General features: G+C 64.7%; 104 protein-coding genes. 64 read left to right on the top strand and 40 right to left on the bottom strand.

The annotated features are described in order from the left end of the window. The 3 genes from QSV46_RS16080 to QSV46_RS16070 all read left to right on the top strand — a co-directional run. A partial coding sequence (locus QSV46_RS16080; protein WP_314952841.1) for a UDP binding domain-containing protein occupies positions 1-188 on the top strand: 188 nt, incomplete at its 5' end. A gap of 913 nt (positions 189-1,101) precedes the next feature. After that, positions 1,102-5,424: a hypothetical protein gene (locus tag QSV46_RS16075; protein WP_314952839.1), complete on the top strand. Its 4,323-nt coding sequence runs from the start codon at positions 1,102-1,104 to the stop codon at positions 5,422-5,424. 83 nt (positions 5,425-5,507) lie between these two features. Further along, positions 5,508-6,398, top strand: coding sequence for an aldose 1-epimerase family protein (locus QSV46_RS16070; protein ID WP_314952837.1), 891 nt, complete (start codon positions 5,508-5,510; stop codon positions 6,396-6,398). A gap of 20 nt (positions 6,399-6,418) precedes the next feature. On the opposite strand, the gene QSV46_RS16065 is transcribed toward QSV46_RS16070, so the two are convergent. Further along, positions 6,419-7,267 carry an MBL fold metallo-hydrolase gene (locus QSV46_RS16065; RefSeq protein WP_314952835.1) on the bottom strand — a complete coding sequence of 283 codons (849 nt, stop codon included), beginning with the start codon at positions 7,265-7,267 and terminating at the stop codon, positions 6,419-6,421. 94 nt (positions 7,268-7,361) lie between these two features. Further along, entirely contained in the window at positions 7,362-8,519 is a 1,158-nt protein-coding gene (locus QSV46_RS16060) for an acyltransferase (RefSeq protein WP_314952834.1), read from the bottom strand. Positions 8,520-8,787: 268 nt separating this feature from the next. Between QSV46_RS16060 and QSV46_RS16055 the strand changes: the two genes are divergently transcribed. After that, entirely contained in the window at positions 8,788-9,603 is an 816-nt protein-coding gene (locus tag QSV46_RS16055; protein WP_314952832.1) for a response regulator transcription factor, read from the top strand. 3 nt (positions 9,604-9,606) lie between these two features. Here the strand turns inward: QSV46_RS16055 and QSV46_RS16050 are convergent, their stop codons facing one another. Then, entirely contained in the window at positions 9,607-10,746 is a 1,140-nt protein-coding gene (locus QSV46_RS16050; RefSeq protein WP_314952830.1) for an alpha/beta hydrolase family protein, read from the bottom strand. A gap of 145 nt (positions 10,747-10,891) precedes the next feature. Between QSV46_RS16050 and pgm the strand changes: the two genes are divergently transcribed. From pgm to QSV46_RS16030, 4 genes are all read left to right on the top strand, one after another. Next, entirely contained in the window at positions 10,892-12,538 is a 1,647-nt protein-coding gene (gene pgm, locus QSV46_RS16045) for a phosphoglucomutase (alpha-D-glucose-1,6-bisphosphate-dependent) (RefSeq protein WP_314952828.1), read from the top strand. 290 nt (positions 12,539-12,828) lie between these two features. Beyond that, positions 12,829-13,878, top strand: a complete 1,050-nt coding sequence (locus tag QSV46_RS16040; RefSeq protein ID WP_314952826.1) for an aromatic ring-hydroxylating dioxygenase subunit alpha — start codon at positions 12,829-12,831, stop codon at positions 13,876-13,878. A 6-nt stretch (positions 13,879-13,884) separates the two neighbouring features. Further along, entirely contained in the window at positions 13,885-14,631 is a 747-nt protein-coding gene (locus QSV46_RS16035; RefSeq protein ID WP_314952824.1) for a GntR family transcriptional regulator, read from the top strand. A 10-nt stretch (positions 14,632-14,641) separates the two neighbouring features. Further along, positions 14,642-15,622 (top strand): PDR/VanB family oxidoreductase, encoded by a 981-nt coding sequence (locus QSV46_RS16030; protein ID WP_314952821.1) that lies wholly within the window; start codon positions 14,642-14,644, stop codon positions 15,620-15,622. A gap of 143 nt (positions 15,623-15,765) precedes the next feature. On the opposite strand, the gene QSV46_RS16025 is transcribed toward QSV46_RS16030, so the two are convergent. Next, positions 15,766-17,193: a TAXI family TRAP transporter solute-binding subunit gene (locus QSV46_RS16025; RefSeq protein WP_314952819.1), complete on the bottom strand. Its 1,428-nt coding sequence runs from the start codon at positions 17,191-17,193 to the stop codon at positions 15,766-15,768. Between the two features lie 346 nt (positions 17,194-17,539). Next, positions 17,540-17,905: a nuclear transport factor 2 family protein gene (locus QSV46_RS16020; RefSeq protein ID WP_314952818.1), complete on the bottom strand. Its 366-nt coding sequence runs from the start codon at positions 17,903-17,905 to the stop codon at positions 17,540-17,542. A gap of 100 nt (positions 17,906-18,005) precedes the next feature. Here QSV46_RS16020 and QSV46_RS16015 point away from each other — a divergent pair, with 100 nt between their 5' ends. Genes QSV46_RS16015 through hemC form a run of 3 tightly spaced genes read left to right on the top strand, consistent with a single transcriptional unit; the run spans position 18,006 to position 21,279 of the window. Beyond that, a complete protein-coding gene (locus QSV46_RS16015) occupies positions 18,006-18,596 on the top strand; it encodes a helix-turn-helix domain-containing protein (protein ID WP_314952817.1) in 591 nt (196 codons plus the stop codon). Between the two features lie 51 nt (positions 18,597-18,647). Next, a complete protein-coding gene (locus QSV46_RS16010; RefSeq protein WP_314952815.1) occupies positions 18,648-20,273 on the top strand; it encodes a choline dehydrogenase in 1,626 nt (541 codons plus the stop codon). A 25-nt stretch (positions 20,274-20,298) separates the two neighbouring features. Continuing rightward, on the top strand, positions 20,299-21,279 hold the full coding sequence (gene hemC, locus QSV46_RS16005; protein WP_314952813.1) for a hydroxymethylbilane synthase: 981 nt from the start codon (positions 20,299-20,301) through the stop codon (positions 21,277-21,279). A gap of 142 nt (positions 21,280-21,421) precedes the next feature. Here the strand turns inward: hemC and QSV46_RS16000 are convergent, their stop codons facing one another. From QSV46_RS16000 to QSV46_RS15990, 3 genes are all read right to left on the bottom strand, one after another. Beyond that, positions 21,422-22,204, bottom strand: coding sequence for a DUF2182 domain-containing protein (locus QSV46_RS16000; protein WP_314952810.1), 783 nt, complete (start codon positions 22,202-22,204; stop codon positions 21,422-21,424). Between the two features lie 47 nt (positions 22,205-22,251). Next, positions 22,252-22,884, bottom strand: coding sequence for a DUF1326 domain-containing protein (locus tag QSV46_RS15995; RefSeq protein ID WP_148749122.1), 633 nt, complete (start codon positions 22,882-22,884; stop codon positions 22,252-22,254). Between the two features lie 409 nt (positions 22,885-23,293). Then, the gene (locus QSV46_RS15990) at positions 23,294-23,434 is read right to left on the bottom strand and encodes a hypothetical protein (protein WP_211398764.1); all 141 of its coding nucleotides are present in this window, start codon (positions 23,432-23,434) and stop codon (positions 23,294-23,296) included. 572 nt (positions 23,435-24,006) lie between these two features. Here QSV46_RS15990 and QSV46_RS15985 point away from each other — a divergent pair. Next, positions 24,007-24,309: a hypothetical protein gene (locus QSV46_RS15985; protein WP_314952805.1), complete on the top strand. Its 303-nt coding sequence runs from the start codon at positions 24,007-24,009 to the stop codon at positions 24,307-24,309. 280 nt (positions 24,310-24,589) lie between these two features. On the opposite strand, the gene hemE is transcribed toward QSV46_RS15985, so the two are convergent. Then, entirely contained in the window at positions 24,590-25,624 is a 1,035-nt protein-coding gene (gene hemE, locus QSV46_RS15980) for a uroporphyrinogen decarboxylase (protein WP_314952803.1), read from the bottom strand. Between the two features lie 111 nt (positions 25,625-25,735). Between hemE and QSV46_RS15975 the strand changes: the two genes are divergently transcribed. Further along, positions 25,736-25,951, top strand: a complete 216-nt coding sequence (locus tag QSV46_RS15975) for a hypothetical protein (protein WP_314952801.1) — start codon at positions 25,736-25,738, stop codon at positions 25,949-25,951. 165 nt (positions 25,952-26,116) lie between these two features. Continuing rightward, on the top strand, positions 26,117-28,018 hold the full coding sequence (locus QSV46_RS15970) for a diguanylate cyclase domain-containing protein (protein WP_314952799.1): 1,902 nt from the start codon (positions 26,117-26,119) through the stop codon (positions 28,016-28,018). A gap of 7 nt (positions 28,019-28,025) precedes the next feature. Here the strand turns inward: QSV46_RS15970 and QSV46_RS15965 are convergent, their stop codons facing one another. Then, positions 28,026-28,256 (bottom strand): SlyX family protein, encoded by a 231-nt coding sequence (locus tag QSV46_RS15965; RefSeq protein WP_314952797.1) that lies wholly within the window; start codon positions 28,254-28,256, stop codon positions 28,026-28,028. Next, positions 28,246-28,998 (bottom strand): rhodanese-related sulfurtransferase, encoded by a 753-nt coding sequence (locus QSV46_RS15960; protein ID WP_314952795.1) that lies wholly within the window; start codon positions 28,996-28,998, stop codon positions 28,246-28,248. Before QSV46_RS15960 ends, QSV46_RS15965 begins: the two co-directional genes overlap by 11 nt. Positions 28,999-29,205: 207 nt before the next feature. Between QSV46_RS15960 and ggt the strand changes: the two genes are divergently transcribed. The 5 genes from ggt to QSV46_RS15935 all read left to right on the top strand — a co-directional run bounded on the left by ggt (position 29,206) and on the right by QSV46_RS15935 (position 35,419). Beyond that, positions 29,206-30,792, top strand: a complete 1,587-nt coding sequence (gene ggt / locus QSV46_RS15955) for a gamma-glutamyltransferase (protein WP_314952793.1) — start codon at positions 29,206-29,208, stop codon at positions 30,790-30,792. A 176-nt stretch (positions 30,793-30,968) separates the two neighbouring features. Next, positions 30,969-31,580: a (2Fe-2S)-binding protein gene (locus tag QSV46_RS15950; protein ID WP_314952791.1), complete on the top strand. Its 612-nt coding sequence runs from the start codon at positions 30,969-30,971 to the stop codon at positions 31,578-31,580. Between the two features lie 3 nt (positions 31,581-31,583). Further along, positions 31,584-32,600 (top strand): xanthine dehydrogenase family protein subunit M, encoded by a 1,017-nt coding sequence (locus QSV46_RS15945; protein WP_314952789.1) that lies wholly within the window; start codon positions 31,584-31,586, stop codon positions 32,598-32,600. 2 nt (positions 32,601-32,602) lie between these two features. Then, positions 32,603-34,894, top strand: coding sequence for a xanthine dehydrogenase family protein molybdopterin-binding subunit (locus QSV46_RS15940; protein WP_314952787.1), 2,292 nt, complete (start codon positions 32,603-32,605; stop codon positions 34,892-34,894). Positions 34,895-34,954: 60 nt separating this feature from the next. Further along, positions 34,955-35,419, top strand: a complete 465-nt coding sequence (locus QSV46_RS15935) for an FKBP-type peptidyl-prolyl cis-trans isomerase (RefSeq protein WP_314952785.1) — start codon at positions 34,955-34,957, stop codon at positions 35,417-35,419. 57 nt (positions 35,420-35,476) lie between these two features. On the opposite strand, the gene QSV46_RS15930 is transcribed toward QSV46_RS15935, so the two are convergent. Next, the gene (locus tag QSV46_RS15930; RefSeq protein WP_314952783.1) at positions 35,477-35,695 is read right to left on the bottom strand and encodes a CsbD family protein; all 219 of its coding nucleotides are present in this window, start codon (positions 35,693-35,695) and stop codon (positions 35,477-35,479) included. Between the two features lie 128 nt (positions 35,696-35,823). Between QSV46_RS15930 and QSV46_RS15925 the strand changes: the two genes are divergently transcribed. The 3 genes from QSV46_RS15925 to QSV46_RS15915 all read left to right on the top strand — a co-directional run bounded on the left by QSV46_RS15925 (position 35,824) and on the right by QSV46_RS15915 (position 37,416). Further along, positions 35,824-36,336, top strand: coding sequence for a cupin domain-containing protein (locus tag QSV46_RS15925; RefSeq protein WP_314952781.1), 513 nt, complete (start codon positions 35,824-35,826; stop codon positions 36,334-36,336). A 122-nt stretch (positions 36,337-36,458) separates the two neighbouring features. Next, entirely contained in the window at positions 36,459-36,887 is a 429-nt protein-coding gene (locus tag QSV46_RS15920; RefSeq protein ID WP_314952780.1) for a VOC family protein, read from the top strand. A 40-nt stretch (positions 36,888-36,927) separates the two neighbouring features. Further along, positions 36,928-37,416, top strand: coding sequence for a VOC family protein (locus QSV46_RS15915; RefSeq protein ID WP_314952778.1), 489 nt, complete (start codon positions 36,928-36,930; stop codon positions 37,414-37,416). A gap of 154 nt (positions 37,417-37,570) precedes the next feature. Here the strand turns inward: QSV46_RS15915 and QSV46_RS15910 are convergent, their stop codons facing one another. Both QSV46_RS15910 and QSV46_RS15905 read right to left on the bottom strand, forming a co-directional pair. After that, positions 37,571-38,710, bottom strand: a complete 1,140-nt coding sequence (locus tag QSV46_RS15910; protein WP_314952776.1) for a hypothetical protein — start codon at positions 38,708-38,710, stop codon at positions 37,571-37,573. A gap of 2 nt (positions 38,711-38,712) precedes the next feature. After that, positions 38,713-39,414 (bottom strand): FecR domain-containing protein, encoded by a 702-nt coding sequence (locus QSV46_RS15905; protein ID WP_314952774.1) that lies wholly within the window; start codon positions 39,412-39,414, stop codon positions 38,713-38,715. 51 nt (positions 39,415-39,465) lie between these two features. Here QSV46_RS15905 and QSV46_RS15900 point away from each other — a divergent pair, with 51 nt between their 5' ends. Then, positions 39,466-40,896, top strand: a complete 1,431-nt coding sequence (locus tag QSV46_RS15900) for a phospholipid carrier-dependent glycosyltransferase (RefSeq protein WP_314952773.1) — start codon at positions 39,466-39,468, stop codon at positions 40,894-40,896. Between the two features lie 59 nt (positions 40,897-40,955). Here QSV46_RS15900 and QSV46_RS15895 read toward each other — a convergent pair whose 3' ends face one another. Continuing rightward, positions 40,956-41,594: an OmpA family protein gene (locus QSV46_RS15895; RefSeq protein ID WP_314952771.1), complete on the bottom strand. Its 639-nt coding sequence runs from the start codon at positions 41,592-41,594 to the stop codon at positions 40,956-40,958. A gap of 371 nt (positions 41,595-41,965) precedes the next feature. On the opposite strand from QSV46_RS15895, the gene QSV46_RS15890 reads away from it, so the two are divergent. The 3 genes from QSV46_RS15890 (at position 41,966) to QSV46_RS15880 (ending at position 43,840) form a co-directional block, all read left to right on the top strand. Continuing rightward, positions 41,966-42,202: a hypothetical protein gene (locus QSV46_RS15890; RefSeq protein ID WP_314952769.1), complete on the top strand. Its 237-nt coding sequence runs from the start codon at positions 41,966-41,968 to the stop codon at positions 42,200-42,202. Positions 42,203-42,322: 120 nt separating this feature from the next. Next, positions 42,323-42,568 (top strand): hypothetical protein, encoded by a 246-nt coding sequence (locus QSV46_RS15885; RefSeq protein ID WP_314952768.1) that lies wholly within the window; start codon positions 42,323-42,325, stop codon positions 42,566-42,568. A 105-nt stretch (positions 42,569-42,673) separates the two neighbouring features. After that, a complete protein-coding gene (locus QSV46_RS15880; RefSeq protein ID WP_314952767.1) occupies positions 42,674-43,840 on the top strand; it encodes a winged helix-turn-helix domain-containing protein in 1,167 nt (388 codons plus the stop codon). A gap of 116 nt (positions 43,841-43,956) precedes the next feature. On the opposite strand, the gene QSV46_RS15875 is transcribed toward QSV46_RS15880, so the two are convergent. Then, positions 43,957-44,403, bottom strand: coding sequence for a DUF2809 domain-containing protein (locus QSV46_RS15875; protein ID WP_314952765.1), 447 nt, complete (start codon positions 44,401-44,403; stop codon positions 43,957-43,959). 78 nt (positions 44,404-44,481) lie between these two features. On the opposite strand from QSV46_RS15875, the gene QSV46_RS15870 reads away from it, so the two are divergent. The 10 genes from QSV46_RS15870 to QSV46_RS15825 all read left to right on the top strand — a co-directional run bounded on the left by QSV46_RS15870 (position 44,482) and on the right by QSV46_RS15825 (position 58,631). Further along, on the top strand, positions 44,482-45,825 hold the full coding sequence (locus QSV46_RS15870) for an MFS transporter (protein ID WP_314952763.1): 1,344 nt from the start codon (positions 44,482-44,484) through the stop codon (positions 45,823-45,825). Between the two features lie 260 nt (positions 45,826-46,085). Continuing rightward, positions 46,086-47,192: an efflux RND transporter periplasmic adaptor subunit gene (locus QSV46_RS15865; RefSeq protein ID WP_314952762.1), complete on the top strand. Its 1,107-nt coding sequence runs from the start codon at positions 46,086-46,088 to the stop codon at positions 47,190-47,192. A gap of 174 nt (positions 47,193-47,366) precedes the next feature. Continuing rightward, positions 47,367-50,504 carry an efflux RND transporter permease subunit gene (locus QSV46_RS15860; RefSeq protein WP_314952760.1) on the top strand — a complete coding sequence of 1,046 codons (3,138 nt, stop codon included), beginning with the start codon at positions 47,367-47,369 and terminating at the stop codon, positions 50,502-50,504. Between the two features lie 34 nt (positions 50,505-50,538). Beyond that, entirely contained in the window at positions 50,539-51,138 is a 600-nt protein-coding gene (locus tag QSV46_RS15855) for a TetR/AcrR family transcriptional regulator (RefSeq protein WP_314952758.1), read from the top strand. A 133-nt stretch (positions 51,139-51,271) separates the two neighbouring features. Continuing rightward, positions 51,272-51,895: a flavin reductase family protein gene (locus QSV46_RS15850; RefSeq protein ID WP_314952756.1), complete on the top strand. Its 624-nt coding sequence runs from the start codon at positions 51,272-51,274 to the stop codon at positions 51,893-51,895. A 302-nt stretch (positions 51,896-52,197) separates the two neighbouring features. Then, positions 52,198-54,465 carry an acyl-CoA dehydrogenase gene (locus tag QSV46_RS15845; RefSeq protein WP_314952755.1) on the top strand — a complete coding sequence of 756 codons (2,268 nt, stop codon included), beginning with the start codon at positions 52,198-52,200 and terminating at the stop codon, positions 54,463-54,465. Further along, the gene (locus tag QSV46_RS15840; protein WP_314952753.1) at positions 54,465-55,748 is read left to right on the top strand and encodes an acetyl-CoA C-acetyltransferase; all 1,284 of its coding nucleotides are present in this window, start codon (positions 54,465-54,467) and stop codon (positions 55,746-55,748) included. Before QSV46_RS15845 ends, QSV46_RS15840 begins: the two co-directional genes overlap by 1 nt. A gap of 2 nt (positions 55,749-55,750) precedes the next feature. Next, positions 55,751-57,847 (top strand): 3-hydroxyacyl-CoA dehydrogenase NAD-binding domain-containing protein, encoded by a 2,097-nt coding sequence (locus tag QSV46_RS15835; protein WP_314952751.1) that lies wholly within the window; start codon positions 55,751-55,753, stop codon positions 57,845-57,847. Positions 57,848-57,854: 7 nt separating this feature from the next. Beyond that, entirely contained in the window at positions 57,855-58,265 is a 411-nt protein-coding gene (locus tag QSV46_RS15830) for an acyl-CoA thioesterase (RefSeq protein ID WP_314952750.1), read from the top strand. 174 nt (positions 58,266-58,439) lie between these two features. Further along, positions 58,440-58,631 carry a hypothetical protein gene (locus tag QSV46_RS15825; protein WP_314952748.1) on the top strand — a complete coding sequence of 64 codons (192 nt, stop codon included), beginning with the start codon at positions 58,440-58,442 and terminating at the stop codon, positions 58,629-58,631. A 227-nt stretch (positions 58,632-58,858) separates the two neighbouring features. On the opposite strand, the gene QSV46_RS15820 is transcribed toward QSV46_RS15825, so the two are convergent. Further along, entirely contained in the window at positions 58,859-59,320 is a 462-nt protein-coding gene (locus tag QSV46_RS15820; RefSeq protein WP_314952747.1) for a nuclear transport factor 2 family protein, read from the bottom strand. 154 nt (positions 59,321-59,474) lie between these two features. Between QSV46_RS15820 and QSV46_RS15815 the strand changes: the two genes are divergently transcribed. Continuing rightward, positions 59,475-60,149 carry an HAD-IA family hydrolase gene (locus QSV46_RS15815; protein WP_314952745.1) on the top strand — a complete coding sequence of 225 codons (675 nt, stop codon included), beginning with the start codon at positions 59,475-59,477 and terminating at the stop codon, positions 60,147-60,149. Between the two features lie 89 nt (positions 60,150-60,238). Further along, positions 60,239-61,072: a DeoR/GlpR family DNA-binding transcription regulator gene (locus QSV46_RS15810; RefSeq protein ID WP_314952743.1), complete on the top strand. Its 834-nt coding sequence runs from the start codon at positions 60,239-60,241 to the stop codon at positions 61,070-61,072. Positions 61,073-61,174: 102 nt separating this feature from the next. Here QSV46_RS15810 and QSV46_RS15805 read toward each other — a convergent pair whose 3' ends face one another. Further along, positions 61,175-61,861, bottom strand: coding sequence for a glutathione S-transferase family protein (locus QSV46_RS15805; RefSeq protein WP_314952741.1), 687 nt, complete (start codon positions 61,859-61,861; stop codon positions 61,175-61,177). Between the two features lie 103 nt (positions 61,862-61,964). On the opposite strand from QSV46_RS15805, the gene QSV46_RS15800 reads away from it, so the two are divergent. Beyond that, positions 61,965-62,525 carry a TetR/AcrR family transcriptional regulator gene (locus QSV46_RS15800; RefSeq protein ID WP_314952739.1) on the top strand — a complete coding sequence of 187 codons (561 nt, stop codon included), beginning with the start codon at positions 61,965-61,967 and terminating at the stop codon, positions 62,523-62,525. A 20-nt stretch (positions 62,526-62,545) separates the two neighbouring features. Here QSV46_RS15800 and QSV46_RS15795 read toward each other — a convergent pair whose 3' ends face one another. Both QSV46_RS15795 and QSV46_RS15790 read right to left on the bottom strand, forming a co-directional pair. Next, on the bottom strand, positions 62,546-62,998 hold the full coding sequence (locus QSV46_RS15795; protein ID WP_314952737.1) for a type II toxin-antitoxin system VapC family toxin: 453 nt from the start codon (positions 62,996-62,998) through the stop codon (positions 62,546-62,548). After that, positions 62,961-63,212: a type II toxin-antitoxin system Phd/YefM family antitoxin gene (locus QSV46_RS15790; protein WP_314952735.1), complete on the bottom strand. Its 252-nt coding sequence runs from the start codon at positions 63,210-63,212 to the stop codon at positions 62,961-62,963. Before QSV46_RS15790 ends, QSV46_RS15795 begins: the two co-directional genes overlap by 38 nt. Before the next feature lie 238 nt (positions 63,213-63,450). Here QSV46_RS15790 and glpD point away from each other — a divergent pair, with 238 nt between their 5' ends. The 7 genes from glpD (at position 63,451) to QSV46_RS15755 (ending at position 71,217) form a co-directional block, all read left to right on the top strand. Further along, positions 63,451-65,001 carry a glycerol-3-phosphate dehydrogenase gene (gene glpD / locus QSV46_RS15785; RefSeq protein WP_314952733.1) on the top strand — a complete coding sequence of 517 codons (1,551 nt, stop codon included), beginning with the start codon at positions 63,451-63,453 and terminating at the stop codon, positions 64,999-65,001. After that, positions 64,998-66,074, top strand: a complete 1,077-nt coding sequence (locus tag QSV46_RS15780) for an ABC transporter ATP-binding protein (protein WP_314952731.1) — start codon at positions 64,998-65,000, stop codon at positions 66,072-66,074. The genes glpD and QSV46_RS15780 overlap by 4 nt, the downstream gene beginning before the upstream one ends. Before the next feature lie 13 nt (positions 66,075-66,087). Beyond that, complete coding sequence (locus QSV46_RS15775) at positions 66,088-67,173, top strand: ABC transporter ATP-binding protein (protein WP_314952729.1); 1,086 nt, start codon at positions 66,088-66,090, stop codon at positions 67,171-67,173. Beyond that, positions 67,173-68,147 carry a sugar ABC transporter permease gene (locus tag QSV46_RS15770; RefSeq protein ID WP_314952727.1) on the top strand — a complete coding sequence of 325 codons (975 nt, stop codon included), beginning with the start codon at positions 67,173-67,175 and terminating at the stop codon, positions 68,145-68,147. Before QSV46_RS15775 ends, QSV46_RS15770 begins: the two co-directional genes overlap by 1 nt. After that, positions 68,147-68,953, top strand: coding sequence for a carbohydrate ABC transporter permease (locus QSV46_RS15765; RefSeq protein ID WP_314952725.1), 807 nt, complete (start codon positions 68,147-68,149; stop codon positions 68,951-68,953). Before QSV46_RS15770 ends, QSV46_RS15765 begins: the two co-directional genes overlap by 1 nt. Before the next feature lie 63 nt (positions 68,954-69,016). Next, complete coding sequence (locus QSV46_RS15760) at positions 69,017-69,346, top strand: DUF2160 domain-containing protein (protein WP_314952723.1); 330 nt, start codon at positions 69,017-69,019, stop codon at positions 69,344-69,346. A 128-nt stretch (positions 69,347-69,474) separates the two neighbouring features. Next, complete coding sequence (locus QSV46_RS15755; protein WP_314952852.1) at positions 69,475-71,217, top strand: ABC transporter substrate-binding protein; 1,743 nt, start codon at positions 69,475-69,477, stop codon at positions 71,215-71,217. Positions 71,218-71,429: 212 nt separating this feature from the next. Here QSV46_RS15755 and QSV46_RS15750 read toward each other — a convergent pair whose 3' ends face one another. From QSV46_RS15750 to QSV46_RS15730, 5 genes are all read right to left on the bottom strand, one after another. Next, complete coding sequence (locus QSV46_RS15750; RefSeq protein WP_314952721.1) at positions 71,430-72,533, bottom strand: alkene reductase; 1,104 nt, start codon at positions 72,531-72,533, stop codon at positions 71,430-71,432. Between the two features lie 171 nt (positions 72,534-72,704). Further along, positions 72,705-73,208, bottom strand: a complete 504-nt coding sequence (locus QSV46_RS15745; protein WP_314952719.1) for a DUF1993 domain-containing protein — start codon at positions 73,206-73,208, stop codon at positions 72,705-72,707. 110 nt (positions 73,209-73,318) lie between these two features. Continuing rightward, positions 73,319-74,620 (bottom strand): lytic murein transglycosylase, encoded by a 1,302-nt coding sequence (locus QSV46_RS15740; protein WP_314952716.1) that lies wholly within the window; start codon positions 74,618-74,620, stop codon positions 73,319-73,321. Between the two features lie 135 nt (positions 74,621-74,755). Then, a complete protein-coding gene (locus QSV46_RS15735; protein ID WP_314952850.1) occupies positions 74,756-76,693 on the bottom strand; it encodes a glycosyltransferase in 1,938 nt (645 codons plus the stop codon). Then, a complete protein-coding gene (locus QSV46_RS15730) occupies positions 76,693-78,039 on the bottom strand; it encodes an HlyD family secretion protein (RefSeq protein WP_314952714.1) in 1,347 nt (448 codons plus the stop codon). Before QSV46_RS15730 ends, QSV46_RS15735 begins: the two co-directional genes overlap by 1 nt. Positions 78,040-78,324: 285 nt before the next feature. Between QSV46_RS15730 and htpX the strand changes: the two genes are divergently transcribed. Continuing rightward, positions 78,325-79,281 carry a zinc metalloprotease HtpX gene (htpX, locus tag QSV46_RS15725; protein ID WP_314952712.1) on the top strand — a complete coding sequence of 319 codons (957 nt, stop codon included), beginning with the start codon at positions 78,325-78,327 and terminating at the stop codon, positions 79,279-79,281. A 136-nt stretch (positions 79,282-79,417) separates the two neighbouring features. Continuing rightward, positions 79,418-80,059, top strand: coding sequence for a tetratricopeptide repeat protein (locus QSV46_RS15720; protein WP_314952710.1), 642 nt, complete (start codon positions 79,418-79,420; stop codon positions 80,057-80,059). A 169-nt stretch (positions 80,060-80,228) separates the two neighbouring features. Here QSV46_RS15720 and QSV46_RS15715 read toward each other — a convergent pair whose 3' ends face one another. The 3 genes from QSV46_RS15715 to QSV46_RS15705 all read right to left on the bottom strand — a co-directional run bounded on the left by QSV46_RS15715 (position 80,229) and on the right by QSV46_RS15705 (position 81,976). Then, positions 80,229-80,573: a hypothetical protein gene (locus tag QSV46_RS15715; protein WP_314952708.1), complete on the bottom strand. Its 345-nt coding sequence runs from the start codon at positions 80,571-80,573 to the stop codon at positions 80,229-80,231. Between the two features lie 159 nt (positions 80,574-80,732). Continuing rightward, a complete protein-coding gene (locus QSV46_RS15710; RefSeq protein WP_314952706.1) occupies positions 80,733-80,969 on the bottom strand; it encodes a hypothetical protein in 237 nt (78 codons plus the stop codon). A gap of 206 nt (positions 80,970-81,175) precedes the next feature. Beyond that, entirely contained in the window at positions 81,176-81,976 is an 801-nt protein-coding gene (locus QSV46_RS15705) for a hypothetical protein (RefSeq protein WP_314952705.1), read from the bottom strand. Between the two features lie 338 nt (positions 81,977-82,314). Here QSV46_RS15705 and QSV46_RS15700 point away from each other — a divergent pair, with 338 nt between their 5' ends. The 3 genes from QSV46_RS15700 to QSV46_RS15690 are packed head-to-tail and all read left to right on the top strand — an operon-like array spanning position 82,315 to position 83,708. After that, positions 82,315-82,851, top strand: coding sequence for a hypothetical protein (locus tag QSV46_RS15700; RefSeq protein WP_314952703.1), 537 nt, complete (start codon positions 82,315-82,317; stop codon positions 82,849-82,851). 58 nt (positions 82,852-82,909) lie between these two features. Next, positions 82,910-83,263, top strand: a complete 354-nt coding sequence (locus tag QSV46_RS15695; RefSeq protein ID WP_314952701.1) for a hypothetical protein — start codon at positions 82,910-82,912, stop codon at positions 83,261-83,263. Positions 83,264-83,279: 16 nt separating this feature from the next. Further along, positions 83,280-83,708: a hypothetical protein gene (locus tag QSV46_RS15690; protein ID WP_314952699.1), complete on the top strand. Its 429-nt coding sequence runs from the start codon at positions 83,280-83,282 to the stop codon at positions 83,706-83,708. A gap of 56 nt (positions 83,709-83,764) precedes the next feature. Here the strand turns inward: QSV46_RS15690 and QSV46_RS15685 are convergent, their stop codons facing one another. After that, complete coding sequence (locus tag QSV46_RS15685) at positions 83,765-84,229, bottom strand: hypothetical protein (protein ID WP_314952697.1); 465 nt, start codon at positions 84,227-84,229, stop codon at positions 83,765-83,767. Between the two features lie 8 nt (positions 84,230-84,237). Further along, positions 84,238-84,456 carry a hypothetical protein gene (locus tag QSV46_RS15680; RefSeq protein WP_314952696.1) on the bottom strand — a complete coding sequence of 73 codons (219 nt, stop codon included), beginning with the start codon at positions 84,454-84,456 and terminating at the stop codon, positions 84,238-84,240. 190 nt (positions 84,457-84,646) lie between these two features. Here QSV46_RS15680 and QSV46_RS15675 point away from each other — a divergent pair, with 190 nt between their 5' ends. After that, positions 84,647-84,940: an antibiotic biosynthesis monooxygenase gene (locus QSV46_RS15675; RefSeq protein ID WP_314952694.1), complete on the top strand. Its 294-nt coding sequence runs from the start codon at positions 84,647-84,649 to the stop codon at positions 84,938-84,940. Positions 84,941-85,121: 181 nt separating this feature from the next. Here QSV46_RS15675 and QSV46_RS15670 read toward each other — a convergent pair whose 3' ends face one another. Then, positions 85,122-86,567 (bottom strand): short-chain fatty acyl-CoA regulator family protein, encoded by a 1,446-nt coding sequence (locus tag QSV46_RS15670; RefSeq protein WP_314952692.1) that lies wholly within the window; start codon positions 86,565-86,567, stop codon positions 85,122-85,124. Between the two features lie 244 nt (positions 86,568-86,811). Here QSV46_RS15670 and QSV46_RS15665 point away from each other — a divergent pair, with 244 nt between their 5' ends. From QSV46_RS15665 to QSV46_RS15655, 3 genes are all read left to right on the top strand, one after another. Then, entirely contained in the window at positions 86,812-88,446 is a 1,635-nt protein-coding gene (locus QSV46_RS15665) for an isocitrate lyase (protein ID WP_314952690.1), read from the top strand. Between the two features lie 30 nt (positions 88,447-88,476). Next, the gene (locus tag QSV46_RS15660; protein WP_254145489.1) at positions 88,477-88,683 is read left to right on the top strand and encodes a hypothetical protein; all 207 of its coding nucleotides are present in this window, start codon (positions 88,477-88,479) and stop codon (positions 88,681-88,683) included. A gap of 193 nt (positions 88,684-88,876) precedes the next feature. Continuing rightward, positions 88,877-89,431: a hypothetical protein gene (locus QSV46_RS15655; protein ID WP_314952686.1), complete on the top strand. Its 555-nt coding sequence runs from the start codon at positions 88,877-88,879 to the stop codon at positions 89,429-89,431. Positions 89,432-89,546: 115 nt separating this feature from the next. Here QSV46_RS15655 and QSV46_RS15650 read toward each other — a convergent pair whose 3' ends face one another. Next, the gene (locus QSV46_RS15650) at positions 89,547-90,431 is read right to left on the bottom strand and encodes a metallophosphoesterase (protein WP_314952684.1); all 885 of its coding nucleotides are present in this window, start codon (positions 90,429-90,431) and stop codon (positions 89,547-89,549) included. A 92-nt stretch (positions 90,432-90,523) separates the two neighbouring features. Between QSV46_RS15650 and QSV46_RS15645 the strand changes: the two genes are divergently transcribed. Continuing rightward, complete coding sequence (locus QSV46_RS15645; RefSeq protein WP_314952682.1) at positions 90,524-91,015, top strand: NUDIX domain-containing protein; 492 nt, start codon at positions 90,524-90,526, stop codon at positions 91,013-91,015. Between the two features lie 28 nt (positions 91,016-91,043). Here the strand turns inward: QSV46_RS15645 and QSV46_RS15640 are convergent, their stop codons facing one another. Both QSV46_RS15640 and QSV46_RS15635 read right to left on the bottom strand, forming a co-directional pair. Then, positions 91,044-91,421, bottom strand: a complete 378-nt coding sequence (locus QSV46_RS15640; RefSeq protein WP_314952680.1) for a DUF2304 domain-containing protein — start codon at positions 91,419-91,421, stop codon at positions 91,044-91,046. A 64-nt stretch (positions 91,422-91,485) separates the two neighbouring features. Beyond that, positions 91,486-92,235 (bottom strand): glycosyltransferase family 2 protein, encoded by a 750-nt coding sequence (locus QSV46_RS15635; protein ID WP_314952849.1) that lies wholly within the window; start codon positions 92,233-92,235, stop codon positions 91,486-91,488. Between the two features lie 116 nt (positions 92,236-92,351). On the opposite strand from QSV46_RS15635, the gene QSV46_RS15630 reads away from it, so the two are divergent. Continuing rightward, positions 92,352-93,515 (top strand): hypothetical protein, encoded by a 1,164-nt coding sequence (locus QSV46_RS15630; protein WP_314952678.1) that lies wholly within the window; start codon positions 92,352-92,354, stop codon positions 93,513-93,515. 53 nt (positions 93,516-93,568) lie between these two features. Then, a complete protein-coding gene (locus QSV46_RS15625) occupies positions 93,569-94,084 on the top strand; it encodes an N-acetyltransferase (RefSeq protein WP_314952676.1) in 516 nt (171 codons plus the stop codon). Positions 94,085-94,235: 151 nt separating this feature from the next. Here QSV46_RS15625 and QSV46_RS15620 read toward each other — a convergent pair whose 3' ends face one another. From QSV46_RS15620 to QSV46_RS15595, 6 genes are all read right to left on the bottom strand, one after another. Then, positions 94,236-96,608, bottom strand: a complete 2,373-nt coding sequence (locus QSV46_RS15620; RefSeq protein WP_314952674.1) for a TonB-dependent receptor — start codon at positions 96,606-96,608, stop codon at positions 94,236-94,238. A 143-nt stretch (positions 96,609-96,751) separates the two neighbouring features. Continuing rightward, positions 96,752-97,156, bottom strand: coding sequence for a DUF2946 domain-containing protein (locus tag QSV46_RS15615; RefSeq protein WP_314952672.1), 405 nt, complete (start codon positions 97,154-97,156; stop codon positions 96,752-96,754). Between the two features lie 145 nt (positions 97,157-97,301). Beyond that, entirely contained in the window at positions 97,302-99,365 is a 2,064-nt protein-coding gene (locus QSV46_RS15610) for a hypothetical protein (protein ID WP_314952670.1), read from the bottom strand. Positions 99,366-99,507: 142 nt separating this feature from the next. Next, positions 99,508-102,321 (bottom strand): DUF4159 domain-containing protein, encoded by a 2,814-nt coding sequence (locus QSV46_RS15605; RefSeq protein WP_314952668.1) that lies wholly within the window; start codon positions 102,319-102,321, stop codon positions 99,508-99,510. Continuing rightward, entirely contained in the window at positions 102,318-103,262 is a 945-nt protein-coding gene (locus QSV46_RS15600) for a DUF58 domain-containing protein (protein ID WP_314952666.1), read from the bottom strand. Before QSV46_RS15600 ends, QSV46_RS15605 begins: the two co-directional genes overlap by 4 nt. After that, positions 103,262-104,260 carry a MoxR family ATPase gene (locus QSV46_RS15595; RefSeq protein ID WP_314952664.1) on the bottom strand — a complete coding sequence of 333 codons (999 nt, stop codon included), beginning with the start codon at positions 104,258-104,260 and terminating at the stop codon, positions 103,262-103,264. The genes QSV46_RS15600 and QSV46_RS15595 overlap by 1 nt, the downstream gene beginning before the upstream one ends. Before the next feature lie 289 nt (positions 104,261-104,549). On the opposite strand from QSV46_RS15595, the gene QSV46_RS15590 reads away from it, so the two are divergent. The 6 genes from QSV46_RS15590 (at position 104,550) to QSV46_RS15565 (ending at position 109,651) form a co-directional block, all read left to right on the top strand. Continuing rightward, on the top strand, positions 104,550-105,161 hold the full coding sequence (locus QSV46_RS15590; RefSeq protein ID WP_314952662.1) for a DUF1285 domain-containing protein: 612 nt from the start codon (positions 104,550-104,552) through the stop codon (positions 105,159-105,161). After that, positions 105,158-105,829 (top strand): CoA pyrophosphatase, encoded by a 672-nt coding sequence (locus QSV46_RS15585; RefSeq protein WP_314952660.1) that lies wholly within the window; start codon positions 105,158-105,160, stop codon positions 105,827-105,829. The genes QSV46_RS15590 and QSV46_RS15585 overlap by 4 nt, the downstream gene beginning before the upstream one ends. Next, complete coding sequence (locus QSV46_RS15580; RefSeq protein WP_314952658.1) at positions 105,826-106,089, top strand: DUF6111 family protein; 264 nt, start codon at positions 105,826-105,828, stop codon at positions 106,087-106,089. The genes QSV46_RS15585 and QSV46_RS15580 overlap by 4 nt, the downstream gene beginning before the upstream one ends. 10 nt (positions 106,090-106,099) lie before the next feature. After that, positions 106,100-107,356 (top strand): CCA tRNA nucleotidyltransferase, encoded by a 1,257-nt coding sequence (locus QSV46_RS15575; protein ID WP_314952656.1) that lies wholly within the window; start codon positions 106,100-106,102, stop codon positions 107,354-107,356. Between the two features lie 56 nt (positions 107,357-107,412). Continuing rightward, on the top strand, positions 107,413-108,123 hold the full coding sequence (locus tag QSV46_RS15570; RefSeq protein ID WP_314952654.1) for a sulfite exporter TauE/SafE family protein: 711 nt from the start codon (positions 107,413-107,415) through the stop codon (positions 108,121-108,123). A gap of 247 nt (positions 108,124-108,370) precedes the next feature. Continuing rightward, the gene (locus tag QSV46_RS15565) at positions 108,371-109,651 is read left to right on the top strand and encodes an amidohydrolase/deacetylase family metallohydrolase (RefSeq protein ID WP_314952652.1); all 1,281 of its coding nucleotides are present in this window, start codon (positions 108,371-108,373) and stop codon (positions 109,649-109,651) included. Positions 109,652-110,041: the final 390 nt, after the last annotated feature.

Below are 110,041 nucleotides of genomic sequence, written 5' to 3'. Positions count from 1 at the left end.
GCGCCGATGCGATCGTCATCGTCACCGAATGGGTCCAGTTCCGCGCGCTCGATCTCGACCGGCTGAAGACGATCATGACCCAGCCCATCATCGTCGACCTCCGCAACATCTACCGCCCCGAAGAGATGCAGGCTGCCGGTTTTGTGTATGAAAGCGTCGGACGGTCGAAGGAACAGAGCAGCGCCTAACCCGTCGCATAACTGCGGGAACATCACCTGTTCCGTCGTTTCCCGAGACGGCGGTATCGACGGTATCATTGGCGTCCGTCACCATCAAATGGAAGCACAACGACCATCGAAGCTTAGAGTGGCTTCCGTCGTGGCTACGGTCCGCCTTCCGAATGGGCCGAAGAACGATCCCGGGAGGTCTTTGTCGGCCAGCCTGGATGTTTGTTCGCACAGTCGCTTTATTCGGACGACGGGCATTTAGGGGAAGCAAGCGGCGGCACGGCTCTTTGCCGGAACCGATGGTCCGGCAGTTGCCGCGGTAGGCCAGAGGACGACCGCCGCGCCAACAGCGCCTCCGCCGGGAACGCAACCATCCGCTTCGGCCCCCGTGCACCTTGCCGCGCGATGTCCGTTCAGTGCTGCTCCGGAACCAGCCTAGTCCATCTGACGTCAACATTGTTCAATCCTAGATGTAGATAGATGTATCCTCGCGCGCAGCGCGAGTCCTCGCGAGCGTAGACATTTACAATCGCAGATTGTGCATGCCGCGCGAGGCGCACCGCGCCTCGCCATCGCCAGCGCAAAGACATCTCGGTGCCCCAGGATCATCACTCTGTGCGCAAAGTGACGTGCGATGAATGTCGCCAATGGCGGCGGGCAAGATCGATTCCCTACATCGCTGAAATCATCAGGCTGCTTGCGCAGAAGTGCGCTCGACGTGCCGTCGCTTCGGCGCGGCGAGCGTCGTCGATCGCGCGAGCGAATGTGAAACCGTGATGGTTTGTTCCGCCGTGGAACTTGATTGAAGGAGCATCACTGATGTGCGCGAGCCGCTGAAAATTTGGGCGAAAGCCTGACAATTTTAGCTTTCTTGAAGTCGGTTTTCTTAGGAGTGACTGCGAGTCTGCGCTCCATGGAAATGGGGGCACTCTAAATGTCGAACGCGACGGTTACCACTGCATCGAGCTTTCTGAATTCTCTCGGTATCAACAGCAATGCGGGCGCCTACACGGACGCATACACAAACTCCAGTCTGATCATCAACAGCCTGAACTATCTGGGCATCAGTCACGTCCGCGACTCCTACAACGCCATGGGGCATGCAAACGCCGTCATCGATGCGCTTGCCAATGCGGGTGTCTCTTTCGATTTTCGCGTGGCTTACACGCTGCCGGAGTCGGGCAGCAGCGGGCTGGCCAACTATGTCGCCGCTCTTGCCGAGTTCAAGGCGGAACATCCGGGCACCCTGCTGTCGATCGAAGGCATCAACGAAGCCAATCTCAACTCCTTTTCCTATAACGGGCTGACTTCGCTGGAAGGCGCGGCGGCATTTCAGCAGGCGCTCTATACGGCCGTGAAAGCCAACGGCGCTCTCAGCGACGTCACCGTCGTCAATTTCAGCATCGGCTACCAGACGGATGCGACGAACGCCGTGGTCGGCGACATGGGCGCCTATTCGGACGCGGCGAACGCCCACGTCTACGTGCAGACCGGCGCGCTCGCCGACGGCCAGATCGAAGACGACCTTCGTCTGGCGCAGAATATCTCGACGAACGATCCGGTTATCGTGACGGAGACCGGTTATACGACGTTGACGAGCGTCACCGGCATCGGCGCAAACGAGGACGCGCAGGCGAAGCTGGTGCTCTCCAACCTTCTGTTGGCGTATGAAAACGGATCCTCCGCCACCTATATCTACGAGCTGTTCGATTCGCCGTCCTCGGCGACGCGCGGCGACAAGGAAGCCCATTTCGGTCTCTTCAACGTCGACGGAACCCCGAAGGAAGCTGCTGTCGCCGTCCACAATCTGACGACCATCCTGGGCCATGGTGACAACGGCACCGCTCATACCGGCACGGATCTGAGCTACACGCTGTCCAACGCGCCCAGCAACACCCATACGATGCTGATGAACAAGTCAGGCAGCGTCAGCGACCTCGTCGTATGGGCCGACACGCGTGTATGGGACAGTGCGAGCCAGACCGAAATCACCACGCCGGTCACGTCCGTTACCATCCAGTTCGGACAGGTGGAAAACACCATCTACGTCTACGACCCGCTGCAGGGTACGGACCCGATTGCGGTGTATAACAACACGAGCTCGATCCAGGTCGGCCTCGGCGATCATCCGCTGGTCATCGAAGTTCGCGCGTCGTCGGCCGTGGGCGAAGCCCCGACGACGGTCGAGAGCGCACTCACGATGACATCGGCCGAGTTCGTCGCGCAGATGGACGCTCTGGTGAATGCCACCGGGCTGGACAAGGTGACTTTGAGCGACTCGCATGTTCTGGCCGTCTCGTCGACCCAGACCATGCAATACGCCATTGCCCATTATGGCAATCTGCTGTCGAAGATCGACGGCGGCTATTCCTTCTCCGTCACCTGGAGTGGCGTCGGCTGGACCAAGGAACAGGATTTCGACGCCACCGGTTCCCTGACCGAGACCACCGTTTGGGGGTACGACGGCAGCGGCACCCTCATCTCGAAAAGCATCACGCAGGCCGACGGGCAGCTCGACTATTATCACTATGGCATCACCGGCCGGGCCTACACGTCACAGCACACGGCCTACGATGCGAACGGCAACGTCACGCTGATCGAGCGCTTCCACGCCGATGGCAGCCATCAGTACAAGGCTGCATATAACAGCGACGGTTCCAAGGTTTACGACTACTACAGCAGCACCGGTGCGCTGACCACGGAAGTCAGCGTGACCTCGTCCAGCACGGTCACGACCACCTATGACGCTGCGACCGGATACAAGCTCCGGGTCCATACCGACAATGCGGACGGTAGCGCCGACAACAAGATCTATACCAACGGCGTGCTGATGAAGGACAACGTCCTTCACACGGACGGCTCGTCCGAAGTCTACGTCTACAACATCGCCGGCCAGTCCTACACGTCGACCCATCAGGTGACCGACGCCGGCGGCAAGGTGACGCTGATCGAGCGCTTCCACGCCGACGGCAGCTACCAATACAAGGCTGCATACAACAGCGACGGTTCCAAGGTCTACGATTACTACACGAGCACGGGTGTTCGGAGCTCCGAAGTGGTCATCACCTCGACCGGCACCACGACGACGACCTATGACACCGCGACGGGCAACAAGCTTGTCGTCTATACGGCCTACGTGGGCGGCGGCGCCGACAACAAGGTCTATACCAATGGCGTGCTGACGAAGGACAACGTCCTCCACAAGGACGGCTCGGCCGAGGTCTATGTCTACAACATCGCCGGCCAGTCCTACACGTCGACCCATCAGGTCACCGACGCCAGCGGCAAGGTGACGCTGATCGAGCGATTCCACGCCGACGGCAGCTACCAGTACAAGGTGACCTACAACGCGGACGGCTCGAAGGTCTACGACTACTATACGAGCGCGGGCGCTCACAGCAATCAGGTGGTCATCACCTCGACCGGCACCACGACGACGAACTATGACACGGCGACCGGCAACAAGCTCGTCGTCTATACGGCCTACGTGGACGGCAGCGCCGACAACAAGGTCTATACCAACGGCGTGCTGATGAAGGACAACGTCCGCAACAAGGACGGATCGTCCGAGGTCTACATCTACAACATCGCCGGGCAGTCCTACACGACGACCCATCAGGTGAGCGACCCCAGCGACAAGGTGACGCTGATCGAGCGTTTCCACGCCGATGGCAGCTACCAGTACAAGGTGGCCTACAACGCGGACGGCTCGAAGGTCTACGACTACTACACGAGCACGGGCGTTCGGAGCTCCGAGGTGGTCGTCACCTCCACCGCCACCGCGACGACGACCTATGACACGGCGACGGGCAACAAGCTCGTCGTCTATACGGCCTACGTGGGCGGCGGCGCCGACAACAAGGTCTATACCAACGGCGTGCTGATGAAGGACAATGTCCTCCACAAGGACGGTTCGGCCGAGGTCTACATCTACAACATCACCGGCCAGTCCTACACGACCACTCATCAGGTTGGGGACGCGAGCGGCAAAGTGACGCTGATCGAGCGTTTCCACGCCGACGGCAGCTACCAGTACAAGCTGGCCTACAATGCGGACGGCTCCAAGGTCTACGACTACTATACGAGCGCGGGGCTTCACAGCTCCCAGGTGACCGTCACGTCGGCCAGCACCACGACGACGACCTACGACGTCGCGACCGGCTACAAGATCACGGACTACATTGCGTATGTGGACGGCAGCGCGGAGAACAAGACCTACACGGGCGGTGTGCTGACGAAGGACAATGTCCTTCACAAGGACGGCTCGTCAGATGCCTATGTCTACCAGATCACCGGCCAGTCCTACACCTCGACGCATCAGGCCAGCGACGCCGGCGGCAATGTCACGCTTGTCGAACGCTTACATGCCGACGGCAGCTACGACTACAAGGCGGTGTACAACGCCGATGGCTCCAAGCTCTACGACTACTATACCGGCGCCGGCAAATTGAGTACGGAGGTCTCGGTCATCTCGACCGGCACCACGACGACGACCTATGACGCGGCGACGGGCCACAAGCTGACCGAATACACGGCCAATGTGGACGGCAGCTCGGAGAACAAGACCTACACGGGCGGCGTGCTGACAAAGGACAATGTCGTCCACATGGACGGCTCGACGGACGCCTATGCCTATCAAATCACCGGTCAGTCCTACACGTCGACCCACCAGGCCTACGATGCCAGCGGCAGCGTGACGCTCATCGAGCGGCTCCACGCCGACGGCAGCTACGATTATCTGGAGAAACACAATACGGACGGCAGCAAGGACATCTCCAACTATTCCAGCACCGGCGCGATCCTCAACCACGCGCTCGTCAAGGCCGACGGCTCCCGTGAGGTCGACTATTACAGCCAGGATGGGACCGGCGATGTCCGCACCGACACGATCAATGTCAGCGGTAACGTAACGATGCGCGAATATACGCACACCAGCGGGGCCCACGAGGTCTATGCCTATGCCGACAATCTGAAGCTTGCGGGCGGTGCGGGCAACGACACGTTCTACTTCCGCTCCACCAACGGTGGCACGGTGACCTATCAGGGCGGCAATGACACGATCTACAGCTTCAACACCGATACTTCCACCGGCACGGACAAGATCTCGGTCAGCTCCTCGCTTGCTGCAAGCTACAACGATCTTCACATGGCTCAGCAGGGTTCGGATGTGCTGATCACGCTGGACAGCCAGGATACGATCCTGATCAAGGGGTCCACGGTCGCCAACCTTCACAGCGATTACTTCATGTTTACGTGATGGGGCTTCAGAATGCGAGCGTCTGCCTCAAGAAAAGTGCTCTTGCAAGGCAGGCAGGCTCCGGCCCAGTCGAGCAGGCGGTGATGACCGACGACGTGCACACGATCCGTAGCGGCGGGCTCACCGCGACCATCAAGGCGCAAGGCGCCGAGATGTGTTCGCTGACGAGCGATGCCGGCGTCGAATTCGTCTGGCAGGCGGGGCCGGCCTGGCCGCGCCACGCGCCGCTGCTGTTTCCGATCGTCGGCCGTCTCGCCAACGACGAATTGCGCCACCGGGGCAAGACGTACCGGATGACGCAGCACGGCTTCGCGCGTGACAGCCGCTTTGCGTGGTCGGAACGCGGCGAGAGCCGTTGTGCCCTGGTGCTCGAAGACAGCGAGACGACGCGCGCGCTCTATCCCTTCGCGTTCCGCCTGACGGCGACCTATGCGCTCGATGAATCCGGTCTCGATCTCTCGCTCACGATCGCGAACACCGGCAACGAAACATTGCCGGCCTCGCTCGGCGGCCATCCCGCTTTCAACTGGCCGCTCCAACCGGGAGCAGCGAAGGACAGCTACGCGCTGACCTTCGCGAACGCAGAGTCGTCTCCTGTCCGCCGCCTCGATGGCGGCCTGCTGCGCCCGGCAACGGAGCCGAGCCCGGTCACAGGCTGCGTGCTGCCGTTGTCCGAATCCCTGTTCGTCGACGATGCCGTCATCTTCGACCGGATTGCGAGCAATTCGGTCCGCTATGCCGCGGGGCAGGGCGCGTCCGGCGGGCCGTGGCTGAAAATGTCCTGGCGCGGCTTTCGCGAGCTCGGTGTCTGGTCGAGGCCGACGGGCGCGCCGTTCCTCTGCATGGAGCCGTGGCATGGTTGTGCAAGTCCTGCCGGCTTCGACGGCGAATTCACCGGGAAGCCGGGCCTGATGCACATCGCGCCGGGAGCGGAAGAGCAGTTGTCATTTCGGATCGAGGTCGGATCGTCCTGAGGCCGGCCACCTGATGGTTCTCAGACCTCGATTCTCATGAGGTCCTCGCCGAGCACGACGGGACCGGCATAGTCCCGTCTGACATCCGCGAGCAGCGCGTTCAGCATGGAATCGTCGGTGCGCGGCCGGTGGTGGGTCAGGGCGAGCTTCTTGACGCCAGCCTCGGCGGCGACCTTGCCGACCGTATCGCCGCAGGCGATCGTGAACTTTGCAAGCCGGCGCAAGTGCTCGTTGTCGATTTCCGGCGTCGCGAGGAAGCAGCATTGGACCAGCAGGTCGGCTCCCTCGGCCAGCCGCTCGAGACCGGGGCAGGGGACCGTGTCGCCGGAAATCGCAATGACCTTGCCCTCCGCTTCGAAGCGATAGCCGAGACACATCCAGCGCGCGAGGAAGGCAGGCGGCATGTCGAGGCCGTCACCATGCGAGACGAGCTCGGCGCTGATCCTCCAGCGGCCGGTGTCGAGAACAGGGCCGGGAATGATGTCCGTCGCCACGACCGGCTTCCAGCCTCCGAAAGCCGGCTCGCCCCGATCGCGCCAGACGATGTCCTTGTCGTAGACTTGGGTGACCAGCGTGTTGACCAGCCGTTCGGTGTCCGGCGGTCCATAGACGCGCAAATCGTCCTTTCGCCCATGCATCCACGAATTCAGCATCACATCGTAGAGGTCGCCGATGTGGTCGAAGTGGTGATGGGTGAGAAAGACCGTGTTGATCGCGCCGAGCGGCACGCCGGCCTTGCTGAGCTGCACCATGACGCCGCGGCCGGCGTCGAACAGGATATTCTCCTCGCCGAGCCTGATCAGCGTGGTCGTCGCCATGCGGCGCGGGTCCGGGCGCGGGCTGCCGGTGCCGAGCAGTATGATCTCCATTGCCTACTCCAGCGTGCAGATCTTAGGCACCTACAGTAGATTCGAACGCGGAGGCGAGGCAAGCCGCGCCGGGTCCAGGGACGGAGCGGGGCGTTCAGTGCATGCCGGCCGCAGTGACGGCGGTGGTCGGCCGGATGCCTGACCAGCCCGATGTCGCGGACGTCAGCCGATGCGCGAGATCCTGGGCGTGCCGCTCGACCAGATGCCAAGTCGCACGCGCGACGAGATAGCTGAGCGCGGCGGTGACGACATAGGCGACCAGCAGCGAGACCAGCCCGTCGGCAAGCGGCCAGACCTGGCGCAGGCCAAGGATTACCGCGAAGTGCGACAGATACATGGAATAGGAATTGCGGCCGAGCGCCTCGATCGGCCGCCAGCGGATCGCAAGCCGGATGCAGCCGGCCACGCCCGCGCCGAGCACAAGGTTGATCATGAGATAGTTGAACTCATGCGAGCCGGTCGCGCGATCGGCGATGAAGGACAGCGCGATGAAGACGGCGAAGATCGCGGCGTCCGACCTGGCAAAGCCGTCGCGCAGCGAGAAGAACAGAGCGCATCCGACGAGGAAGACCGGCAGCTGGTTCAGGAAGCTGATGTGCAGCGCATTCCGGACGAAGGCCTCGTGGCCGGGCCCGTAATAGGCCGAGAACAGCGCGAGGGCCCACGGCTTGAACAGGCAGACATTGGCGAGATGCAGCACGATCGCGAGCGCGAGGTAGAGATGGCGGCGCGATCCGAAGGCGGTGATCACGACGGGAAAGACCAGATAGAACGTCATCTCCGCGGCGATCGACCAGTCGCCCGGCACGACGCTGTTGACGCTGTCGGGCCAGAAGCCGTGCAGGAACGTCGCCGTCAGGAGCACCTGGAGCGGGCCGATGCCGTCGGGCGCGTTGTAGCTCGGCCCCGTACCGTTGACGGCGAGATAGACCGGGATCGCGAGCCAGAACAGCGGCGCGATGCGCAAGACACGGCGGATGTAGAATTTGCGCGCCGGGTTCGCTTCGGTTCGCTGTGTCCACATCAGGCACATCGTCATGGCGCTGACGAAGTAGAACACGTTGACGCCGGTCCAGCCGCACATGAAGGCGTAGTCGACGGCGTGGATATTCGATGGAAAGGATTGTGAGACGTGGATCGCCATCACGCCGAGGATGGCAAGACCGCGCAGCAAGTCGAGCGTGCGCGAGCGGCCGAACGGCTTTGCACCCTGCTCGGATCGTCCGGCAGCCGGCCGGGCCTGCCCCTGCATTCGCGTCTGCTCCCTGATTTCGCACTCGCGGGGACCATAGCGGCATGGCCGGCTTTTCCGAAGCCGAACGCATTCTTTACGTTAACCAGCGGTTGAGTCCGGTGTGACCCCGCGGCGCTGGCGCTGGCGCGAGCCGTGGCGGAAGGATGATGCGCGCAATGAGAATTGTGGGCCAATTCATACTTAATAGGTCAAGATCGTGACCAGTATTGTTCGGGCAGCACAACACGCCTAGTATTCCAGCAGGCAATTCGGGGGCGAACCGGTCGTGAATGCTCGTTCACATGACCGCGCGTTGCGCGGCGACCTGAATTTTCAGGCTGGGCCGCCAACGCACAGGACATCCAACATCGTGGCTGATTCCGCACGTCAGGAAGTGCGTCCCGCCGGCCGCGAGCGGCTGGTCGTCGTCGAAGATGATCCGGTGACGCGGACCATGCTGGTCGGCTATTTCAGCGAGAACAATTTCGACGTGGTCGGCGCCGGCTCCTGCGCCGAATGCCGCCAGGCGCTGCGCTCGCGCACCGATCTCGTCTTCCTCGACGTCCAGTTGCCTGATGGCGACGGTTTCGAGCTCGCCAGGGAGATCCAGGCGACCGGCAACGCTGGCATCATCTTCGTGACCCGCCGCGACACCGACGTCGATCGCATCCTCGGCCTCGAGGTCGCCGGCGACCATTACGTGACCAAGCCGATCGATTTGCGCGACCTGCTCGCGCGCGCGCGCAGCGTGCTGCGGCGCCGTTCGCTCGACCGCAAGGCGGCGCGCAACCACAATTCGATCGCGTTCGGCGACTGGATCATCGACCTGACGCGGCGCGAGCTGCTCGGCAGCGACGGCAAGCCGGTCGCGTTGACCCGCGCCGAGTTCGACCTGCTCGCGGCGCTGGTCGGCGCCGACGGCAGGCCGCTCAGCCGCGACTATCTGATCGAGGTCGTCAGCAACCGCCAGGCCGAGGTCGACATCCGGACCGTCGATGCGCTGGTGGCGCGGCTGCGCCGCAAGCTCGTCGGCAGCGGCACGCCCGTGATCGCGACCGTCACCGGCGTCGGCTACAAGCTCGCACTCAGCGAGCGGCTCTAGCGCCTACCGCGCGCGGGCGCTGTGGTCCGTCAACGTTCTTTGCGCAGGTCCGGCCAGCCGGTCGTCGACCGCATAGAGCGTGCAGGTCGGTGACCATTTCATGCAGGCGCTGAGCGAATCGCGCTGGGCGTCGTCGGCCGTGGTGCGCCCCGAGCGCCAGCCGTATCCGCCGTTCGGCGACACCGCAAACGCCTTGTGCGGCATCGTGCTGGCGAGATAGCGCGAGAACTCGGCGCGCGCGGCCTCGTTGAGCTGGCCCGGCGGCGGTAGCGGATCGGGCGGGCTCAGAATGTCGTGGCCGAGCCCGCGCTCGCGCAGGAAGGCGTCGAGATAAGGCGTCCATTGCGGCCGGCCGACCACCGAATAGAGAAAATGGCCGTCATCGCCGTAAGCCGGCGCCGCGACGAATTTCGCGTGACCGCCATTGCCGCGAAACCCGTCATGGAGACGTCGGGCCAGGTCGGGACCGAAGAACGAATCGTTGGTCGCATAGACCCACAGCATCGGCACGCGCGATGTTTTGCCGAACGTGGCGAAGGCCTGCACCAGCCCATCCTCGTTGCAGACGTCGTCGTCATCGCGCGAGCCGCGGCCGCCGGCAAAGCTGATCGCGGCGATGAGACCGGAGGGCGCCTGCGCGGTCAGCGCGACGGTGGCAAGCCCGCCGGCTGAATGGCCGGCCGCGATCATGCCCGATGTAGTGACGTCGGCCCTGCGCCCCATCGCGTCGATCGCCGCGCGCAAATCCGCGACCGCGACCGCCGCCGCCGGCAGGTAAGCGGCATTCGCGCAAGCACCGACGCTGTCGACGCGCCCCCCGGCCGAGGTGCCGTAGCCGCGCCGCATCACGACCAGCGCGGCAAAGCCACGCCGGGCATATTCGAGCGCGATGGCGTAATATTTGTGCGCCGACATGGTCGCGCGGTCGTCGAACTTGCGCGGCGAGCCGTGGCTGAGCAGCGCGAGCGGATAACGGTTCGCCCCGGCCGGGCGGACCAGAAAGGCCTCCAGCCCCTGCGGCCCGGCCTCCGCCATCGGGATACGCAGGTCTTCGGTGTAGAACTCCGCGGCGATCGCATGGGGCACCATGCAGGCCGTCGCAAGCCAGACAATAACAACCAAGAGCCTGTGAAACAGCGTCATGCCCCGACTCGAAAAACCGCGATCCGAACGACCATAGCATGATCTCGGGAACAGCCAGCCCACAGCGCGTGTTGTGCCCTTGGCGGGGGGCCGGCCGATGCTATGGTATCCCGCAATCTCTGGACGACAGGACGAGGATATTTCAGTGGCTGATGTTCATCCCGCGGCGGGCAAGCAGGCCTCGCCGGACGCGCTCACCAACGTTCCGCGGCTGGTGACGGCCTATTTCGCCGGCAGGCCTGACGTCGACGACCCGGCGCAGCGGGTGGCGTTCGGCACCTCCGGCCATCGCGGCACCTCCTTCAAGAACAGCTTCAACGAGGGCCATATCCTCGCGACCACGCAGGCCATTTGCGACTACAGACAAGAAAAGGGACTGACCGGTCCGCTGTTCATCGGCATCGACACCCACGCGCTGGCCGAGCCGGCGCTGGTCAGCGCCGTCGAGGTGTTTGCGGCCAACGGCGTCGAGGTCATGATCGACAAGGACGGCGGCTACACGCCGACGCCGGTGATCTCGCACGCGATCCTGACCTACAACAAGGGCCGGACCTCGGGCCTTGCGGACGGCGTCGTCGTCACGCCCTCGCACAATCCTCCTGAAGACGGCGGCTACAAATACAATCCGCCGCATGGCGGGCCGGCCGACACCGATGTCACCGGCATCGTCGAGAAACGCGCCAACGCCTATCTCGCCGACGCCTTGAAGGACGTGAAGCGCATCGATTACGCCAAGGCGCGCAAGTCTTCGAACGTCCACGCCTACGACTTCATCACGCCCTATGTTGCCGATCTCGGCCGTGTCGTCGACCTCGACCTCGTCAGATCAGCCGGCGTCAATATCGGCATCGATCCGCTCGGCGGCGCCGCAGTACATTACTGGCATCCGATCATCGAGCGCTACGGACTGAAGGCGACCGTCGTGAACGAGGCGATCGACCCGACCTTCCGCTTCATGACGGTCGACTGGGACGGCAAGATCCGCATGGATTGCTCGTCTCCTTACGCGATGGCGAGCCTGATCGCGATGCGCGACCGCTTCGACGTCGCCTTCGCCAACGACACCGATGCCGACCGCCACGGCATCGTGACGCGCACCGGCGGGCTGATGAACCCGAACCATTATCTTGCGACCGCGATCGCCTATCTGTTCGCGCACCGCCCGGACTGGGGCAAGGATGCCGCGATCGGCAAGACCGTGGTGTCGAGCTCGATCATCGACCGCGTCGCCAAAAAGCTCGGCCGCAAGCTGGTGGAGACGCCGGTCGGCTTCAAATGGTTCGTCGACGGCCTGGTCAGCGGCGGATTCGGCTTCGGCGGCGAGGAGAGTGCAGGGGCCTCGTTCCTGCGCCGCGACGGCACGGTGTGGACCACCGACAAGGACGGCATCATCCTCGGCCTGCTCGCGGCCGAGATCATGGCCAAGACCGGCCGCGATCCGAGCCAGTTCTTTGGCGACCTCACCGCCGAGCTCGGCGTGCCGCATTATGCGCGCATCGATGTCGCGGCCACGGGGCCGCAGAAGACCATCCTGAAGTCGGTCACGCCGGAGCAGCTCGGCCTCGAGGTCCTCGCCGGCGATCCCGTCCGCGCCACGTTGAGCAAGGCGCCCGGCAACGGCCAGCCCTTCGGCGGCATCAAGGTCGAAACCGATTTCGGCTGGTTCGCCGCAAGGCCGTCGGGCACGGAGGACGTCTACAAGATCTACGCGGAGAGCTTTCGCAGCACCGATCACCTCAAGCGGATCCAGGACGAGGCGCAGGCGGGGCTGAAGAGGGTGTTCGGGGCGTAATTGCCGACGAAGCTGCCGCGCTCACTGCCCCTCAGGGGAAGGACTCGCCGCATCAACAGGTGTCATCACCCGCGAAAGCGGGTGATCCAATACTCCGCGGCGGAAGTTGCGTGAACCCAATGTCTGCCGCGGCGTGCCTGGATTCCCCCCTCCGCGGGGAAATGTCACCATCTCTGGATCTGTATACATATTTTCTGTAATAAGTACTATTATACCTTATAATAGGCCTTGAACGATTCTGTCCCCCTGCTATTGTATACATAACGCATACAAGCCTTGGGAGATCGCCGGTGACAAAACCCTTCCCGATGAACGCCTGGTACGCCGCCGCCTGGGACGCCGAGGTGAAGCCGGCGCTGCTGCCGCGGACGATCTGCGGCAAGCATGTCGTGATGTACCGCAAGGCCGATGGCTCGGTGGCCGCGCTGGAGGATGCCTGCTGGCACCGCTTGGTGCCGCTGTCGAAGGGCCGGCTCGAAGGCGACACCGTCGTCTGCGGCTATCACGGACTGAAATACAATGCGCAGGGGCGCTGCACCTTCATGCCCTCGCAAGAGACCATCAACCCGTCGGCCTGCGTGCGCGCCTATCCCGTGGTCGAGCGTCACCGCTACATCTGGCTCTGGATGGGCGATCCCGCGCTGGCCGATCCCGCGCTGGTGCCCGACATGCACTGGAATCACGATCCGGCCTGGGCCGGCGACGGCAAGACCATCCGCGTCAATTGCGACTACCGCCTCGTGCTCGACAATCTCATGGACCTCACTCACGAGACCTTCGTACACGGCTCGTCCATCGGCAATGAGGCAGTGGCCGAAGCGCCGTTCGACGTCACCCATGGCGAGAAGACGGTGACGGTGACGCGCTGGATGCGCGGCATCGAGGCGCCGCCGTTCTGGGCCAAGCAGCTCGGCAAGCCCGGCCTGGTCGACCGCTGGCAGATCATCCGCTTCGAGGCGCCGTGCACCATCGCGATCGACGTCGGCGTGGCGCCGACCGGCACCGGCGCGCCGGAGGGCGACCGCTCGCAGGGCGTCAACGGTTTCGTGCTCAACACCATCACGCCGGAGACCGAGAAGACCTGCCATTATTTCTGGGCCTTCGTCCGCAACTACCAGCTCGGCGAGCAGCGCATCACCACCGAGATCCGCGAAGGTGTCTCCGGCATCTTCCACGAGGACGAGCTGATCCTCGAGGCGCAGCAGCGCGCGATGGACGAGAATCCCGACCGCATCTTCTATAATCTCAACATCGACGCCGGCGCGATGTGGACGCGCAAGCTGATCGACAGGATGGTGGCGAAGGAAAATCCGCCGCAGCATCTGCAGGCCGCGGAGTAAGCCGGTATGGCCGAGGTCGACCGCTCCGTCTCGCAGACCGTGAAGGCGCAGCTCGCGCTGCGCGACCAGATCCTGTCGGGCGCGTTGCGTCCGGGCGAGCGCATCTCCGAGCTCCAGGCGGTGGAGACCACCGGCGCCTCGCGCACGCCGGTGCGCATGGCGCTGGTGCGGCTGGAGGAGGAGGGCCTCTTGGAGGTGATCCCTTCCGGCGGCTTCATGGTCAAGGCGTTCTCCGAGCGCGACATCTCCGATTCCATCGAGCTGCGCGGCACGCTGGAGGGCCTCGCCGCGCGCTTCGCCGCCGAGCGCGGCGTCTCCGCGCGCGAGCTCGAGCCGCTGAAGGAATGCCTCGCGGCGATCGACGAATTGCTGCGCCAGGTGCCGATCTCGGTCGACGCCTTTTCGTCCTATGTCACGCTGAACGCGCGTTTCCACGCGCTGCTCACGGAATTGTCGCGCAGCCCGCCCTTGATCCGGCAGATCGACCGCGCCTCCGCGCTGCCGTTCGCCTCGCCCAGCGCCTTCGTAATGGCGCAGTCGGCGCTGACGGAAGCGCAGCAGATCCTGATCATCGGGCAGGAGCACCATCGCGTCGTGATCGACGCCATCGAGAACCGCGAAGGCGCCCGCGCCGAAGCCGTGATGCGCGAGCATGCCCGGCTTGCCGTGCGCAATTTGCGGCTTGCGCTGCGCAACCGGACTCATCTCGACTTGCTGCCGGCGCTCGCGCTGATCAAGTCCGCAACCGATTGAGGGGATTCTCATGCGCTTCATCGAAACCTGGACCCCCGCAAGCTTGGTGTCGACCCGCGACCTCGCTCCCGGCATTCGCGAATTCCTGATCCTGCCGGATCGGTTCGACGGCGCCGCCTATCCGGTCGGCAGCCACATCAATGTCAGCGTCACCATCGACGGCTTACCGGAGACCCGGTCCTATTCGCTGGTCGGCGAGGCTTCGCCGCGCGGCTTGCGGATCGCGGTGCGCCGCGCCGAGGATTCCCGCGGCGGCTCGCGCTATATGTGGTCGTTGCAGCCGGGCGCGCGGCTCGACATCACGACGCCCGCCTCGCTGATCGCGGTTGACTGGACGCGCGAACGCTACTGCCTGATTGCGGGCGGCATTGGCATCACGCCGATCCTCGGCGCCGCGCAGGCGCTGGCGCGGCGCGGGGCCGAGGTCACGTTGCATTATGCGGTGTGCTCGCGGGCCGAGGCTGCTTATCTCGACGATCTCTCTGCCCTGCTCGGCGATCGCCTCGTGGTTCATGCGAGCGACGAAGGCCAGCGGCTCGACCTCGAGGTGCTGTTCGCGTCGTTGCCGCAAGGTTCGCTCGCGCTGTTCTGCGGCCCGATGCGGATGCTGGATGCCGCGCGCCACGCCTGGATCGGCGCCGGCCATCCGCTCCCCGATCTCCGCTACGAGACCTTTGGCTCCAGCGGCACGCTTCCGACCGAAACGTTTCGCGTGCGCCTGAAGGGCTCTAATGTCGAGCTGGAGATTCCGCGCGAGCGCTCGATGCTGGACGTGCTCAATGCCAGTGGCCATGACGTCATGTACGATTGCAAGCGCGGCGAATGCGGCTTGTGCGCCATCGACGTGGTCGATATCGACGGCGAGATCGACCATCGCGACGTGTTCTTCAGCGACCATCAGAAGCAGGAGAACCGCAAGATCTGCGCCTGCGTCTCGCGCGCGCGGGGCACCATCACCGTGGACACGCTGCTGCGGGCGGACGCGGTTTGAGAGGGGTTTGGGCCTCCGGCGAAGGGACGCCGTAGGCTAACGCTATTGCTCGGCCACCTCGTCGGCAAAGGTCCGCGGGCATCGCCTGCTGAAAATTCCAGCCCGCCACGCCGTCCATGCTTGTTCGATGCTTGTAGTGGCCGTCATCGTGGGGTCGAGAGGCTGCGGCTTCCGGTCCCGGCGCGAACGGGTTCGAGCGAGCCCGCTTGCAATGCCGCGCGTCGTTCGGCAATGGCGTGATCAAACAGCTCGAGCACCAAACCAAAGGCCGCCAGTTCCTCTTCCTCGATGGCACCATCATCGTAGCATTCGAGCGTTTCACTGATGATGGTATCGACCTCGCGTTGCATCGCCAGAAGTTGCTGGTTGGATTCCGCGGTGCGTGCTCCGGAAACCATCGCCATGATCTTGTTGCGATGGCTGGTGGTTTCGTCCCGTTCATCCCGATTCAGATAGTGGCGCAGCCAGGCGGCGGCCGAGCCGATCCCGGAGAGCAGCAGGAGCGCAAACCAGAAGTAATCGCCATACTTGTCGAGGAAGGTACGTTCGGTGCCGTCGATGACGGCTGCCGCTCCGCGATGTACCGGCAACTCTCCGTCTCTCTCGGTGTCCGGCTTGGTGATGTGCGCGACGCCGGGCGTTCGCCGGGCAATCACTTGACGAACGGCGAACAATTGCCGGAAAAATGCCGCGACGGTTGTTTCGGGCAAAGTCTTTTGCGCCAAGATCAGATGGCTGACGCTGACCGTCTCTACTTTGTCATCCGGCCAAGCCGGAGACGCATTGAAGACACTGGGCGGAATTTCCTCGGATTCATAACGCGGGTGCTTCAGGGCGATGGCTTCCGATGCCTCGATCGCGAGAAACTTCGGCTCTCCCCGCGCCCGAGCCGTCGCAGCGATTGCGTCGGAGGTGATTTTGCTGTCGAGCGGACCAACCGCCATAAATGCATCGAGGCTCCGATCGCGCGCCAGCTCCTCGAGTTGGTCCGTGCCGAATTGCGCAACGGCGACCTTGTCCGACTCCACCCCGGCGGCGCCCAGGATCACCCGCAGCAACGCGGGGTTCGCCGGCGTACGGCCGATCACGCCAACCCTGTGCCCTGCGAGATCGGCGATCTCCTTGATTTTCGCCGCGGGCTTTTTCTTGGAGCTCTTGCCCGCAAGTCCGGAAGGTGACCACAGGACGACGAAGTTCTTGCGCAGGACCGCGACGGTTTGGGCGTCGGCCGGCATCTCCAGATCGCCACGAGCCACCGCGAGCTGGGCCTTGCCAGCCCTTAGCAGGGCCAGAGCTTCGACCGCGCCGTCGGTCGTGATCAGTGACAGCTTGACCGTCCTGCCTTCGCTGGCGAAGGCCTCGGTCGCCGCCTGAATCACCTTGTGGTCGTCGCTGCCCGCCGGTCCGACGGCAATCCGAAGAGTTACCGGCTGCAGGGCATAATACAGCGCGCCCGCCGCAGCGCAAAAAACAAGGAATCCGACGGCCAGGATCAGCAGTAACGTATTGGCTCTTCTCCGCTCGCGGCGGGCTGGGTCAGTCGTTCCACTTGTACCATCGGACGAGGACATTTTCGCTCTCCGGTCGGAGACAAGAGCCCTGCAGGATCATATCTTGAACCAATTTCGCGGCGGCGAACATGTTGCAGGCGAAACATGCTTAGGGCTCCCAAAACTTGCCCGTTTGGTCATGTCCGGACGGCGATGGGCAGATCCTCTAGGAGCGATGGTACCATCTCCGCGGCGAAAGCGCCTCTACGGATCGGCATGTGGCTGGCGGCCAGACAAACATCTTCGGGAAATGGATAACGTCAGGCCGCGTACATCCGCCGCAAGCCTGGTCACCACTTGCTTTTCGCAGGCGATGACGGCGGCGGCAGGTCATGCGCAACCTTTCCGATTCTTGTGATCGCGAAACTCAGCGCCCCAACTGTTTCGGATCGTAATAGAACCGCTCCTCAATCAGCTGATCGCCCCGCCAGGTCTGCCACGCAATCTCTTCCAGCGTCCGCGTGACGCCTTCGGCATTGGTGAAGCTGAATTTCCAACGCGTGGCGACGTTGTCGCCTTCGATCAGGCTCGGCCCGATACGCACGGCCCTCACTTCCTTCGAAGCTGCAAGCACGCCGCGCTCCTTGGCCACCAGCTTGTCGCGGCCGACCGTCGGCGCGGCGTTGTTCTCGTAGGTTACGGCGTCGGGCGTACAGAATTGTTCGATCGCTCCGACGAAATCCCCGTCCTCCAGCCGCTTCGCAAAGGCTTCGACGATGTCACGGCTCGGCATGGCGCACCTCACGAATAAAACCGACTGTTGGTCGGTAAATACCGACCGATAGTCGAAAAGTCAACTGGCCGCCGATGCAGAATTTGATTAGACGAGACTCATGGCGAAACAGGCGGTGCGGCGAGCGGCGACCACCGAGGCGATCCTGACGGCGGCGCGCCGCCTGTTCGGGACGCAGGGCTTCGCCGCCACCACAATGGACGGGATTGCGCACGCTGCCGGCGTCGCCAAGGGCGCGGTCTATCATCACTTCAAGACCAAGGAGGCGGTGTTCGAAGCGGTATTCGATTCTGTGTCGCGCGACCTCGTCGCCGAGATCGACAGCACTGCGCGGGCGGAGAAGGATGTGCTCGCCGCGATGGTCGCCGGCACCCAGCATTATTTCGCCGCGACCGCCAAGGGTCCGACCGGCCAGATCATCCTGCGCGACGGTCCAGCCGTGCTCGGCTGGGAACGCTGGCGCAAGATCGACGCCCGGCATTTCGGCGGCAAGCTGCCGCGTGCAATTGCGGCGGCCATGGAGGCCGGCCTGATCGCGCGGCAGCCGGTCGAGCCGCTGGCGCGGCTGCTGCTCGGTGCGGTGACGGAGGCCGCGGTCGCCTGCGCCGGCCGCGCGGATATCGCAAGGGCGGGCGCGGAATATGCCCGTGCGCTCAGATCGCTGGTCGAGGCGCTGCGACTGCGGGAATGATTGTGCTACTGACGAACCGGAAACGCCCATCAACAAAAAGAATCGTAGCGCATGAACGCAAATTCTGCCCTCACGCCGTCTGATCCCGAATTCGACTACATCATCGTCGGTGCCGGCTCCGCCGGCTGCGTGCTCGCCAACCGCCTGTCGGCGAACGGCAAGCACCGCGTGCTGCTGTTAGAGGCCGGCCCGAAGGATTCCAACATCTGGATCCACGTGCCGCTCGGCTACGGCAAGCTGTTCAAGGAGAAGACCGTCAACTGGATGTACCAGACCGAGCCGGAGCCCGAGCTGAAAGGGCGGCAGGTATTTCAGCCGCGCGGCAAGACGCTGGGCGGATCGAGCTCGATCAACGGCCTGCTCTATGTGCGCGGCCAGCACGAGGATTATGATCGCTGGCGCCAGCTCGGCAACACCGGCTGGGGCTATGACGACGTGCTGCCCTATTTCAAGAAGGCCGAGAATCAGTCGCGCGGCGCCGATGAGTATCACGGCAGCGGCGGTCCGCTGCCGGTCTCCAACATGGTGGTGACCGATCCGCTGTCGAAGGCCTTCATCGATGCCGCGGTCGAGACCGGTCTGCCCTACAATCCCGATTTCAACGGCGCCACCCAGGAAGGCGTCGGCCTGTTCCAGACCACGACGCGCAACGGCCGCCGCGCCTCGACGTCGGTGGCCTATCTCGGTCCCGCAAAGACGCGCAGCAATCTCAAGATCGAAACCGGGGCGCTCGGCCAGCGCGTCCTGTTCGAGGGGCGCCGTGCGGTCGGCGTCGAATACCGCCAAGGCGCTTTGCTGCGCCGCGCGCGTGCGCGCAAGGAGATCGTGCTGTCGAGCGGCGCCTACAACTCGCCGCAGCTCCTACAGCTCTCCGGCGTCGGCCCCGCCGATTTGCTGCGCCGGCACGGCATCGATGTGGTGCTGGACGCGCCGGGCGTCGGCCACGATCTCCAGGACCACATGCAGGTCCGCATCGTGATGCACTGCTCGCAGAAGATTACGCTGAACGACACCATCAATCATCCGCTCCGCCGCACCATGGCCGGTGCACGCTATGCGCTGTTCCGCAAAGGCTGGCTGACCATCGCGGCCGGCACCGCCGGCGCCTTCTTCAAGACCAGCCCGCGGCTCGCTTCGCCCGACATTCAGGTCCATTTCCTGCCGTTCTCGACCGACAAGATGGGCGAGAAGCTGCATGGTTTTTCCGGCTTTACCGCCTCTGTCTGCCAGCTCCGGCCCGAGAGCCGCGGTTCATTGCGCATCAAGAGCGCGGACCCGACCGTGCCGCCGGAGATCCGCATCAACTACATGTCGACCGAGACCGACCGCACCACCAACGTCGAAGGTCTCAAGATCCTGCGCAAGATATTGAATGCGCCGGCGCTGAAGCCGTTTGTGATCGACGAGTACGATCCCGGGGCGAAGGTATCCACGGACGCCGAACTGCTCGATTATTGCCGCGAGCGCGGCAGCACCATCTACCATCCGACCTCGACCTGTCGTATGGGCAATGACGCGCTCGCGGTGGTGGACCAGCGGCTGAAGGTGAGGGGGCTCGAAGGCCTTCGTGTGGTCGACGGCTCCGTCATGCCGGATCTGGTGTCGGGAAACACCAACGTGCCGATCATCATGATCGCCGAAAAGGCCTCCGACATGATATTGGAGGATGCGCGGTAAATTCGCGTCTCGAGAGGATTTGGACTTGGCTACGCGATTCAAGATCGGCACCCGCAAGAGCGCGATGGCGCTGGCCCAGACGGAAGAGATTGCGCGCCGCCTGACCGCCGCCATGCCCGATCTCGACGTCGAGATTGTCAAGTTCGACACCACTGGCGATCTCGACCAGACCAGCAAGCTGCTGCCGCATGGCGGCAAGGGCGGCGCCTTCGTGGCGCAGATCCGCGCCGCCGTGCTGTCGGGCGAATTGCAGGCCGCGATGCATTCGCTGAAGGACATGCCGGGCAACGAGGACACGCCCGGCCTCGTCATCGGCGCGACGCTGTCGCGCGATCCGGCGAGCGATGCGCTGGTGCTGCGCGACGGCGTGACGCTGGGGGCGCTGCGCCAGTCGCGCGGCAAGGGCTTTAAAATTGGCACCAATGCCGTGCGCCGTGCCGCTTATGCGCGGCGTCTGTTTCCGGATATCGAGGTGATCCACTTCCGCGGCGCCGCAGACACGCGCGTGCGAAAGCTCGACAATGGCGAGAAGCAGCGCCTGCCGGACGGCGGTGCAGTGGGACCCGCGGACGCGCTGATCATGGCGCGCTCGGGGCTCGACCGCGTCGGCCTCTCCCATCGGATCGCCTATGAATTCGCCGCGGCGGAAATGCTGCCCGCGGCAGGACAGGGCATCGTCGCCGTCGAATGCGCGGCGCAGGACTGGCAAACGCGAAAAATCCTGTCATCGATCGACGATCCCTCGGCGCATGCCTGTGCCGATGCCGAGCGCGAGGTGCTGTGGGTGCTCAATGGTCACTGCAATTCGCCGGTGGCAGGATTCTCGACCATCGATGGCGATCAGATGTCGCTCACCGCATCCGTGCTCGATCTCTCCGGCAACACCATCATCGAAGCTTCACGCACGGGCCCGGCCAACCGCCCGCGCGAGCTCGGCCGCGCGGTGGGACTGGATCTGCTGACGAAGGGCGCCGCCGAGATCATCGAGCGCAGCCGGCCGCGCTAGGGCGTGGACCATAAATCCGGTGGAGTGAGGCAACGACCGGCTTTTCATCTACGGCGACCAAGCTGTTGCGTCATCGCAATATGTCGCGATGGGCGATGAGGAGACATGGCACTTATTGTGGTTGGCAATCGCTCTCCGACAATTAAGCAATGAACGCGCGGGCAAGTAGAAACACGCCCGAAGCGCTTAGCGCGACACCGGCGGCGCGGCTGAACGCGCGGCCGTATGGCAGCAATTTCTCGCATGCGACATAGAGGGCGATGCCGGCAATCCAGACAAGGTTCATAACCCCGCTGACGAACAATAACGCCATCAGGAACCAGCAACAGCCGAGGCAGTAGCCTCCGTGCCGGAGCCCCATGCGTAGTGCGCCCCCTGCACCAGGTTGCCAGTACCGGCTTAGGAATAGTACCGGGCTCTGGCAGTAGCGCAGGCAAGCATGCTTGACCGGCGTGAACTGATAGAGCCCTGCGGCAATCAGAATGACACCGCCGAGTACCGGGCTGGTGCTTGCCATAGCCATCGACAACAGCCCGACGCGTTCGAGGCCCCACTGCGTCAGGATGGCGAAGAGGCTGAAACCGGCCCACACCACAAGATAGCCGCCAAAAAAGAGCCAGGCCTCCGCCGGGGGATTAACGGAGGTCTCTTGCTTGCGGCGGATTGTCGTAAATAGCAGGATCGTGGGAGCCGCACTCGGCACCATCATGGCGATCATCATGACCCACCACATGACGAACACGAGCGCCGCGTAGAACGGCGACCACGGCATCGGCATATCCATCGCCATGTTGGCCATGTCGGTGTCCATGCCTGCCCCGGTGACCAGATATGCCCACGCCAGCGCCACCACGACAGCCAGCCCGACGCCAACAATAAGCCGGTCGCGCCGCAGCAAGTATTCCAAGGCCAACAGCTCAGCCATTGGGCTCACACGCCTAGGTCAGATCAAGGACAGAACCCTACATGGCATCAAGCCGCAACACCGTCAGGCGTCTGTACGACGTTTGCGAGAGAACTGTGCGTGCCTTTCGTGTCGAACTTGATCGCCCCGGTCGAGCGGATGTTGGCCGAGGCCACCTCGGCGGCCTTGTGCTCGAACCCTTCCGGCATCACGACCTGGATACGATGTGGCGTACCGGTCACCGGGTTCTTGATCGGCTCGACCTCCGTCTCCAGCACGCCCTTGGCGACGAGCTTGGCGACGCGCCCGTTCTTATCGAAGGTGAACTCGAAAGGCACGAAGACCGGATCGTGGATCTTGGTGACGATCAGGCTGAAGATATGGAACAGCGTGCCGTCGGCTGAATGCTTGCCGGAGAAGATGTTGAACAGGGCTTCGCGCTGCTCCGCCGTGGCGCGTTCGTCGATGATCGGCTGCATCTGCCCGTTGCCCTCATGCAGCGCGCCGGGAAAATCGACGGTTGCGGCGAACACCAGGCCGTCGAGCTTGGTACTCCCGAAATGTCCTTTGGTGATCCTCATGCCGACCAAGCCCTTGCAGCTGCCGTGGGTCGGCGGAGCATTGAAATCGCAGGGGCAGCCAAATGCACAATTGCAGTTCTTGATCCATTCGCCTTCGAGACGCCAGTCAGATGCAGCCATGACGCACCTCCCATCGTGTTTCCGTGGGACGATTAAGCCGCTTGATGATCCATTTGCGTCGAAAAATCCGGAGCGATGCGGGATCGGGACTCGACCTGAACGATATGCATCCTTCCAGGAAGCCACGCGACGGCTAACGGACCGGCGACCATGCTGTCCCAATCATGGAAGCATATCAGCCCGCGTTCTGAGCGTACAGGTGCATTCGACGCTCCACCGCGGCCACATCATTGGCCGCGGTGGCTGTGATCTTCGATTCAGGGGCAATGCCTCGGTAGCGACGCATGACTTCGCCGGCGTCTCCGTCCTCCAGGCAAGGAGTGGCCGTCAGCGGGAGTAGGTCGGCCCAACTATGGCGGCTCTTGAAGACGCTCTTCAAAGACGCTGGCGACACCGACGAGCTGATCGACTAGCCGCAGCGCTTGGCCAGCCTTTTGGGCCGCTTGAGCAGCATCCGTTTGGCTTTCGCCTCTGAACGCTTTTTGATCTCGGCCTTGATCTGTTCGATCAGGGTTGCTTCCGACTTTTGGATCTTAAGGGTGGAGTTCACATTCGCGTCCTCCGATAAGCCGTGCAGCTCAACAGGCTAGTCTAATTTGACCCCACGCAAAAGCCGCCAAGGTCTCCCTCGGCGGCTTGTGCCGTTGCGCTGCGTTTTGCGTAGAGGTTTGCCGCGCCGAGCGGTGCTCGAACGTGGCCCAAGCCTGCTAGCCGCAGGACGCACAGCCTTCATCCGAATGAGGCGGTCAATGCGTTGCCTGTGTGTCGGGGCCAACGTGTCCCCGATGACCTATAATGTCATCACCGGCGCGATGCTAATCAAGCCAGTGCTGTTGTCCTATAGATGAAATGATAGTCCCGTCGCCGCTCTGGCTAGCGGAGTCGTTGAGTGCTGAAGTCGCTTTTCCCGATGTGGCGCGAAATGGACGTCCGCACGAGCCCTTCTTGGCCGCGACGATGGCGTCGATCATCTTGCGCCCAGATCGACGGTGCTTGGCGTTCGCGTGCAACTCGACGAGAACGCGCCTCGGCTTGAGTACCTCCTAATGGTAGACGCCCGATCTACCGTTTGCCCGCAACGATCGGCATGATGCACGGACTGTACGCCGTGAGGTAAAGACAATGAGCAATGACCGTCTCGTGCGACCGCCGCGGACCGCTCGCATCCGCAAGATTGGCATCATCGGAGGCGCAGTCCTCCTGCTCGGGCCGATGGCCGTTTCCACCGTCTTTGGAGCAGGAACGCGCATCTCTGATGGCTTCGAACCGTTCGTGAAATCGGCGAATGAGCGGGTCGCCCAAGCCTTCGAGGACATTAGGGACCTCGCGCCCCTCTCTGATGAGTTGAACACCGCGCTGGCGTCGCTGAGCCAGAACGTTCAGAGCGCTCAGAAGCCACCGGTTCAGGCTGAAGACGATGAATGACCTGACCCCTGGTTCGCGTTCTTGCTAGGCCGCGACGCCATTCTCAAGCTGTTTGGGGTAGGGCCCCGCCAAGGAGCCTAACCGCGTCGCTGTCCGCTGATCACGTGTGGGCATCGCGGCCATCTTTCGATCCATAGCAACCCGCAAGCGGAGAGGCAGCTACGGGCCATGAGCCGCAGGGCCTATGGTTGCGCCGGGCAGAATTCTTCAATGATTTGTACTGTGCATGGGGTTGTTTTAACGGTTTTTGTTTCCGCCTCCTTGAGGGGACCGAATTTTTTCACCCCCGTACGCGCCTCAGCATCTGCTCGACATGGGCGATCGGCGTCTCCGGCTGGATGCCGTGACCGAGATTGAAGATGAAGCGCCCTTGCGCAAAGTTCGCCAGCACGTTGTCCACCGCGCGGTCGAGCGCGGCGCCGCCTGATATCAGCACCAGCGGATCGAGATTGCCTTGCACGGCGACGCGTGATTGCACGCGCTCGCGGATGAAGCCCGGTTCCGCCGTCCAGTCGATGCTGACCGCGTTGACGCCGGTCGCCTCGACGTAACCGGGCAGTTGCGCGCCGGCGCCGCGCGGAAAACCGATGATGTTCGCGTCCGGCACTTTTGCGCGCACGCCTTCGACGATGCGCCGTGTCGGCTCGACCGACCAGCGCGCGAATTCGGCCGGCGGCAGCACGCCGGCCCAGGTGTCGAAGATCTGCAACGCATTGGCGCCGGCCGCAAGCTGCTTCAGCAGATACGCGATCGAGTTCTCGACCAGCACGTCGATGATCTCTGCGAAAGCCTCGGGATGCCGGTAGGCCATCATCCGCGCCGGGGCCTGATCGGGCGTGCCGCGGCCCGCGACCATGTAGGTCGCCACCGTCCACGGGGCGCCGCAGAAGCCGATCAGCGCGGTCTTTGCGTCGAGCGCGCCGCGCACGATCGTGAGCGCCTCGAACACCGGGGCGAGCTTGGCGAAATCGGCGCGGCGCGCCAGCGTCGCGACCTTGGCGGGATCATCCAGCGGCTCGAGCCGCGGACCCTCGCCGACCTCGAAGCGCACGGAGCGGCCGAGCGCATAGGGGATCACCAGGATGTCGGAGAAGATGATCGCCGCATCGAAGCCGAACCTTCGGATCGGTTGCAGCGTGACCTCGGCGGCAAGCTCCGGATTGAAACAGAGATCGAGGAAGCCGCCGGCCTTGGCGCGCACCTCGCGGTACTCCGGCAAATAGCGGCCGGCCTGCCGCATCATCCACACCGGCGGGACGGCCTGGCGCTCGCCGGAGAGCACGTCGATGAACGGTTTTGTCGCAGATTGGGGCACGGACTGTCCTGATGCAGGTTGAGGTTCCTGATACACTGCCGGGAGCGGAAGCGGAACAGGGGAACCAGCGCAAATGGGCCGCGTTGACCAGCCCAATGGAGGAGGAATTGCATGGCCCAGACATTCAATCCCGCGCCGCATGACAAGCACGCCGACGATCTGCGCGATGCGCTCGCCGCCGATCGCAACGCCAAGCTCGATACCGGGTTGGAAGATACTTTCCCCGCGTCCGATCCCGTCAGCGCCGCGCAGCCGACGCCCTCGAAGGCCGATGCGGACGCCGACAATCCTTCGCTCTGGCAGAAGGTCAAGGCGATCTTCAGCTAGCGGCGCCGGTTTCCGATAGGGTCGCTAACGCATTGTTAGCGATCCAATGACGCTGCAGTCCGTAGGAGTACGGGAAAACCCGCACATCCCGGCGAATGTCGACAAGCCTTTCAGGGTTCAATAACAGAAGCGGTGGAACCTCCGGCTAACGGAGAGTTCTGCCGCATGAGCGTCGCCTCACAAAGAGCTGGATGGAGCCGCCTGCCGCTGCGCGCGGCGGCGTTCGTCGCGCTCACTTGCGCGACCATTCTCGGCGTCAGCGGCTGGCGCGAGTGGGCCGCGCGCGATGCCGTGCTCAAGGGCGCCGAGACCGAGATGGCGAACGTCGCCCGCTCGCTGACGCAGCATGCCGAGGACAGCCTCGATCTGCTCGATTCCGGCGTCGTCGGCGTCGTCAGCCGGCTGGAGATGGACGGCACCGAGCCGGCCACGGTCGCCAAACTCAGAACCCTGCTGGAAGCGCGCAAGAAGGCGATGCAGCGCGTGCACAGTCTCGCCATCATGGACGACCACGGCAACTGGCTGACCTCGCCCGGCACGATCGCATCGACGCTCAGCGACGACGCGTTCTTCCGCCACCATCAGCTTTCCCCGAAGCGCGAGCCCCATGTCGGCCGTCCCGTGAAGAGCCTGCTCGACGGCGAGTGGGTCGTCACCCTGTCGCGCCGTTTCAACAAGCTGGACGGCAGCTTCGGCGGCGTGGTGCTCGCGACCATCAGCTCGAAATATCTGTCGCATTTCTACGAACAGTTCGAGATCGGCCGCAACAGCTCGGTGGCGTTGACGCACGGCGAAGGCCTGATCATCGCGCGCAACCCGCGCAACGACAAGTTCGTCGGCCGCAGCGTTGCCAACACGCCGCTGCTCCGCGATGCCAGCCTGCAGCGGCCGAGCGGCGCCTATCATTTCAAGTCGCCGCTGGACGGCGCCGAACGCGTCAGCTTCTTCAAGCGCAGCGGCCGTTATCCGCTCGTCCTGCTCGCCACAGTCGACAAGGACGAGCTGCTCGCCCCTTGGCGCGCTGCGGCGATCTCCCGCATGCTCTACGTGCTCGCGCTGGTCATGCTGATCGCGGTGATCGGCGCGGTGCTGGTGCGGCAATTGCAGCGGGGTCAGCGCATGGCTGCCGCGCTGGTCGAGAAGGAAGCTCATTTCCGCCTGCTCGCAGAAGGCTCCAGCGACATGGTCACGCGTATCGGGCTCGACGAGCGGCTGCGCTATGTCTCGCCCTCGTCGGCCCGCGTCGTCGGCTGGCGCGCCAACCAGCTGATCGGCACACTTGCGCTTGCCGGCATTCACGCCGAAGACCGGCCGCAGGTCCAGGCCATCGTCGATGCGATGAAGCGCGGCGACAAGGAGGAGGCACGCGTCACCTACCGCAACACGCACCGGACGAACTCCGAGGTCTGGCTCGAATCGACCATGCGGGTGACGCGCAAGGACAATGGCAGCGTCGACGGCGTGGTCGCGATCTCGCGCGACATCACCGAGCAGAAGAAGCTGGAGACCCGGCTCGAAACGCTCGCGATCGAGGACAGCCTCACCGGGCTTGCCAACCGCCGCCGCTTCGACGACCGGCTCAACGAGGAATGGGCGCGCGCTTACCGCGACCGCTCGAGCCTCGGCTTGTTGATGATCGACGTCGATCACTTCAAGTCCTACAACGACCAATACGGTCATCCCGCAGGTGACGCCTGCCTGCGCGTGGTGGCGCGGGTCATCGCGGCCGAGATGAAGCGTCCCGGCGATCTCGCCGCGCGCTATGGCGGCGAGGAATTCGCCATGCTGCTGCCGAACACCGATGCCGCGGGCTGCGCCCGTATCGGCGAGCGGATACGGAAGGCTATTCGCGAGGCGGGCCTCGTCCACAGCTCCAATCTCGCCTTCGGCTGCGTCACCGCGTCGCTCGGCGGAGCAGTCTGCCGGCCGGCGCTGGAGCGCACCGCCGGTGTCGGCACGTTGATCGAGGCTGCCGACCAGGCGCTCTATGCGGCGAAGGAAGCCGGGCGCGATCGCCTGATGATGTCGGTCCAGGTGGCGCACCTGCCCAAGGCTTCGGGCCAGTAAATATCACTCAATAATGCGGCGGGCGCTCGTTGGCAGGGCCGGGTGCATTCGTTTCAGCTTCCTGAAGCCGCTCACCGAGCTCCGCGATCTTCCGCGTCAACACGTCGATCTGCTTCCATTGCGCGGTGATGGTCTGGTTCAGCGTCTCGATGGTGTCGTCCTGATAGGCGATGCGCATCTCCAGCGCGTCGACGCGCTCGCCAAGAATCTCGCCAGGTGTCTTGATCTCATTCGTCAAGCGCCGCGTCCTTGTCCCGTTCGCGTAAACCATGACTGAGCGCGACGCGCTCGTCGAACACGAAGCATTCTCCGCGCCAGCGGCTCTGCGCCTCAGGCACCTCTTCGAGATATTTCAAGATGCCGCCCTTGAGATGATAGACCTCGGTAAAGCCGCGCGCGAGCAGATGCGCGCTGGCCTTCTCGCAGCGGATGCCGCCGGTGCAGAACATCGCGATCCGGCGATGCCTGGCCGGATCGAGCTGTTTTGCGGCATAATCCTTGAACTGGCCGAAGCTCTTGATCTCAGGGTCGACAGCGCCCTCGAACGTCCCCATCGCAACCTCGAAGGCGTTGCGGGTGTCGAGCACGAGCGTCCCCGGCGCCGAGATCAGCGCGTTCCATTCGCTTGCATCGACATAGGTGCCGACCTGACGGGTCGGATCGGCGGCCGCGTCGCCGAGCGTGACGATCTCCTTCTTCAGCCGCACCTTGAGCCGGCCGAACGGCATCACCTCGGCGGCCGAGAACTTCAATTCGAGATTGTCCAGCCGCCCGCCGAACAGGCCGCCGTGCGCGATCTCATGGACGAAGACGTCGATCGCTTCCGGCGCACCTGCGATCGTGCCGTTAATACCTTCGCTGGCCAGCAGCACGCTGCCCTTCAGCGTGAGACCGGCGCAGAACGCGCGCAGCGGCTCGCGCAGCTCGCGATAATCGGGCAGGGCGGCGAATTGATAGAAGGCGGCGACCTTGTGGATCATGCCGGCCCGTTTAGCAGGCGGCGGCCGCTCAGAAAACCCGCATGGCCGGGCTCTGCGAAGGTCTATACGCCCAGCGGATGGCAGCCATTTCCCTGGTATGCCAGCATTGCCCCAGCGGGCTCGAATGTGTCATGTAGGCCCGGTTTTTCCGAGACGCGCGCGACCCGCGCCAGCGGCCCAGGCGGCCTAACGAGAGCAAGATATTCGATGAGAAACTTCCATTTCCCCGGCAGGTCCACGGTCCACGCCACCAACGCGATGGTGGCGACCTCGCACCCGCAGGCCTCGCTGGCCGCGATCGAGGTGCTGCGCGAGGGCGGCACAGCGGTGGACGCGGCTGTTGCGGGATCGGCGATCCTCGGCGTGATCGAGCCGCAATCGACCGGCATCGGCGGCGACTGTTTTGCGCTGATCCAGCCGCGTGGCGAAGGCAAGATCGTCGCCTATAACGGCTCCGGCCGCGCGCCGAAGGCGGCGAACGCCGACTGGTATCTCGAGCACAAGATCAACTCCGTGCCGCTGACCTCGGCGCATGCGGTCTCGATCCCCGGCGTGATCGACGCCTTCGCGACCGTGCTGCGCGATCACGGCAAGTTCGGCTTCGACCGGCTGCTCCAGCCCGCGATCAAGGCGGCCGAGGAAGGCTATGTCGTCGCCCCGCGCATCGCCTTCGACTGGAAGAATCAGTTCGAGAAGCTGAAGGGTGGCACCAACACGACGCGTTACTTGCTGCCGGGCGGCAAGCCGCCGGTGGCCGGCGACGTGATCCGCCAGGCCGAACTCGCCAGGACGCTGCGCGCGATCGCCAAGGACGGCCGCGACGCCTTCTACAAGGGTGAGATCGCGGAAGACATGGTCGAGACCCTGCGCGGCATCGGCGGCCTGCACACGCTCGACGATTTCGCCGCGCACGCGACCGAGGTGACGACGCCGATCGGCACCATGTACAAGGGCCATGACGTCTGGCAGTGCCCGCCGAACGGCCCCGGCCTCACCGCGCTGTTGATGCTCAACATCCTGTCGCGTTTCGACCTGACCAAGTACGCGCCCCTGAGCATCGAGCGCTTCCATCTCGAAGCGGAGGCCGCACGCATCGCCTACATGCATCGTGAGCTGCATGTCGCCGACCCTGATCATATGCAGGTCGAAGTGTCGAGGATCCTCGTCAAGGAATTCTGCGAAGAACACATCAGCAAGATCCGGATGGACGGCATGCTCGATTTGCCGAACGTCGCGCCGCCGATGAATCCCTCGACCATCTACATCACGGTGGTGGACAAGGACCGCAACGTCTGCTCGTTCATCAATTCGGTCGCGCATTCGTTCGGCTCGGCCATCGTCTCCAACAAGACCGGGGTGCTGTTCCAGAACCGCGCCGGCGGCTTCCGCATCCAACCGGGCCATCCCAATTGCATCGCTGGCGGCAAGCGCCCGCTGCACACGATCATGCCGAGCCTTATGACCAAGGGCGGCCGCTCCGTGATGCCGTTCGCGGTGATGGGCGGGCAGTATCAGCCAGTCGGCCAGACTCACGTCGTCACCAACATCCTCGACTATGGCTGCGACGTGCAGGAGGCGATCGACATGCCGCGCGGCCTGCACTACGAGGGCCAGTACCAGCTCGAGGATAGCGTGCCGGCCGATATCGTCGAAGGGCTCAAGAAACTCGGCCACAAGACCACCAGCGTGGTCGGCCCGCTCGGCGGCGCGCAGGCGATCTGGATCGATTGGGACAAGGGCACGCTCACCGGCGGTTCCGATCCGCGCAAGGACGGCTGCGCACTCGGCTATTGATCATCCGCGCGCGGGACGAGGTTCCGCGCGTGAGGATCAGGAAGATGTGACACAGGGCGGGGCGGCATTTGCTGCGCCGCCCTTTCTCGTTCGGAACTGCGCTCATTGCCCCAAGTTAAGGGGCGATGAGCGGTGCAGGCGTGCGCTGCGTTGTCTTGAAGCGGCGGAGGCCGTCCATGTCCGACAAAGCAAGTTCCCAATCCGGATTCGATCGGCGCGCTTTCTTGACAGGTGCCGCCGGCAGCGCACTCGTTCCGCTGGCCGCGCGCGCGGCCGCGCAGGATGCGAGACCGCCAGTGGCGCAGGATCCGGCGCTCCCGGTCGACGTCACCCTTCGGGTGAACGGCCAGGACAAGCGTCTCCAGCTCGACGCGCGCACCACCGTGCTCGATGCGCTGCGCGAACATATGGGCCTCACCGGCAGCAAGAAGGGCTGCGATCACGGCCAGTGCGGTGCCTGCACGGTGTTGATCGGCGATCGACGCGTGGTTTCGTGCCTGACGCTCGCGCTCGCAGCCGAAGGCGAGGAGATAACGACCATCGAAGGCCTCGCCACCAATGAACGTCTGCATCCGATGCAGCAGGCTTTTGTCGACAACGACGCCTTCCAGTGCGGCTATTGCACCCCCGGCCAGATCATGTCGGCGATCGCCTGCGTGAAGGAAGGGCATGCCGGAAGCGAGGCCGACATCCGCGAATACATGAGCGGCAACATCTGCCGCTGCGCGGCCTATCCCAACATCGTCGCCGCCGTGAAGCAGGCCGCGCCTGAGATCATGAAGGGCTAGGCCATGCGACCTTTTTCGTATCGGAGGGCGACCGATCCCGATATGGCCGTGCAGGCGCTCAGCGCCGCCGCAGCCGCCGCCGATCCACTGACGCAGGCGGCGGCACAGCCGCTCGCCGGCGGCACCACGCTGATCGATCTGATGAAGCTTGACGTGATGCGGCCTGCCGCGATCGTCGACATCAATCCGCTGGCACAGGGATGGTCGGCAATCGAACCCGGCGGCGAGAACCTGCGCCTCGGCGCGCTCGCGAGAATGTCCGACGTTGCCGCGCATGACGAGATCCAGCGTAGCTATCCGGTCATCGCCAATTCCCTGAAGCTTGCCGCCAGCGCCCAGCTGCGCAACATGGCGACGCTGGCCGGCAACGTCATGCAACGGACTCGTTGCAGCTATTTCCGAGACGTCTCCTACGAGAATTGCAACAAGCGCATTCCTGGCTCGGGGTGTGCCGCGATGGACGGTGTCAACCGCATGCATGCGGTGCTCGGCACCTCCGATCGGTGCATCGCGACCTATCCCGGCGACTTCGGACAGGCGCTGATCGCGCTCGACGCCACCGTCGAGATCACGGGCAAATCCGGTACCCGGAGCATGCCGTTTGCGCAGCTGCACAAGGCACCCGGCAACACGCCCGACATCGAGACCGCGCTTCAGCCGGGCGAGCTGATCTCGGCCTTCGTCATTCCCGGCCGCTGGCCGCGCTCGGTGTATCTCAAGGCGCGCGACCGGCAATCCTACGAGTTCGCGCTGTCGTCGGCGGCAGTCGCGCTCGACGTGCAGGACGGCACGATCAGGGACGCGCGAGTGGCGCTCGGCGGCGTCGCCACCGTGCCCTGGCGGGCGCGCGAGGCCGAGGCCCTGCTGAAGGGGCAAAAATTCGATGACGGCCTGGCGCAGCGGGTCGCCGACGCCGCCTTTGCAGACGCCAGGGGGCGCCAGCACAACAGCTTCAAGATCGCGCTCGGCAAGCGTGTGGTGGCACGCGCGCTCCAGCAGGCCGTAACGATGGAGATCTGACCATGACCGCTGCTGCTCCGGAGCCGAAGACGAATATGGGCCAGTCCGTGCCGCGCTACGACGCGGTCTCAAAGGTGACGGGGCGGGCGACCTATGCGTCCGACATGCCGCTGCCCAATCCCGCCTATGCGTTCCTGGTCACCAGCGCCATCGCCAAGGGCCGCGTCGACAGCTTCGATCTCGACGAAGCCAGGCGTGTCCGCGGTGTGATCGAGATCGTCACGCACGAGAATGCACCGAAGCTGAAGGACTCGAAACTGTTCAGCAATGGCGGCTATGCCGGGACGACGATCCAGCCGCTGAAGTCGGCCGAAATCGCGCATGATGGCCAGATCATCGCAGTGGTCGTCGCCGAAACCTACGAAGCGGCGCGCGAAGCCGCCAACCGGGTCAAGGTCAGCTATACGGCCACGACGCCGAGCTCGACGTTCGACTCGCCGGGAACGACCACGGCCGCCGCGAAAGGACAGAACGCGCAGTTCAAGGACGACCCGAAAGCCGGTGACTTCGCCAAGGCGTTCGATGCGGCCGATGTGAAGCTCACCGCGTCCTACGACACGCCGACCCAGCACCATAATCCAATGGAGCTGTTCACGACGAGCTGCGCCTGGATGGGCGACAATCTCGTCATTTACGAGGGCAGCCAGTATGTCCATGGCCTGAAGAACGGCGTGGCCGAGCAGCTCGGCATCGACGCCGACGAGGTGCGCGTGGTCAATCCCTATGTCGGCGGCGGTTTTGGCTCGCGCGGTTCAATGACTCCGCGCACCGCCATCATCGCCGGCATTGCCAGGCGCCTGAACCGGGCAATCAAACTCGTGCCGACCCGTGACCAGGGCTTTACCATCACGACGCATCGCGCCGAGACGCGGCATGAGATCAAGCTCGGTGCCGGGCGTGACGGCAAGCTTGTCGCGCTCAGGCATGAAGGTGCCGAAGTCTCCTCGCGTCCCGACGCTTATTGCGTCGGCGGCACCAAGACCACGACGCGGCTTTATGCCTGCCCGAACGTCGACAGCCTGGTCTCGATCGTGCGCGCCGACCGCAACACGCCGGGCTTCATGCGCTCGCCGCCGGAGGTGCCGTATCTGTTCGCGCTGGAGAGCGCGATGGACGAGCTCGCGGTGAAGCTCGAGATGGACCCGATCGAGCTGCGACGCATCAACGACACCACCAATGAGCCGATCGGCGGCAAGCCCTACACGTCGCGATCGCTGATGGCGTGCTTCGACGAGGGTGCGAAGGCATTCGGCTGGGCGCGGCGCTCGCCGCAGCCGAAATCGATGGCGGAGGGCGATTGGCTGATCGGCTATGGCTGCGCTGCCACCTGCTACCCGACGCAGATGGCGCCGTCCGCCGCGCGCGTGCGGCTCCAGCGCGATGGCCGCACCCGGGTCGAGATCGCCGGCCATGAAATAGGTACAGGGGCCTATACGGTCATTGCCCAGACCGCGGCCGAGCGGCTCGGTGTGCCCCTGGAAAAAGTCGCCGTCTTCATGGGCGACAGCGACCTGCCGCCTGCGCCGGTCGCGGGCGGGTCGAACTCGACCGCCAGCACCTGCTCGGCGGTGATGATGGTGTGCGACCAGATCCGCCAACGCTTGTTCAAGGCGATGATGCCGAACGACAGCTTCACCGACAAGGCCAGGGAGACGATCGGCATGGGGCAGACGCCGACAACCCAGGCGGCAAAAAGCGACCGGCCGCTCGATATCGAGAAGGCATTCGATGCACTCGGTGTCGTCCTGGTCGAGGAATACGGCGAGTGGAAGCCGGACGGCGCGCCACTGGATTCGTTCAAGGCGATGCACAGCGGGCATGTGCGGCTGGTTGGCGGTCCCGAGATGAAGGACAAGATCGCCTACGCGTTCGGCGCCGAGTTCGTCGAGGTCCGGATCAATCGCTTCACCCACGAGATCCGTGCGCCGCGGTTGGTTGGCGCCTTTGCGGCGGGCCGCATCATGAATCCGCGCACGGCGCGCAGCCAGCTCATGGGCGGCCTGATCTGGGGCATGTCTTCGGCGCTGCTGGAGGCCACCGAGATCGACGAGCGTACGGCGCGCTACGTCAACGACAATCTGGCCGACTATCTCGTGCCTGTGAATGCGGACGTCCCCGGCGTCGAGGTGATCCTGCTCTCCGAGCAGGACGATCACATCAACCCCGCAGGCGCGAAGGGGCTCGGCGAGCTCGCCAATGTCGGCACCAATGCCGCGATCTGCAACGCGATCTATCACGCCACCGGCCAGCGTATCCGCAAGCTGCCAGTGCGGCTGGAAAATATCGAGGTCTGAGGGGTGGAAACCGTACCGTCCTTGGGCTAGACACCTTCGGCCTCAAACGGAAGGTGTCTTATGCAGCGTCTCCAGCGCGTGCTTCTCGTCCTGATGTCGGCACTGGCGATCACCGTGATCGGCGGCGTGTCGCATTTCGTTTCCACCACGGCCTCGGCCCAGACGGCAGGAAAGCCCATGACCACAGCTTCAGGCTTGCAGATCATCGACAGCGTCGCCGGCACCGGTGCCTCGCCAAAGCCCGGCCAGATCTGCGTGATGCACTACACCGGCTGGCTCTACGAGAACGGCCAGAAGGGCAAGAAATTCGACTCGTCCGTCGACCGCAACGAGCCGTTCGAATTTCCGATCGGCAAGGGCCGCGTCATTGCCGGCTGGGACGAGGGCGTTGGCTCGATGAAGGTCGGCGGCAAGCGCACGCTGATCATCCCGCCGCAGCTCGGCTACGGCGCCCGCGGCGCCGGCGGCGTGATCCCGCCGAACGCGACGCTGATGTTCGACGTGGAATTGCTCGCGGTGAAGTAAGCCCACAAACAAAAGACCGGCCTTTCGGCCGGTCTTTTCGCTTTTCATCTACAGGTGTCACTCCGCGGCGCGCTTTGCTGCAGCGGCAGCGCGATCCATCGCCTCCTTCGCGGCGTCCTTGGCGTCGCCCATGGCCTGCTGGCCCTTGCCCTTCACTTCCTGGATCGCGCCTTCGCCCTTCATGCGGTCTGAGCCGGTGGCTTCGCCGATGCCCTGCTTGGCCTTGCCGATGGCTTCGTTGGCGTTGCCCTTGATCTTGTCGCTGGTGCTACCCATGAAATGCTCCTTCCGGTTTACTTGCGAGGACAACACCTGGCGGTTACGAGAGTTCCGATTTTGGGTATGGCTAGATGGGCCTGCTTTGGTTAGCTTGCCGCGCACGGAACCAACAGAAAGCAAGTCCCATGACCGGCCATGACCATTCGCATTCCCACCATGACCACGATCACGACGATCGCTGGAAACATGACGGCGTGCGCGTCATTCCCGGCAACCAGCTCGATACCAACGTGCCGTCGACGGCCGGCATGGACCGCGCGGCCGCGATCAATTTCGCCCGCGTCGGCGCGCAGAAATTGTGGGCGGGCACCGTCAGCATCAGGCCGGATGCCAAGACCGGCGCGCATCACCACGGCCATCTCGAAAGCGTCATCTACGTGGTGAAGGGCAAGGCGCGGATGCGCTGGGGCGAGAGCCTGCAATTCACCGCGGAGGCCGGCCCCGGCGATTTCATTTTTGTGCCGCCTTACGTGCCGCATCAGGAGATCAACGCCAGCCCGGACGAAGTGCTGGAATGCGTGCTGGTGCGCAGCGACGGCGAGGCGGTCGCGGTCAACCTCGACATCGAGCCGGTCGAGAAGCCCGAGACCGTGCTGTGGGTCGATCCCATTCACCGGGATCCCAACGAGAAGAAGTAAGGCCGTAGACGGTACCAGGTTGGGTACCACGGACCCTACAGGTCAAAAAAATATCCGGAAGCGGTGTCGGATGGCTGTCGGGCCATCCGTCCTTGGGCAGAACCCCGCCCAAGGAGCTTCCGATGCCCAAAATGATTTTCGTCAACCTGCCGGTGACAGACCTCAAGCGGGCCACCGCCTTTTATGAGGCGGTCGGCGCGGTCAGGAACCCGCAATTCTGCGACGACACGGCAAGCTGCATGGTCTTCTCCGAGACCATTTTCGCGATGCTCCTGACCCACGACAAATTCCGCCAGTTCACGCCGAAGCCGATCGCGGATGCCAGGACCTCGAACCAGGTCCTGCTTTGCCTGTCGGCCGACAGCCGCAACGACGTCGACGACATCGTCGGCAAGGCGGAGGCTGCGGGCGGGGTGGCCGATCCCAGCCCCAAGGACGAATACAGCTTCATGTACGGCCGCAGCTTCGAGGATCCCGATGGCCATATGTGGGGTGTGAACTGGATGGACATGGCGGCCTTCGCCGCCCAGCCCCACATGGCGAACGCCTGATCGAAGCCCCGAATACCAGATCTGAAGAGGAGCATCCACGATGTCCAAGCTCGTGCCCTGCATGTGGTTCAACGGCGATGCCGAGGAAGCCGCGAAGTTCTATGTCTCGCTCGTGCCGAATTCGGAGATCACGCACGTCCAGCGCAACGTTTCGGACGGCCCGTCCGGCAAGGAGGGCTCCGTGCTCGTGGTCGAGTTCACGGTGGCCGGCCAGCCGCTCGTCGCGCTCAACGGCGGCATGAAGATGGAATACACCCACGCCATCTCGCTGATGATTCATTGCGACGACCAGGCCCAGGTCGACAGCGTCTGGAATGCATTCCTGGCTCATGGCGGCAAGGTGGAGCAGTGCGGCTGGCTCAGGGATCGCTGGGGCGTGGCCTGGCAGGTGGTGCCGAAGGTGATGTTCGAATTCCTGTCGAGCCCCGACAAGGCCGCGGCCGCGCGCGCGATGCAGGCCATGATGAAGATGGTGAAGCTGGATGTGGAAACCTTGCGCCGCGCGTTCGAGGGCAAGTCGGCGGCGTGAGGTCGTACTCTCGCCTCATGCTCACTGTCATCGCCCGGCTTGACCGGGCGATCCAGTACGCCGAAACGGTCGTTGGTCAATCGATAGGCCGCGGCGTACTGGATGCCCCGGTCGAGCCGGGGCATGACATTGGAATTTGAAGCGAAGGCGCGTGCTAATAATTCATCCGCAGCCCGACGCCGCCGTGGATGGTGTTGCCGACCGGCTGCGGGCCGAGCGTGCCGTTGGCGAACAGGTCCACGACCCAGCCCTTCTGCACGCGGAAACCGAGGCGCCCGCCATATTCGAACCAGCCCTGGTTGCCCATGGTCGGCACCACCACGCCGTCGCCGGTCACGGTGGCGACGATACCGCTATGGCTGGCGAAGGACTGCACCCAGCCTCCATTGATGTTGGTCTCGATGTTGCTGCCGAAGAGGTGCGTCCACTGGCCGCCGATCTTGACCAGGCTGGTGCGGTCGGTGCCGGTCGCAATGGTGGCGTCGAACGGATTGAACGCGACCGCACTGTCCGAATAGCCGGAGACGCGCTGCCAGAGCTGCCAGACCTCGATCGAGGCCGCGACCTCGTCGCGCGGTGACAGGCGGCTCATCCAGCCGGCGCGGCCATACACGGCGTAGTTCGAGGCGTTGGTCGAGCCCGTGACGCTCACCGGTCCGAGGCTGGTGTTGTAGCTGCGGGTGTAGCGCGCCTTTTCCCACGGTGTCAGGATGGTGCCGACGTCGAAGAACGGGCGCGACGAGCCCCAGTCGGTGAAGTCATAGCGCAACGCGAAGGCGCCGATCGGCGCGCTGGTGATGTGGTAGCCGCCCTCGTTGTATTGCGTGTAGGCGATGCCGGCGAGCAGCGACAGATTGTTGGTGAGTTCCTTGCGGCCGTGGATGCCGGCCGAGAACGAGCCGGCCGAGCCGAACGCGCTGATGCAGTCGCTGCAATTGACCTGCTCGTTGACGCCGAGCAGCACCGTGCCGAGCACCCGGTTGGTGATCATCTGGTTGAAGCGCTGGCCCGCGAGACCGCCGATCGAATTGCCGCTGGAATCGGCGCCGGTCGGGCCCGACGGTGGATACGGGCTCGGCGAGGGCGACGGATAGGGGCTCGGCGAAGGGGACGGTGTCGGTGTGGGTGTCGGAGATGGCGAATAGGTCGGGCCGGGGGTCGGCTCACCGCACTCGGATTCGCACACCGCCGACTGGGCTGCCGCCGGTCGCACATCGAAGGCGACAAGCGCGAACGCCGCGGTTGCGGTCAGTGCAGCGGCGAGGACGAGGCGCCTGGCGTCAAACTTTGCCATCATCACCGCCCGCACAGCATACCGTCGTCCTGGACGGCGGGCGTGATGGTCGGCGAAGCGGCCGCATACTGGTTGACCGAGCACAGCCCGGCGCTCGCGGCGCAGTTGGCGGCAAAGGTCCAGGGCGGCGTATTGGTTTTGGTGATGCTGATCTTGCCGCCGGCCGAAATGATGATCGCGGTGTCGCCGGGCTGGGTGAGCTGCACGCACTGCGAGTTCGTCGCGCAGACGCTGGCTGCACCGTCCTGAAGCACGACCACGGAACGGCCGCGCTGCGAGAGGATGTCGAGCGTGGTGCCGCGCACGCCGATGGTCGCCAGCGGGGTCGTGATCTTGTAGGCGGTCTTCTCCGAACGTCCAGTGACGAAACGGAATGCGCCGGTGGTCATGCGGATCGCGACGTCACGATAGCTGTGCTCGTCCTTGAAGACCGTGCGATCGAGCTTCAGTGTCGCGCTCGGCCCGAGCGAGAGGTTGGTGCTGTCGGCCATGACGAATCGCGCGGCGCTCTCGGCGCCGGTGCGCACGGTCTCGTCGCGCAGCATGCTGTCGCCGACATTGATGGGTGTCGTGGTCGCGGCCACGCGAACCACTTCGTTCTGGATCAATACGGCCTCACCGACGCGCGTCTGCGCCTGGGCGCAGGGCGCCGCGCACGATGCGGCCGACAGCAGTGCGGGGAAAAGCCAGAAACGCAAATTCATTTCGCAACCGATCGATGTGTCCCTGATCGTACCGGATCGCGCGTGCTTCTGATGTGGCGGAATTATCACAAGCAGCGCCGGACGTGCGTTATGCTTAGTGACAGTTGCGGCAGAATGCGTTCAATGAAAAGCGCGATCCTTGTTTTTCTCCGCGGTGACGCAGATTTGCCACGCAAGACATCCCCACAGATGCCGATCGAATTGCCTGCGGTTCCGAAGATGTCGCAGAGCGCCGCGATCGCTGTCGCAATTTTCCTGATCGCGCATCTTGCGCTGCTGATTGGACTGTCGGCGCCGGAGAAGTTCGTCTTCGACGAGGTGCACTACGTGCCCGCGGCGCGGCAGATGCTGGCACCCGCGATGTCGCAGCCGATGCTCAATCCGATGCATCCGCCGCTGGCCAAGGAGCTGATCGCGGCGTCGATCGCGGCGTTCGGCGACGACGCGTTCGGCTGGCGCTATCCGGCGACATTGTTCGGCGCGCTCGCAATCGTCGCGATCTATCTGTGCGGACTTGCGCTGTTCGCCGCGCAGGGGCCCGCGATCGCCGCCGCGCTGATCGCGGCCTTCAACCAGATGCTCTACGTGCAGGCGCGCATCGCGATGCTCGACATCTTTGCGCTCGGCCTCGGTCTGCTCGCGATCGCGGTCTTCATGCACGGCTTTCGAAGGGATCGTCCGCATGCGCTGTTCGCACTCGCGGGCAGCCTGTTCGGTCTCGCGGCGGCCTGCAAATGGAGCGGACTGTTTCCGCTCGGCATCTGCATCGCCATCGTTGCGATCGTCCGCCTGATGCAGGGCTGGCGCACATTGTTTGCCGATGCGAAGCCCGACGACTGGTACCGGCCGGATCTCTGGTCCGGTTTCAGGCTGCTTCACGCTGCGCTGTGTTTCGCGGTGCTGCCGGCGCTGACATATCTTGCCGCCTTCGTCCCGCTCTATGGATTGTCGCTGCCCGACCTGATCGAGGCGCAGCGCCGGATCTTTGCCGACAACACCACGACCGCGATCGCCGGCCACACCTATATGAGCGCCTGGCCCTCCTGGCCGCTGCTCGCGCGCCCGGTGTGGTTCTTGTTCGACAAGACGGCAGAAGACAATGTCTCCGCCATCGTCTTGCTCGGCAATCCGCTGGTGCTGTGGCCGGCGTTGCCCGCGCTCGCGGCCGTGCTGCGCGATTTCATCGTCGCGCGCCGCTGGGATGCGTTCCTGATCGCGGCGTTCTATTTCGGCTGCTGGCTCGCCTGGGCGCTGCTGCCGCGCACGCTGGGCTTCATCTACTATTATCTGCCGGCCGCAATGGTGACGTCGCTTGCGCTGGTCTATGTGCTGCGAAAGCAAGGGCTGCCGTGCTGGCTGCTATGGGCCTATGTCGGGGTCGCCGCGCTCGGCTTCGCGGTTATGCTGCCGGTCTCGGCGGCTTTCATCGGTACATCGATGCAGACGTTCGGCCGGCTGATGCTGTTCCAAAGCTGGATATGAATTCGCCGCCTGCCACGATCATGGCAGGCGGCGTGTTTCGTGGGACGATGGCTTGAGGATCACTTCGACGCGGTCTTGGTGTCCATGTTGACGACCTGGACGCGGCGGTTGGCTGGATCGGCTCCGTTCGCGGCATCCTTGAGCTTGGCCTCGCCGTAGCCGACGGTGACGAGATCTGTGCTGGTGAGGCCGTAGTTCTGAACCAGGTACTTCTTGATGGTGTCGGCGCGCCGCTCGGAGAGCCCCTGATTGTACGCTTCCGTGCCGACGGCGTCGGTGTGGCCCGCGACCACGAAGGTCGAGCCTTTCAGCGACGGGTCCGACAGCGCCTTGCCGAGCGCCTGCACCGAGGCCACCGAGGTCTTGGCGATGTCGGCCGAGTTGTAGTCGAACTGGATTTCCAGATCGATCTTCGGCTTGGTCGCAGCCAACTCGGCGATCTGCTCACGCTCGCCCGTCGAGAGCGACCGGGTCGAGCGGTTGCGCACGGTGTTCAGGAAGGTGGTTTCCTTGGCCTGCAGCGCGAGGTCGGCCTGCGGACCGGCGGACAGGCCGCGGGTCACGGGCTTCGGCTTCAAAGCATCCAGAATCTGGCTCGAGGAGACGTTGTCGCCGGCCAGAGCCAGGCCCGCCGTCATCGACAGCGCGGCCGCAAGAGTGATCGCCTTCAATCCAAAAAACTTATCAAAACGGGTCATTGTCATATCCTCGGTGTTACGCCTGATAGCGATTTGATGCCGCGAGCCTAGGTCAGGTTCAAAGGCTTTTACGTGATCTTGATCACACTCAAAGCCGCCACGCCAAGGTCATTCTGGTTTGCCGCGAGATCGCTTGCTTCGAACCAGCTTCTGAGGGTTCCCGGAAACCCGCGTGCACCGATCGCCGCAAAGGGGTCGCCACGCGGCCCGCGCGCGAACAAGAATTCGTCCAGATGCCCCCTAACAGGCTTCAATCATTCGACAATTTGTCCGCGACAGGAGCTCAGTTCCATCCCGTGCCGAGGCCAAGTGATTATCAGCGTGAGACCTATCGCGGTGGCCCGCCGGATCGGACCGTCTTTCTGAACTCCATGCCGATCTATATCGGCGCGGCGATGATCGCGGTGGCGATCCTGCTGTCGACATTGATCACGGGTCTGACCTCCCGCTGTGTCGGCCTGGGAGGGCCGACCGAGGAGAACGTGTGGCTGGTCGATCGTCTCACCGGCAATGTCTATCGCTGCCAGTCGGAGGGGCGCGGCAAGGCGTCGTGCGAGCCGGACGTTGCCACGGGCAGCATCGGGGAGCGCCCAAAAGCCGCACGTTAATAGGGGGCTGGCGCTGCGGCGCAGCAACGAAAATGTCTTCTCCCTGAAAACTTGTCGCTGAAGAATGGCTCCCGTGTTGGCCGGCATGGCGCCGGATTTGTCCTACGGAGGAGACATTCGATGAGAATTTTGCTTTCGACCGTTCTGCTCGCCGCGCTCGCGGCCTCGCCAGCTTCTGCGGCAAAGATGCAGCCCTGTACAGGCGAGGCAATCGGGAAGTCGATGACCGCGATGGGAACCGTGGATTCGCCGGCCAAACAGGCCATGGCCAAGGAAATGGCTTCAGCCAACACCGAGATGAGCAAGGGCAATATGCGCGGCGCCTGCAAGCATTACATGAAGGCGCAGAAGATGAGCGCGAAATAGTTTGGAGCCGTTCGGTGACCGACCGCGCTGTCAGCAGATGGCAGCGCGGTTTTCTTTGACTGCTTTATTTGCCTCAGCGCGAATCCCGCTACATTGCCTCCTGCAATGTCCCGCACGCCCAAACCGCTTCCGATCACCACGACGCAGGCCCGGCAGATATGGCTGCATGCCCAGAGGTTGGATCATCGCACGCCGTTTGGGGAAGGCCCGCAGGCGGTGGCGGATGCGATTGCACACCTCGGCTATGTGCAGATCGACACCATCAACGTCATAGAGCGCAGCCACCATCACATCCTGTTCAGCCGCATCCCGTCCTATCGCCGCGCCGATCTGCGCCAGGCCCAGAGCGTCGACAAAAGCGTGTTCGAATACTGGACCCATGCGCTGTCCTACGTGCCAGCGAACGACTTCCGCTTCTTCCTGCCGGCGATGCGCGAGCATCGCCGCGAGGGCCACAAATGGTATGCCTCGGTAAAGCCTGCCGACACGCGCAAGGTGATGCGGCTGCTGCGCGCCGGTCCGCTGACGATCCGCGACATCGAGGATGACGTGCTCACCGAGAAGGAGCATCTGTGGCAGAGCCGCAAGCCCTCGAAGCGGGCGTTGCAGCTCGCCTTCTATACCGGCGTTGCGACCGTCAGCGCGCGCCAGGGCATGCTCAAGACCTACGAGCTGATGACGCGGCATTTCGGCTGGGACAAGCTGCCGAAGCCGGCCTCGGCGAAGGAGATCACGGCCTATCTGCTCGAGCGCGCGCTGCGGTCGCAGGGCGTGGTCAGCCTTGATTCGATCTGCCATCTCGATGCGCCGAGCAAGAAGGCCGTCTCCGGCCTGATCGCCTCGCGCGTTCGCCGTGGCGAGCTCGTCCCTGTTGCGATCGAAGGTGCCGGCAAGCAGGAGCATTGGGCGCAGCCGTCGGTGATCGAGAGTGGCGGCGAGGGCGTCTCGCCCGATCTCGTCCACATCCTCTCGCCGTTCGATCCGCTGATCATCCAGCGCAAGCGCACCAATCTCTTCTTCGGCTACAATCACCTGTTCGAGGCCTATGTGCCGAAAGCCAAGCGCAAGCTGGGCTATTTCGCGCTTCCGGTGCTGGTCGGCGACGAGATCGTCGCCGCGCTCGATCTCAAGACCGACCGGCAGGCCAGGAAGCTGTTGATGCAGAAATGGACCTGGGTCGGGGAGGGGAAGAAGACGGCGGGGCGCAGGGAGCTCAAGCGCAAGATCGAGGAAGAGCTCGACCGGTTCGAGCGGTTTCAATTGGCGGAGTGAGGCTGCTCGCCACGGCGTCGGCCTCGTAGGGTGGGCAAAGCGACTTGTCCGCCGTAGCTCGAAGAGCGAAGGCGTGCTCACCATCATTATCCGTGGAGGAAATGGTGGGCACGGCGCTAGGGCGCCTTTGCCCACCCTATGAGACTGCGGATCGCGACGAGCCGATCGATCCAGACGCCGAACGCAATTCCGATTGCATAGGCGACGACATTCCACAGCGAGAAGATACGCCCGAGCAGCAGCGCGCCGGCGGTCGTTAGGCGGAATGTATCGAGCCAGGGCGTATGCACCAGCCGGGAGAACTCGACCACGATCGCGGTCACCATCGCGACGGCTGCAAGCTGCGCCCCAGTGAGCCGTGGCAGCAAAATCCCGAGCAGCAGGAACAGCATCGTCGCCCACAACAGCGAGCCGCCGTACTTCACGACGAAGGCGGGAAGCCCGAGCGGAAATCCGTACCAGCGCAGCGACAGTCCGCAGGCGATCACGACCAGCGCCATGCTGGCGCGGATCAGCGATGTCCGTAGCAGCGCAACAGGTTTGTCCGGCTGCGCTCCGTGCATTGCTTGCTCCATTGACTCTTTGTTCGCGATGCTGAAAACCGCAACCAGCCCATAAAAGCAACAACCCTGGGGGAAGCCATGAGCCAGACCACGACCTACGCCGGTTCCACCGGCGCAGCCAAGAACGCCAACAAGTCGGAAATCGAGACATCGACGATCCGCGCCATCTCCTGGCGCCTGATTCCGTTCCTGGTGCTGGCCTACTTCTTCTCCTATCTCGACCGCGTCAATCTCGGCTTCGCCGCGCTGACCATGAATGCCGAGCTGAAGTTCACGCCGCTGATCTTCTCCTGGGGCGCCGGCATCTTCTTCATCGGCTATTTCATCTTCGAGGTGCCGAGCAATCTGGCGCTGGAGAAGTTCGGCGCCAGCCGCTGGATCGCCCGCATCATGGTGACCTGGGGCATCATCTCGGCGCTGATGGCCGTGGTCAGCGGCGTGACGAGCTTCTACGTCCTGCGCTTCCTGCTCGGCGTCGCCGAAGCCGGCTTCTTCCCCGGCATCATTCTCTATCTCACTTACTGGTATCCGGCCGAATATCGCGCCCGCTTCCTCGCGGCCTTCGCCGTCGCCGTTCCGGTCTCCACCGTGATCGGCGCGCCGGTCTCGGGCCTGCTGCTGGGGCTCGACGGCGCGATGGGCCTGAAGGGCTGGCAGTGGCTGTTCATTATCGAGGGCATCCCGTCGGTGCTGCTCGGCATCGTCACCTGGTTCTATCTCACCGACAGGCCGGAGAGGGCGGACTGGCTCTCGGCCGAGCAGAAGGCCTGGCTCAAGGCCAAGCTGGATTCTGAGATCGCGATCAAGCAGGCCGTGAAGCACCCCTCGCTCGGCCAAGCGCTGACGTCGCCGAAGGTGATCATGCTGAGCCTGGTCTATTTCGGCTTCGTCGGCGCGCTCTATGGCATGCAGTTCTGGCTGCCGCAGATCGTCAAGGCGTTCGGCCTCACCAACGCCCAGACCGGCTTCGTCACCGCGATCCCGTATCTGTTCGGCACCATCGCGATGATCCTGTGGGCGCGCCATTCGGATGCCACGCGCGAGCGCGTGATGCATGTCGGCGCGCCGCTGCTGCTCACGGCGGTCGCGCTCGGCGTTTCCAGCTATCTCACCGATCCCGCCATGACGATGGTGGTGCTGACGGTGGCCGCGATCGGCGTGTTCTGCTGCTTCGGCGTGTTCTGGACCCTGCCGACAGCCTGGCTCTCCGGCACCGCCGCGGCCGGCGCCATCGCCCTGATCAACTCGATCGGCAACCTCGCCGGCTTTGGCGGTCCCTATCTGATCGGTTGGGTCAAGGAAGCCACGGGCCAGACCTCGACCGGCCTTCTGGTGCTTGCCATTCTGCCGCTGATCGCCGGCATCCTGGTCTTCATCGGCGGCCACGACAGCAAGCACGAGTTCGCCGGACAGGGGCGGTAAGCAGCCCGCGCGACTGCTTGGCTCCGTATGGTGGGCAAAGGTGCGCTCGTCGCGCGCCGTGCCCACCCATTTCTATTCGATCGCGAGGACGTGGTGGCACGCTTCGCTTTGCCCGCCCTACAAAAGTACCATCTTGCTCCGGGGGCATCCCAATCCTTACCGCCCCTTAACGATCACGGATTCCTGATGACTGACGATTGTTGACTTTCATCAGTGAATAGTCGACATTCCTCTCATTCGAGATGCAGGAGTGTCCTCCGATGTTCGTCCGTTCGGTTTTGTCCAGCTATTCCAGGCTCTTGGCGGGTGTATCGCTGGCGCTGATGGCCGCCGCGTTGGCTGGGTGCAATGATACCGTCGCTGAGAAAGCCGAGCCGCCGCGGCCGGTTTTGGTCGCGACCGCGCACTATGACGCCGAGACGCCCGAGCGCAGCTTCGTCGGCACCGTCAGGCCCCGGATCGAGAGCGATCTCGGCTTTCGCGTCGCCGGCAAGGTCGCCAAGCGCCTGGTCGAGGTCGGCCAGACCGTCGAGATCGGCCAGCCGCTCGCGACCCTCGACGAAGTCGATCTGAAGCTCCAGGCCGAGCAGTCCGTGGCCGAACTGACGGCCGCGACCGGTGTGCTGGCGCAAGCCGCCGCCGCCGAGCAGCGCGCCAAGGATTTGAGGGCCAAAGGCTGGACCACCGACGCGCAGTTGGATTCGAGCCGCGCCGCCGCCGACGAGGCGCGTGCGCGCCTGAACCGGGCCGAGCGCTCGGTCGAGCTGACCAAGAATTCCCTTTCCTACGCGACGCTCAACGCCGACGCCCGTGGCGTCGTCACCGCAACGCTGATCGAGCCCGGCCAGGTGGTTGCCGCAGGCCAGACCTCGATCCGTGTCGCCCGCTTTGCCGAAAAGGAAGCGGTCGTCGCGATCCCTGAGACGCTGGTCGGACGTGCCAAGTCGGGCGCCGCCAGCGTCACTCTTTGGTCGGAGCCGGGCAAGAAATATGCGGCCAAGCTGCGCGAGATCGCGCCCACCGCGGATGCCGCGACGCGCACCTATCTCGCAAAGTTCTCGCTGCCCGAGGCCGACGACAAGGTCTCGCTCGGCATGACGGCGACGCTGACGCTGTCGGATGCCGCGACCGAGCGTGTCGCGCGGCTGCCGCTGTCGGCGCTGTTCAATGAAGGCGGCAAGCCGTCCTTCTATGTGGTCGACGACAACGGCGGGGTGGCGCTCAAGCCGGTCGTGGTGAAGTCCTACGAGAGCAACGACGTCGTCATTACGAGCGGTGTCGAAGAGGGCGCCAAGATCGTGACGCTTGGCGTGCAGAAGCTCGATCCGAGCCAGCGGGTGCGGATCGTCTCGTCACTGTCTTTCTAGAGTTTACGAGTTCGTCGTTGCGAGGAGAGTTTCGGCCCAAGCGCAAATGCTGGGGCTGAAGCGGCGAAGCGATCCAGAACCTGCCCAGCCCCCTGGATTGCTTCGCTGCCTCGCGATGACGGTTTGAACAGAGCGGCTGTGTTTTTTGCAATTGGACCATCTTTGGAGAGTGCGATGAAGCGCTTCAATCTTTCGGCCTGGGCCGTCAGCCATCCGACGCTGGTCCTGTTCCTGATGATCATACTCGGTGTCGCCGGCTTCTTCTCCTATCAGAAGCTCGGCCGCGCCGAGGATCCGTTCTTCACGGTGAAGGTGGTCAACGTCTCCGTGCTCTGGCCGGGCGCGACCGCGCAGGAGATGCAGGCGCAGGTCGCCGATCCCATCGAGAAGAAGATCCAGGAGCTGCCTTACTTCGAGAAGGTGCAGACCTACTCCAAGCCCGGCTTCACCGCGCTTCAGGTCACCTTCCGCGACTCCACGCCGCCGAAGGACGTGCCTTATCTCTTCTATCTGCTGCGCAAGAAGCTCGCCGACGTGCAGGGCCAGCTGCCCTCGGGGATTCTCGGTCCCGTCGTCAATGACGAGTTCTCCGACGTCGATTCCATCCTCTACATGATGACCGGCGACGGCGCCGATTATGCCCAGCTCAAGAAGGTCTCCGAAGGCTTCCGCCAGCGCCTTCTGAAGGTGCCGGGCGTGACCAAGGTCGACGTCTACGGCAACCAGGACGAGCGCATCTTCGTCGAATTCTCCCATGCCAAGCTCGCCACCCTCGGCATCACGCCGCAGGCGCTGTTCGATTCGCTCGCCAAGCAGAACAACGTGACCCCGGCCGGCACGGTCGAGACCTCCTCGCAGCGCGTGCCGCTGCGCGTCACCGGTGCGCTCGACGGCGCCAAGGCCGTCGCCGAAACGCCGGTCGAGAGCAATGGCCGCGTGTTCCGCCTCGGCGACATCGCCACCGTCACCCACGGCTATGTCGATCCCCCGAGCTTCGTCGTGCGCCAGGAAGGCAAGGCCGCGATCGGCATCGGTGTCGTCACCGCCAAGGGCGCCAACATCCTCGATCTCGGCAAGGAGGTCGAGAAGGCCACCGCCGAGTTCATGAAGGCCGTGCCGCAGGGCGTCGACGTCAAGCTCATCGCCGACCAGCCCAAGGTGGTCGAGCACGCCGTCGGCGAATTCGTGCACTCCTTCATGGAAGCGCTCGTCATCGTGCTGTTCGTCTCGTTCCTGGCGCTCGGCTGGCGCACCGGCATCGTGGTCGCGCTGTCGGTGCCGCTGGTGCTCGGCATCGTCTTCGTCGTCATGAACACGATGTCGCTCGATCTGCACCGCATCACGCTCGGCGCGCTGATCATTGCGCTCGGCCTGCTCGTCGACGACGCCATCATCGCGGTCGAGATGATGGTGGTGAAGATGGAGCAGGGCTGGGACCGTTTCCGCGCTGCGTCCTTTGCCTGGGAATCCACTGCGTTTCCGATGCTCACGGGAACGCTGGTCACGGCCGCTGGCTTCCTCCCCATCGGCTTTGCCAATTCCGCGGTCGGCGAATATGCCGGCAGCATCTTCTGGATCGTGGCGATCGCGCTGGTCGCCTCGTGGTTCGTGGCGGTGATCTTCACGCCCTATATCGGCGTCATGCTGCTGCCCAACATCAAGGTGCACCACAATCACGATCCGCACGCGGTCTACGAGACCCGCATGTATCGTGGGCTGCGCGCCATCGTGCAATGGTGCGTCAATCACCGCATCACCGTGGTGGCCGCGACCGTCGGCGTCTTCGTCGCCTCGATCGTCGGCTTCGGGCAGGTCCAGCAGCAGTTCTTCCCGTTGTCGGAGCGGCCCGAGCTGTTCCTCCAGCTCCGCCTGCCTGAAGGCACCGCCTTCAACGTCACGGAAAAGACGGTCAAGAAGGCCGAGACGCTGCTCAAGGACGACAAGGACATCGAGACCTACACCGCCTATGTCGGCCAGGGCTCGCCGCGCTTCTGGCTCGGCCTCAATCCGCAGCTTCCGAACGAGGCCTTTGCCGAAATCGTCATCGTCGCCAAGGGCGTCGAGGCGCGCGAGCGCATCAAGGCCAAGATCGAGAACGCGGCGGCCGAGGGCATGCTGAGCGAAGCGCGCGTGCGCGTCGATCGCTTCAACTTCGGTCCGCCGGTCGGCTTCCCCGTGCAGTTCCGCGTGATCGGCCCCGACGCCAACAAGGTGCGCGAAATTGCCTACCAGGTCCGCGACGTCATGCGGCAGAACAAGAGCGTCAAGGACGTCCAGCTCGACTGGAACGAGCAGTCGCCTTACCTCAAGCTCGTCGTCGACCAGGATCGCGCCCGCGCCATGGGCCTGACCCCGCAGGACGTGTCGCAGGCGCTGTCGATGCTGATCTCCGGTGCGCAGGTCACGACCATCCGCGACGGCATCGAGAAGGTCGGCGTGGTCGCACGCGCCGTCCCGTCCGAACGTCTCGACCTCGGCGCAGTCGGCGATCTCACCATCACGTCGCGCAACGGCGTGGCCGTGCCGCTGCAGCAGATCGCCAAGATCGAATATGCCCATGAGGAGCCGATCATGTGGCGGCGTAACCGCGACATGGCGATCACCGTGCGCTCGGACGTCGTCGACGGCGTGCAGGCGCCCGATGTCACCGGCCAGATCGCGCCGAAGCTGAAGGCGATCAAGGACAACCTCGAGCCGGCCTACCGCATCGAGGCGGGTGGCGCGTTCGAGGAATCCGCCAAGGGCAACGCTTCGATCTTCATCCTCTTTCCGCTGATGGTCATGGTGATGCTGACGCTGCTGATGTTCCAGCTTCAGAGCTTCTCGCGCCTGATCCTGGTGTTCCTGACCGCGCCGCTCGGCATCGTCGGTGCGTCCTTGGGCCTTAACGTCGCCAATGCCCCGTTCGGCTTCGTGGCGCTGCTCGGCCTGATCGCGCTCGCCGGCATGATCATGCGCAACACGGTCATCCTGGTCGATCAGATCGAGACCGATGTTTCTCATGGCCTGACCCGCCGAGAGGCAATCGTGGAAGCGACCGTCCGCCGCGCCCGTCCGGTGGTGCTGACGGCGCTGGCCGCGATCCTCGCCATGATCCCGCTGTCGCGCTCGGCGTTCTGGGGCCCCATGGCGATCACGATCATGGGTGGCCTGTTCGTCGCGACCTTCCTGACGCTGCTGTACCTGCCGGGCCTGTACGCCCTGTGGTTCAGGAAGAGCCTGGATGAGGCGGGTTCTGCCGAGCAACCTACCGCGCCGCAGCATGGGAGCGATGACCATCCGGCAATTCCGCTTGCTGAAGCGGCTGAATAAGTGAGATGAAGTACCGACTGACGAGTCCTGACACATGACACTGGTTGCGGAGCATATCGAAGGCGACACCCGGGATCGTATTCTCGAGGTGGCCGAGCGGCTGTTCCGCCAGATCGGCTACCAGAAGACCACGGTCGGCGACATCGCCAAGGAGCTCAGGATGAGCCCCGCCAACGTGTATCGCTTCTTCGAATCGAAGAAGGCGATCCACCAGGCGGTGGCGCGGAGCTTGATGGGCGAGGTCGAGCTCGAGGCGCAGCGGATCGTGGCAAGGCCCGGTCCGGTGCTCGCGCGCTTCCGCGAGCTGCTCACCACCGTCAACCGGATGAACACCGAGCGCTATGTCGGCGACAACAAGCTGCATGAGATGGTCGAGATCGCCATGCAGGAGGACTGGGACGTCTGTGTCAACCACATGGAGTGCATCGCCGGAATGATCGGCCAGATGATTGCGCAAGGCGTGGCCTCCGGCGACTTCGAGGCCCCCGACCTGCAACTGGCCGCGCTGTGCGCCTGCACCGCGATGATGCGCTTCTTCCACCCCCAGATGATCGCCCAGTGCGCCACCAAGCCGGGCCCGACCATCGACCAGATGATCGATTTCGTCATCGCCGGTCTGTCCCCGCGCCACTGACGCGGCGTGGGGTTTTATAGCTATAAGCACACCTGCCGTCATTCCGGGGCGCGCGTAGCGCGAACCCGGAATCCCGAGATTCCGGGTTCGGTCCTGCGGACCGCCCCGGAATGACGGAAGCTGGAGACTCCGCGTGACCGACAAAGACCTTCACTTCTACGAGCCCTCCAAAGGCCACGGCCTCAAGCACGATCCCTTCAACGCCATCATCGCGCCGCGGCCGATCGGCTGGATCTCCTCTCGCGACACCAAGGGCCACGTCAACCTTGCGCCCTACAGCTTCTTCAATGCCTTCTGCTACGTGCCGCCGATCATCGGCTTCTCCTCCACCAACTGGAAGGATACGGTCGCGAACATCCAGCAGACCGGCGAGTTCGTCTGGAATCTCGCCACCATGGACCTCGCCAGGCACATGAACGCGACTGCCGCTCATGTCGCGCCTGAAATCGACGAGTTCGAGATCGCGGGCCTCACCGCCGCGCCCGGCAAGCTCGTCAACGTGCCGCTGGTGGCCGAGAGTCCCGTCGCCTTCGAATGCAAGGTGTCCGACGTCGTCCGCCTCAAGGGTGCCGATGGCAAGGAGGCCGACGCCTGGCTGACGCTGGGGGAAGTCGTCGCCGTCCACATCGACAAGGCGATGATCAAGGACGGCGTCTACCAGACCGCCGCCGCCCGCCCGATCGTCCGCGCCGGCCGCCTTGGCGATTATTTTGAGATCAAGCCGGAAAACATGTTCGAGATGGTGCGGCCGGATTAGGCCGGCGCTGCTCTCTCCATTGTCATTCCGGGGCGACGCGTAGCGTCGAGCCCGGAATCCATTCATCGACCAACGCTGCGGCACGATGAATTCCGGGCTCGCGCCTGACGGCGCGCCCCGGAATGACGGCAGGGCATTCAGCGCCCGCCCCCCCGGAACTGCCCCCACGCCCCGGCCGTTATGGTCCCCGGGGCGGTCGCCCGGCCGCGTCAATTCGCGTCTTTCGGCGGGCGAAGTGTTCGCCTCCGCCTGCCACTTTCCGCTAAAATGCCCGACATCCGCGCCGATGCATGAGGTCCGCCATGAGCTTCCGCCGCGACAAAATCACAAAGCCGATCTTCTCCTGGGCGCGCGGCGTATTGCCGGCGATGTCCGATACCGAGCGCGAGGCGCTGGAGGCCGGGGACGTCTGGTGGGATGCCGATCTCTTCACCGGCAATCCAGACTGGACGAAGCTGCTGAAGCTCCCGCAGGCGAGGCTGACCGCCGAGGAGCAGGCCTTTCTCAACGGCCCCGTCGACGAGCTCTGCGCCATGCTCGACGAGTGGAAGATCTTTTGGGAATGGCGCGACCTGCCGCCCGATGTCTGGCACTTCGTCAAGGGCGAAAAATTCTTCGGCATGATCATCCCGAAGGAGTTCGGCGGCCTCGGCTTCTCGCCCTACGCGCATTCGGAAGTGGTGCGCAAGATCTCGACCCGCTCGATCGCGGCGGCGGTCACGGTGATGGTGCCGAACTCGCTCGGCCCCGGCGAGCTCTTGATGCGCTTCGGCACGAAAGAGCAGCAGCAGCGCTGGCTGCCGCGTCTTGCCGACGGCCGCGACATTCCCTGCTTTGGCCTCACCAGCCCGGAGGCCGGCTCCGACGCCGCCTCGATGGTCGACACCGGCATCATCTGCAAGGGTGAGTTCGAGGGCCGCGAAGTCGTCGGCCTCAGGCTCAACTGGCACAAGCGCTATATCACGCTCGGCCCCGTCGCGACGCTGCTCGGCCTCGCCTTCAAGGCCTGTGATCCCGACCATCTCGTCGGCAGCCGGGAAGACCTGGGCATCACCGTGGCGCTGATCCCGACCCATCTGCCCGGCGTCGAGATCGGGCACCGCCATCTGCCGTCGATGCAGGTCTTCCAGAACGGTCCGAACCGGGGCCGCGACGTCTTCATCCCGCTCGACTACGTCATCGGCGGCGAGGCACGGCTCGGGCAGGGCTGGAAGATGCTGATGACGGCGCTCGCCGCTGGCCGCGGCATCTCGCTGCCGTCGCTGTCGGCGGCGGGCGCCGCCTATGCCGCGCGCACCACGGGCGCGTATGCCCGCATCCGCGAGCAGTTCGGCATCTCCATCTCGAAGTTCGAAGGCGTCGAGGAGCCGCTCGCGCGCATCGTCGCCACCGCCTACCAGCTCGACGCGGCGCGGCGGCTGACCTGCGCCGCGTTGAACGCCGGTGTTCATCCCGCCGTCATCTCCGGCATCATGAAGCTGCACGCGACCGAGCGGATGCGAACCGCGGTCGACGACGCCATGGACATCCACGGCGGAAAGGCCGTGATCGACGGGCCGCAAAACTACCTCGGCAACCTTCATCGCGCCGTCCCCGTCGGCATCACAGTCGAGGGCGCCAATATCCTGACCCGCAATCTCATCGTGTTCGGGCAGGGCGCCATCCGCGCCCATCCTTTTCTGCTCGACGAGATGAATGCGCTCGCCGATACCGACCGCGAGCGCGGGCTCACCGCCTTCGACAAAGCGTTCTGGAAGCACGTCGGCCACAGTTTTCAGACGCTGTTGCGAGCCTTCGGCCGGAGCTGGACCTTTGGCGCCTTCGCGCTGGCGCCCGATGCGGGCGACGCCACCCCATTCTACCGCCAGCTTGCGCGCTATTCGGCGGCCTTCGCGCTCTGCGCCGACATGGCGCTGCTCACGCTCGGCGGCGCACTGAAGCGCAAGGAGATGCTGTCGGCGCGCTTCGGCGACATCCTCTCCGAGTTGTATCTGCTCTCGGCCGCGCTGAAACGCTGGCAGGACGAGGGCCGGCAGAAGGAGGACTTTGCCGCGCTGGAATGGTGCATGGCGACGGGCTTTCGGACCATCGAAAACCGCCTTGCCCAAATCCTCGCCAATCTGCCCAACCGCTTCGTTGCTGTCATCCTCAAGCTCGTGGTCCAGCCGTTCGGTGCGCGCGTGCTCGGCCCCTCCGACCGCGTCGTGCACCAATGTGCAAGCCTCGTGCTGGAGCCCTCGGCCGCGCGCGAGCGCCTGACGCCGGATCTGGCCCATGTCGACGATGACGGCGGCTTTGCCCGGCTGGAGCATGCGTTCAAGCTGGTGGCGAGCACGGACGAAATCGCCAAGCGCATGCGTGCCGCGCATATGCGCGACTGGAAGGAGGCCGCTGCCAAGGGCGTGATCACGCAGGCCGAGGGCGAGCAGCTTGCCGCGGCCCGCGAAGCCGTCGCAAAAGTGATCGAGGTCGACGATTTCGCGCCGGAGGCGCTGTCGCCGATTTACAAGAAAACCGGCGACGTGCATCAGTTCTTCCAGGAACTCGGTGAACAGAGGGCGGCGAGCTGATGGCACGACCGGTTTTCATCGTCGACGGCGCCCGTACGCCGTTTCTGAAGGCGCGCTCCGGGCCTGGGCCGTTCACGCCGGTCGATCTCGCCGTGCAGTGCGGACGGCCGCTGCTGGCGCGCCAGCCGTTTTCACCTGACGATTTCGATCAGGTCATCCTCGGCTGCGTCAACGTCATCGCCGACGAGATGAACCCGGCTCGCGTCGCGGCGCTCCGGCTCGGCATGGGCGAGGACATGGTCGCCTTCACCATGCAGATCAATTGCGGCTCCGGCATGCAGTCGATCGACACCGCCTACCGCTACATCCGCGCCGGCCATGCCGACATGATTCTGGCCGGCGGCACCGAGGCTTTGAGCCACGCACCGCTGGTCTGGCCGAATTCCGGCGTGCGCTGGTTCGCAGGGCTTGCCACCGCCAAGGGCGTGGCCGCGAAGCTCGCCGCCGCCTTCAAGCTGCGGCCGCGCCACCTCAAGCCGATCATCGGCCTGGAGCGCGGCCTGACCGATCCCATCACCGAATTGAACATGGGGCAGTCCGCCGAGGTCGTCGGCCATCTCTTCGGCATCACCCGTGCGCAGTCCGATGCCTATGCCGCCGAGAGCCATCGCCGGCTCGCGCAGGCGCAAGGCGCTGGTTTTCTGAAAGGCGAGGTCGAGACCGCGTTCTCCCGCGACGGTAAATTCTTCGACCATGACGACGGCGTGCGGCCGGACTCGACCGCCGAGACGCTGGCAAAGCTGAGGCCGGTGTTCGAGCGCCCGTGGGGCCAGGTCACCGCGGGCAATTCCTCGCAGATCACCGACGGTGCATCCTGGGTGATCCTCGCCTCGGACGAGGCGGTGGCAAAACACAGACTGACGCCGAAGGCGGCCATCATCGACAGTAACTGGGCCGCGCTCGATCCTGCTATCATGGGCCTTGGTCCCGTGATGTCGACGACGCCGCTGCTCCGGCGCAACGATCTCACCATCAAGGACGTCGAGACCTGGGAGCTGAACGAGGCCTTCGCGACGCAGGTGCTCGGCAGTCTCGCCGCCTGGAATGACGACAAATTCTGCCGCGAGATACTTGGGCTCGACGGCGCCGCCGGCGAAATCGACCGTGAAAAGCTCAACGTCGACGGCGGTGCGATCTCGCTCGGCCATCCCGTCGGCACCTCCGGCAACCGCATCGTGCTGCATCTCGTCAACGCGATGAAGCGGCTCGGCACGCGGCGTGGTGTTGCCACCGAATGCATCGGCGGCGGGCTCGGCGGCGCCATGCTGATCGAGGCGGTGTGACCATGGATTCCAAGATCATGACCGCGCTCGGTGACCGCGTGCTGGAACTCGGGCCGCAGCCGGCGGCGGACGGTCCGTACAAGAATTTCAAGCTGACACGCGATGCCGATGGCGTCGCCTGGCTGCTGTTCGACCGCGCCGACGCCAGCGCCAACACGCTGTCCTCCGACGTGATGGAGGAGTTCGACGCCGTGCTCGCGGCGATCGAGACCGAGCGTCCGGCAGGCCTCGTGCTCCGCTCGGCAAAATCGTCCGGCTTCATCGCAGGCGCCGACGTCAACGAATTCCGCGGCGCATCCGATCCTGAAGTGGTGGAGACGCGCATCCACGCCGCGCATGCGGTGGTGGATCATCTGGAGGCGCTCAAGCTGCCGACGGTCGCGGTCATCCACGGCTTCTGCCTCGGGGGAGGGCTCGAGGTCGCGCTCGCCTGCCAGTCGCGCATCGCCATCGACGGCGCGCGCTTCGGCTTCCCGGAGGTGATGCTGGGCCTGCATCCCGGCCTCGGCGGCACCGCGCGCTTCACAGCGCTGGTCAATCCGACCCAGTCGATGGCGCTGATGCTGACCGGCCGCACCATCGATGCCCGCCGCGCCAGATCGCTCGGCCTCGTCGACACAGTGACGCAGGAGCGCCATGTCCGGAGCGCCGTCAAGGACGCCCTGTTCGGGCGCCTCAAGCGGGTGCGGCCAAATCTCCTGACGCGCGCAGCCAATTTCGGGCCGGTGCGCGGGCTGCTTGCCAAGCGCATGCGCTCGGAGGCGGCGAAGGCCGCATCCCGCGAGCACTATCCCGCGCCTTTCGCGCTGATCGATCTCTGGGAGACCCATGGCGGCAGCAAGGCCGCGATGCTGAGGGCGGAGCAGGCCTCGTTCGCCAAGCTGATGGTGACACCGACCGCACAGAACCTGATCCGCGTCTTCTTCCTGCGCGAGCAGATGAAGAAGGCCGCGGGCAGCGGCAACACCATCAAGCACGTCCACGTCATCGGCGCCGGCGCGATGGGCGGCGACATCGCGGCCTGGTGCGCGGGGCAGGGCATGCGCGTGTCCCTGGCCGACATGAAGGCGGAGCCGATCGCCGGCGCGGTGAAGCGCGCGGCCGAGCTCTATGGCAAGATCCTCCGCAAGCCGACCGAGGTGCGCGACGCGCTCGACCGCCTCGTCCCCGACATGGACGGCGAGGGCGTCCGCAACGCCGATCTCATCATCGAGGCGGTGCCGGAGAAGCTGGAGCTGAAGCAGAAAGTCTATGCCGGCCTCGAGCCGCGGATGAAGCCGGGCGCCATCCTTGCGACCAACACCTCGAGCATCCCGCTCCAGGATCTGCGCACCACGCTGGCGCGGCCCGAGCGCCTCGTCGGCCTGCATTTCTTCAACCCGGTGTCACGGCTGCAGCTGGTCGAGGTCGTCGATCATGACGGCAGCGAGCCAGAGGTGCTGAAAGCGGCGCTCGCCTTCGTCGGCGCGATCGACCGGTTGCCGCTCGCCGTCAAGAGCTCGCCCGGCTTCCTCGTCAACCGCGCGCTGACGCCTTACATGCTGGAGGCGATGGTGATGCTGGACGAGAAGACCGACCAGCGCCTGATCGATGCTGCGGCTGAACAATTCGGCATGCCGATGGGACCGATCGAGCTCGCCGACCAGGTTGGCCTCGACATCTGTCTCGATGTCGGCGACATGCTGCGCACCAAGTTCGGCGATCTGCTGCCGCCGACGCCGGCCTGGCTGCGCGAGAAGGTCGCGAAGGGCGAACTCGGCCGCAAGACCGGCAAGGGCTTTTACGTCTGGAAAGACGGCAAGGCGGGAAAGGCACGGCTCGCCGAGACCGGCCCGCGCGTCACCGACCAGATGATCGACCGCCTGGTGCTGCCGATGTCCAACGTCTGCGTCGCAGCGCTCCGCGAGGGCATCGTGGACGATCCCGATGCCGTCGATGGCGCCATGATCTTCGGCACGGGTTATGCGCCGTTCCGCGGCGGTCCATTGAACTATGCACGCGCGCGCGGCGTGGATAACGTCGTGTCCACCTTGCGCGGGCTTGCCGATCGATTCGGCGGACGTTTCGCGCCTGACCCGGGCTGGGACAATTTCAAGTGAGAGGCACATGGCCGAGAAGTCCGACACCGAGCCAAGCGGCGATCTCTGCATTCGCACGCTGGCGATGCCCGCCGACACCAACGCCAACGGCGACATTTTCGGCGGCTGGCTGCTCAGCCAGATGGACGTCGGCGGCGGTGTGTTCGCCTCGAAGGCCGCAAGGTCGCGCACCGTCACGGTCGCGATCGAGGCGATGAACTTTCGCAAGGCCGTCTATGTCGGCGATCTCGTTTCCGTCTACGCCAACCTCGTGCGCGTCGGTCGCACTTCGCTCACGGTCCACCTCGAGGCCTGGGCGTTGCGGCGCAAGGAGCTCCACCCTTTCCTCGTCACCGACGGTAATTTCACCTACGTCTCGATCGACGACGACGGTCGGCCGCAGGCGATTCAGCGAAACGATCCACCGATCGCGACGTAGCCGCGCGGCTGCCATCGTTCCTTCGTCGCGGCTTTGCCAAGAACGGGTCATAAAACGGATGAGGTCCCGGCGTATTCAATAGCGTGTCGATTCGGGGTGGAAACGGCCTCAAATGCCCAGGAACCTTTGGGCAGAAGTGCCGTTAGTTGCCCGCAGTTGAGGAATCCACGGGCCATGCCGGACAGCTACATTATCGAAGTCAATTCGCAGACCGCGGGCATCGTCGTTCGCTCTCAGGGAGGCTACCGTTTCTTCGCTTCGTCCGACCGCTTCTACCGCCTCGAAGGCCAGCTCTTCCGCAACGCCCGCGAAGCCGAGCGCGCCGCGCGCAAGCTGGCGAACGGCGACGTGGAGGAAGCGGCGTAGCATCCGTCATTCCGAAGCGCGCGTGGCCCAGGTCGGAATATTTTGCAGCCCATAATGGTGTTGTGCCTTCTCCCTTTGTAGGAGAAGGTGGCGCGAAGCGCCGGATGAGGGGTTGTTTCCGAGCATTCAACAGCAAGAGAGTCTCGCGCGGAGAGAGACCCCTCACCGGTCTCGCCGTTGCGCGGCGAGCTACCCTCTCCCGCAGGGGGAGAGGGCAAGAAGCGTCATCACAATTTCGTTGCCGCGCGCGACAGCAGCTTCCAGTCGTCGCCCTGCTTCTGCCAGTTCATCAGGATGTGAAGGTTGGTCGATACTTTCTTTCCATCGGCCGCCATCTCTTGCTCGGCCATCCAGTGGAAGCGCACGATCGCGGCGGGACCGACGACCTTGATGGTCGGGTCCTTGTATTCGATCGACAGGAATTTCGCTTTGCCGTCGGTGGCGTTGGCGATGAAGGCGGCCTTATCCTCGACTTTGCCGCTGGAGTGGCTGTAGCTCACCTCGTCGGCGCAGAGTGCGCCGAGCGCCTTGGGGTCGGCCGCGATCTGGGCGAGGCGGAAGGCCTCGACCTTCTTCGCCACGGCTTCTTCGTCCGCCGAGGCGGCCAGCACCGGTGTCGCGAGAGCGGAGACGGCAAAAGCTGAGACGGCTAGAGTCGAGAGAGCCAGATCGCGTCGGTTGATCGTCATCGTTTCCTCCTTTTTGATCTTGAAGAGAGTGTTGCAGTCGCGCGCGGCTTTGTCGAGTGTCGCGTGGTGGTCATGTCGATGCGTCATTGCGCGTTTCGGGCCTTATTGATACGTCTTCGGCATTGATGCAGCGCCCGTTCGGGAAAGTACGGAAATGATCGAGACTATCGGCAGGGCATTGCTGTTCGACATCGATGGCACGCTCGCCAACACGGACCCTCTGCATCTGAAAGCTTTCAACGCGGTGCTCGGTCCTCGCGGCCATGTCTTCGATCACGCGCGCTTCTCGAGAGAGCTGCAAGGTTTTGCCAATGTAGCGATCGGCGAGCGCTTTCTGCCTGACGAAACCGTGGAGCGTCGCACGGCGATCCTCGGTGAGAAGGAGGAAGTCTTCCGCGCGCTCGTCGCCGGGCAGATCGAGCCGCTGGCGGGCCTGATGGCGCTGCTCGACCGCGCGGATGCGGCCGGCATTCCCATGGTCGCCGTGACCAACGCGCCGCGTCTCAACGCTGAGCTGCTGCTCTCCGGCCTCGGCATCACGCACCGTTTCAGGGCACTCGTGATCGGCGACGAACTGCCGCACGGCAAGCCGCATCCGCTGCCCTATCAGGAAGGGCTGCGTTTCGTCGGCGCCAGTGCGGCGGCTTCGGTCGCATTCGAGGATTCCCGCACCGGGGTGCAATCGGCGACCGCGGCCGGCATTCCGACCATCGGAATCCGGACCAGCCTCAGCCACACTGACCTCGTCGGCGCCGGCGCGGTCGCCTCCGCCGGCGCCTTCGACGATCCGGAGCTGCTCGCGCGCCTCGCCGCCACAATAGCCTGGTGAGGGCCTTCGTCCGTTAACCGTGATCGGCGCGCATTGACCGGAGGCGCGAACCGCCGCACCATGCGGCTTCCCGATTTGAGGCCGTCGCAGTGACCGGACTGACCCATCGCCAAGCCGAAATCCTCAATATCGCGCGTGCCTCGGGCCGCGTCATGGTCGAGGAGCTCGCGCGCAAATTCGAGGTCTCGGCGCAGACCATCCGCAAGGATCTCAACGATCTGTGCGAACGCCGCTCGCTGACCCGCATCCATGGCGGCGCCATCATCGCCTCGGGCGTGGAAAACCTCGCCTACGAGGCGCGCCGCTTCGTCGCCGCCGACGAGAAGAAGGCGATTGGGGCTGCGGCCGCCTCGCTGATCCCGAACGGCTGTTCGCTGTTCATCAACATCGGCACCACGACGGAGGAGGTGGCGAGCGCGCTGACCTCGCACGAGGATCTGCTCGTCATCACCAACAATCTCAACGTCGCGATGCTGCTCTACCGCCATCCGCGCATCGAGGTGGTGGTGGCCGGCGGCACGGTGCGGCGCGCCGACGGCGCCGTGGTCGGCTCGACCGCAACGCAGCTGATCGGCCAGTTCAAGGTCGACTATGCCATCATCGGCGCGTCCGCCATAGACGAGGAGGGCGCGCTGCTCGACTTCGACTATCGCGAGGTGCAGGTGGCGCAGGCCATCATCGCCAATGCCCGCAGCGTCATGCTGGTCGCGGACTCGACCAAGCTCCGCCGCAGCGCGCCGGTGCGCATCGCTCATATCAGCCAGATCCAGACCTTCGTGACCGATCAGGAGCTGCCCGAGCGCCTCGCCACCATCTGCCACGGCAAGGGCATCGAGGTGGTCGAGGCGATGCCGAAGGGGGCCGATATCGATGAGGCGGCCGAACCGGCGCAAGAGGCCGCGCCGGTCGTTCGGCTGCGCTAGGTCTTGCGGTCATGAACGGGTGATGTCCGTCGTCCGCGGCGAAGTATGCAAATCGATGCGCGTGAATGGCTGCGAACGATCCGGAGCGGACATCACCGCTGCTCATAGACCAAAACGTTTCAGGTCCTCCGGCAGGAAATCTCGACCTGTCCGGTTCTTGACGCTCGGCAGGTTTGATATTCTTTCCCGCCAGGCGATGAGCGATTTGCACGCGTCGGGAATCGATATCCCCGCTGCGCCAGCGAAGTCCAGGCTCGCAAAGACCGTGATATCGGCCATCGAGAAGGCGTCACCGGCAACGAACGGTGTGTTCTTCAGGACGCCGTCGAAATACGTCATACCGCGGACGAACCTGGCGCGCTGTCGCTCACCCCATTCCTTTCGGCCGGCCCATTCCGGAGCCACATAGGGCTGCATCGCAGGCCCGAGTCCCGGCGTGGCATAGTGAAAATAGCCGTCGACCGCGCCCATGAGCTCGGCTTCGGCGCGATTCTGCATCATGTGGATCACCGCCTTCTCGCGCGGTGTCCTGCCGGTGAGGACCGGATGGCCGTCGAGATGGTCCAGATATTCGGTGATGGCCGTCGACTCCGAGATCAAGGTGCCGTCGTCGAGTTCGAGCACCGGGATTTTCCCCGAGGGGTTGATCGCGAGAAACGGCGCCTGCTTGTGCTCTGCGCCGATCAGGTCGACGCTGACGAACTCGACCTGTTTGTCGAGCCCCTTTTCGGAAAGAACGATGCGAATGCGCGAGGGATTGGGAAATCCGGGCTGGTCGTAGATCTTCATGAGAGCGTCCTTATCTATCGATAGATAGGTAGAAGGCCGATATGGGCCCTTTTGCAACGGCGGAGTCAAGAGCTATCTATCGATAGATAGACGGAGGCGAGGAATGACGGCCGATACCAGGCAGGTGATCATGGATGCGGCCCGCGCGATGGTGCAGGCGCGCGGTTACAACGGCCTGAGCTTTCGCGACCTGGCGAAGCAGGTCGGCGTCAAGAGCGCCAGCGTCCACTACCATTTCCCGACCAAGGGCGATCTCGGCGCCGCGCTTGCGCGTCGCTATGCCGACGAGGCGATCGAGATCTTCGATGGTTTTCTCGAGGTCTCACAGGATGTGGGGGCCTGCATGAGGATGTATACGGACGTCTTCCGCTCCGCGCTGTCGAACGACAACAGGATGTGCTTGTGCGGGATCATGGCCGCCGAGCACGATGACTTGCCGGACGAGGTGAGAGCCGAGGTCGGCAGGTTCACCGACGTCAACATCCGGTGGCTGGTCAAATTGCTGTCGCGTGGAAAGAAGGGCGCAACGGGAACGATTGAACAGCGGGCGCTCGCGATCTTCGCGGCCGTCGAGGGCGCGCAGCTCGTCGCGCGCGGGCGAGGCGACATCGCGATCTACGACGAGGCGATCGAGGCTTACCGGGCGGCAGGGCTGCTGCCCTGAGCTCGCGGTGGGGCGACGCCTTATGCGGCGTCCCACGGGTTGAGCAGCGGGACGCCCGTTGGTTCGAAATCGGCCACGTTGCGTGTAACGACCGTCAAGCTGTGAACAAGTGCGGTCGCTGCGATGAGAGCGTCGCGTTCGGCTCGCGGGTTGGGAACGTGAAGCCGTGCACAGCGCTGCGCCACGGCCGTATCAACGGCCAGGATTCGATCCTCGAAGCGAACCAGAATCTGATTGTCGATCCAGGTGCGCAGGGCGGCACCTTGCGCCGCGTCTCTGCGTGCTGTCAGGCGCGCGCCAAGTTCAATTTCGAGAATCGAGATCGCGGACATGAAGAAACTCGCCGCGGGAACGGCATTAGCCCAGGCGACGACATTGCGATGAGCCCTGGCCGGTCGCCTCAGTTCGGAAATGACGTTGGTGTCCAGCAGAACATCAGTCGAGGTCGGCCGGCTTGAAGATTCCGTCGTCAAGTCGAGGCGGATCGAAATCAAAGTCCGCGCCGGCCTGCGCCAGCGCCTCGGCAAGGCTCATGCGTCCGCCGGTGAGACGCAAATAATCCTCGATCGTCAGCAGGACGTGGGCTGGGCGGCCACGGTCCGTAATAAAGACCGGTCCCTCCGATGCGGCCTTTTTCGCGCCGCTGGTATCCTGATTGAACTCTCGGCTGGTGAGAGTGGTGGCCATGCTTGCGCCTCCGCCTCGATTGGAATTGGCGACGCATAAGTATATGTAGATACGTTGCTACATTCAAGCTTCTTCCCCTTTATGACGCGTTTGTCGGCAGATTTCCCCGCCGGAATTGCCCACTAAAAAGTTCCGCTTTCACTTCCCCTTCGCCTCTCTTTCATCTTGCTTTCGTTTTTCGGTGTGATCTAATCAAAAACGAAAGTAACCGCTCGAAGGAACGAGCGACCGCCGGGGGATGCGTCTGTTGGAGCGTATTTTCGACCTCGCCATTATCGGAGGCGGTGTTAACGGCTGCGGCATCGCGCGCGATGCGGTGGGCCGCGGCAACAGCGTTTTCCTGTGCGAAATGAACGATCTGGCCAGCGGGACGTCGTCCTGGTCGACCAAGCTCGTGCACGGCGGCCTGCGCTATCTCGAATATTACGAGTTCCGCCTGGTCCGCGAGGCGCTGATCGAGCGCGAGATACTCTGGGGCATCGCGCCCCACATCATCCGCCCCCTGCGTTTCGTTCTGCCGCACCATGCCGGCCTGCGTCCCGCCTGGCTGCTCCGCCTCGGCCTCTTCCTCTATGATCACATCGGCGGCCGTCACTTGCTGCCGGCGACCCGCTCGGTCGACCTACGGCGCGACGAGGTCGGCAAGCCGCTGATCCCGAATCGCTACAGCCGCGCGTTCGAATATTCCGACTGCTTCGTCGATGACGCCCGCCTGGTCGTGCTCAACGCGCGCGATGCCGCCGACAAGGGCGCCGAGATCCGCACCCGCACCCGCGCGACTGATATCAAGCAGTCCGACGGCATCTGGACCGTCAGCATGGTCAACACCCTGACCGGCGCGCGCTCGTCGATCCAGGCCAAGGCGCTCATCAATGCCGGCGGCCCCTGGGTCGAGGACGTGCTCGGCCGCGGCGCCGGCGTCAACGCCAAAGCCAAGGTGCGCCTGGTGCAGGGCTCGCACATCGTGGTCCGGAAGCTGTACGACCACGACCGCGCCTACATGTTCCAGAATGCGGACGGCCGCATCATCTTCGTCATCCCGTACCAGGACGATTTCACGTTGATCGGCACCACCGACCGCGACTATGACGGCGATCCCGCCAAGGTGAAGGCGACGCCCGAGGAGATCGAGTATCTCTGCAAGGCGGCAAGCGAATATCTGGCCAAGCCCGTGACGGCCGAGGACGTGGTCTGGACCTATTCCGGCGTGCGTCCGCTCTATGACGACGGCGCCAGCGAAGCCAAGGCCGCGACCCGCGACTACGTGTTCGAGCTCGACACGCCCGGCGGCGTGCCGCTGCTGTCGATCTATGGCGGCAAGATCACGACCTATCGCCGCCTCGCGGAGGAAGCGCTGGAACGGCTCGCGCCTTATCTTCGCAGTGCGAAAGCGCGCGAAGGCTGGACCGGCAAATGGCCGCTGCCCGGCGGCGACATGGGCGTATCCGATGTCGACGGCCTGATCGCCGAGCTCCAGCGCGGCTATCCCTTCCTCAGCCACGAGCATGCCCGTCGCCTCGCCCGCGCCTACGGCACCCGTGCCGCCAGGCTGCTCGGCGATGCGAAATCGGCGGCCGACCTCGGCGAGGCCTTCGGTGCGACGCTGACCGAGCGTGAGGTCCGCTACCTCATGGCCCATGAATGGGCGGTCACGGCCGAGGATATTGTCTGGCGCCGCTCCAAGCTCGGCCTGCGACTATCTGCCGACGAGATCTCTGCATTGAACGACTGGATCGCAACCCACGCTGTGCCGCAAAGTCCCCTGCTGGAAGCGGGAGGACGCTCATGACCGTGACACTCGATCACGTGACCCGGACCGTCGAGGGTATCGAGCACATCCGCGACGTCTCGCTGACGCTCGAGAGCGGCACGCTCAACGTGCTGCTCGGGCCGACGCTGTCGGGCAAGACCTCGATCATGCGGCTGCTCGCCGGCCTCGACAAGCCGACCACGGGCAAGGTGCTGGTTGGCGGCAAGGACGTCACCGGCGTCGACGTACGCAAGCGCTCGGTCGCCATGGTCTATCAGCAGTTCATCAACTATCCCTCGCTCACGGTTTACGAGAACATCGCTTCGCCGCTGCGCGTGCAGGGCAAGCCGCGCGACGAGATCGAGAAGCGTGTCGCGGAAGCCGCGCGGCTGCTCCGGCTCGAGCCGTTCCTGAAGCGCACGCCGCTCCAGCTCTCCGGCGGCCAGCAGCAGCGCACCGCGATGGCGCGCGCGCTGGTCAAGGGCGCTGATCTCGTGCTGCTCGACGAGCCGCTCGCCAATCTCGATTACAAGCTCCGCGAGGAGCTGCGGGCCGAGCTGCCGCGCATCTTCGAGGCCTCCGGCGCGATTTTCGTCTATGCCACCACCGAGCCGACCGAGGCGCTGCTGCTCGGCGGCAACACGGTGTGCATGTGGGAGGGCCGGGCGCTCCAGATCGGCGAGACGCCGAGCGTCTACCGCCGGCCGCAGACGCTGCGGGTCGCGCAGGTGTTTTCCGATCCGCCGCTCAACCTCGTCGGCATCGAGAAGAAGAACGGCTCCGTGCAATATGCGGGAGGCATCGCCGCGCCGGCGTCCGGTCTCTATTCATCCCTCGCCGACGGCGCCTATCGCGTCGGCTTTCGCGCGCACCAGCTTGCCCTCGCCAACGGCGAGACCGACCGCCACGCCTTTCATGCCACGGTGACGGTGACCGAGATCACCGGTTCGGAGAGTTTCGTGCATCTGACCCGCGACGGATCGAATTGGGTGGCGGTGCTGCACGGCGTGCACGAGTTCGAGCCCGGCCAGACCATCGATGCCGTGCTCGATCCCAATGATGTTTTCGTTTTCGACGCGGCTGACCGTCTGGTCGCCGCTCCTGGATCGTGAGGGGGAGCGCGTCATGGCCCGCATTGACCTCGTCGATCTCGCCCATTCCTACGGCGGCAATGATGCGCCGCAGGACAGCTTTGCGCTGAAGCCGGTCACCATGACGTGGCGGCAGGGCGGCGCCTATGCGCTGCTCGGGCCGTCCGGCTGCGGCAAGACCACGCTGCTCAACGTCATCTCCGGCATCATCACGCCGTCCCGTGGAAAAATCCTGTTCGACGGCGACGACATCACACCGCTGTCAACCCAGAAGCGCAACATCGCCCAGGTGTTCCAGTTTCCGGTGATCTACGACACCATGACGGTGGGGCAGAACCTGGCGTTTCCGCTGAAGAACCGTGGCGTGCCGAAGGCCGAGATCGACAAGCGCGTCGCCGAGATCGGCCGTTTGCTCGATCTCGAACCCTATCTGAACCGCAAGGCGACGCGGCTCACGCCGGACGCCAAGCAGAAGATCTCGCTCGGCCGCGGCCTGGTCCGCTCCGACGTCGCCGCCGTGCTGTTCGACGAGCCGCTGACGGTGATCGATCCCGAGCTGAAATGGCAGCTCCGCTCCAAGCTGAAGGCGCTGCATCGCGAGCTCGACCTCACCATGATCTACGTCACCCACGACCAGACCGAGGCGCTGACCTTCGCCGACACCGTCGTCGTCATGCATGACGGCCGGGTGGTGCAGAGCGGCACGCCGGCCGAGCTGTTCGACAAGCCGGCACACACCTTCGTCGGTTACTTCATCGGCTCGCCCGGCATGAACATCATTCCGGCCGAGGTGAGGGGGCGTGAGGCCAGGATCGACGGTCACGTCATCGCGCTCAAACGCAGCTACGACAAGCTTCCGGCCGGCGCGAAGATCGAGATCGGCGTTCGTCCTGAATTCGTCGATGCCGTCGCGCCGGCACCCGGCCTGCTCACGGCCAGGATCGAGCGCATCGACGATCTCGGCCGCATCCGGTTTGCGCGCACTCGGCTCGGTGACGCGAAACTCGCGGCGCGCGCGCCTGCGGGCTTCACCAGCTCGGACGGCACGGCCGGGCTGAAATTCGATCCGTCGCACGTCCACGTCTATGCCGACAGCCTTCTGGTGGAGGGGGCCGCCTGATGGACAAGACCGTCAACCAAAAAGCCTGGTTCCTGGTGCTGCCGGTGTTTCTGGTGGTCGCCTTCTCGGCGGTGCTGCCGCTGATGACGGTGGTGAACTACTCGATGCAGGACACGTTCGGCAACAACCAGTTCTTCTGGAACGGCGTCGGCTGGTTCAAGGAGCTGCTCGATCCCTCGACCGATCTCGGCGGCCGCTTCCTCGCCTCGCTCGGCCGCAACCTGTTCTTCTCGATGGTGATCCTCGCGATCGAGGTGCCGCTCGGCATCGTCGTCGCGCTGTCGATGCCGCGCCAGGGCTGGACCGTCGCGGCCTGCCTCGTCATTCTCGCGCTGCCGCTGCTGATTCCATGGAACGTGGTCGGCACCATCTGGCAGATTTTTGGACGGCCCGATATCGGCCTGCTTGGCTATGTCCTCAACGCCATGGGCATCGACTACAATTACGTTTCCAACGACATCGATGCCTGGGTCACCGTCATCGTGATGGATGTCTGGCACTGGACCAGCCTCGTTGCGCTGCTCTGCTATGCCGGCCTGAAATCGATTCCCGAGGCCTATTACCAGGCAGCCCAAATCGACGGCGCTTCGCGCTGGGCGGTGTTCAAGGCGATCCAGCTGCCGAAGATGAACCGCGTGCTGCTGATCGCGGTGCTGCTGCGCTTCATGGACAGCTTCATGATCTACACCGAGCCGTTCGTCGTCACCGGCGGCGGACCCGGCAACTCGACCACCTTCGTGTCGATCGAGCTGGTCAAGATCGCGCTCGGCCAGTTCGACCTCGGCAAGGCCGCGGCGCTCTCGCTGGTCTACAATCTGATCATCCTGATCGTCTGCTGGATCTTCTACACCGTCATGACCAATGCTGGCGTCGAACGCAAAGTTCAGGCGGAGAGCGAGCCGGCGGCGGTCCCTAGGCCTTTGGCCGGGTCCAAGCCCCTGCCCGCACTCAAGCCAAAGGAAGGAGTGGCCTGATGCACTCGATCCCCGGCCGCCGCCTCATCATGGCGCTGTTCCTGATCTTCCTGCTGTTGCCGATCTACTGGCTCGTCAACATGAGCTTCAAGACCAACGCCGAGATCGTCTCGACGATGACCTTGTGGCCGCACACGCCGACGCTGCAGCACTACAAGCGCATCTTCACCGACGAGAGCTGGTACTCCGGCTACATCAATTCGCTCGAATATGTCGTGCTCAACACCATCATCTCGATCTCGGTGGCGTTGCCGGCGGCCTATGCGTTCTCGCGCTACCGTTTCCTCGGCGACAAGCACCTGTTCTTCTGGCTGCTGTCGAACCGCATGGCGCCGGCGGCGGTCTACGCGCTGCCGTTCTTCAATCTCTATTCGGCGATCGGCCTGTTCGATACGCCCTGGGCGGTCGCGCTCGCGCATTGCATCTTCAATGTGCCGCTGGCGGTGTGGATCCTGGAAGGCTTCGTGTCTGGTGTGCCGCGCGAGATCGACGAGACCGCCTTCCTCGACGGCTATTCGTTTCCGCGTTTCTTCATCAGGATCCTGGTGCCGCTGATCGCGAGCGGCATCGGCGTCGCCGCGTTCTTCTGCTTCATGTTCTCCTGGGTCGAGCTCTTGCTCGCGCGCACGCTGACCTCGGTGCAGGCCAAGCCCATCGCCGCGATCATGACGCGGACGGTGTCGGCGGCCGGCATGGACTGGGGCCTGCTGGCGGCGGCCGGCGTGCTCACCATCATTCCGGGCGCACTCGTGATCTGGTTCGTCCGCAACTACATCGCGAGCGGTTTCGCACTCGGCAGGGTCTAGGCGCATGATCCCGAAAAGTGGAAACCGGTTTTCGGACCAGATCATGCGAAAGGAGTAGAGCTCGTGGAATCTATTGCATGGATGGCCTGGACGCCGCCGACGGCGATCTTCTTCGCGGCGCTGGCCTGCACCCTCGCGGTCATGACGTATCTCGCCGCGGTCTATCCCGAAGCCGAGCGCGTTGGTGTGCTCAGGATTCCCACCACCCGGGGCGACCGCCTGTTCATCTCGCTGATCACGGCGGCCGTCATCCACCTCGTGTGGATCGCCTTCATCGGCACCGACGCGCTCGCCACGCTGCCGATCGGCGAGGAGAGTTTCGAGATTTCGCGCCTGTGGCTCGCATCAGGAATTTCGCTGGCGACGGCCGTGCTCATTTTTCGCACGGTCTAGCTCGCGAAGGGACGGCCAGATCCGGGACCAACCCGGGCCTGTATAAAATTTTGTCGCTGCAACGGAGGAACAACATGCGGCAGTTTAGGAGAAGGGAACGTCCATTGAGCAAGAGCAGTTTTCTGACGATGTCCAGCGTCGCCGCCATCGTCGCGGTGTCGCTCGCTGTCACGGCGCCGGTCCGCGCCGCCGACGACGCCACGATCCAGAAGTGGATTGCGGAATTCCAGCCCTCGACGCTGTCGAAGGACGAGCAGAAGAAGGAGCTGGAGTGGTTCGCCAAGGCTGCCGAACCGTTCAAGGGCATGGAGATCAACGTCGTCTCCGAAACCATCACGACCCATGAATACGAGGCGCAGACGCTGGCCAAGGCGTTCTCCGAGCTCACCGGCATCAAGCTCAAGCACGACCTCATCCAGGAAGGTGACGTCGTCGAGAAGCTGCAGACCCAGATGCAGTCCGGCAAGAACGTCTATGACGGCTGGATCAACGATTCCGACCTGATCGGGACGCACTTCCGCTATGGCCAGACCATCGCGTTGTCGGACTACATGACCGGCGAGGGCAAGGACGTCACCGACCCCATGCTCGACGTCAACGACTTCATCGGCAAGTCGTTCGGCACCGGGCCCGACGGCAAGCTCTACCAGCTGCCCGACCAGCAGTTCGCCAACCTCTATTGGTTCCGCTACGACTGGTTCACCAACGCCGACTACAAGGCCAAGTTCAAGGCCAAGTATGGCTACGAGCTCGGCGTGCCCGTGAACTGGTCGGCCTATGAGGACATCGCCGAGTTCTTCACCAACGACATCAAGGAGATCAACGGCGTCAAGGTCTACGGCCATATGGACTATGGCAAGAAGGACCCCTCGCTCGGCTGGCGTTTCACCGACGCCTGGCTGTCGATGGCCGGTAACGGCGACAAGGGCATCCCGAACGGTCTGCCGGTCGACGAATGGGGCATCCGCATGGAAGGCTGCCGTCCGGTCGGCTCGAGCGTGGAGCGTGGTGGCGACACCAACGGTCCCGCCGCGGTCTACTCGATCACCAAGTACCTCGAGTGGATGAAGAAGTATGCCCCGCCGCAGGCCCAGGGCATGACCTTCTCCGAGTCCGGTCCGGTGCCGGCGCAGGGCAACATCGCACAGCAGATGTTCTGGTACACCGCCTTCACCGCCGACATGGTGAAGCCGGGCATCGCCGTGATGAACGCGGACGGTACGCCGAAATGGCGTATGGCTCCGTCGCCGCACGGCTCGTACTGGAAGGAAGGCATGAAACTCGGTTACCAGGACGCCGGCTCGCTCACGCTTCTGAAGTCGACCCCGGCGGATCGCCGCAAGGCGGCCTGGCTCTATCTCCAGTTCATCGTCTCCAAGTCGGTGTCGCTGAAGAAGAGCCATGTCGGTCTCACCTTCATCCGTGAATCCGACATCTGGGACAAGTCGTTCACCGAGCGTGCGCCGAAGCTCGGCGGCTTGATCGAGTTCTACCGCTCGCCCGCGCGCGTGCAGTGGACCCCGACCGGCAACAACGTGCCCGACTATCCGAAGCTGGCTCAGCTGTGGTGGCAGAACATCGGCGATGCGTCGTCCGGCGCGAAGACGCCGCAGGCCGCGATGGACTCGCTCGCCGCGGCCCAGGACTCCGTGATGGAACGCCTGGAGAAGTCCGGCGTGCAGGGCGCCTGCGGCCCGAAGCTGCACAAGAAGGAGACCGCCGAGTACTGGTTCGCCAAGGCCCAGAAGGACGGCACGATTGCTCCGCAGCGCAAGCTCGCCAACGAGAAGCCGAAGGGCGAGACGGTCGACTACGACACGCTGATCAAGTCGTGGCCGGCACAGCCCCCGAAGCGGGCCTCGCTGCAGTAAGGCACGCCTCATGACGACAATAGGCCGGGAGCAATCCCGGCCTTTTTCTTGTTTCGCGTGACGTACCGCTCTCTCGATTTTTCTCCGCTGTCATCGTCCGCGAAGGCGGACGATCCAGTATTCCAGAGGCGGTCGTGATTGAATCGAGAAGGCGCGGCGTACTGGATGCCCCGCTTTCGCGGGGCATGACGGCGTCATGTGTGGAGAGGAAGCTACTCCGCCGCCTCCGTCGCCGCCAGCGCCGGGTAGTCCGTGTATCCGTTGGCGCCGCCGCCGTAGAAGGTGGTCTTGTCCCAGTCGTTCAGTGCCGCGCCCTGCTTCAGCCGCTCGACCAGGTCGGGGTTGGAGATGAACGGCTTGCCGAAGGCGATGAGATCGGCTGCGTTCGCATCCAGCACCTTGCTCGCGAGTTCGAAGTCGTAGCCGTTGTTGGCGACATAGGCGCCCGAAAAGCGCTTGCGCAGGCCCGCATAGTCGAACGGGGCGACGTCGCGCGGGCCGCCCGTGGCGCCTTCGACGACATGGAGGTAGGCGAGCTTCAGCGCGCTGAGGCCGTCGACGATGTGGTCGTACAAAGCTTGCGGGTTCGAATCCGAGATGTCATTGGCCGGCGTCACCGGCGAGATGCGGATGCCGGCACGGTCGGCGCCGGCTTGGGCCACGACGGCCTTGGAGACCTCCAGCATCAGCCGTGCGCGGTTCTCGATCGAGCCGCCATAGGCATCGGTGCGCTTGTTGGTGCCGTCCTTTGCAAATTGCTCCAGCAGATAGCCGTTGGCGCCGTGGATCTCGACGCCGTCGAATCCGGCCTCCAGCGCATTCCTCGTGGCGCGCCTGAAGTCGTCGATGATGCCTGGAATTTCGGAAAGCTCGAGTGCGCGCGGCTCTGAGACGTCGGCGAAGCCGCCGTTCACGAAAGTCTTGCCCTTGGCGGGGATCGCGCTCGGTGCCACCGGGGCTGCGCCGCCCGCCTGGAGATCGACATGCGAGATGCGGCCGACGTGCCAGAGCTGGATGAAGATCTTGCCGCCCCGCTCATGGACCTTGTCGGTGACCTTGCGCCAGCCCGCCACCTGGTCCTTGCTGTAGATGCCGGGCGTGTCCTGATAGCCTTGGCCCTGCTGTGAGACCTGGCTCGCTTCGGTGATCAGGAGGCCTGCGGAGGCGCGCTGGGCGTAGTAGTCGGCGGCGAGCGCGCCGGGTACGAACGTGCCGGGGACGGCGCGGTTGCGCGTCAGGGGCGCCATCACGAAACGGTTGGCCAGCGTGATCGGGCCGAGCTTGTAGGTCTCAAACAGTTTGGTCGGACGGCTCATGGGGGTGCTTCCAGGCGGTGAGAGGTCCGAAACACTTGTGCATCGCGGCAATCAGCGCAAGGGAGGAGCCATACGGAAAGTGCAGGCGGGCTACGCGGCCGGGACCGCGTAGCATAATTCATGTGCAATTTCGGCGATGGCAGTGGTTTTTCGTCGCCGCGGCCCGCGAGCTCAGTTCAGGCCCATGAAATCGCGCTTGCCGATCTCGACCCCGTTGTGACGCAAGATGCCGTGGGCCGTCGCGGCGTGGAAATAGAAGTTCGGCAGCGAGAATGCGCTGAGGAATTGCTGACCTTTCATCGTGATGGTCTTGTCAGGGCCGCCGGGGAAGCTGACGTCCTTGGCCTCGGCACCCTCGAACTGCTCCGGCTTGAACGACTTCACATAGTCGATGGTCCTGGCCAGCCGCTGCTTCAACTCCGCGAAGCTGGTTTCGGTGTCGGGCGTGGAGGGCACCTCGCTATGGGTCAGGCGCGCGCAGCCCTTGGCGGCGAAATCGCTGACCAGCTGGATCTGCTTCGACAGTGGCAGCATGTCCGGAAAGAGGCGTGAGCCGAGCAGCACGCCCGGATCGATCTTCTTGGCCGCGCAATGCGCCTCGGCTTTGGTGAGCAGGCCGATCAGGCTGTTCAGCATCTGCAGATAGGCGGGGACGACGGCGTCGTGGAAGGACATGTGATGCTCGCTTCAATGAGGGGGAAATCTCAGGAGAAAACCTGAGCCACTCACATGGGAGCGTCATGGAAAAATACAATCGCAAGAGTGGCCTGTGCAGTGCGAAAATTCTACCGGATCGTTGCCGCCGGCTGCGCCTGCGCCGTACCCCCGCGCATTCGGGCCAAAAGCTCCGTGGTCGGCCAGGAATCCGCCGGCAGGCCGAACTTGATCTGCATCGCCTTGACGGCGGCGCGGCTTTGCTGGCCCAGCACGCCATCGACCTTGCCGACATTGAAGCCGGCCTGGACCAGAAGCTGCTGCAATTGCTTGAGCTCGTTGAACGGCAGTTGCGCGACCGGCTGCGTCGGCTTGCGCATTGGCGGCGCGCCCGCGATGCGGGTGGCGAGATAGCCCGCGGTGGTGGAATAGATCAGCGAGTTGTTCCACTCGGTGTAAGCGGCGAAATTCGGGTACGCCATGAAGGCCGGACCGAAGCGCCCCATCGGCAGCAGCACGGACGCTGAGAGGTTGTCATTCTGCAGCGGCCGGCCATCGGGATAGGTGACCCCTAACTGCGCCCATTTCGAGCGCGGCTGCTGCACCGTGAGGTCGGTCTGATCCCACGGCAGGTTTTGCGGCACCTTGATCTCTTCCAGCCACGGCTCGCCGCGCCGCCATTTCAAGCCGTTGGCGATGTAGTTCGCGGTCGAGCCGATCACGTCGTCCTCGCTGCGCAAGAGATCGCGTCGCCCGTCGCCATCATAGTCGACGGCGTAGTTGACGTAGTGCACGGGCAGGAACTGCGTCTGTCCGAGCTCGCCGGCCCAGGAGCCGACCATCTCGTCCGGATGCAGATCGCCGCGATCGATGATCTTCAGCGCGGCGATGGTCTCGTTCACGAACATCTCGGAGCGCCGGCAGTCATAGGCCAGCGACACCAGCGATTTCAGCGTCGGCAGATTGCCCATGTTGACGCCGAAGTCGCTCTCCAGCCCCCAGAACGCGGCGATCACCGCCGGCGGCACGCCGTACTCCTTTTCGGCCCGTGCGAACGCGGCCGCGTGGGTCTTGATGTGCTGCTGGCCGTTCTGCATGCGATAGGGCGCGGCCATGCGTCCGGCGAACTCGGTGAAGAGCTGGCCGAACACGCGCTGGCCACGGTCGCGGTTGACGATGCCCTGGTCGTAGACGAGGTAGGGCGAGGCCTCCGCGATCGTCCGCTGCGATACGCCGGCGGTGACCGCCTGCTGCTTCACGTCGGCGAGGAAGCGATCGAAGCTCGCGCCGTTGTGGCACGATGCTGCGCGCGGAGAAGGGGTGGTGGCCTTGGGTGCGGCAGGCCTTGCGGGCGGCGGTGCGAACTGGGCGGAGGAAGTGGCGGAGCATGCGAGGAGCGCGACGGACGCGATCAGAAATCGGGTCTGGACCATAAGGGTTCCGGCGGGGGAGGGAGCGCGTAGATTCGCCTCGAAGTCTAGGTGAAGTGACGGCCTCAGGCCATCCTTTCCATGCCATGCCATGCCACAGCAGCCATGCCGAATGCGAGCGAGCGGATGTCGCGCGGCCTAGCCGAACAGCCGCAGCAGCAGTGCTTTCCCGACCGGGAGCGCCTTGACGCCGCGATAGGCGCGGACATATTCGCCGGCATAGAATGCCCGGATCGCATGCACGCGCGTATTCATGCTTTCCTCGAACCGCACCGCGAATCCGTCCGTGGTTCGTCGCACCACGATGGCCGCGATCGAGCGGCCGTAGATCCGGCATTCGATCGTGCTGCCGGGGAGCGGCGGATCGGGATCGATCAGCCGCGCGCCGGTAATGGAGATGTCGGCGAGCCGTGCGAGATACGACTTGCCGTCCTGACGCAGCAGCACCGGCTCATTGCGATGAAAACGCTCGGCTTTGCGCTTGCGCGGCTGCTCGATGCAGACGAAGCAGACCACGGTGAGGATGAGCGCGTTGTAGAGGCTCCAAGCCAGGGCCAGTCCGCCATAGGCGATGTTCTCGCCGCGCAGGCGCAGGATGAAGGCATAGGCAATGGCCGCCAGCGTGATGACGAGGGCGCAGCCATAAATCCGCAGCAGCGGCCATTCGACAAATCTCCTGTCGCGGTCGCCGCCCTTCGCCGTGACCTTGAATTTGCGTCCCTTCGGCTTCAACAGGCCAGCGGCCACCGCCTTGAGCACCGCGGGCGCGGCGATGAGTTGCGAGACGTCCGACATCATGGCGAGCGAACGGCCGCGTGATAGCCAGGCCATGCTGAGCCCGTGCCAGACGTAGAACGGCAGGAAGAAGCGCAATAGCTCAGTGAGATCCGCCTGCACCGCCTTGATGCCGAACAGTAGGAATAGCCAGGGCACCATGAGTCCGGCGACCTTCGACGTGTAGACCGCCGACCAGCTCATGAATGCATCGACCAGCGAGAGCCGGTCGATAAAGGACAGCTTTGAGTCCTGCGAGAGAGGTCCGCTGCGGCCGCGCACGATTTGCATCAGGCCGAGACACCAGCGGGCGCGCTGGGTGATGTATTCCTTCAGCCCCTCGGGCGCCAGCCCGATCGTCAATCGCTCGTTGAGATAGATCGTGCTGAGTCCGTACTCCTTCAGGCGAAGGGTGACGAGATAGTCTTCCGTGACGGAATCGGTCGGAAAGCCTCCGATTTGCATCAGCCCGCTATAACGGATGAGGGATGATGTGCCGCAGCAGAAGGCGACGCCCCAGGCGTCTTTTGCCGGCAGCAGGATGTCGAAGAAGAAGCGTTGCTCGTCGGGCCAAACGTCAGTCGCAGCCAGGTTGGTCTGGATCGGATCTGGATTGATGAAGTGTTGCGGCGTCTGCACCACACCGACCGAAGCATCGTCCATAAGAGAGATGGTGCGCGCGAGGAAGTCGGGCCGCGGCACGAAGTCCGCGTCGAGAATGGCCACGAAATCTGGCCGCTCCGGCAGGGCGCTGACGTGCTTGAGCGCATGATTGATGTTGCCGGCCTTGGCGTGATGGTTGTTCGGCCGCGTGAGATAATGGCAGCCGAGTTCGCCTGTGAGCCGCCGCAGCCAGGAGCGTCGGCCGTCGTCGAGCACCCAGACGCGATAATTGCCGTACTCCATACCGGTCGCGCCGATGATCGTGCGCTCGAGGATCGATCGTTCCTCGTTGTAAGTGCAGATGAAGACGTCGATCAGCGGCGCGTGCGGATCGATGGCACGGCCGTCGATCCTGGCCGCACTGGTGCGGTCCGTGGTCCGGCTCAGAAACAGCAGGGACAATGCGACCGCGACGAGCGAGGCGGCCTCCAGCAGCATGAAGGGATAACCGATCACGGCGTCCGCCGTCAGGTGCGGTGGCGGGAGCGTCGCCGTGACACGCCAATAGAGATAGCGGAGCAGGAAAACCAGCGAGACAACGGCCAGGAACGAGCGCGCCATCGTGCTGTCGCGCCTGAGTAGCGGGACGACAGCCATGAAGGCGCCGAGCGTAATCAGGCCTGGCGACAACGCCATCATCACGGCGCGGTCTCCTGCCGGGCAAACACAACGCGGCCGGTGCGCCCCACGGCGCAGGCGTTGGCAGCGGCATCGCGAGGCGCCACGGTCACGCGATAGGGCTCCTTGCTGAGCGCATCCGGATTGATGGCGAGATTGGCAGGCGCGCCGGCGGCGCCGGTCAGATTGACCACGGTGCCGGAGATCGGCGCGCCGCCGTCATTCGGCTCGAACGTGGCCTGGTCACCGAGCTGCAAGCGGTTGTAGACGTTCTCGGTGACGTTGGCCGTGATGACGGCGCCGCTGCAATCGAGCACCTTGAGCAGGGGCTGGCCGGCCTGCACGTCCTCGCCCGGCGAGGTCATCATCTCCCAGACACGGCCCGCTACGGGCGTCGTGATGTTGGCTTCGGACAGATCGGCGACGCGGACCTCCTCGATGATGATCTCGTTGGCGAGCCAGGCGATCTCGGTGTCGGTGCGCCCGAGATCAGCCTCAAGATCGCCGACGCGCTGGCGCATCTCCTCCTCGCGCTGCACCGAGCTTGGCCGGTCATTGTAGCTGTCGCCGAGGAACGAGCCGTTCCGTGCCGCAGTGAGCTCGACCTTGGCTGCATCCAGCCGCTTGCGCGCGCCGAGCTCGGTTTGCTGTGACACGGAAAGCTCGCGCGTCAGCCGCGCCAGCTCGACCGTCGAGATATTGCCGGACTTCGCGAGCGAGGATGCGCGCTCGACGGCGGCGCTGGCTTCTTCCCGCCGCGCTGCCGCCGCCTCGATCGAGGTCTGGATCTCGGCGATGCGGGCCTCGAGCTGAAGCACGCGTCCCTCGCGAAATTGCGTGGCCTGCCGCGCCAGGTCCTTTTGCGAGGCCTGGGCCGCTGCAAGCTTGGTGGCGAGGCTCGGCCGCTCGTTCTCCAGGCGTGATTTCTGCCGCCGCAGATCGTCGAGCCGGGTGCGATCGCTGCGCGAGTTCACGACGCGCAGGAGCACGGTTCCGGCGTCAAGTTTGGCCTGATCGGTGACGCGCTGGGCGGCTGCCACACGGCCGCCGATCGGCGTGCGCAGGGTGACGAGGCGGGAATTCAACACGGCCTCGACGCTCGAATACTCCCAGATCGCGCGCAGCGGCAACCAGCCAAACACGGCGACGATGGCAAGCCCGATGGCGATCTTGGCGCCGCGCCGCAGACGCGGCCAGCGGTGCCCTGATTCCGGCGAAGTCGGTGCATCGGGCGCGTGGCTGGGCTCGTCAATGGCGAACAGCTGTTCTTGCAGCGCCTCCTGCAATCCCTTGGCATCACTCCTTGTGTCGTGAGGGGAGGGAGCCGATTTTGGGTCGACGGAAGCGGCGCTGGAGCGATCCATCATGACGGTCACCTTGCCGACGGGAAGCCAACGGAACCGGTCAATGCGCAAGGACCGCGCGGCGTGCCGGTCACCGCGGATTAAGCCAGAGTTGCAGTTTCCAGGCCGATAAACTTCTGCGCGTGTTTTTGCGCAAATTTCGGTCAAGGTTTAGCGACGCCGCAAGGCTGGTCGCGCGTTTGCGGTCTGCGGCCCGGCGACGCACCTCGGCAACCTTGCGGCGCAGGGTAGCGTCCATACTTCGAGGGCGCCGGCCAACGGCTTGTCCGGGCCGGCCGGGAGACGGCCATGAACTATCTTCGTACCGCAATGCTGCTCGCAGGCCTTACCGCCCTGTTCATGGGCGTGGGCTATCTGATCGGCGGCGCCTCCGGCGCCATGATAGCGCTCGTCATTGCCGCCGCGACCAATCTCTTCACCTACTGGAACTCCGATCGCGCGGTGCTCTCGATGTACGGTGCCCACGAGGTCGACCGTAGCGGCGCGCCGGAGCTGGTTGGGCTCGTGGCCGAGCTCGCGGGACGCGCGGGCCTGCCGATGCCGCGCGTGTTCGTGATGGACGAGGCGCAGCCGAACGCCTTCGCGACCGGGCGCAATCCCGAGAATGCCGCGGTCGCCGTCACCACCGGGTTGATGCACCAGCTCAGCCGCGAGGAGCTTGCCGGCGTCATCGCGCACGAGCTCGCGCATATCAAGAATCACGATACGCTGCTGATGACTATTACGGCGACCCTCGCGGGCGCGATCTCCATGCTGGCGCAGTTCGGCATGTTCTTCGGCGGCAATCGCGACAACAACGGTCCCGGCATCGTCGGCTCGATCCTGATGATGATCCTGGCGCCGCTCGGTGCCATGCTGGTGCAGATGGCGATCAGCCGCACCCGCGAATATGCCGCCGACGATCTCGGCGGGCGCATCGTCGGTCAGCCGATGTGGCTGGCGTCCGCGCTGGTCAAGATCGAGGGCGCCGCGCATCAGGTCCCGAATTTCGAGGCAGAGCGGAATCCCGCGACCGCGCACATGTTCATCATCAATCCGCTGTCGGGCCACGGCATGGACAATCTCTTCACCACCCATCCCTCGACCCAGAACCGCATCGCCGCGCTCCAGCAGCTCGCGGCCGAGCTCGGCGCGCGGGCCGCGCCGTCGGTCGGTGCCAACGAGAACTACCCGCCGCAGGGGCCGTGGGGCCGGTCATCCTCGCGCGGGCCCGCACGCGGCCCTGCGCGTGGTCCTTGGGGCTGATGCGAAACCTGCCGGAAATTGCCCCCTCTTTGTGACCTGGCGCACACAGGATGATGCCGGCCGGTGCTAACACCGCAGCGTGACTGTTCCTTCGAAAGGGGATGCGTGGCCGGCCTTCTGCCTGCCGCCGTCGAAGATGACCAAAGCTGCGGTACCATTGCTGATCATTCTGGGCGTGCTCGTTGGCTTGTCCACGCACACGGTCGTCAATTGCGGGGACGAGGACGAGCCCGACATCTGCTCGGCCGTGATCGGCTTCTCGCCGCTGCGCGGATCACTGATTGCCTTTGCCTATGAGGGGCGCGGGCGGATCGCGCTGCGTCGTGGCGACTTCAGGCGTGCGATCGCCGATTTCGACGAAGCCATCCATCTCAATCCCAACCGCGCCTCGCTCTATCGTGACCGCGCACTGGCGCGCCTGCAGAACGGCGACCTCGCGCTCGCGATCGAGGACTATGACGAGGCGATCGCGCATGATCCCAGGCACGCCGTGCCCTATCATCAGCGCGGTCTGGCGCTCGCCGCCTCCGGCGATCTCGATCGCGCCATCCTGAGCTACAACACCGCCGTCCGCCTCGATCCCTCGCATGCGCAGGCCCGGCTCGATCGCGGCCTCGCGTTCCTCGCCCGCGGCCAGGCCGACGATGCCCGCGCCGATTTCGAAGCCGCGCTGGCATTGCCGGTCGGCAAGGACGCCCGCACCCGCGATGCGGCGCGTGCCAGGCTCGCCGAGCTCACGAGTGCCGAGCCGACCCGGGTCGCCGCGCCGCGAAGGTGAGAGGAGTCTCTCTCCCTCTCCCCGTTCTTACGGGGGAGAGCGTTCGGGTGAGGGGCTCTATCCGCGAAGACGGAAACAGTTGGAGCTGCGGAGGCTCACCTGGATTGCATCTGCGATGCAATCCGACCTCTCCCCGCAAGCGGGGCGAGGTGAAGCGCGCGAGCCGCGCCTACTTCGCTTTCTTGGTTTTCTTCTTCGCCTTCGCGGCCTTTACCGGCTTCTTCTCCGCCTTCTCCGCCTTCACCGGAATCGGCGTGCTGGCAGCCAGGCGCATGGCGCGGGCGTAGCTGTCGGCGACGTTGTCGGCGGACATCTGGAGGCGCTTGGCGGCGGTGCTAGCCTGCTCCATGGTGGCCTTGGCCATCATCTTGAAGCGGTCGCCGGTCTCCTTGCCCTTGGCCTTGGCCGCAAGGCCATTGAAGCGATCCCGCCGCTCCTTGGCGCGGGTCATCAGGCCCGCATGCAGCTGTCTGGCCAGTTGCCGGATCACGACATCCAGGTCGGCGTCCGCCATGTTCTTCAATCCTCTTCGTAAACGGTATCGATGCGGGCGGGACTATGCAGATCGGGCCCCGCCTTGGCAATTCCCGGCTGTGAATCATCCGCAGCTTCCGGCTTGCAAACAAAAAAGCCACGCTGGCCGCGCGGCTCTTTGTCAGTGCATCGCAGGCGTTCAGTAATCGTAGCCGGGACGGCCGGGGTAGTATTGCCGATTGCAGGTCCTGCGGCCGCGGTCATAGGCAGCGGCATCGCCATGGGCGAGCGCGCTGACATATTTCAGGCAGCGCACGTAATTGTCGTTGCCGAGCCAGTCCAGGCTACCGGCAGCAGCGGGGGAGATCTGGGCGGAGCCGACGAGCGTCGTGACGGCGACGAGGGCGGCGATGGCGGAGAAGGTGAGCTTTGTCATGATTGGCATCTTTCCACTTGAGGCTGCCCGATGCAGCCCCCATGACCTGACGATGCCTGATACTTCATCGAACGACTGTGCTGTCCGTCACGCGGCCTGAGCAAGGTTTGCCGACGCTGCGATCGCCAAGTCCCGGGTTGAAAAAGAAAGAGCCGCGTTATCGACGCGGCCCTTGGTGTGTTTGGAGCAGGCGCTCTGTGTCTGCCTCACTTCAGCGAGGCCACCGGGCCGTTTGATGCTGCCGGCTCCGGGTCGAAGCCGAACACGCCGACCAGATATTTGTAATAGTCCGGCATCTTCTCCTTGAGCACCTCGCGCGTCTTCGGATCGTGGAATTCGCTCTTCCCGGCCAGAAAGATGCTGGAGGTCACGGCAAAGAATTCCATGGGATTCTTCATCGCATAGGAGTCCTTGGGCAAGAGGTCCTTGGACTTGGCGAGAGCGAAATAGCCGATCACGCCCTTGTTGGCGTAGCCGTCGGGCAACAGCCGGGCGTGGTAGGCATGCAGCAGCTCATGCAGCAGCACGGCCTCCTTCTCGTAACGCATCATGTCCGGCCGCAGCATGATCACGCCGAGTCCCGAATCGACCGCGAGGTCGACCGCGTTCGGATTGGTCCAGCGCTGGCTGGCATGGTCCCACACCGTCAGCGTCCGCGGCACGCGGCGCTCGACGTTCGGGGTGACGCGGCCGTAGCAGGCGGTCGCGGCGCCTTCGTCGAGGCAGGCCAGCTCGCTGGCGATGATCGGGACGGTGCGGAAGAAGCGCAGCACGCGCGGCGACAGGCCGGACGTCTCGACCACGTCGATCTGACTCTTCAGATTTCCGGTGAGCTTGTCGACGTCCTTGCGGTCGGAATTCTCCGACAGGTCGAACATGTAGCCGCGGTAGCTCTGGAAGCCCGGCGGCAGCGGCCGCGGGGCGTCGGCATCGAGCGATCCGGCGTTGGATGGACTGGTGAAGAGCGCGCCGACGATGGTTGCGGCTAGCAGCAACGCAATGCGCATGATGAACCCCCTGATGTCACTTCGCCCGGCAGAATAGGCCACCGTTGTTTGCGAAACGTGAGTGGGGCAAGACTAAGGCGCCGATGTTGAGGCGTGCTTAATCGTTGGTTGCCGATCGCGGAACTGGATTAGTACCGGGTTAACCAAGCAGGGCAGGGTATCGGCCTCGGCTCGCGGGCGTCACGAGATCGACTGCACGCATCGTCGCAACAGCAACTGCTGATGCAACGCAACGCGTTCTTGTTGCGGCCGATGCAACCGCCGTCGGAACGTTTTGCGCGCTTACCACTTTATCCCGTGCCTCTTTTGGCAATTTTGAAAATTGGAGGAGACAGGACATGAGGTTCCTGAAATTGTCTGCGGCCGCAGCGGCGCTGCTGGCCGGTACTGCACTCGCGGTTGCGCAATCGAGTTCGACGGTGGGAACTGGCGGCAGTTCGGTCGGCGGCGGCACCAGCAACTCGACGGTTGGCACTGGCGGTTCGTCAGCCGGCTCTGGTAGCGGCTCCGGCTCGGCGTCGACGCTGGGCACCGGCGGCTCGTCCGCGGGCGGCGGCACCAGCAGCTCCACAGTTGGCACGGGCGGCTCCGCGGCCGGCAGCGGCACCGGGTCCGGTTCGGCCTCGACGCTCGGCACGGGCGGCTCATCGGCCGGTGGCGGCAAGAGTTCGTCAAGTGTCGGCGCCGGCGGCTCCGCAGCGGGCTCGGGATCGAACTCGGCTTCGACCGTTGGCACCGGCGGATCATCCGCGGGCGGCGGCAAGAGCGGCTCGACCGTTGGCGCAGCCGGCTCGTCGGCTGGCCATGCCAGCGACATGGGCATGGAAAAGGGCAAAGGCCACCACAAGGACGAGTGGAAGAAGGACAAGAATTAGTCCGGTCCCGGGAGCGGCGGCAACGCCGCTCCCTTCATCTCTGTCGGAGGAGAACGCAATGAACAAGTCGAGCATTGCGATCGCGGTGATCGCCCTAATGGGCGGCACTGCTTTTGCGGAGACCATCGAAAAAACCGGCAAGACGGCATCGGGTGACACCTGCAAGGTGAAGGTGGAGAAGCATGCCGACGGCAGCATCACCGCAATCGGTTCGTCTGGCTCGGGCACGACCGGCTCGACCGCGTCGGCGGGCTCGCTGTCGAGCTCGAGTTCAGCCGGAGGATCGTCCGTGAATGTCCAGGCCGGCGGCGGCCACGTGTCGAGCTCGTCGTCGACATCAGGCGGCCCCGGTTCGACCAGCGCCAGCACAATCACCGTCAACGGCTGCACGATTTCGACATCGTCGCCTTAAACAGAAGGATTGATTCATGAAGACGTTTCTCACGACCTCGACGGTCGCGCTTCTGCTCGCCGCCACCGCGCCGCTCTTTGCGCAAACCAGCATAACGGGTGGCACCGGCGGCTCGGCGGCTGCTGGCGGCACCTCGGCCAGCACGCTCGGCACCGGCGGCACCTCGACCTCGGCATCCGGTCAGACCGGCTCGTCGATCGCGGCCGGCGGCAGCGCGGCAGCGGCGAATGGCAGGGCGCAGACCGGCACGAGCATGAACAAGGGCAACGGTCCCAACCTCAACGCCAACGCCCGCGCGCAGGCGCATGAGGGCGGCACGTTCAGCCGCTCGCACACGCGGACCAAGGTGAAAGCGGGCGAGGAGGTCGGTTCGACGACCAAGACCATGTCGCACGTGCCAGGCTCCAAGCCCACCATGTCGACCACCTCGACGACAGCTCGCTAGTCCTCACGACACTGCTGCCCGATACGTCGGGCAGCTTTTTTGTGCCTGCCTCGGTATCAACCGCCTCGCAGCGTGTTGCTGATCCTCGTGACGACGCTGTCCCACCGCCGTTTCTCGGCCGCCGGATAGTTGATCAGCACGCAATGCACGTAGCGGCCGGAAAAATTGCAGCGATCGTACCAGATCGTGTCGCGTTTGACGCTGGAGACCACGAAGAAGCGAGGCGTGACGCGTTTGTAAATGATGCCGGATGGCGGGTTTTTGCGGGCGAGGAAGGCTGCTGGCGATTCGCCGGTCCTGGGCACCGCCTGCACCGTGAGATCCGCGCGACCATCGGCGGAGCGAAACCGCTGCCCATAGCCATCCGGTTTGCCGGCTTCTTCGGTGAAAATGGAGGCCGGAATATCCACTGCAGTGCCGGTTTCCGGAATGCGATAGCTGGTCCAGCTCTCCCCATGCGCAGCCGCAGAGCTGCAAAGCACCACAGCGATTGCAGCCAGGCTCCTCTTAATTGTCATCATTGACCTCGTCATGTCCGCGGCGCGAGCTGGAGCTCCATCAGCGCAATCCGCTCGAGCACCGCGACATCGCGCTCGCCGGCATTGGCTGTGCGGAGAATGGATTGGGCAAGTGCGTCGACATGCCCGGCATGCACCGGCTCAGGCAGTGTTGCGACCGCAGCCCTCAATGCAGCGGTCATGATCTCGATGACCTCGGGGGAGAATTCCGCATTTGAAAAGTTCTTCATCGCCCGACCGGCGGTACATCACCGCGCACCTCGTCGGACAACATCGGGAAAAAGCGGAAGTTCCTGGGGTCGTTATCGAGGCCTGCCAGCAGCGCGCGTCGACAATTGCGCACGGGAGCGTGGATCGATCCGGTGCTTCGGCGTAGGATCGCATTTGGGCACCAGGCCCACACGCAGCCAGGAGGAAGCCATGTATGCCGCCATCCGTCAGGCCAAAGCCAAAAGCGGGAGCGCGGAAGAGCTGGCGCGCCGCATCAAGGACGGCGCCGTTCCGATCATCAGCGACGTCGACGGTTTCCGCGCCTATTACGTCGTCTATGCCGGCGACGACACGGTCACCGCGATCTCGATCTTCGACAAGTTCGAGCAGGCCGAGGAGGCGAACCGGCGCGCGATCGCCTGGATCGAGAAGGAGCTCGAACCGCTGCTGGCGGGACATGCGAGCGCCGCGGCGGGGCCGGTGATCGTGCATACGCTGGCGTGAGGCGTTAGGTGGAGCAGTCGGGCCGTATCATCCGCTGTCATCGCCCGGCTTGACCGGGCGATCCAGTACGCCGAGGCGGCTGTGATGGAGCCGGCGGGCCGCGGCGTACTGGATGCCCCGCTTTCGCGGAGCATGACAGCGGTGGATGTGCGTGCGCTTTCCGCCAAACCCGCACTCCCCCTCACAACTCCCGCGCATTCGAGAACGCGAACGAGCTTACCCGCCGCGTCGTCTCGTCCAGGATCAGCGTGCGCGTGATCGGCGGCTCGGCGCGCTGAGCGCAATTTTCGCGCTCGCAGAGGCGGCAGTTGACGCCGATCGGCGTACCCTCTGTCTTCTCGAGGTCGATGCCGGCGGCGTAAGTCAGGCGCGCGGCGTGACGGATCTCGCAGCCGAGGCCGATGGCGAAGCGCGGCTGCGGCAGCGGATGCGGCGCGACGGGGCGGCGCACCATCTGCGCGATCGAGAAATAGCGCGTGCCGTCCGGCAGCTCGATCACCTGCTTGAGCAGGCGGTCCGGCGTGTCGAAGGTCGAGTGCACGTTCCACAACGGGCAGGTGCCGCCGAATTTCGAGAATGGAAACGTGCCGGACGAGAACCGCTTCGAGACGTTGCCGGCATTGTCCACCCGCAGCAGGAAGAACGGAATGCCGCGCGCGTTCGGCCGCTGCAGCGTGGTGAGGCGATGGCAGACCTGCTCGAAGCCGGAATTGAAGCGCTGCGCCAGCAAATGGATGTCGTAATTGAGCGCTTCGGCGGCCGCCAGGAAGGCCGGATAGGGCATCATCACGGCGGCCGCGAAATAGTTGGCGAGCGTGATCCGAAACAGGCGCCGCGGCGTGTCGTCGAGCGGGCCGGCGCGGCCGATGATGGTCTCCAGCTGCTGCGCGCATTCGCCGAGGCCAAGCTGGAAGGCGAGCTGGAACGCACGGCCGGGCGGATCAACCAGCTCGGAGATCAGGAGCTGGCGGCGGTGGCGGTCGAACCGCCTCAGCGTCTCGCGCATGACGTCGACCGGCATGATGCGGGTCTGGATCGAATGTTTTTCGCGAAGGCGCGCCGCGAGCGCCGCGCAGAGTCCCTCGGCCGGCACGTTCAGCTCGTCGCGAAGATTTTCCGCGGCCTGCTCGAGCTCCGGAAAATAGTTGCGATTGGCCTCGATCAGCTCGCGCACGCGCTCGACCGGATTGGCCTCATAGCGCGTGCCGACGTCGCGGTCGGCCATCTGCGCCGCCGCCAGCGTCTCGCCCTGGCGGGCCTCGGCATAGGCCGCGTAGAGCCGCTGGAGGGCATGGGTGACGCCGGGGCAGAGCTCGGCGAGGTCACGCAGCTCCTGCTTGGGAACGTCGATCTGGCGGAACAGCGGATCGGAGAAGATCTCGTTCAGCTCGGCGAAGAAGCGGTCCTCGTCGGCGGTGGCGAGGTCGCGGAGGTCGAGGTCGTAGGTCTCCGCCAGCCGCAGCAGGATCTGCGCCGTCACCGGCCGCTGGTTGCGCTCGATCAGGTTGACGTAGCTCGGCGAGATCCCGAGCCCCTCGGCGATCTGGGTCTGTGACAGCCCCAATTGCTGCCGGATCCTCCGGAAGCGCGGGCCGACGAACAGTTTCTTCCCGGATACGGCGGGCATTTGTCAGGTCTCCGAGGGTCTCGCGAAAGGCATCAAGGGCAGCCTCGCTGACCTATCCGTTACACAATTTACAAAATAACATCTGTTACATGTACTGATGTTACATGACATCACCATTCAAATACAAGGGCTCTGTACGAACTTCCCTTTCTCGCGTTTAGCTCATGACACGCATTTCGCAATGCACTGTCAAAATTGTCGATGACAAGGCCAGTCGCTTGTCATCAGCGAAAGGATCGAGCACATGAACTACCAGCCCCGTGGCATCAACACCCTCCAGGGTCCGGCGTCCTACCAGAGCGAGGTCGACGCGGCCAAGGCGCTGCTCGAGAAGCAGCCGACCTGGAACGGGGTGACGGCCGAGGCCGTCGCGCGCATGCGTCTGCAGAACCGCTTCAAGACCGGCCTCGACATCGCCCGCTACACTGCGGCGCTGATGCGCGCCGACATGGCGGCCTATGACGCCGATCCGACCAAGTACACCCAGTCGCTGGGCTGCTGGCACGGCTTCATCGCGCAGCAGAAGCTGATCTCGATCAAGAAGCACTTCGGCGGCAAAACCGATCGGCGTTATCTGTACCTGTCGGGCTGGATGATCGCGGCGCTGCGCTCCGAGTTCGGACCGCTGCCCGACCAGTCGATGCACGAGAAGACCTCGGTGCCGGCGTTGATCGAGGAGCTCTACACCTTCCTGCGTCAGGCCGACTCCCGCGAGCTCAACGACATCTTCCGCAGCCTCGACAAGGCGCGCAAGGAAGGTGACAAGACCCGAGAGAAGGAGCTGATCGAGAAGATCGACAACTTCCAGACCCATGTCGTGCCTGTTATCGCCGACATCGACGCCGGCTTCGGCAATGCCGAGGCGACCTATCTGCTCGCCAAGAAGATGATCGAAGCGGGCGCCTGTGCGCTGCAGATCGAGAACCAGGTCTCGGACGAGAAGCAGTGCGGACACCAGGACGGCAAGGTCACTGTGCCGCACGAGGTCTTCCTCGCCAAGATTCGCGCCTGCCGCCATGCGTTCCTCGAGCTCGGCGTCGAAGACGGCGTCGTCGTGACCCGCACCGACTCGCTCGGCGCCGGCCTGACGCAGCAGATCGCCGTCAGCCACAAGCCCGGCGACATCGGCGACCAGTACAACAGCTTCCTGGATTGCGAGGAAGTCACGCCGGAGAACGCTCGCAACGGTGACGTCATCATCAACCGCAACGGCAAGATGATGCGTCCGAAGCGTCTGCCCAGCAACCTCTACCAGTTCCGCGCCGGAACGGGCGAAGACCGCTGCGTGCTCGACAGCATCACCTCGCTGCAGAACGGCGCCGACCTGCTCTGGATCGAGACCGAGAAGCCGCATATCGAGCAGATCGCCAAGATGGTCGACCGGATCCGCAAGGTCGTCCCGAACGCCAAGCTCGCCTACAACAACTCGCCGTCGTTCAACTGGACGCTCAACTTCCGTTGGCAGGTTTACGACGCGATGAAGGAAGCCGGCAAGGATGTCAGCAAGTACAACCGTGCCGAGCTGATGAAGCCGGAATACGACGATACGCCGCTGGCCATCGAAGCCGACGAGCGCATCCGTACCTTCCAGGCGGATTCGGCCAAGCGCGCCGGCATCTTCCACCACCTGATCACGTTGCCGACCTATCACACGGCGGCGCTCTCGACCGACAATCTGGCGAAGGAATATTTCGGCGAGCAGGGCATGCTCGGCTACGTCAAGAACGTCCAGCGCGCCGAGATCCGTCAGGGTATCGCCTGCGCCAAGCATCAGAACATGGCTGGCTCCGACATCGGCGACGACCACAAGGAATACTTCGCGGGCGAGGCTGCCCTGAAGGCGGGTGGCGCCCACAACACGATGAACCAGTTCGGCTAACGCAGAACACTGCCTGAGAGGAGAGCGACAATGACCAACAGCAATTTCTGGGTGATCGGCGGCGAGTTCGGTTCGATGAATTTCCACAAGCTCGTGGAAGGCTCGGCCCAGGTCAAAGGTCCCTTCAAGTCCCGCAAGGAAGCCGAGGACTGCTGGAAGGAAGTGTCGGAAGAGAGCCGTCACAAGGCCGGCGTCCGCTTCTCGATCGTGGAAGAACCGTCGCGGGTCTCGGCCTGACGGCGTTGCCGCGAGCCTGAATTAAGAAGACGTCCAAGGACGGATGGTCCCATCCGGCGCAAGCCGGGTGGGATCGTCTGTTTTTGGCACAGGCGCTCCGGCTGTGGGCTCCTTAAGTCTCTGAATTGTGGACCCTTTGCGGAAGGTTTGGTTGCTGATAGGTTAATGGCGGCAAGTGAGGACGAGGCCGACCATGTCAGAGCCCGAGACCAGCGGGACCCATCCCAGCCAGCCGCGCCCGGTGCGGCTGCGCGATGCGCTGTTGCGCGCACGGATCGAGGCTGCGGACCGGACCGGCGTGGTGGTCGACCTCAGGGATGCCGAGGTGGCGCGGCTGGAGATCCTCAACGATGCGCTCGATCCCCTGTTCGCGCAGGTGCCGGACAAGATCGATCTGTTCGACCGCGGCGTCAGCCAGGGCGATACGCCGAGACTCTGGATCGATGTCGTCGCGCACATCATGATGGGACGCGACAAGCGGATGTACCGCTTCGTCCAGGACACCCGCTTCGGCCGCATCGTGCTAGCCGAATCGCACGACACCGCCGTGATCGTCGAAGCCGTCACCGACTACGTCGCGCGCCGCATGATCGAGCGCGAGCATGCCATGGTGGTGCTGCCCGAGCCGAAACCCGAAATCGCGCCGCCGCCGCGCCGCTCGCGGCTCTGGCCGTTCGTGTTCGGATTTGTGTTGGGCGCAGCCGCCCTGTTCGGAGTTGCCGTGGTTGCGGCTCTGCGGAGCTGGTGACGGCGTCGTCATTCCGGGGCGCGCGAAGCGCGAACCCGGAATCCATTCATCAGCACGTATTGCGGCCCGATGGATTCCGGGTTCATGCTTCGCATGCCCCGGAATGACAGCGGGTCTAAATCAATTTCACATGTTTGATCTGCTGGATCTGAAACCCCGCTGCCAGTCCCCGCACCGTCTGCTCGCAGCGCCAGCCGGCATTGTCCTTTTCGATCGTGAAAAGGTTGTACGCCGCCGCCGGATAGCGCCCGTGCGCCAGCGCGGAGGCCGACGGCACGCCGATCGCGGGGATGTTGCCGTTGGGGCCCTCGAACCACATCGTCGAATGAATGTGGTCGTGGCCGTGCAGGACCAGCTCGACGCCGTGGCGCTTGAGCAGCGCCAGCAGATCGGCGGAATCAGTCATCCGCTTCTGCCGCGCCCTGGATCTCAACGGATGATGCACCAGCAGCACGCGGAAGACGTCATCCGCCGCGAGACGCTCGAGGAGCCGTTCGAGAGAAGCGAGCTGATCGCGCCCGAGCGTGCCCGTCGCCATCAGCGGCAGGCTCGGCACCGCCGTGGACAGGCTGATCAGCGCCAGCGGCCCGCGCCGGCGAAGGGCGGGGAAAGCCGCGGCGCCCGGCATGTCCCCGGCGATGTAATGCAGGAACGTCTCGCCGAAGCGGTGCGACGTTGCGCCGACATAGGCATCGTGATTGCCAGGGATCGCGGTGACGCGGTCGGGCGGACCGACGCCTTCGAGCCAGGCCAGCGCCGGTGCGAACTCGGCTTCCAGCGCCAGGTTGACGAGATCGCCTGTGACCGCGATGTGGTCGGGCGCCTGCGCCTTCATGTCGGCGACGAGGGCATCGAGCACCTCGCGGCGCTGGTACTTGTGGCGGTTGCGCGTCCAGTTGACGTAGCCGAGCGCGCGCTTGCCCGCGAGCTCGATCAGCCGCGGTTTCGGCAATGGCGGCAGATGCGGGTCGGACAGATGGGCGAGCGTGTAGGGAGCCATGGCGCGCGATTGCCTCGCTATTCGTCCGCTGTAATGGCAAGGTCGCGAGGACTGTGCAAGCGGGGCCCGGGCAGGGGCCTCCCGGGAGCCTGATGGGGGATCGTCTGAACAGCATTCGACGGAGATTCGAGCCGCTGCTGCGGCGAATCTTCCACGCCTATTTCCTGCTGGTGCGCGGCATGACGCTCGGCGTCCGTGCCGTGGTGCTGGATTCCGAGAACAGGGTGTTCCTGGTCCGGCACAGCTACATCAGCGGCTGGCATCTGCCCGGCGGCGGCGTCGATCTCGGCGAGACCATGGAGCAGGCGATGCGGCGCGAGCTCAAGGAGGAGGGGGATATCGACCTCACCGGAGAGGCCGTGCTGCACGGCATCTTCCTCAACAGCCACGTCTCCCGCCGCGACCACGTCGCGGTCTACGTCGTCAGGCAGTTCAAGCAGGCGAACCTGCCCGCGCCGAACCACGAGATCGCCGAATGCGGGTTCTACGCGGTCACGGCGCTGCCCGAAGGGACCACGCACGGCACCCGGCAAAGGCTCGCGGAAGTGCTGGACGGCAGGCCGTTGATCGCGACGTGGCGTTGAAATGATGTGGCGTTGAAGCAGTCTGGCGCTAGCCGTCGGGCTCGCCGCCCTGCTTCGCCTTCAACTCCAGCTCCAGCAGGCTCTGCTCCTGGATCAGCGCGCAGTTCTGCCGCTCCAGCCGGTGCAGCCGCGCCGTCATGTTATGCATGAAGGCGAACACCACCAGGAACAGGGCGCCGAACATCACCACGAACGGAAACACGACGCCGGTCAGATGGCTGACGACATAGGCCAGCGTCGGAAACAGTGTGAAGCCGGCCGGTATGATCGCCACCATGGACAGCATCAGGAAGTCATAGAGATCGAATTTCCCTTGCAGCGTCTTGCGCAGCAGCACCAGCATGTAGATCAGTGCGAAGGCGGAGACGAGGACGACCGTCTCCGGGCTCGGAAGGGCATTTGTCACGACTGCCTCCTCAAAATGTTCGACGCGTTAACGAGACTGCAAACCGGCGCGGAGTGTCTCGGCGTCATGACGTTCTCACCAGACGAGCGAGCAGGATATAGCCGAGGACGCGGATCATGTAGCTCGCCGACTTCAATCCATCGATCGAGCTGACGCCGGTCTCTCTCGCGCGCATCTCGACCGGGACCTCGCTCACCGTGAGGCCCGCGCGCAGCGCCCAGGCCAGCGAGATCGGCTCCGGAAAATCCGTCGGATACGCTTTTGCGAAGAAGGCGATGGCGGAGCGGTCGAGCAGCCGCATGCCGCTGGTCGGATCGGTGATGCGGCGGGCGCCGAACAGGCCGTTGAGCGCAAGCACGATCAGCCTGATCCCGGCGCGGCGCATGCGCGTGGAGCAGAAGCCGGCATGGTCGATGAAGCGGCTCCCGATGGTGATGTTGCTTGGGGCCTTGCGATGGCCATTCAGCAGCGTCTCGATCGCGCGCGGATCATGTTGCCCGTCGCCGTCGATCTGGATGCAGAAATCGTAGTCGTGGCGCGCCGCGTATTTGATGCCGGTCTGCACGGCGCCGCCGATGCCGAGATTCTGCGCGAGGCGGGCGACGGGCGAGCGGCAGCTCGCCACCGCGCATGTCGCGTCCGACGAGCCGTCGTCGACGACCAGGGTGTGGTAGTGGCAGCCCGTCGCCGCGATCTCGCTCAGCAGGTCGCCGATCGAAGCTTCCTCGTTGAAGCAGGGAATGACGAGCAGGATCCGCGGCGCGGAAGCGTGCGATGCAGCGGCACCGCAAATGTCGGTCGAACCCAATTCCATATTGGTCACGGCCGTCTCGCCCCCCGAAATCCTGGCCTTGCTATACTTGCCAGTGCTTTTCCTGTACAGGCGGCAGAGCCCATTTCGAGCTGCGGCGGCTCGTCTCGCAGGCGCCCATGAGAGTTGTTAAAGTAGTTCTTTCGCTTTTGTTTCTGGCAATTCTGGCCAGCAATATTCGGCTGGTCTCGCATTGGAGCGAGAGCCGCGGTGTCTATGACGACATCTGCTATCTCAGGCAGGCACATCTGTTCCAGCGCTTCGGCTGGCATGGCCTCGACACCAGCCTCGCCCGTGAAACCGACGGCTATCTCGCGGGCAAGTTGCGCAGCATCGATTTTCCGAACTGGAATGAGCCGACCCGGGCTCCCTGCCACACCCAGACCGCCGACGGCAGCAAATGGGTGATGACGCCGCCGCCGGGCACCGGCTTCGTGCTGGCGCTGTTTCCCGAGGGGTTCCAGGTCGTTCCGCTCCATGTCGTCGCGAATTTGATCGTCGCCGGCTTTGCGCTGTACGGTCTCTGGCGGGCGCGCGAAGCTGTGTCCTTGACGCTTGCCGCAGTATTCGGCGCGCTCTCGATCATCTTCATGATCAATCCGACCAAGGCCAGCTATTCGATGGCGCCGACCATGGTCGTCTGCGCGTTGGCGGGTCTGTTCACCGCAAGATTGTTCGTCGGCGAAAGCCGGCGTCTTCTGATGGTCGCGGCCGTCGGGATTTTGCTCGGTCTGTCCGCGAGCTTTCGGATCGCCAATGTGGTCCTGTCGGCCGGCTATTTCCTGTTCTTCGGATTGTCCTTCCTGATCTGGCGCACCCGTGAGACTTTCGCGCAAGGCCTCACGCTGGGCATCGCATTCCTCGTCGGACTGTTGCCCGTGTTCGCGGCGAACCTGGTCAATTCCGGCAATCCGCTGGTCTCGGCCTATGGCGGCCAGGACACGGCCGCGCGCAGCCTCGACACGGCCGTGCTGCTCGCTTATCTCCGCGACACCCAGTTCCTGTTGATCGTGGTCGCCTGCGTCGGGACCGCGCTGCTCTGGCGTTTTGCAAGCCATGCCAGTGTCAGGCCATTGACACTGCTGGTCGCCGCAAATCTTGCGCTGAATTTGGCGTTCTTCGCCACGCATCCGATCTTCACGCAGTATTACGTCATCCCCGTCCTGATGCTCTCGCTTTGGACCCTGCTGTTCGCGGCCGTGCTCACCCGCGGCCCGGCGCGGGGTCTCGCCAAGGCCGATGGACCGCGGCCCCCTGAGATGTTATCCCGCATTCCGCATTGACGCGTTTTCCCGACGCGAACCTGAAACCACTTCGCTCGAAGACGCATGCTGACATGACCGATCTCTCGCTCACCATCCTTCCTGAAGCCGCCGGCGACGCCCAGGCGATCGAACGGCTGCACGAACGCACCTTCGGCCCCGGCCGCTTCGTGCTCAGCGCTTACCGCATCCGCGAGCATGTCGACCATCTGCTCGAATTGTCCTTCACCGCCCGCATCGGCACGCTGCTGGTTGGCTCGGTCCGGCAATTGCCGGTCCTGATCGGCGACACGCCGGCCCTGCTGCTCGGGCCGCTCACCGTCGAGCCGCCGTTTCGCGGCCGCGGCGTCGGTCGCCTGTTGATGGAGCGCGCACTGAAGGACGCCAGGGCGAAGGGCCATGCCCTCGTGCTGCTGGTCGGCGACGAGCCCTATTACAGCCGCGTCGGTTTCAAGCAGGTCCCGAAAGGCCGCGTCACCATGCCGGGCCCGGTCGACGCCGCGCGCATCCTCGTGTTCGAGCTCGTCGACGGCGCCTTCGAGGGCGTGTCGGGGCAGGTCGCGCCCGACTGGAGCAAGGCGCGGCGTTAAGTTTGTAACCCGGCGGCACCTCATACTCCGTCATTGCGAGCGCAGCGAAGCAAATCTTTCCGCGGAGGCAGTCCGGATTGCTTCGTCGCAAGGGCTCCTCGCAATGACGGTGTGTAAAGCCGGGGTCCTGAGGACCTTGGCTGCCGCATGCCTAGAACTTGAAGTTCGCGAACGCGCGAACGCCGATGCCGGGCATCAGCACCTCGTCCTTGGTGTAGGACACCGAGTTGCGGATGTTTTCGTTCAATAGATTGTTGCCGACGAGGCCGACCAGCATCTCGCGCGCGCCGAATGCATTCGGGTGGAGCTTGGTCTTGTAGCTGACCTCGGCCTTCAGCAAATTGTAGCCCGCCGTCGGCGTCTCCGCGATCACTGCGACGTTGTTCTGCGCGAAGGCGTGCAACAGATTGACGCGCATCAGCCAGTTGTCGTCGCGCCAGAACACGCCGGCGCCCATCCGCAAGGGTGGAATGCGCGGCACGTTGGTGCCGTCGCTGAAGGTGGCGCGAACGAAGTCGATCTGGTTCTCGATGCCCCAGATGCCACCCTGGAATGCGCCGACATCAAGCTGCGACTGGAATTCACCGCCGCGGAAATTCGCATTGCGCTGCGAGTAGACTGCCTGGTTCAGCTCGGCGCCGGGCGCACCGCACGAGGCGAAATCGTCGTCGCACATCACGCCGGTAAGGCGGCGGTAGATGAAATTGTCGAAATGCGTGTAGTAGACGGTCGCCTCGAAGCGGAACGGTCCCGTCGCCCTGCGCACGCCGACTTCGACGGACTTCGCGGTCTCAATGGTGAGGTTGGGATTGCCGATGTCGAAGGTCGCGGTCGCATCATGGCCACCGCGGGAGAACAGCTCGGCCGGCTTCGGCGCGCGCTCGACATATTGCGCGGTGATGCTGCCGACCATGCCACCCGGCAGGTCCTGCAACAGGCCGATGCTGCCGCTCTTCGGCGTAAACGACGGATTGCGGACGATGCTTGTTTGCGGCGTCCCGTCGGGCAGGAAGTCCGCCGGGAAATCGGGCGTCGACCCGTGCAGTTCGACATGTTCGATCCGGCCCGCGATCTGCGCCCTGGTCTGTTCGCTGAATTTGAACTCATTGAAGACGTAGCCCGCGACGCGGTAGTTTCGGTTCGGGTCCCACAACCCGTTGAACAACGCGCCCGGATCATCCGGACTCGGCGCCGTCAGCTCCTGGTGACCCGCCTGAAAGCCGAAGGCGGTCGTCACCTCGGCAAAACGGGCGTTGAACGGCATCAGTTGCGTCTCGATGCGGAGCTCCTGCTCCTTGTTGGTGAAGGTCTGCCGTACGCCGTCGCTGTTGGGATCGGCGGGATCGGCAAGGCCGATCTCGTTGTGCCGGTAGTCGGTCGCGCCCGCCCAGAACCGGACGGCGTCGATCGCCGTATTGTCGGGGTGGTACTCGCCCTTGACGTTGATCTTGGTCTGGTGGCCGTCGATCCGCGTGTTGTGGTCGGCGCCGTCGATGCCGGGGATGTGGTAGAGCGAGTCGTTCTGCGTGATCGACGCGCCGATATAGCCGCCCTGGAAGAAGTAGGAGCCGCCGATTGAGGCGCCGTCCGAGCGCGTCGCCGAATTGGGCTGGCGGCCGTTCACGGGCCGCGACTGATCGTTCAGATAGGGATAGCCCGGGATGGAATAGTCGGAGGTCGTGCGGCCATAGGCGTCGGCATGGAAGGCAAAATTGCCGCCGCCGGTATCGAGCAGCACGCCGCTCTCGACGCCACGATCGACCGAGCTGAACGCGGTGCGCGTCTCGGCGGTGACGCAGGGCGATGTCGCTGCGGTCGCGAGCGGCGCCTTGGTCGGCATGCCGTAGCTCTGGAACGACGGCGCGCAGGAAGGCAGCGCATCCGGAATCCGGTTGTTGGTGGCGCTGATGACGCCGCCGATCGAGGTCGAGCCGTAGCGCAAGGCCGCCGGCCCGCGCACCACCTCGATCTGGTTGGTCGCGAGCGGATCGATCGGAACGAAATGGTCCTCGCCGAGATCGGACGCGCCGTTCGCATTGGTGCCGTTCTCGACGACGCCGACGCGGTTGACGTCGAGGCCGCGGATGATCGGCCGGCTGGAGGCGCCCGGCGCGAAGCTCGAGCCGGTGATGCCGGGCTTGGAGAACAGGAGATCGCCGAGCTGACCGCCGCCTTCGCGGCGGATCTCCTCGTTCGGCACCACCGTGACGGTGGCGAACTGGTTGGTCACTACAGGCAGCACGCCCTGCTGGGGCGTGGCGGCGGGCGCCGCTGCCGCCGGCGTTGCTTCCGCCGTGCCCGGCTGGCTGCGCACGCGTGCGGTTCGCGTCGTGCGGACCGGGGCGCGGGTCGGCACCACCGCTCTGCGCACGATCGGGCTCGGCGCCGTCACGGTGACGGCCGGAATCTCGGTCGATGACTTGTTCTGCGCAGGCTCTTGGGCGAACGCCGGTGTGGCGGCGGCGCCGAGCAGGAGCAGGCTTGCTCCACCCAGACACTGCGCGCGTCGCATTTTAAACTTCATGGTCCTGATTCCCGTCAGGCGCGTCCGAAAGATCGGCTGTTGATCGGAGGCAACCTGCCGTCGCGGTGCGACGGAATTCGACTTCAACTGCTCCCGTGCATTTGCCGACATGCGGCGAGCCCAGGGGTGATCGACGTTGGAAGTCAGGACGCGGGTGGGGCGCGGGGCTGGAACGCCGTGCCGGCCGATTTCAGGTGAGCGAATTCGGCATCGGTGGTGCGGTAGAGCAGATCGATCGCCTGCGGCAGCAGCAAGAGAGGCGGCGTCGCGGACACGACGGTGCCCGCCATCGCGACGACGGCGCAGATCGCGCAATTGTCCTCGCCCGGCTGGTCCCGGTCGGGGGTTGAGGGCGATTGCTTCTCGACCGCGGCGCGGTCGATTGAAGCCGAACCCTTGGCGCTGTCGGGCTGCTGAAGCGAGGACTGGGCGAGGGGAGCGGCCTGCGCGAACCAATGGCTGTGGCCGAAGGTCAGGCCGAACTGCACCAGCATCGCGAACAACGCGAGCCGGGTGCCGTGCCTGATATTCGACCGGAACCACTTCATCTGAAAACGCCACCCCACATCGCGAGGCGCCGATCCCCTCAGCTTCCTACGATGTTACAATATAACATCGCAGGATCGATCCGCTTATGTCAACGGCGGCCGGGCGATCTCGCGCGGGTAACCGCGCGATGTGTCGTTCCGGCAACTACCGCCCTTCGCGGATCCACGTCGCCGCAAAGGCGCCGAGCAGCAGCAGCAGGCCGATCAGGCCGGCGAAGATCGGCAGCACACCGACGCCCTTCACCACGCTGGCGTCGCGCATCCGCACGCCCATCCAGCCGTCGCCGGCGAAGACGCTGGTCGAGCGCACCGGCACGATGCGCGGCAGCTCGACGTTGGCGCCATCGACCACGCGCACGGCGTTGCCGCCGGTCGCCTGCGTCAGCGGCTTCAGGGTTTCGGTGGTGGAGGTGACTTCCGAAAACTCCTTGGGATTGGTCGGGCCGACATTGATCAGCGCCTTCAGCGTGCCATCGGTGGCCTGCCACAGGCCGAGTTCGCTGGCCGGCAGGCTGGCGCGCCACTCGCCGGGATCGCCGGCGCTGAGCGTCAGATCGCGCGACACGCCCGACGGCGAGGTCACGCTGACCGGCTGCACGCTGTCCGACATGGTCTGGCGCACCACCACGAGGTCCTTGCCCTGCACCTGGAGGCGCAGCGCCTCCTCATCGAGATCCGGCTGCTTCATCAGCCAGTGCGACATCCGCCGCAGCAGATCGAGATGTGGCCCGCCGCCTTCGTAGCCACGCGCCCACAGCCAGATGTGGTCCGAGAGCAGCAGCGCGACGCGGCCCTCGCCGAAGCGCGACAGGAACAACAGCGGCTTGCCGTCGACGCCCGTCATCACCGGCGGGTTGACCGCATTGCGGGTGTCGACGGTGCGGAAGAAGCGGCTCCAGCGCGGCGGCTCGCTGGCGGAGCCTTCGAGGCCGCGGGTGACCGGATGGCGTTTGCCGATCTCCGACAGATGCGCATAGAACGGCTTTTCCGTCACGCCGACGGGTTCGGCCGGCAGCACCGAATCCAGCGGCGTACGCCAGATGCTGGTGTTGGACGCGTAGTCCGGCCCGGCCGAGACCAGCACCGCGCCGCCCGCGCGGACATAGCGCGCGATGTTGTCGAAATAGGCGATCGGCAGCACGCCCTGGCGGGCATAGCGGTCGAAGATGATGAGCTGGAATTCGTTGATCTTCTGCTGGAACAGCTCGCGGGTCGGAAACGCGATCAGCGACAGCTCGTTGATCGGCGTGCCGTCCTGCTTCTCCGGCGGACGCAGAATGGTGAAGTGCACGAGGTCGACGCTGGCGTCGGACTTGAGCAGATTGCGCCAGGTGCGCTCGCCGGAATGCGGCTCGCCGGAGACCAGCAGCACCCGCAGCTTGTCGCGGACGCCGTCGATGGCGACGACGGCGCGGTTGTTGACCGGCGTCAGCTCTCTTTCGAGCGGTGACGCCTCGATCTCGACGATGTTCGGGCCGGCATGCTTGATGTCGACATCGACGCTCGCGCTCTGGCCGCTCGATAGCGTGCGCTCGTTCAGGACCTCGCCGTCACGGCGGACCGTGACCTTGGCGCGCTCGCCGGTGACGCCCTGGTCGTCGAGGCGGTAGGTGATGGTCTGGCTCTGCCCGACGATGCCGAAGCGCGGCGCCGCGATGATCGCGATGCGGCGGTCGCGCTCGTCCTTCTGCCCGGTGATCAGCGCGTGCACCGGCGCCTGGAAGCCGAGCCCGGCGGCATTGGCCGGAATGTCGTGGACGCGGCCGTCGGTGATCATGAACGCGCCGGCAACGCGGTCCACCGGCACGTCCGACAACGCCGAGGCCAGCGCGCCGAACAGTTTTGTGCCGTCGGTCTCGCCGTCGGCCTGTCCGGCATCGACGACGCGGACCTCGAGGCCCTTGATTTTCTTCAGGCTGTCGACCAGCGCTTCCTGCGCCTGCGCGGCCTCGCGGTTGCGATTGCCGAAATTCTGGCTCGGGCTCTTGTCGACGACGATGGCGGCGACCGAGGTGAGGGGATCGCGGTCCTCGCGCGTGAAGGAGGGATTGGCAAGCGCCAGCAGGATCAGCGCCAGCGCGGCCACGCGCACGGCCGCGCCGCGCGCGCGCGACAGCAGCAGCACGAGCGCGATGACGACGGTGGCGGCGAGCGCGAGCCAGAGGACGATCGCGGGAACAAGCGGCGTGAAAGCGATGCCGTAATTCATGGCGTGACTCTCTCGGCATCGTCATGCCCGGGCTTGTCCCGGGCATCCACGTTCTTCATGCCGTGCGGCAAGGCGTGGATGGCCGGGACAAGCCCGGCCATGACGGCTTCATTTTGGCGGGCATTCAGCCTCAAACCCCGCATTATTGCCCCAACCGTTCGATCAGGGCCGGTGCGTGCACCTGGTCGGCCTTGTAGTTGCCGGTCAGCGTGTACATCACGATGTTGGCGCCGGCGCGGTAGGCGAATTCGCGCTGGCGGGCGTCGCCGCCGGACATCGGCAGCATGAACTGACCGTCGAGCCGCTGGGCCCAGGCGCCGGCCAGATCGTTCGAGGTGATGATGATCGGAGAGACACCGTCGCCGCCGCGCGCCGGCCGCTGCGCGCTGTCGTCCTCGTCATCGCGCGGCAGGGCCTCGACCCAGGTCTGGCCGGTGCTGAAACGGCCGGGGAAGTCGCGCAGCAGATAGAAGGTCTTGGTCAGCACGTGCTCGCGCGGCACCGGCTCGAGCTCGGGCACGTCGAGCGACGACAGGATCTGACGCAGCGTCTGCATGCCCGGGGTCTGTGCGGCGCCGTTCTCGCCGGGCGGCGCCTCGATGGCGTCGCGGGTGTCGAACAGCACGGTGCCGCCCTGCTTCATGTAAGCGTCGATCCTGTTGATGGCATCCTGCGGCGGCTTGGGCGCGCCGGGCACGATCGGCCAGTAGATCAGCGGGAAGAAGGCGAGCTCGTCGCGTCCGGGATCGATGCCGACGGGATCGCCGGCCTCGAGCGCGGTGCGCTGCGCCAGGAACTGCGTCAGTCCCGACATGCCGGCCTTGACGATGGAATCGACGTCGGCATTGCCTGTCACGACATAGGCGAGGCGGGTCTGCGACACCGCCTTCATCGCGAACTCGTCGGACGCGCTGTCGGCATGCGACGGCGCGGGCGAAAGCGACACCAGGCCTGCGAGCGCGAGTCCGACCACGATCATGGCTGTCGCGGCGCGCCGGCGCAGCAGCGCGGCGATGCCGCCGCCGAGCACCGCGACGATGATGGCGTCGATCAGGAACAGCGCGAGCGCCGTCGACAGCAGCCAGCCGCGCAAGTCGTGCGGCTCGGCATTGGTGTAGGTCGCGTGCCGGGCGCGCAGGCCGGCGGTGTTCAGCGCGGCGATGCGGTCGGAAGCGGCGAGCGTGTTCACGGCAAGCGGTCCTTCTGCCGGACCATAGAAGCCGGGCGGATGATCGGGCGTGGCGCGGTCGCGATAATCCGCCGGCAGCGGCTTTGCGGTCGCCGGTGGGGGGCCGAACGCACCAAAACCGTCGAGGATGTGCAGCGGCGCCACCGTCTCGGCGGTCGCCTCGCCCGCGACCCCTGGCCCGGGCTTGGCGGTGTAGCCGGACATGTCGACGACCCGGCGCAGCATTTCGACGAAGGTGCCCGACATCGGCAGATCCGACCAGCGCATGTCGGCGCTGACGTGGAACAGGCTGACCACGCCCTTGCCGCGATGCTCGCCGGTGACGAGCGGCGTGCCGTCTTCCAGCGAGGCCCAGCTCCTGGTGGCGAGCACCGCGTCGGGCTCGGCCAAAACCTGCCGGCCCACCGTGACGTCCTTGGGGACCGCGACGCCGGCGAAGGGGCCGTCGGCCGCGAAGGCGGCGAGGTGCTGCGGCTTCTCCCAGGTCAGGCTGCCGCCGAGGGTTCGGCCGCCCTTGCGCAGCTTGACCGGAACGAGATCGTCCTCGGCCTGCGCCAGACGGGGACCTGCGAACCGCACCAGCACGCCGCCCTGGTCGATCCAGGCGTTGAGCCGCTCGCGGATTTCAGGGGCGACGGTGCCGACATCGGCAAGGATGATCATCGGCAGCTTCTGGTCGAGGAATTGGGTGATGCCCTGCTGCGGCGAGCCCCGGTCGGCCAGCCGCACGTCGGCGAAAGGCGCCAGCGCGCGGGTGAGGTAGAAGGTCGGCGCCAGCAGCGGCTGCGCGGTCTCGCTGGTCGCGCCCGAGACGATGCCGATGGCGCGGCGGCGCCAGCGCTTGTCGAGCAGCTGCACCGCGCCGGCGGAGCGCTCGCCCGAGATATCGAGCCGCGTGATGTCGTTGCGCAGCTCGACCGGCAGGTCGAATGACGCCTCGGTTTCCTTGTCCTGCGGGCCGAACGCGTAGCGCGCCTCGCCGATCGGGGACGCCTTCTGGTCCAGCGCGCGCACGGTGCCGACGGCGATGCCGCTGTCGGTGCGCAGCACCTTCACCGTCATCCTGGCGGCGGCGTTCTCGGCGGCGACCAGCGCCAGCGGGGAGGAGGTGCCGCCTTCGAACACCGTCAAGCTGCGATCTCCGATGGTTTTGCCGAGGCCCTGCACGAAGTCTTCGCCGCGGCCGGTGTCGACACCGTCCGACAGCCAGGCGATCTCGCAGTCGCCGGTGGCCTTGAGGAATCGGTCGATCGCGGTCAGAATTTCAACGCGGTCGATCGAATAGGGCTTTGGCGCGAGCTGCCGCAGCGCGACGCGCGCGGCACCCGCCGGCATCAGGGTGATGTCGCGGTTCGGCTCGGACAGCGGCACCAGCGCGATCGCGCGGCGGTCGTTGTCGGCATTGGCGATCAGTTCGTCGGCGGCCCTGACCCTGACGTCCCAGTGCGACGCGGCGCTCCAGCCGTCGTCGAACATGATCATCAGCGGCGCCTTGCTGCCGGCGAGGCCTGTTTGCGGATTCCAGATCGGGCCGGCGGCGGCGAAGATCACCAGCGCGGCGGCGAGCAGCCGCAATGCGGTCAGCCACCACGGCGTCCGCGAGGGCGTCTCTTCCCTCGGCACGATGTCAAACAACAGGCGCGTCGGCGGAAACTCGATCCGGCGCGGCCGCGGCGGCATCACGCGCAGCAGCCACCACAGCACAGGCAGGCTGACGAGGCCGATCAGGAGCAGCGGTTGGGTGAAGGCGAGCGGCAATCCCATCATGCGGCCGGCCCCGCCTTGATCGTCGTGGTGCGGGCGCCCGACTTGCTCACCTGCATGCCGGCATGCAGGAACAGCAAGAGCTCGGCGGCGGAGCGATCGGTCGTATGTGTCGTGAACAGCCAGTCGAGCTTGCTGGTCTCGGCGCGGATCTGGTCGCGGTGCAGCGCGAGCCTGGCGGTGTAGTCCTGCGCCCAGCTCTCGGCACGGCCGGCGGTGATCACGCCAAAACCTTCCGGCTCGACGAACTCGACGCGGCCCGAATAGGGGAATGTCTCTTCGGCGGGATCGACGACCTGCACCAGCGTGCCATGCGCGCCGGAGCCGGACAGGCCCGCAAGCGTGGTCCTGATCTCCGCGATCGGCGACCAGAAATCCGACAGCACGATGGTCTCGGCGAGCGCGGAAGGGACGAAGGACGGCGGCAGGCTGAGGCGGTCGGCATCGTCATGCAGCATCGCCTGCGCCATCTTGTCGATCACGCTGCGGCTTGCGGTCGGTGCCATCAGGCCGGGAATGCCGACGCGTTCGCCGCCCGAGACCAGCAGCTCGGCCAGCGCGAAGGCGACGATCAGCGTACGCTCCAGCTTGGATTCGCGCGCGGTCTTCGAGGCGAACGCCATCGACGGCGAACGGTCGGGCCAGATCCAGATCGTGTGCGAGGCTTCCCATTCGAGCTCGCGGACATAGAGATGGTCGTCACGCGCCGAGCGCCGCCAGTCGACGTTCTGCGCTGGCTCGCCCGAGACGAAGCGGCGGTATTGCCAGAAATTTTCGCCGGAGCCGGCGCGCCGCCGCCCGTGCAGGCCGTGGATGACGTTGGCGGCGATGCGGCGGGCCTCGAGCACCAAGCGCGGCAAGGAAGCTGCGAGCGTGCGGCTTTCGCCATCGGCACGTCGGATCGCGATGATCTCCTTTGCCGTGTGCCCGTTCTCCGCAGCCATCAACCGATCCGTGTCTTCAACTGCCGGATCACCTCCGGAATCGTGCGGCCTTCGGCGCGCGCCTGGAACGTCAGCGCCATGCGGTGCTTCAGCACGGGCTCGGCGAGGTCGAGCACGTCGTCGATCGACGGCGCGAGCCGTCCGTCGATCAGCGCGCGCGCGCGCACGGCGAGCATCAGCGATTGGCTGGCGCGCGGGCCGGGACCCCAGGCGATGAACTTGCCGGTCTCGCCGCTCTCCTCGCCCGGACGGGCCGAGCGCACCAGCGACAGGATCGCCTCGACCACGGAATCTCCGACCGGCAGGCGGCGGATCAGCCGCTGTGCCGTGATCAGCGCATCCGCGCTCATCGATCCCCGCGCCAGCGTCTCGTCCACGCCGGTGGTCTCGAACAGGATGCGGCGCTCGGCGTCGCGATCGGGATAATCGACGTCGATCTCCATCAGGAAGCGGTCGAGCTGGGCTTCGGGCAGCGGATAGGTGCCTTCCTGCTCCAGCGGGTTTTGCGTGGCGAGCACGTGGAACGGCTTCGGCAGATCGTGGCGCGCGCCGGCCACCGTGATGTGCTGCTCCTGCATCGCCTGGAGCAGCGCCGACTGGGTGCGCGGGCTGGCGCGGTTGATCTCGTCGGCCATCAGAAGCTGCGCGAACACGGGACCTGCGATGAAGCGGAAGGCGCGCCTGCCGGCGGTGCTCTCGTCGAGCACTTCGGCGCCGAGAATGTCCGACGGCATCAAATCGGGCGTGAACTGGATGCGCTTGGCGTCGAGACCGAGCGTGACGCCGAGCGTCTCGACCAGCTTGGTCTTGGCAAGGCCCGGCACGCCGATCAGCAGCGCATGGCCACCGGAGAGGATGGTGACCAGCGTGTTCTCGATCACGCGGTCCTGGCCGAAGATGACGGAGGCGATCGCTTCCTTTGCCGCGCGGATCTGGCTCGACACCTGCTCGGCCGAACGGACGATTCCGTCTTCCAGTTTCTCGACACTCTCCGCCATCCGTTAGCTCCTTCAGCCTGCCATGCGGCTCGCTTGCGTTGTCAGGTCGTCAATTGCCATGTCATCACAAGTCATCACATGGGCCCCATGCTAGACTTGCAGGAAGGCCATGTATTCGTTGAATTAACCTATCCCCACCTTATCGGCTTGGGGTTATGTAGGGCATCACGAAGTGGCGACCTCCACACCGGACAAATCCGGGAATGGAACCGCTTGGCGATATACAACGTAAACCTGCACCAATCGTGCCAAATACCAATCGTGCCAAATGACAAAGTCAGGGCAAACCATGGCGAACCAAGGGCAGAGCGCCGATCGCGGACTTGAGGGGCTGACCGCCGCCGCCAAAAGTGCTGCCAGTGCCGAAGGCGCCAAAAAGGGCCTGCCTCCGGTGCATCTGTGGAATCCGCCGTTTTGCGGCGATCTCGACATCCGAATCGCGTCCGATGGTACTTGGTTCTACATGGGGACGCCAATCGGGCGTTACGCGCTGGTCCGGCTGTTCTCGACCATCCTGAAGCGCGAGGGCGACAAGCACTTTCTCGTGACGCCGGTGGAGAAGGTCGGCATTCGCGTCGACGACGCGCCGTTCATGGCGGTCGAAATGCGTGAAGACGGCGAGGACAACCATCGCGTGCTGCGCTTCCGCACCAATGTCGACGACTGGGTCACCTGCGATGCCGCGCATCGGCTGCGCTTCGAGCAGGCGAAGGACGGCGGGCTGACGCCCTATCTGCACGTCCGCGCCGATCTCTGGGCCAAGGTCACCCGCGCGCTCTATTACGATCTGGTTGACATGGGCGAGGAGCGGATGGTCGATGGCCAGCCGATGTTCGGCATCGAGTCGGCCGGCGAATTCTTCGCCATGGCCGACGCGGACGAGGTGAGGGCCGCGCTTTGAACAAGCCTGTACTGAAGAACCAGCCCGTCGCGATCGGCGCGGCGGATTTCTTTGCCCGCTCGAAGGCGAGGCTCGGCTTCGACGTTCCGCCCGGCCTCTACGATCCGAACATCATCCCCGCTTCGGGTGATCCCGGCACCGACAAGATGCTCGAGATCATCGCGCGCGAGCAGCCGGTGCGGCCGGCGGCGGTCCTGATCGCGGTGGTCGATCATCCCGAGCCGACCGTTTTGCTGACGCAGCGCTCGGCGCATCTCAACGACCATGCCGGCCAGATCGCCTTTCCCGGCGGCAAGATCGACGCGACGGATTCCTCGCCGCTCGATGCGGCGCTGCGCGAGGCGGAGGAGGAGGTCGGGCTGTCCAGAGACTTCGTCGAGCCGCTCGGCTATCTCGATCTCTACGGCACCGCTTTCGGCTTCCGCATCCTGCCGACCGTCGCCAGAGTGCGGCCGGGCTTCGCGCTCACGATCAACCATTCCGAGGTTGATGACGCCTTCGAGGTGCCGCTATCCTTCCTGATGAATCCGGTGAACCACCAGGTCCACAGCAAGGAATTCCGCGGCATGGAGCGGTCCTACTATGCGATGCCGTTCGCGGAGCGCTACATCTGGGGTGCGACGGCAGGGATGCTGCGTGTGCTGTACGAGCGGATCTATTCATCATGATCCGGCCGATTCTGACCGAGATCGGAATCTTCCTCGTCCCCTTTGCCGTCTATGCGCTGTTCCTGGCCGCCACGCGCTCCGGCCTGTTTGCGCGATCGTCCTGGCCGGTCGCGGTCGTCGCGCGCCTTGCGCTCGCCGCGATCGTGCTTGTCATCGCGGGGCTGATCGGGCTTGCGCATTTCTCCGGCGCGCCGCCGGATTCGACCTACGTTCCCGCCCATATCGAGAACGGCAGGCTGGTGCCGGGCGTGGAAAAATAGGGACTGGACGATGAGCGCAGAGCCGTTACTCGCAAATGCGCCCTGGCTGACCTCCGGCGGGACCGCGCGCGTCCTGGCACTGCTCAATGCCGATGGCGAGGAGGCGCGGGTGGTCGGCGGCGCCGTGCGCAACGCGCTGCTCGGTCTGGTGCCCGTCGACATCGACATCGCGACCACGGCGCGGCCCGACGAGGTGATACGGCGCGCCAGGGCTGCGGGCATCAAGAGCGTGCCGACCGGCATCGACCACGGCACCGTCACGCTCGTCATCGACAGCCATCCTTACGAAGTCACGACGCTGCGCGAGGACACCGAAACTTTCGGCCGCAAGGCCAGGGTCGCATTCGGCCGCGACTGGGTGAAGGACGCCGAGCGGCGCGACTTCACCATGAACGGACTGTCGGCCGATGCGGCAGGCGTCGTGCACGACCATGTCGGCGGCATCGCGGATGCCAAAGCGCGCCGCGTGCGCTTCATCGGCGATCCCGACCAGCGCATCGCCGAGGATTATCTGCGCATCCTGCGCTTCTTCCGCATTCACGCCGCCTTCGGCGCCGGCGAGCCCGACCGCGACGGCTATCTCGCCTGCATCCGGGGCCGCGCGGGTCTCGCTCACCTGTCGGCCGAGCGGGTGCGCATGGAGATGCTGAAGCTGCTGGTCGCGCATGGTGCGTCGGCCGCCGCGGTCGCGATGGCCGATGGCGGATTGCTGCAAGCGCTGGTCGGCGGCGTCGTCTATACCGGACCGCTGTCGGCAATGATCGCAATCGAGCGCGAGCTCGGCCCGCCCGCAAGCAGCACGCGGCGCCTGGCCGCGCTGACGGTCGCCGTGACCGAAGACGCGAGGCGCGTGGCGACGCGGCTGCGGCTCTCCAACGCCGAGGCCAAGGCGCTGGATTCGATGGGGCACCGCTGGTGGCGTTTCGCCACCAAGGACGAAGCCAAGGCGCGGCGGCTGCTCTACCGGCTCGGCGCGGAGCGCTATCACGATCGCGTGCTGCTGGGCTGGGCGAGGAACGGCGGCGACGTCGGCTCGTCGCGCTGGCGTGCACTCGCCGAGCTGCCGCAGCGCTGGACCGCCCCGAAATTTCCGCTTCGTGCCGCCGATTTCATCGCGCGCGGCATGGCGGAAGGACCCGCGCTCGGACATGTGCTGACGCTCGCCGAGGACGCTTGGCTTGCGGCGGATTTTCCCCTAGAGGAAGCCGCGCTCGCTTCCATCGCCGATCAGGCTGCGGCACGCATCAGCCGCGATGAGAAACATTGACCATCGTCTCGGGCTTTGCCGACATCTCGATTTTCCAGCTCCTACTGGTCGGGTAGATGGCGTTGTTTGCGTCCGTTATCGGTGGTCTCGCCGGCTACGGCACCGGCGCCCTGATGCCGCTGGTCCTCGTGCCGCTGGTCGGCGCCGAGCCCGTGGTCCCGATCATCGCGATCTCCGCGATCTTCACCAATTCCAGCCGCGCGCTCGCCTATCTCCGTTATGCCGATCGCCGCCGCGCGCTGATCGTGCTGGCCTGTGCAGCGGTGACGACCGCGCTCGGCGCCTACGGCTACACGCGTCTGACCAATGCCGGCGCCGCGCTCGTGATCGGCGCCATGCTGATCCTGAGCGTGCCGCTGCGCCGCGTGCTGCGTCGTCGCCAGCTCAAGATCGGCGACGCTGGCCTTGCCGCCGGCTCGGTCGGTTACGGCGTGCTGGTCGGCGGCACCTCGGGCTCCGGCGTGATCCTGCTCTCGCTGCTGATGGCCGCCGGCCTCGAAGGCGCCGCCGTGATCGCGACCGACGCGATGATCTCGCTCGGCACCGGCCTCATCAAGATATCGGTATTCGGCCTCGCCGGCGCGGTGAATGCGCAGGTGCTCGCCCTTGCGCTGCTGATCGGCGGGATTGCCATTCCCGGCGCGTTCCTCGCCAAGGCTTTCGTCGAGCGGATGCCGGTGCATATCCACACCGCGATTCTGGATGTGGCGGTGATTACTGGCGGTCTGGTGATGATCTCGGCGGCGGCGAGGCAGTTGATAGCATAGGCGACCACGCGAACGACCTGCGCGGCCTGGCGAATCCGCCGGCTTAGTCGACGGTTGTCAAGGAAGGTTCATGCAATTCTGGAATATTTCGCGGCTCCTCAGCGCACGTGTGTCGTCATAGGATTGGATCATCCGGGCGAACAGGCTTCAGTCCTGATCGGATTCAGTTGAAGCGTACGTTGGTGCCGGAGGCGGATCTGCTTCAAAAGCCGGCCGTACCTACGAATGAAAAGCACAGGGGGGCATCATGTCAGCGTTGTCACGCCGCGATTTCCTTGCACTTTCGACATCCGCCGCAGCTGTTGGCCTCGCCGCACCCTCGCGAGCCGCGATGGGGCCGACCGATAAGTACGATTTGGTGATCCGCGGCGGCGAGGTACTCGACCCCAGCCAGTCGCTGCGCGCCAGACGCGATATCGGCATCCGCTGGGGCGTGATCGAAGCGGTCCAGGAGACGATCCCCGCTGAGCGCGCGCTGAAGAGCATCGACGCGTCAGGCAAGCTTGTGACGCCCGGTCTTATCGATCTGCACTGTCACGTCTATCCCTACGGTTCAGCCATCGGTATTCCCGCCGACGAGTTGGTGCAGTTTCAGGGTACGACAACCGTCGTGTCGGCGGGGGACGCCGGGGTCAACAATCTGGCGGCATTGCGCCGATTTATTGTGGCCCAAACGCGGGCGCGGATGTACGCCTTCGTCCACATCGCCAACAATGGCCTGTCGGCCTTCCCCGTCGCCGAGCTATACAATATCGACACCGCGCAAACCGAAGCCTGCGCGATGGCCCTGGCCGAGAATCCGGACTTCCTGCTTGGGGTCAAAGTGCGCATGTCGGAGAACGTGGTTTTCAAGCACGGGCTCGAGCCGCTCAAGCGCGGTATCCAGGCCTGTGAGATGTGCGGCTGGCCGGCGAAGATGATGGTGCATATCGGCGGAGTCGAATCCAAGGAGCTGATGTCGCAGATTCTCGACTTGCTCCGCCCGGGCGACGTGCTGACGCATGCCTATTCGGGTGCCCCGAACATGTCGAATGCCTTCACGAATATCGTCCAGGAAGGCAAGCTGCTGCCTGCGGCGCTGGCGGCCAAGCAACGTGGCGTCATGTTCGACGTCGGTCATGGCGGCGGCAGCTTCGATTTCACCGTGGCGGAAGTGGCGATCCCCGGTGGATGCACGCCGGACACGATTTCCTCCGATATCCACGTCTTCTCCGGCAATTCGCCGGGCATCCCGTTTCTTCCCAACGTGATGAGCAAGTTCATGGCGCTTGGCTTCACGCTGGAGCAGGTGGTCGCAATGGCCACGATAGCCCCGGCGAAAATCATCAGTCGTGCGGCCAAAATTGGCACTCTGCAAGTCGGTGCGCCCGGCGACGTCGCCATCATGGAGTTGGTGGTGGGGCCGGTCAGCTTTGTTGACACCCGCAACAACAAGCGAGACGGGAAAGCTTATCTCAAGCCGATCCAGACCGTCATCAACGGTGTGCCGTTCGGCCGGCCCTATCAGGCGCCGTTCGCAGTGAGATAGGGAGCGAGAAAGCGCCGGAACCGAAAAGGAGCGCGCCCGCCGCACCTCGGCAATATTCTTGATTACCGCCGCGGCTTTATGCGGGAAAAGCAACCGTCGCAGGGCGTTTGGCGTTGAATGGCATGCAGCGCATAGCCTTGATCGCATTCTTGTTTGCCCTGGCCGTCGCAAAGTGGGGCGACCGCAGCGAAGTGCATACTGCAAATCGCAGCCAATCCGACCAGACCGTCGGACTGGTACACTGACGGCCCACTACGCGGACCGGAGCGCAGTTTTTCCCCGTCTCGCTGGCACGAGCATGCGTCCGCTCGTCGGCTCGGGTGTGAGCCTCCTTGCTCCGGGCAACATGCCTGGGGAACGACCGTTCCTGATGCTCCCATAGTCAAGGCT

The sequence above is a fragment of the Bradyrhizobium cosmicum genome, assembly GCF_032290525.1.
Classification (GTDB): Bacteria; Pseudomonadota; Alphaproteobacteria; order Rhizobiales; family Xanthobacteraceae; genus Bradyrhizobium; species Bradyrhizobium cosmicum_A.
Note: the sequence above shows the minus strand (reverse complement) of the source record. Positions and strands in the feature narration are given on the sequence as shown.

Coding starts and splice junctions, on each gene's coding strand:
- QSV46_RS16075 (WP_314952839.1), top strand. CDS start 1,102: ATGTCGAACGCGACGGTTACCACTGCATCGAGCTTTCTGAATTCTCTC.
- QSV46_RS16070 (WP_314952837.1), top strand. CDS start 5,508: ATGACCGACGACGTGCACACGATCCGTAGCGGCGGGCTCACCGCGACC.
- QSV46_RS16065 (WP_314952835.1), bottom strand. CDS start 7,267: ATGGAGATCATACTGCTCGGCACCGGCAGCCCGCGCCCGGACCCGCGC.
- QSV46_RS16060 (WP_314952834.1), bottom strand. CDS start 8,519: ATGCAGGGGCAGGCCCGGCCGGCTGCCGGACGATCCGAGCAGGGTGCA.
- QSV46_RS16050 (WP_314952830.1), bottom strand. CDS start 10,746: ATGACGCTGTTTCACAGGCTCTTGGTTGTTATTGTCTGGCTTGCGACG.
- QSV46_RS16035 (WP_314952824.1), top strand. CDS start 13,885: ATGGCCGAGGTCGACCGCTCCGTCTCGCAGACCGTGAAGGCGCAGCTC.
- QSV46_RS16030 (WP_314952821.1), top strand. CDS start 14,642: ATGCGCTTCATCGAAACCTGGACCCCCGCAAGCTTGGTGTCGACCCGC.
- QSV46_RS16025 (WP_314952819.1), bottom strand. CDS start 17,193: ATGTCCTCGTCCGATGGTACAAGTGGAACGACTGACCCAGCCCGCCGC.
- QSV46_RS16020 (WP_314952818.1), bottom strand. CDS start 17,905: ATGCCGAGCCGTGACATCGTCGAAGCCTTTGCGAAGCGGCTGGAGGAC.
- QSV46_RS16015 (WP_314952817.1), top strand. CDS start 18,006: ATGGCGAAACAGGCGGTGCGGCGAGCGGCGACCACCGAGGCGATCCTG.
- QSV46_RS16010 (WP_314952815.1), top strand. CDS start 18,648: ATGAACGCAAATTCTGCCCTCACGCCGTCTGATCCCGAATTCGACTAC.
- QSV46_RS16000 (WP_314952810.1), bottom strand. CDS start 22,204: ATGGCTGAGCTGTTGGCCTTGGAATACTTGCTGCGGCGCGACCGGCTT.
- QSV46_RS15995 (WP_148749122.1), bottom strand. CDS start 22,884: ATGGCTGCATCTGACTGGCGTCTCGAAGGCGAATGGATCAAGAACTGC.
- QSV46_RS15985 (WP_314952805.1), top strand. CDS start 24,007: ATGAGCAATGACCGTCTCGTGCGACCGCCGCGGACCGCTCGCATCCGC.
- QSV46_RS15975 (WP_314952801.1), top strand. CDS start 25,736: ATGGCCCAGACATTCAATCCCGCGCCGCATGACAAGCACGCCGACGAT.
- QSV46_RS15970 (WP_314952799.1), top strand. CDS start 26,117: ATGAGCGTCGCCTCACAAAGAGCTGGATGGAGCCGCCTGCCGCTGCGC.
- QSV46_RS15960 (WP_314952795.1), bottom strand. CDS start 28,998: ATGATCCACAAGGTCGCCGCCTTCTATCAATTCGCCGCCCTGCCCGAT.
- ggt (WP_314952793.1), top strand. CDS start 29,206: ATGAGAAACTTCCATTTCCCCGGCAGGTCCACGGTCCACGCCACCAAC.
- QSV46_RS15950 (WP_314952791.1), top strand. CDS start 30,969: ATGTCCGACAAAGCAAGTTCCCAATCCGGATTCGATCGGCGCGCTTTC.
- QSV46_RS15945 (WP_314952789.1), top strand. CDS start 31,584: ATGCGACCTTTTTCGTATCGGAGGGCGACCGATCCCGATATGGCCGTG.
- QSV46_RS15940 (WP_314952787.1), top strand. CDS start 32,603: ATGACCGCTGCTGCTCCGGAGCCGAAGACGAATATGGGCCAGTCCGTG.
- QSV46_RS15935 (WP_314952785.1), top strand. CDS start 34,955: ATGCAGCGTCTCCAGCGCGTGCTTCTCGTCCTGATGTCGGCACTGGCG.
- QSV46_RS15930 (WP_314952783.1), bottom strand. CDS start 35,695: ATGGGTAGCACCAGCGACAAGATCAAGGGCAACGCCAACGAAGCCATC.
- QSV46_RS15925 (WP_314952781.1), top strand. CDS start 35,824: ATGACCGGCCATGACCATTCGCATTCCCACCATGACCACGATCACGAC.
- QSV46_RS15920 (WP_314952780.1), top strand. CDS start 36,459: ATGCCCAAAATGATTTTCGTCAACCTGCCGGTGACAGACCTCAAGCGG.
- QSV46_RS15915 (WP_314952778.1), top strand. CDS start 36,928: ATGTCCAAGCTCGTGCCCTGCATGTGGTTCAACGGCGATGCCGAGGAA.
- QSV46_RS15910 (WP_314952776.1), bottom strand. CDS start 38,710: ATGGCAAAGTTTGACGCCAGGCGCCTCGTCCTCGCCGCTGCACTGACC.
- QSV46_RS15905 (WP_314952774.1), bottom strand. CDS start 39,414: ATGAATTTGCGTTTCTGGCTTTTCCCCGCACTGCTGTCGGCCGCATCG.
- QSV46_RS15900 (WP_314952773.1), top strand. CDS start 39,466: ATGTGGCGGAATTATCACAAGCAGCGCCGGACGTGCGTTATGCTTAGT.
- QSV46_RS15895 (WP_314952771.1), bottom strand. CDS start 41,594: ATGACCCGTTTTGATAAGTTTTTTGGATTGAAGGCGATCACTCTTGCG.
- QSV46_RS15890 (WP_314952769.1), top strand. CDS start 41,966: ATGCCGATCTATATCGGCGCGGCGATGATCGCGGTGGCGATCCTGCTG.
- QSV46_RS15885 (WP_314952768.1), top strand. CDS start 42,323: ATGAGAATTTTGCTTTCGACCGTTCTGCTCGCCGCGCTCGCGGCCTCG.
- QSV46_RS15880 (WP_314952767.1), top strand. CDS start 42,674: ATGTCCCGCACGCCCAAACCGCTTCCGATCACCACGACGCAGGCCCGG.
- QSV46_RS15875 (WP_314952765.1), bottom strand. CDS start 44,403: ATGCACGGAGCGCAGCCGGACAAACCTGTTGCGCTGCTACGGACATCG.
- QSV46_RS15870 (WP_314952763.1), top strand. CDS start 44,482: ATGAGCCAGACCACGACCTACGCCGGTTCCACCGGCGCAGCCAAGAAC.
- QSV46_RS15865 (WP_314952762.1), top strand. CDS start 46,086: ATGTTCGTCCGTTCGGTTTTGTCCAGCTATTCCAGGCTCTTGGCGGGT.
- QSV46_RS15860 (WP_314952760.1), top strand. CDS start 47,367: ATGAAGCGCTTCAATCTTTCGGCCTGGGCCGTCAGCCATCCGACGCTG.
- QSV46_RS15855 (WP_314952758.1), top strand. CDS start 50,539: ATGACACTGGTTGCGGAGCATATCGAAGGCGACACCCGGGATCGTATT.
- QSV46_RS15845 (WP_314952755.1), top strand. CDS start 52,198: ATGAGCTTCCGCCGCGACAAAATCACAAAGCCGATCTTCTCCTGGGCG.
- QSV46_RS15840 (WP_314952753.1), top strand. CDS start 54,465: ATGGCACGACCGGTTTTCATCGTCGACGGCGCCCGTACGCCGTTTCTG.
- QSV46_RS15835 (WP_314952751.1), top strand. CDS start 55,751: ATGGATTCCAAGATCATGACCGCGCTCGGTGACCGCGTGCTGGAACTC.
- QSV46_RS15830 (WP_314952750.1), top strand. CDS start 57,855: ATGGCCGAGAAGTCCGACACCGAGCCAAGCGGCGATCTCTGCATTCGC.
- QSV46_RS15825 (WP_314952748.1), top strand. CDS start 58,440: ATGCCGGACAGCTACATTATCGAAGTCAATTCGCAGACCGCGGGCATC.
- QSV46_RS15820 (WP_314952747.1), bottom strand. CDS start 59,320: ATGACGATCAACCGACGCGATCTGGCTCTCTCGACTCTAGCCGTCTCA.
- QSV46_RS15815 (WP_314952745.1), top strand. CDS start 59,475: ATGATCGAGACTATCGGCAGGGCATTGCTGTTCGACATCGATGGCACG.
- QSV46_RS15805 (WP_314952741.1), bottom strand. CDS start 61,861: ATGAAGATCTACGACCAGCCCGGATTTCCCAATCCCTCGCGCATTCGC.
- QSV46_RS15800 (WP_314952739.1), top strand. CDS start 61,965: ATGACGGCCGATACCAGGCAGGTGATCATGGATGCGGCCCGCGCGATG.
- QSV46_RS15790 (WP_314952735.1), bottom strand. CDS start 63,212: ATGGCCACCACTCTCACCAGCCGAGAGTTCAATCAGGATACCAGCGGC.
- glpD (WP_314952733.1), top strand. CDS start 63,451: ATGCGTCTGTTGGAGCGTATTTTCGACCTCGCCATTATCGGAGGCGGT.
- QSV46_RS15780 (WP_314952731.1), top strand. CDS start 64,998: ATGACCGTGACACTCGATCACGTGACCCGGACCGTCGAGGGTATCGAG.
- QSV46_RS15775 (WP_314952729.1), top strand. CDS start 66,088: ATGGCCCGCATTGACCTCGTCGATCTCGCCCATTCCTACGGCGGCAAT.
- QSV46_RS15770 (WP_314952727.1), top strand. CDS start 67,173: ATGGACAAGACCGTCAACCAAAAAGCCTGGTTCCTGGTGCTGCCGGTG.
- QSV46_RS15765 (WP_314952725.1), top strand. CDS start 68,147: ATGCACTCGATCCCCGGCCGCCGCCTCATCATGGCGCTGTTCCTGATC.
- QSV46_RS15755 (WP_314952852.1), top strand. CDS start 69,475: ATGTCCAGCGTCGCCGCCATCGTCGCGGTGTCGCTCGCTGTCACGGCG.
- QSV46_RS15750 (WP_314952721.1), bottom strand. CDS start 72,533: ATGAGCCGTCCGACCAAACTGTTTGAGACCTACAAGCTCGGCCCGATC.
- QSV46_RS15745 (WP_314952719.1), bottom strand. CDS start 73,208: ATGTCCTTCCACGACGCCGTCGTCCCCGCCTATCTGCAGATGCTGAAC.
- QSV46_RS15740 (WP_314952716.1), bottom strand. CDS start 74,620: ATGGTCCAGACCCGATTTCTGATCGCGTCCGTCGCGCTCCTCGCATGC.
- QSV46_RS15735 (WP_314952850.1), bottom strand. CDS start 76,693: ATGATGGCGTTGTCGCCAGGCCTGATTACGCTCGGCGCCTTCATGGCT.
- QSV46_RS15730 (WP_314952714.1), bottom strand. CDS start 78,039: ATGATGGATCGCTCCAGCGCCGCTTCCGTCGACCCAAAATCGGCTCCC.
- htpX (WP_314952712.1), top strand. CDS start 78,325: ATGAACTATCTTCGTACCGCAATGCTGCTCGCAGGCCTTACCGCCCTG.
- QSV46_RS15720 (WP_314952710.1), top strand. CDS start 79,418: ATGACCAAAGCTGCGGTACCATTGCTGATCATTCTGGGCGTGCTCGTT.
- QSV46_RS15715 (WP_314952708.1), bottom strand. CDS start 80,573: ATGGCGGACGCCGACCTGGATGTCGTGATCCGGCAACTGGCCAGACAG.
- QSV46_RS15710 (WP_314952706.1), bottom strand. CDS start 80,969: ATGACAAAGCTCACCTTCTCCGCCATCGCCGCCCTCGTCGCCGTCACG.
- QSV46_RS15705 (WP_314952705.1), bottom strand. CDS start 81,976: ATGCGCATTGCGTTGCTGCTAGCCGCAACCATCGTCGGCGCGCTCTTC.
- QSV46_RS15700 (WP_314952703.1), top strand. CDS start 82,315: ATGAGGTTCCTGAAATTGTCTGCGGCCGCAGCGGCGCTGCTGGCCGGT.
- QSV46_RS15695 (WP_314952701.1), top strand. CDS start 82,910: ATGAACAAGTCGAGCATTGCGATCGCGGTGATCGCCCTAATGGGCGGC.
- QSV46_RS15690 (WP_314952699.1), top strand. CDS start 83,280: ATGAAGACGTTTCTCACGACCTCGACGGTCGCGCTTCTGCTCGCCGCC.
- QSV46_RS15685 (WP_314952697.1), bottom strand. CDS start 84,229: ATGATGACAATTAAGAGGAGCCTGGCTGCAATCGCTGTGGTGCTTTGC.
- QSV46_RS15680 (WP_314952696.1), bottom strand. CDS start 84,456: ATGAAGAACTTTTCAAATGCGGAATTCTCCCCCGAGGTCATCGAGATC.
- QSV46_RS15675 (WP_314952694.1), top strand. CDS start 84,647: ATGTATGCCGCCATCCGTCAGGCCAAAGCCAAAAGCGGGAGCGCGGAA.
- QSV46_RS15670 (WP_314952692.1), bottom strand. CDS start 86,567: ATGCCCGCCGTATCCGGGAAGAAACTGTTCGTCGGCCCGCGCTTCCGG.
- QSV46_RS15665 (WP_314952690.1), top strand. CDS start 86,812: ATGAACTACCAGCCCCGTGGCATCAACACCCTCCAGGGTCCGGCGTCC.
- QSV46_RS15660 (WP_254145489.1), top strand. CDS start 88,477: ATGACCAACAGCAATTTCTGGGTGATCGGCGGCGAGTTCGGTTCGATG.
- QSV46_RS15655 (WP_314952686.1), top strand. CDS start 88,877: ATGTCAGAGCCCGAGACCAGCGGGACCCATCCCAGCCAGCCGCGCCCG.
- QSV46_RS15650 (WP_314952684.1), bottom strand. CDS start 90,431: ATGGCTCCCTACACGCTCGCCCATCTGTCCGACCCGCATCTGCCGCCA.
- QSV46_RS15645 (WP_314952682.1), top strand. CDS start 90,524: ATGGGGGATCGTCTGAACAGCATTCGACGGAGATTCGAGCCGCTGCTG.
- QSV46_RS15635 (WP_314952849.1), bottom strand. CDS start 92,235: ATGGAATTGGGTTCGACCGACATTTGCGGTGCCGCTGCATCGCACGCT.
- QSV46_RS15630 (WP_314952678.1), top strand. CDS start 92,352: ATGAGAGTTGTTAAAGTAGTTCTTTCGCTTTTGTTTCTGGCAATTCTG.
- QSV46_RS15625 (WP_314952676.1), top strand. CDS start 93,569: ATGACCGATCTCTCGCTCACCATCCTTCCTGAAGCCGCCGGCGACGCC.
- QSV46_RS15620 (WP_314952674.1), bottom strand. CDS start 96,608: ATGAAGTTTAAAATGCGACGCGCGCAGTGTCTGGGTGGAGCAAGCCTG.
- QSV46_RS15615 (WP_314952672.1), bottom strand. CDS start 97,156: ATGAAGTGGTTCCGGTCGAATATCAGGCACGGCACCCGGCTCGCGTTG.
- QSV46_RS15610 (WP_314952670.1), bottom strand. CDS start 99,365: ATGAATTACGGCATCGCTTTCACGCCGCTTGTTCCCGCGATCGTCCTC.
- QSV46_RS15605 (WP_314952668.1), bottom strand. CDS start 102,321: ATGATGGGATTGCCGCTCGCCTTCACCCAACCGCTGCTCCTGATCGGC.
- QSV46_RS15600 (WP_314952666.1), bottom strand. CDS start 103,262: ATGGCTGCGGAGAACGGGCACACGGCAAAGGAGATCATCGCGATCCGA.
- QSV46_RS15595 (WP_314952664.1), bottom strand. CDS start 104,260: ATGGCGGAGAGTGTCGAGAAACTGGAAGACGGAATCGTCCGTTCGGCC.
- QSV46_RS15590 (WP_314952662.1), top strand. CDS start 104,550: ATGGCGAACCAAGGGCAGAGCGCCGATCGCGGACTTGAGGGGCTGACC.
- QSV46_RS15580 (WP_314952658.1), top strand. CDS start 105,826: ATGATCCGGCCGATTCTGACCGAGATCGGAATCTTCCTCGTCCCCTTT.
- QSV46_RS15575 (WP_314952656.1), top strand. CDS start 106,100: ATGAGCGCAGAGCCGTTACTCGCAAATGCGCCCTGGCTGACCTCCGGC.
- QSV46_RS15570 (WP_314952654.1), top strand. CDS start 107,413: ATGGCGTTGTTTGCGTCCGTTATCGGTGGTCTCGCCGGCTACGGCACC.
- QSV46_RS15565 (WP_314952652.1), top strand. CDS start 108,371: ATGTCAGCGTTGTCACGCCGCGATTTCCTTGCACTTTCGACATCCGCC.